General features: G+C 71.1%; 88 protein-coding genes, 1 tRNA gene and 1 riboswitch (1 of these 90 running past the window's edge). Of the genes, 40 read left to right on the top strand and 49 right to left on the bottom strand.

Annotated features, from left to right (window positions below; all coding sequences use genetic code 11):
- Positions 1-113: 113 nt before the first annotated feature.
- From ABTX78_RS12985 to ABTX78_RS13010, 6 genes are all read right to left on the bottom strand, one after another.
- Positions 114-1,463 (bottom strand): hypothetical protein, encoded by a 1,350-nt coding sequence (locus ABTX78_RS12985; protein WP_352207056.1) that lies wholly within the window; start codon positions 1,461-1,463, stop codon positions 114-116.
- A gap of 14 nt (positions 1,464-1,477) precedes the next feature.
- Positions 1,478-2,566: a hypothetical protein gene (locus ABTX78_RS12990; RefSeq protein WP_502993860.1), complete on the bottom strand. Its 1,089-nt coding sequence runs from the start codon at positions 2,564-2,566 to the stop codon at positions 1,478-1,480.
- Entirely contained in the window at positions 2,563-3,405 is an 843-nt protein-coding gene (locus tag ABTX78_RS12995; RefSeq protein WP_352206860.1) for a COG1470 family protein, read from the bottom strand. Before ABTX78_RS12995 ends, ABTX78_RS12990 begins: the two co-directional genes overlap by 4 nt.
- Positions 3,406-3,407: 2 nt before the next feature.
- Complete coding sequence (locus ABTX78_RS13000) at positions 3,408-4,127, bottom strand: peptidase (RefSeq protein ID WP_352206861.1); 720 nt, start codon at positions 4,125-4,127, stop codon at positions 3,408-3,410.
- Between the two features lie 175 nt (positions 4,128-4,302).
- Positions 4,303-4,794 (bottom strand): ATP-binding protein, encoded by a 492-nt coding sequence (locus ABTX78_RS13005; RefSeq protein ID WP_352206862.1) that lies wholly within the window; start codon positions 4,792-4,794, stop codon positions 4,303-4,305.
- A 159-nt stretch (positions 4,795-4,953) separates the two neighbouring features.
- The gene (locus ABTX78_RS13010; RefSeq protein WP_352206863.1) at positions 4,954-5,322 is read right to left on the bottom strand and encodes an STAS domain-containing protein; all 369 of its coding nucleotides are present in this window, start codon (positions 5,320-5,322) and stop codon (positions 4,954-4,956) included.
- A 316-nt stretch (positions 5,323-5,638) separates the two neighbouring features.
- Here ABTX78_RS13010 and ABTX78_RS13015 point away from each other — a divergent pair, with 316 nt between their 5' ends.
- The 3 genes from ABTX78_RS13015 (at position 5,639) to ABTX78_RS13025 (ending at position 10,088) form a co-directional block, all read left to right on the top strand.
- Complete coding sequence (locus tag ABTX78_RS13015; RefSeq protein WP_352206864.1) at positions 5,639-6,544, top strand: RNA polymerase sigma factor SigF; 906 nt, start codon at positions 5,639-5,641, stop codon at positions 6,542-6,544.
- A 171-nt stretch (positions 6,545-6,715) separates the two neighbouring features.
- Entirely contained in the window at positions 6,716-7,897 is a 1,182-nt protein-coding gene (locus ABTX78_RS13020) for a DegT/DnrJ/EryC1/StrS family aminotransferase (protein ID WP_352207057.1), read from the top strand.
- Entirely contained in the window at positions 7,890-10,088 is a 2,199-nt protein-coding gene (locus ABTX78_RS13025) for a lipopolysaccharide biosynthesis protein (protein ID WP_502993861.1), read from the top strand. The genes ABTX78_RS13020 and ABTX78_RS13025 overlap by 8 nt, the downstream gene beginning before the upstream one ends.
- Here ABTX78_RS13025 and ABTX78_RS13030 read toward each other — a convergent pair.
- The 6 genes from ABTX78_RS13030 to ABTX78_RS13055 form a co-directional block, all read right to left on the bottom strand.
- Positions 10,063-11,178 (bottom strand): glycoside hydrolase family 26 protein, encoded by a 1,116-nt coding sequence (locus ABTX78_RS13030; protein ID WP_352206865.1) that lies wholly within the window; start codon positions 11,176-11,178, stop codon positions 10,063-10,065. The two genes, ABTX78_RS13025 and ABTX78_RS13030, sit on opposite strands and share 26 nt — an antisense overlap.
- A complete protein-coding gene (locus tag ABTX78_RS13035; protein WP_352206866.1) occupies positions 11,175-11,576 on the bottom strand; it encodes a hypothetical protein in 402 nt (133 codons plus the stop codon). Before ABTX78_RS13035 ends, ABTX78_RS13030 begins: the two co-directional genes overlap by 4 nt.
- A complete protein-coding gene (locus tag ABTX78_RS13040; RefSeq protein ID WP_352206867.1) occupies positions 11,573-13,501 on the bottom strand; it encodes a hypothetical protein in 1,929 nt (642 codons plus the stop codon). Before ABTX78_RS13040 ends, ABTX78_RS13035 begins: the two co-directional genes overlap by 4 nt.
- A gap of 200 nt (positions 13,502-13,701) precedes the next feature.
- Complete coding sequence (locus tag ABTX78_RS13045) at positions 13,702-14,493, bottom strand: polysaccharide deacetylase family protein (RefSeq protein ID WP_352206868.1); 792 nt, start codon at positions 14,491-14,493, stop codon at positions 13,702-13,704.
- 17 nt (positions 14,494-14,510) lie between these two features.
- Positions 14,511-15,809 carry a glycosyltransferase family 2 protein gene (locus ABTX78_RS13050; RefSeq protein WP_352206869.1) on the bottom strand — a complete coding sequence of 433 codons (1,299 nt, stop codon included), beginning with the start codon at positions 15,807-15,809 and terminating at the stop codon, positions 14,511-14,513.
- A gap of 31 nt (positions 15,810-15,840) precedes the next feature.
- Positions 15,841-16,926: a GNAT family N-acetyltransferase gene (locus ABTX78_RS13055; RefSeq protein ID WP_352206870.1), complete on the bottom strand. Its 1,086-nt coding sequence runs from the start codon at positions 16,924-16,926 to the stop codon at positions 15,841-15,843.
- A gap of 324 nt (positions 16,927-17,250) precedes the next feature.
- Here ABTX78_RS13055 and ABTX78_RS13060 point away from each other — a divergent pair, with 324 nt between their 5' ends.
- From ABTX78_RS13060 to ABTX78_RS13085, 6 genes are read left to right on the top strand one after another with little or no spacing between them, the layout of a single operon-like run.
- Positions 17,251-18,705, top strand: a complete 1,455-nt coding sequence (locus ABTX78_RS13060) for an ATP-binding protein (RefSeq protein WP_502993862.1) — start codon at positions 17,251-17,253, stop codon at positions 18,703-18,705.
- A complete protein-coding gene (locus ABTX78_RS13065; RefSeq protein WP_352206871.1) occupies positions 18,702-19,148 on the top strand; it encodes a roadblock/LC7 domain-containing protein in 447 nt (148 codons plus the stop codon). The genes ABTX78_RS13060 and ABTX78_RS13065 overlap by 4 nt, the downstream gene beginning before the upstream one ends.
- Positions 19,145-19,504: a DUF742 domain-containing protein gene (locus tag ABTX78_RS13070; protein ID WP_352206872.1), complete on the top strand. Its 360-nt coding sequence runs from the start codon at positions 19,145-19,147 to the stop codon at positions 19,502-19,504. Before ABTX78_RS13065 ends, ABTX78_RS13070 begins: the two co-directional genes overlap by 4 nt.
- Complete coding sequence (locus ABTX78_RS13075; protein ID WP_352206873.1) at positions 19,482-20,138, top strand: GTP-binding protein; 657 nt, start codon at positions 19,482-19,484, stop codon at positions 20,136-20,138. Before ABTX78_RS13070 ends, ABTX78_RS13075 begins: the two co-directional genes overlap by 23 nt.
- The gene (locus ABTX78_RS13080) at positions 20,135-21,466 is read left to right on the top strand and encodes a cytochrome P450 (RefSeq protein WP_352206874.1); all 1,332 of its coding nucleotides are present in this window, start codon (positions 20,135-20,137) and stop codon (positions 21,464-21,466) included. The genes ABTX78_RS13075 and ABTX78_RS13080 overlap by 4 nt, the downstream gene beginning before the upstream one ends.
- A gap of 26 nt (positions 21,467-21,492) precedes the next feature.
- On the top strand, positions 21,493-22,698 hold the full coding sequence (locus ABTX78_RS13085; protein ID WP_352207060.1) for a cytochrome P450 family protein: 1,206 nt from the start codon (positions 21,493-21,495) through the stop codon (positions 22,696-22,698).
- A gap of 129 nt (positions 22,699-22,827) precedes the next feature.
- Here the strand turns inward: ABTX78_RS13085 and ABTX78_RS13090 are convergent, their stop codons facing one another.
- The gene (locus ABTX78_RS13090) at positions 22,828-23,517 is read right to left on the bottom strand and encodes an aspartate/glutamate racemase family protein (RefSeq protein ID WP_352206875.1); all 690 of its coding nucleotides are present in this window, start codon (positions 23,515-23,517) and stop codon (positions 22,828-22,830) included.
- 74 nt (positions 23,518-23,591) lie between these two features.
- Here ABTX78_RS13090 and ABTX78_RS13095 point away from each other — a divergent pair, with 74 nt between their 5' ends.
- Complete coding sequence (locus tag ABTX78_RS13095; protein WP_352206876.1) at positions 23,592-24,458, top strand: SDR family oxidoreductase; 867 nt, start codon at positions 23,592-23,594, stop codon at positions 24,456-24,458.
- Here the strand turns inward: ABTX78_RS13095 and hutI are convergent.
- The 4 genes from hutI to hutU all read right to left on the bottom strand — a co-directional run bounded on the left by hutI (position 24,437) and on the right by hutU (position 29,946).
- Positions 24,437-25,606 carry an imidazolonepropionase gene (gene hutI / locus ABTX78_RS13100; protein WP_352206877.1) on the bottom strand — a complete coding sequence of 390 codons (1,170 nt, stop codon included), beginning with the start codon at positions 25,604-25,606 and terminating at the stop codon, positions 24,437-24,439. The two genes, ABTX78_RS13095 and hutI, sit on opposite strands and share 22 nt — an antisense overlap.
- An 82-nt stretch (positions 25,607-25,688) precedes the next feature.
- On the bottom strand, positions 25,689-27,026 hold the full coding sequence (locus tag ABTX78_RS13105) for a formimidoylglutamate deiminase (protein ID WP_352206878.1): 1,338 nt from the start codon (positions 27,024-27,026) through the stop codon (positions 25,689-25,691).
- Positions 27,017-28,207 carry an allantoate amidohydrolase gene (locus ABTX78_RS13110; RefSeq protein ID WP_352207061.1) on the bottom strand — a complete coding sequence of 397 codons (1,191 nt, stop codon included), beginning with the start codon at positions 28,205-28,207 and terminating at the stop codon, positions 27,017-27,019. Before ABTX78_RS13110 ends, ABTX78_RS13105 begins: the two co-directional genes overlap by 10 nt.
- A 26-nt stretch (positions 28,208-28,233) precedes the next feature.
- Positions 28,234-29,946 (bottom strand): urocanate hydratase, encoded by a 1,713-nt coding sequence (gene hutU, locus ABTX78_RS13115; RefSeq protein ID WP_352206879.1) that lies wholly within the window; start codon positions 29,944-29,946, stop codon positions 28,234-28,236.
- Between the two features lie 130 nt (positions 29,947-30,076).
- Here hutU and ABTX78_RS13120 point away from each other — a divergent pair, with 130 nt between their 5' ends.
- The 7 genes from ABTX78_RS13120 to ABTX78_RS13150 all read left to right on the top strand — a co-directional run bounded on the left by ABTX78_RS13120 (position 30,077) and on the right by ABTX78_RS13150 (position 35,795).
- Positions 30,077-31,390 (top strand): type III PLP-dependent enzyme domain-containing protein, encoded by a 1,314-nt coding sequence (locus ABTX78_RS13120; RefSeq protein ID WP_352206880.1) that lies wholly within the window; start codon positions 30,077-30,079, stop codon positions 31,388-31,390.
- A gap of 54 nt (positions 31,391-31,444) precedes the next feature.
- Positions 31,445-31,909 carry an SRPBCC family protein gene (locus tag ABTX78_RS13125; RefSeq protein ID WP_352206881.1) on the top strand — a complete coding sequence of 155 codons (465 nt, stop codon included), beginning with the start codon at positions 31,445-31,447 and terminating at the stop codon, positions 31,907-31,909.
- Between the two features lie 226 nt (positions 31,910-32,135).
- Positions 32,136-33,500 carry an APC family permease gene (locus ABTX78_RS13130; RefSeq protein ID WP_352206882.1) on the top strand — a complete coding sequence of 455 codons (1,365 nt, stop codon included), beginning with the start codon at positions 32,136-32,138 and terminating at the stop codon, positions 33,498-33,500.
- Between the two features lie 174 nt (positions 33,501-33,674).
- Positions 33,675-34,121, top strand: a complete 447-nt coding sequence (locus ABTX78_RS13135; protein WP_352206883.1) for a hypothetical protein — start codon at positions 33,675-33,677, stop codon at positions 34,119-34,121.
- The gene (locus ABTX78_RS13140; RefSeq protein ID WP_352206884.1) at positions 34,118-34,897 is read left to right on the top strand and encodes a transcriptional regulator; all 780 of its coding nucleotides are present in this window, start codon (positions 34,118-34,120) and stop codon (positions 34,895-34,897) included. The genes ABTX78_RS13135 and ABTX78_RS13140 overlap by 4 nt, the downstream gene beginning before the upstream one ends.
- Positions 34,898-34,976: 79 nt before the next feature.
- Entirely contained in the window at positions 34,977-35,363 is a 387-nt protein-coding gene (locus ABTX78_RS13145) for a roadblock/LC7 domain-containing protein (protein ID WP_313945922.1), read from the top strand.
- Positions 35,364-35,420: 57 nt separating this feature from the next.
- Positions 35,421-35,795, top strand: coding sequence for a hypothetical protein (locus ABTX78_RS13150; protein WP_352206885.1), 375 nt, complete (start codon positions 35,421-35,423; stop codon positions 35,793-35,795).
- Between the two features lie 35 nt (positions 35,796-35,830).
- On the opposite strand, the gene ABTX78_RS13155 is transcribed toward ABTX78_RS13150, so the two are convergent.
- The 3 genes from ABTX78_RS13155 to ABTX78_RS13165 form a co-directional block, all read right to left on the bottom strand.
- Positions 35,831-36,391, bottom strand: coding sequence for a hypothetical protein (locus tag ABTX78_RS13155; protein WP_352206886.1), 561 nt, complete (start codon positions 36,389-36,391; stop codon positions 35,831-35,833).
- Positions 36,392-36,529: 138 nt separating this feature from the next.
- Positions 36,530-37,366, bottom strand: a complete 837-nt coding sequence (locus ABTX78_RS13160) for a MurR/RpiR family transcriptional regulator (protein ID WP_352206887.1) — start codon at positions 37,364-37,366, stop codon at positions 36,530-36,532.
- The gene (locus ABTX78_RS13165) at positions 37,363-38,868 is read right to left on the bottom strand and encodes an aromatic amino acid ammonia-lyase (RefSeq protein ID WP_352207062.1); all 1,506 of its coding nucleotides are present in this window, start codon (positions 38,866-38,868) and stop codon (positions 37,363-37,365) included. Before ABTX78_RS13165 ends, ABTX78_RS13160 begins: the two co-directional genes overlap by 4 nt.
- Before the next feature lie 142 nt (positions 38,869-39,010).
- Here ABTX78_RS13165 and ABTX78_RS13170 point away from each other — a divergent pair, with 142 nt between their 5' ends.
- The 6 genes from ABTX78_RS13170 to ABTX78_RS13195 are packed head-to-tail and all read left to right on the top strand — an operon-like array spanning position 39,011 to position 44,208.
- Entirely contained in the window at positions 39,011-40,063 is a 1,053-nt protein-coding gene (locus ABTX78_RS13170; protein ID WP_352206888.1) for an ABC transporter ATP-binding protein, read from the top strand.
- Positions 40,060-40,704, top strand: a complete 645-nt coding sequence (locus ABTX78_RS13175) for an ABC transporter permease (protein ID WP_352206889.1) — start codon at positions 40,060-40,062, stop codon at positions 40,702-40,704. The genes ABTX78_RS13170 and ABTX78_RS13175 overlap by 4 nt, the downstream gene beginning before the upstream one ends.
- Before the next feature lies 1 nt (position 40,705).
- A complete protein-coding gene (locus tag ABTX78_RS13180; protein WP_313945916.1) occupies positions 40,706-41,368 on the top strand; it encodes an ABC transporter permease in 663 nt (220 codons plus the stop codon).
- A 9-nt stretch (positions 41,369-41,377) separates the two neighbouring features.
- On the top strand, positions 41,378-42,319 hold the full coding sequence (locus tag ABTX78_RS13185) for an ABC transporter substrate-binding protein (RefSeq protein WP_352206890.1): 942 nt from the start codon (positions 41,378-41,380) through the stop codon (positions 42,317-42,319).
- A gap of 3 nt (positions 42,320-42,322) precedes the next feature.
- Positions 42,323-43,768 carry a purine-cytosine permease family protein gene (locus ABTX78_RS13190; RefSeq protein ID WP_352206891.1) on the top strand — a complete coding sequence of 482 codons (1,446 nt, stop codon included), beginning with the start codon at positions 42,323-42,325 and terminating at the stop codon, positions 43,766-43,768.
- A gap of 11 nt (positions 43,769-43,779) precedes the next feature.
- Positions 43,780-44,208, top strand: coding sequence for a hypothetical protein (locus ABTX78_RS13195; RefSeq protein WP_352206892.1), 429 nt, complete (start codon positions 43,780-43,782; stop codon positions 44,206-44,208).
- A 33-nt stretch (positions 44,209-44,241) separates the two neighbouring features.
- Here ABTX78_RS13195 and ABTX78_RS13200 read toward each other — a convergent pair whose 3' ends face one another.
- The gene (locus ABTX78_RS13200; protein WP_352206893.1) at positions 44,242-45,000 is read right to left on the bottom strand and encodes an SDR family oxidoreductase; all 759 of its coding nucleotides are present in this window, start codon (positions 44,998-45,000) and stop codon (positions 44,242-44,244) included.
- Positions 45,001-45,157: 157 nt separating this feature from the next.
- Here ABTX78_RS13200 and ABTX78_RS13205 point away from each other — a divergent pair, with 157 nt between their 5' ends.
- Complete coding sequence (locus tag ABTX78_RS13205) at positions 45,158-45,988, top strand: helix-turn-helix transcriptional regulator (protein WP_352206894.1); 831 nt, start codon at positions 45,158-45,160, stop codon at positions 45,986-45,988.
- Positions 45,989-46,334: 346 nt separating this feature from the next.
- Here ABTX78_RS13205 and ABTX78_RS13210 read toward each other — a convergent pair whose 3' ends face one another.
- Positions 46,335-47,723: a cystathionine beta-synthase gene (locus ABTX78_RS13210; RefSeq protein WP_352206895.1), complete on the bottom strand. Its 1,389-nt coding sequence runs from the start codon at positions 47,721-47,723 to the stop codon at positions 46,335-46,337.
- A 134-nt stretch (positions 47,724-47,857) separates the two neighbouring features.
- Between ABTX78_RS13210 and ABTX78_RS13215 the strand changes: the two genes are divergently transcribed.
- The 3 genes from ABTX78_RS13215 to ABTX78_RS13225 all read left to right on the top strand — a co-directional run bounded on the left by ABTX78_RS13215 (position 47,858) and on the right by ABTX78_RS13225 (position 51,650).
- Positions 47,858-48,853, top strand: coding sequence for an SGNH/GDSL hydrolase family protein (locus ABTX78_RS13215; protein WP_352207063.1), 996 nt, complete (start codon positions 47,858-47,860; stop codon positions 48,851-48,853).
- Positions 48,854-49,039: 186 nt separating this feature from the next.
- On the top strand, positions 49,040-50,260 hold the full coding sequence (locus tag ABTX78_RS13220) for an acetyl-CoA C-acetyltransferase (protein WP_352206896.1): 1,221 nt from the start codon (positions 49,040-49,042) through the stop codon (positions 50,258-50,260).
- A 547-nt stretch (positions 50,261-50,807) separates the two neighbouring features.
- Positions 50,808-51,650: a hypothetical protein gene (locus tag ABTX78_RS13225; RefSeq protein WP_352207064.1), complete on the top strand. Its 843-nt coding sequence runs from the start codon at positions 50,808-50,810 to the stop codon at positions 51,648-51,650.
- A gap of 102 nt (positions 51,651-51,752) precedes the next feature.
- On the opposite strand, the gene ABTX78_RS13230 is transcribed toward ABTX78_RS13225, so the two are convergent.
- Positions 51,753-52,079 (bottom strand): hypothetical protein, encoded by a 327-nt coding sequence (locus ABTX78_RS13230; RefSeq protein WP_352206897.1) that lies wholly within the window; start codon positions 52,077-52,079, stop codon positions 51,753-51,755.
- Between the two features lie 99 nt (positions 52,080-52,178).
- On the opposite strand from ABTX78_RS13230, the gene ABTX78_RS13235 reads away from it, so the two are divergent.
- A complete protein-coding gene (locus tag ABTX78_RS13235) occupies positions 52,179-52,409 on the top strand; it encodes a DUF4287 domain-containing protein (RefSeq protein WP_266546138.1) in 231 nt (76 codons plus the stop codon).
- A gap of 60 nt (positions 52,410-52,469) precedes the next feature.
- Here the strand turns inward: ABTX78_RS13235 and ABTX78_RS13240 are convergent, their stop codons facing one another.
- Together ABTX78_RS13240 and ABTX78_RS13245 are read right to left on the bottom strand one after the other, a co-directional pair.
- Positions 52,470-53,360, bottom strand: coding sequence for a Bax inhibitor-1/YccA family protein (locus tag ABTX78_RS13240; protein ID WP_352206898.1), 891 nt, complete (start codon positions 53,358-53,360; stop codon positions 52,470-52,472).
- A 185-nt stretch (positions 53,361-53,545) separates the two neighbouring features.
- Positions 53,546-53,628 (bottom strand) — tRNA-Leu (locus ABTX78_RS13245).
- A 402-nt stretch (positions 53,629-54,030) separates the two neighbouring features.
- Here ABTX78_RS13245 and ABTX78_RS13250 point away from each other — a divergent pair.
- Together ABTX78_RS13250 and ABTX78_RS13255 are read left to right on the top strand one after the other, a co-directional pair.
- A complete protein-coding gene (locus tag ABTX78_RS13250; protein WP_352206899.1) occupies positions 54,031-54,801 on the top strand; it encodes an ABC transporter ATP-binding protein in 771 nt (256 codons plus the stop codon).
- A 50-nt stretch (positions 54,802-54,851) separates the two neighbouring features.
- Positions 54,852-57,407, top strand: a complete 2,556-nt coding sequence (locus tag ABTX78_RS13255) for an ABC transporter permease (RefSeq protein WP_352206900.1) — start codon at positions 54,852-54,854, stop codon at positions 57,405-57,407.
- A gap of 60 nt (positions 57,408-57,467) precedes the next feature.
- On the opposite strand, the gene ABTX78_RS13260 is transcribed toward ABTX78_RS13255, so the two are convergent.
- The 14 genes from ABTX78_RS13260 to ABTX78_RS13325 all read right to left on the bottom strand — a co-directional run bounded on the left by ABTX78_RS13260 (position 57,468) and on the right by ABTX78_RS13325 (position 81,724).
- Positions 57,468-58,757, bottom strand: a complete 1,290-nt coding sequence (locus ABTX78_RS13260; RefSeq protein ID WP_352206901.1) for a class I SAM-dependent methyltransferase — start codon at positions 58,755-58,757, stop codon at positions 57,468-57,470.
- Positions 58,758-58,998: 241 nt separating this feature from the next.
- Complete coding sequence (locus ABTX78_RS13265; RefSeq protein ID WP_352206902.1) at positions 58,999-60,384, bottom strand: NAD(P)/FAD-dependent oxidoreductase; 1,386 nt, start codon at positions 60,382-60,384, stop codon at positions 58,999-59,001.
- Positions 60,385-60,705: 321 nt separating this feature from the next.
- Positions 60,706-61,635 (bottom strand): Ppx/GppA phosphatase family protein, encoded by a 930-nt coding sequence (locus ABTX78_RS13270; RefSeq protein ID WP_352206903.1) that lies wholly within the window; start codon positions 61,633-61,635, stop codon positions 60,706-60,708.
- A complete protein-coding gene (locus ABTX78_RS13275) occupies positions 61,632-62,228 on the bottom strand; it encodes a DUF501 domain-containing protein (protein WP_352206904.1) in 597 nt (198 codons plus the stop codon). Before ABTX78_RS13275 ends, ABTX78_RS13270 begins: the two co-directional genes overlap by 4 nt.
- Positions 62,229-62,277: 49 nt before the next feature.
- Entirely contained in the window at positions 62,278-62,748 is a 471-nt protein-coding gene (locus ABTX78_RS13280; protein ID WP_313945900.1) for an FtsB family cell division protein, read from the bottom strand.
- A gap of 238 nt (positions 62,749-62,986) precedes the next feature.
- A complete protein-coding gene (gene eno, locus ABTX78_RS13285; protein ID WP_340473506.1) occupies positions 62,987-64,273 on the bottom strand; it encodes a phosphopyruvate hydratase in 1,287 nt (428 codons plus the stop codon).
- Positions 64,274-64,572: 299 nt separating this feature from the next.
- A complete protein-coding gene (locus tag ABTX78_RS13290; protein WP_352206905.1) occupies positions 64,573-65,235 on the bottom strand; it encodes a transglycosylase family protein in 663 nt (220 codons plus the stop codon).
- Between the two features lie 4 nt (positions 65,236-65,239).
- Positions 65,240-65,414: riboswitch (cyclic di-AMP (ydaO/yuaA leader) on the bottom strand.
- A 263-nt stretch (positions 65,415-65,677) separates the two neighbouring features.
- On the bottom strand, positions 65,678-66,631 hold the full coding sequence (locus ABTX78_RS13295; protein ID WP_352206906.1) for a transglycosylase family protein: 954 nt from the start codon (positions 66,629-66,631) through the stop codon (positions 65,678-65,680).
- A gap of 132 nt (positions 66,632-66,763) precedes the next feature.
- Complete coding sequence (locus tag ABTX78_RS13300; RefSeq protein WP_352206907.1) at positions 66,764-67,999, bottom strand: cytochrome P450 family protein; 1,236 nt, start codon at positions 67,997-67,999, stop codon at positions 66,764-66,766.
- A complete protein-coding gene (locus ABTX78_RS13305) occupies positions 67,996-68,970 on the bottom strand; it encodes a nucleoside triphosphate pyrophosphohydrolase (RefSeq protein ID WP_352206908.1) in 975 nt (324 codons plus the stop codon). The genes ABTX78_RS13300 and ABTX78_RS13305 overlap by 4 nt, the downstream gene beginning before the upstream one ends.
- Before the next feature lie 19 nt (positions 68,971-68,989).
- A complete protein-coding gene (locus ABTX78_RS13310) occupies positions 68,990-69,640 on the bottom strand; it encodes a SurA N-terminal domain-containing protein (RefSeq protein WP_352206909.1) in 651 nt (216 codons plus the stop codon).
- Positions 69,641-70,066: 426 nt separating this feature from the next.
- Positions 70,067-70,348: a hypothetical protein gene (locus tag ABTX78_RS13315; protein ID WP_352206910.1), complete on the bottom strand. Its 282-nt coding sequence runs from the start codon at positions 70,346-70,348 to the stop codon at positions 70,067-70,069.
- A 728-nt stretch (positions 70,349-71,076) separates the two neighbouring features.
- Positions 71,077-71,922, bottom strand: a complete 846-nt coding sequence (locus tag ABTX78_RS13320) for a tetratricopeptide repeat protein (protein WP_352206911.1) — start codon at positions 71,920-71,922, stop codon at positions 71,077-71,079.
- Positions 71,923-72,028: 106 nt separating this feature from the next.
- The gene (locus ABTX78_RS13325; RefSeq protein WP_352206912.1) at positions 72,029-81,724 is read right to left on the bottom strand and encodes a polymorphic toxin-type HINT domain-containing protein; all 9,696 of its coding nucleotides are present in this window, start codon (positions 81,722-81,724) and stop codon (positions 72,029-72,031) included.
- Between the two features lie 254 nt (positions 81,725-81,978).
- Here ABTX78_RS13325 and ABTX78_RS13330 point away from each other — a divergent pair, with 254 nt between their 5' ends.
- Both ABTX78_RS13330 and ABTX78_RS13335 read left to right on the top strand, forming a co-directional pair.
- Positions 81,979-83,904 carry a tachylectin-related carbohydrate-binding protein gene (locus ABTX78_RS13330; RefSeq protein WP_352206913.1) on the top strand — a complete coding sequence of 642 codons (1,926 nt, stop codon included), beginning with the start codon at positions 81,979-81,981 and terminating at the stop codon, positions 83,902-83,904.
- A 7-nt stretch (positions 83,905-83,911) separates the two neighbouring features.
- Positions 83,912-85,846 carry a tachylectin-related carbohydrate-binding protein gene (locus ABTX78_RS13335; protein WP_352206914.1) on the top strand — a complete coding sequence of 645 codons (1,935 nt, stop codon included), beginning with the start codon at positions 83,912-83,914 and terminating at the stop codon, positions 85,844-85,846.
- A gap of 111 nt (positions 85,847-85,957) precedes the next feature.
- Here ABTX78_RS13335 and ABTX78_RS13340 read toward each other — a convergent pair whose 3' ends face one another.
- Both ABTX78_RS13340 and ABTX78_RS13345 read right to left on the bottom strand, forming a co-directional pair.
- The gene (locus tag ABTX78_RS13340) at positions 85,958-86,368 is read right to left on the bottom strand and encodes a GtrA family protein (RefSeq protein WP_352206915.1); all 411 of its coding nucleotides are present in this window, start codon (positions 86,366-86,368) and stop codon (positions 85,958-85,960) included.
- Entirely contained in the window at positions 86,365-87,342 is a 978-nt protein-coding gene (locus ABTX78_RS13345) for a glycosyltransferase family 2 protein (protein WP_352206916.1), read from the bottom strand. The genes ABTX78_RS13340 and ABTX78_RS13345 overlap by 4 nt, the downstream gene beginning before the upstream one ends.
- 124 nt (positions 87,343-87,466) lie before the next feature.
- Here ABTX78_RS13345 and ABTX78_RS13350 point away from each other — a divergent pair, with 124 nt between their 5' ends.
- The 4 genes from ABTX78_RS13350 to ABTX78_RS13365 all read left to right on the top strand — a co-directional run bounded on the left by ABTX78_RS13350 (position 87,467) and on the right by ABTX78_RS13365 (position 96,645).
- Positions 87,467-89,920: a YfhO family protein gene (locus ABTX78_RS13350; RefSeq protein WP_352206917.1), complete on the top strand. Its 2,454-nt coding sequence runs from the start codon at positions 87,467-87,469 to the stop codon at positions 89,918-89,920.
- An 87-nt stretch (positions 89,921-90,007) separates the two neighbouring features.
- Positions 90,008-91,999, top strand: coding sequence for a DUF8189 domain-containing protein (locus ABTX78_RS13355; RefSeq protein WP_352206918.1), 1,992 nt, complete (start codon positions 90,008-90,010; stop codon positions 91,997-91,999).
- A gap of 104 nt (positions 92,000-92,103) precedes the next feature.
- The gene (locus ABTX78_RS13360; protein ID WP_352206919.1) at positions 92,104-95,484 is read left to right on the top strand and encodes a LamG-like jellyroll fold domain-containing protein; all 3,381 of its coding nucleotides are present in this window, start codon (positions 92,104-92,106) and stop codon (positions 95,482-95,484) included.
- Positions 95,485-95,718: 234 nt separating this feature from the next.
- Positions 95,719-96,645, top strand: coding sequence for a class I SAM-dependent methyltransferase (locus ABTX78_RS13365; protein ID WP_352206920.1), 927 nt, complete (start codon positions 95,719-95,721; stop codon positions 96,643-96,645).
- Positions 96,646-96,679: 34 nt separating this feature from the next.
- Here ABTX78_RS13365 and ABTX78_RS13370 read toward each other — a convergent pair whose 3' ends face one another.
- The 3 genes from ABTX78_RS13370 to ABTX78_RS13380 form a co-directional block, all read right to left on the bottom strand.
- The gene (locus ABTX78_RS13370; RefSeq protein WP_352206921.1) at positions 96,680-98,227 is read right to left on the bottom strand and encodes a serine/threonine-protein kinase; all 1,548 of its coding nucleotides are present in this window, start codon (positions 98,225-98,227) and stop codon (positions 96,680-96,682) included.
- A complete protein-coding gene (locus ABTX78_RS13375; protein ID WP_352206922.1) occupies positions 98,224-98,880 on the bottom strand; it encodes a hypothetical protein in 657 nt (218 codons plus the stop codon). Before ABTX78_RS13375 ends, ABTX78_RS13370 begins: the two co-directional genes overlap by 4 nt.
- 291 nt (positions 98,881-99,171) lie before the next feature.
- Complete coding sequence (locus ABTX78_RS13380; RefSeq protein ID WP_352206923.1) at positions 99,172-101,244, bottom strand: N-6 DNA methylase; 2,073 nt, start codon at positions 101,242-101,244, stop codon at positions 99,172-99,174.
- A gap of 211 nt (positions 101,245-101,455) precedes the next feature.
- Between ABTX78_RS13380 and ABTX78_RS13385 the strand changes: the two genes are divergently transcribed.
- The gene (locus ABTX78_RS13385) at positions 101,456-102,289 is read left to right on the top strand and encodes a DUF4352 domain-containing protein (RefSeq protein WP_352206924.1); all 834 of its coding nucleotides are present in this window, start codon (positions 101,456-101,458) and stop codon (positions 102,287-102,289) included.
- Between the two features lie 173 nt (positions 102,290-102,462).
- Positions 102,463-103,260, top strand: a complete 798-nt coding sequence (locus ABTX78_RS13390; protein WP_352206925.1) for a LolA-like protein — start codon at positions 102,463-102,465, stop codon at positions 103,258-103,260.
- Positions 103,261-103,497: 237 nt separating this feature from the next.
- Here the strand turns inward: ABTX78_RS13390 and ABTX78_RS13395 are convergent, their stop codons facing one another.
- Together ABTX78_RS13395 and ABTX78_RS13400 are read right to left on the bottom strand one after the other, a co-directional pair.
- A complete protein-coding gene (locus ABTX78_RS13395; RefSeq protein ID WP_352206926.1) occupies positions 103,498-104,244 on the bottom strand; it encodes an N-acetyltransferase in 747 nt (248 codons plus the stop codon).
- A gap of 121 nt (positions 104,245-104,365) precedes the next feature.
- On the bottom strand, positions 104,366-105,145 hold the full coding sequence (locus tag ABTX78_RS13400) for an HNH endonuclease family protein (RefSeq protein ID WP_502993863.1): 780 nt from the start codon (positions 105,143-105,145) through the stop codon (positions 104,366-104,368).
- Positions 105,146-105,540: 395 nt separating this feature from the next.
- Between ABTX78_RS13400 and ABTX78_RS13405 the strand changes: the two genes are divergently transcribed.
- The gene (locus ABTX78_RS13405) at positions 105,541-106,041 is read left to right on the top strand and encodes a GNAT family N-acetyltransferase (protein ID WP_352206927.1); all 501 of its coding nucleotides are present in this window, start codon (positions 105,541-105,543) and stop codon (positions 106,039-106,041) included.
- Between the two features lie 205 nt (positions 106,042-106,246).
- Here ABTX78_RS13405 and mfd read toward each other — a convergent pair whose 3' ends face one another.
- The 3 genes from mfd to ABTX78_RS13420 all read right to left on the bottom strand — a co-directional run bounded on the left by mfd (position 106,247) and on the right by ABTX78_RS13420 (position 113,817).
- On the bottom strand, positions 106,247-109,777 hold the full coding sequence (mfd, locus tag ABTX78_RS13410; protein ID WP_352206928.1) for a transcription-repair coupling factor: 3,531 nt from the start codon (positions 109,775-109,777) through the stop codon (positions 106,247-106,249).
- A gap of 687 nt (positions 109,778-110,464) precedes the next feature.
- Positions 110,465-113,032, bottom strand: a complete 2,568-nt coding sequence (locus ABTX78_RS13415; RefSeq protein WP_352206929.1) for an ABC transporter permease — start codon at positions 113,030-113,032, stop codon at positions 110,465-110,467.
- A complete protein-coding gene (locus tag ABTX78_RS13420) occupies positions 113,029-113,817 on the bottom strand; it encodes an ABC transporter ATP-binding protein (RefSeq protein WP_352206930.1) in 789 nt (262 codons plus the stop codon). The genes ABTX78_RS13415 and ABTX78_RS13420 overlap by 4 nt, the downstream gene beginning before the upstream one ends.
- Before the next feature lie 344 nt (positions 113,818-114,161).
- On the opposite strand from ABTX78_RS13420, the gene ABTX78_RS13425 reads away from it, so the two are divergent.
- Positions 114,162-115,343, top strand: partial view of an MFS transporter gene (locus tag ABTX78_RS13425; RefSeq protein WP_352206931.1) — the 5' portion only. 381 nt of this gene lie beyond the right edge of the window; 1,182 of the gene's 1,563 nt are visible here — the first part of the coding sequence; the start codon lies at positions 114,162-114,164; its stop codon lies off the right edge, out of view.

A 115,343-nucleotide genomic window follows, 5' to 3' on the forward strand; every position in this document is an offset into this window, starting at 1 on the left:
GGGGCTGGGAGATCCGGGTCGAGTCCCCCTACCTGCCCCAGCGTCTCCTCCTCGCTGCCGAACCTTCTGAGGGCGCGGCGGCGGCCCTTCTCGCACAGCCGTACAGCCGTCCCTCAGCGGGAGAGACCCCGCAGCCTCCGCCACGGTGTGAACGTGAACACCGCGCCGCCCAGCAGGATCACCGTGCCCGCGACCAGTGCCAGGGCGCGCAGGGCGCCGTTGTCCTCGGCGCCCGTCTCGGCCAGGCCGCCGCTCGTGCCCGCGCCTCCCGCGCTGCCCGCTCCGCCGGACGCGGCGCCGCCCGAGGACGTGCCGCCGGATGCGCCGCCCGGCTGGGCCGCGGTGTCGAGTTCCAAGGAGAACGCGACATTGCCGGGCGGGGTGCACGTCGTCGTCGTACCGAGCGCCTTCACCGTGAAGACACCGGGGGCGAGTGTCGCCTTGCCCGTGGCGCCCGGCTTGTACGTGCCCGTCATGTCGGGGATCGTCATGGGCTCCCCGGACTTGATGGGATCCTTGTTCAACGGGCCCTCGACATGCACGGTGCCCTTGTCGGCGCCGCCGAGCTTGACCTCCATGGACGGCTTGACCGAGTTCGCCGGGATGTCGGCGGGGCTGTCCATGACGGACTTGGAGAACTTGACCGTCAGGTCGTAACCGCCGCCGTTCTTCTTGGCGTTGATCTGCACCGGGGAGACGGCGTTCTTGTCGCCGATGGGCGTCTTGCAGGCGTAGGCGACGCTGATCTCCTTGCCCTCGAAGTCGGTCTGGCCACCGCCGCCGCCCGTGGTGCCGCCGGAGGTCGTACCTCCGGCGGTCGTGCCGCCGGACGTCGTGCCGCCGCTCGTCGTCCCGCCGGACGTCGTGCCGCCGCTCGTCGTCCCACCGGTCGTCGTGCCGCCCGAGGTGGTCGTCCCGCCGGTCGTCGAGCCGCCGCCCTCCGCCACCTTGATCGTGGCACCGGGCTGGACGGCCGCCTTGGGCGAGCACTTCGTGTCCGTCGACAGCGGCTTGGAGACGTTGATGTTGTACGCCCCCGGCGTCAGCGTGATGTCGCCCGCCTTCTCCAGCTTCAGCTTGGCCTTCATGTCCGGCAGCACCATCGGGCTGTTCTTGGGGATGGGCGGGTTCTGACGCGGTCCCTCCATCTTCAGCTCGCCCGAGGCCGCGCCGCCGATCGTGATCGTGCCGGTCGGCTTGACCGTGTCCTTCTCCAGGTCCAGGACGTCCGGGTTCTTGGACGCGGCCTCGACCGTCTTCCACACCACCTCGACCTCGTCCCCGACCTTGGCCTCGGCGGGCGCAGTGATCTGCACCTTGGTGGTGCCCTGCACCGGCGGGAGGCCGGAGATCGGCGGTGGTATGCACTCGGTCGCGTACGAGACCTCGGCTGCCTGGGCGGGGCTCGCGGCCAGCAGGATCCCCGCGCCGCCGAGCATCAGCGCGACTCCCGCCGCGCTCATCCTCCGTTGCGTGCTCACGAATGTCCCTTCGTCGTCGGTCGGTTCTCTGACGGTGCGGAGTCAGGTGTGAACCACGGCAGTGCCGTGGTGGTCGTGGTGCCGGCCGCCGTGGGGGCCGGGGGTGTCCCGCCGCGGGACCTGGTGCCGGGAAGGCGCAGGACGGGCAGCCGGACGGTGAGGTCGGCGGTGCGGTGCCGGCCCCCGTTGCGCGGGCGGAGCCGGTCGACGACCGCCATGCCGATACGGAACACGGCTGCGGGGACGACGACGGCCAGCAGGACCCAGAACAGCGTCACGCCCCAGGGACGACCGACTCCCCACGGCTGCGCGACGATGACCTTCGTGCCGTACTTCACGGCGATCTCGTAGTCGCCGTGGGCTCCGGCGGCCAATTGGACCGGCAGTTCGACCTGCACCTTGCGGCCGGGCTCGATGGTGCCGCGCCACTGCTGTTCCTCCCACTGCGGCGCGAACACACCGTGCGAGGTGCCGACCTGGAACACCGGGTCCTTCACCGGCGCCGTGCCGAGGTTGCCGACGGTGAACTCGAGCCGGCGGGAGGGCGGGGCGCCGAAGAAGACGAGAACGCCGGAGTCGCCTTCGAGCCGGCTCGCGGCGAGCACGGCGAGCCTGCCGCCGGTAGTCGCGCTGGGCAGGGGCGCCGTGGGGTGTCCGGCGACGGTGAACACGGCGTCCACGGCGGCCTGTTCACCGGTGACCGTGGCGACGTGCACCACGCACGGGCAGGGTTTGGGCGGTTCGGCGACCGGTATCTTCTTGCTGAACACGCCCTTGGAGTCGGTGGTGACGGCGCGGCCGTCGGCGTTGGCGCAGGCGTTCGTGCCGCCGACCACGCCTCTGGCGGGGGTGGCCTGTCCGCAGATCAGCAGCATGAGCAGGGCTCCGGGCCGCCAGCCCGTGCCGCTCACGGTGATGTCGCCGCCCTTGCCGGCCTGCTGCCGGGAGACCGCCACGCCGGGACCGGGCTCGGCGGCGGAGGCGGTGGGGGCCGGCAGGAGCAGGAGCAGGGGGACCAGGGCGAGCAGCAGTGCCAGGGGCCTGCTGGTTGTTCCGCGCGGACGGCGGGCTTCGTCCATGATCATGCTCCTGACCTCGCCAACGGCCGGTCTGAGGTGGCCTGTTCGTACGCCGGGGGGAGACGGCCGCGACGGCGGCGCAGCCACAGCGCGACCGCAGCCGCGACGAGGGCGAGGGCGGACGCGCACCACGCCCAGGGCACGAACCGCACCGACGCCGTCCCCTGTGCCGCGGGTGCTCCCGCGGCCGTCGCCCGCACGCGGACGTCCACCGCGTCCAGCGCCGGGCGGTCCCGCCAGTTCTCGGTGAGCGAGATGCGCCCGGCGGGCAGGAGTTCGGCGGGCAGGCCGCCCGGTGCGCGGCGCAGCACCTCGCCGAAGAGGCCGTCCGCCGTGATCGTGACGCGCGGGGACAGGACGGTGTTGCCCCGGTTCACCAGCGTGTAGCGGATGGTGCCGCCGGAGAGGGAGACGTCCTCGACCGTGAGTGCCGCCAACAGCGGCCCGCTGACGCGGAGATGGATCGGTACGCGCGACTCATGGCCGCCCGACGACGCGGTGACGGCGGCTCGGTGGTCGCCCGGCACCGCGTCCGGCGGGACCGTGACGGTGAGGGGGACCTCCGCGCGGGTGCGCGGCGGAACCGTGACGGAGGGTGCGGCGAGTGCGATCCGGCTGCCCTCTCCGTCCGCCCGGAGCCGTACGGTGAGCGGTTCCGTGCCCGGATTGGTCACCGCCAGCGTGTCCTCCAGCACGGCGCCTGGCGCGCCTTCCGCGTAGATGTACGGCCGGTCCCCGCCCGGCCCGGGCGTCGCCGTCCAGGCCGGGCCGTCCACCGCCACCGCCACCGCTGTGACGGGCGTCAACAGCCCTGCCAGCAGCGCGGCGAGGAGCCGTGCCGTCACGGTCAGCCCGCGGTCCGCCGGCCACCGCGCCGGGTCAGCCACAGCACACCGGCGGCCCCGGACAGCAGCACCGTCCCGCCGAGCGTGCCGAGCGCCGTCGCGGAGTCCAGCGGGCCGGTCCGGGGCAGTTCGTCGCCGCCGGACGGCGTGGCCTGCGAGTTCGACCCGGAGCTGCCGTCCGATCCCGAGCCGCCGTTCGACCCGGAGCCGCCGCCGGCGGCCGTGACGTCCAGTTCGAGGGAGGGCCGCGGATTGTTCTTGGGCGTACAGGTCGTCGTCGTACCGAGCGCCTTGATCGTCAGCACCCCGGCGGTGAAGGTGACCTTCCCGCTCTTCTTCGGGGTGTACGTGCCCGACAAGTCACTGATCTTGATGGGGGTGTTGGCGGGGACCGCCGCCGCGTTGGACGCTCCGGACACCGGGACCGTCCCCTCGCCCGCACCGCCCACTTCGATGAGCGCGCTCGGGTTCATCGCGCCCTTGCCCAGTTCCACGGGGCTGGAGGAGACGCCCTTCTGGAAGGACATGGTCAGCCGGTAGCCGCCGCCGCTCTTCACCGCCTTGATGTCGATCGGCGAGACCGCGCCCTTCGGGCCGATCGGCGTCTGACACCGGTAGTCGACGTCCACGACGGTGGCCTGTGCGGCGGGGGCGGCCATGAGCACCACCGGTCCCGCCACCGCAGCCGCCAACGCGAGTGCCGTCCGTTTCTGGTACCTCACCTCAAGTCCCCTCGGCCGTACGTCGCCACCCGTTACTGACGACACATCAGATCGGGCGCTCAAGGTACGCCTGGGACCTTGGGGAGGGAAGACAAAGAGCACGCCGTATTGACGTGCTCCACATGAGACGCGAAAACGTGCCGGTGCACCCGGGAGAACCGGGAGGGCGCCGCCCCTAGGACGGCGCCGCGAGCTCCGCCCACACGGTCTTGCCGGCCGATTCCGGTGTCCGGGCGACCCCCCAGTCCAGACAGAGCCGCTGGACGATGAACATGCCGTGGCCGCCGGGCCGTCCCGCGCGGTGAGGGGTGCGGGGCGCGGGCTGGCCGCCGCCGCGGTCGGTGACTTCGAGGCGCAGCACCTTGCCGTCGCTGGCGACCGTCAGTTGCTCCGGTCCGTCGGCGTGCAGGCAGGCGTTGGTGACCAGTTCGGAGACGACGAGGAGGACGTCCTCGGCGGCGGCCCGCCGGTCGGCCGTGGCCGCGGGGAGCCAGCCCCAGTCGTACAGCGCCTGACGCGTGAAATCGCGGGCGAGGGGAACGATCCCGCTGGCCGAGCCCAGGGCAAGAGTGCGCACCGGGGCGCCGGGAACCGCGGAGGCAGCGCCGGTGGCGCCTTCGGGCTCGGGGCCGAGGTCGCCCGGCGGCTGCTGCCGGGTGGTGCTCATCAGCGCTTCACCTCACCGATTCACCATTTCGCTAGTGCTTCCATACGCAGAGTGCCGGGTGGCCGACGGTCTGCGGGGTTCTCCTGCCCTGCCGACTCGTGACAACACGTACTACGCCGACAGCGGATTGTCCGACACGGACGAGAAGAGGTCTGCGTCTCAGTCGGCGAGAGCCGCGTCGAGCGACTCGTGGACGGTGAAGACCGCCTCGGCGCCCGTGATTTCCAGCACTCTCGCCACCACCGGCAGCAGTCCCGCCAAGTGGACCCCTCCCCCGGCCGCGTCCGCCTGCAGCCTCGCGGCCAGCAGGACATTGAGGCCCGTGGAGTCGCAGAACTCCAGCTCCGAACAGTCGATGACCAGTCGTGAGCGTCCCTGGGCAAGCGCCTCCTCCAGGGGAGCGCGCAGCAAATCGGCGGTGTGGTGATCCAACTCACCCGCCGGTTTCACTACCTCACTTCGGCCCTCGGTCCGAACCTCGACCTGAAGCCGGCCCCGATTCGCGCTGCCGACCGTCCCGCGGTCCATGCCCGTCCCTCTTCGCCGTGTCGTTCACCGTGTCATCACTGGGCGCACGCCGCGCATTGCCGCTCCGCACGCCGTACCGCGCCCAGCATCATCGCACCGTCGGGCGACGGCGCGACCTGGGCGGAAGACTACGCCTTCCTTACGTCACGGAGCCACCGGAACTCCCCGACAAATCCGACATACAGAATAATTGACACTTGCAACTGCCCCTGGGAAGCGGGTAGGCCTAGTACAGACACAACGACCCACGACCGGCTTTGGAGGCGCCGCACACCGCAGCGCATGTATGGGCTTCGGCGGCCATACGCCGAGAACGATGGAGGAGACCATGTCACCCCGGCTCGACGCTTCGCGTACCCCCACCGCGCCGTCGACACTTCCCGAAACCACCGGCGACTCGTACCGGCCCCTCGAAGGCCTGGAGGATCTCCCCGAGATCCCGCCCTTCGACCAAGTGGGCCCGCTGGACGCACGAGCGCTGTCCAAGACGCTCTTCGGACGCCTCGAAGGCCTCGAAGAAGGCACCCACGAGCACGCGTACGTACGCAACACGCTCGTCGAACTGAACCTGGCGCTCGTCAAGTTCGCCGCCTCCCGGTTCCGCTCCCGCAGCGAGCCGATGGAGGACATCATCCAGGTCGGCACCATCGGCCTGATCAAGGCGATCGACCGCTTCGAACTCAGCAGAGGTGTGGAGTTCCCCACCTTCGCCATGCCGACCATCGTCGGCGAGATCAAGCGCTTCTTCCGTGACACCAGCTGGTCGGTGCGGGTGCCGCGCCGGCTCCAGGAGTTGCGTCTCGACCTCGCGAAGGCGGGCGACGAACTCTCCCAGCGCCTGGACCGCGCGCCCACCATCGACGAACTCGCCACCGCGCTCGGCATCGGGCGGGACGAGGTCGTCGAGGGCATGGCCGCGAGCAACGCGTACACCGCGAGCTCGCTGGACGCCCAGCCCGAGGAGGACGACTCCGAGGGGGCGCTCGCGGATCGCATCGGCTACGAGGACCACGGACTCGAAGGCATCGAGTACGTCGAGTCGCTGAAGCCGATGATCGCAAGCCTTCCTTCACGGGACCGTAAAATCCTCTCCCTCCGTTTCGTCGCCAACATGACGCAGTCGGAGATCGGCGAGGAGCTCGGAATCTCGCAGATGCACGTGTCCCGGCTGCTCTCTCGCACCCTGGTCAAGCTCCGGAAGGGCCTGACTCTCGACGAGTGAGGGCGAACCCGCCGAAACGACCCGCGAAGGGCCCATTCCTCAAGGAATGGGCCCTTCCCCGTTATTGACGGGGCCATCCTGATTGGTCCACATTGAGCGCGGGGTAAATGGGGGGACAACATGGCTCTTGGGGAGAGCTGTCCTGCGGCGTACGCACCACTGGAAGAACTGATGCGCCGGCGTCTGGACAGGGAATGTCTGTACGTACCGTCATGCCGTCTCGGGCTCTATCTGGCGCTGCGCCACTGGTGCCGGCCCGGCGGCCGGGTGCTGATGTCACCCGTCAACGACGACGTGATCTTCTTCGTGGTGCTCGCGGCCGGTCTGCGGCCGGTGCAGGCACCCCTGCGGGCCGAGGACGGCTCGATCGACGTCGCGGCCGTGCCCGACACCGTGTGGCAGGGACTGTCCGCGGTGCTCACCACCAATCTGTACGGCAACGCCGACCAGGCTCCCGGACTGCGCGAGCACTGCGACCGGCTGGGCATCCCCCTGCTGGAGGACGCGGCGCACGCCATCGGCAGCGTGGTCGGCGGGCAGCCGGTCGGGACCTTCGGCGATGCCTCCGTCTTCAGCCTCTCCAAGCACACCGGCGCCAGGACCGGCGGATTCCTCGCGATCGCCGATCCGGCCCTGCGGTCCGCACTGGAGCGGGCCCGCGACGAGCTGACGGAACCCGCGGGACCGGTGGCGGAGCTGGCGTACGGGCTGAGACCCTACGCCGAGGCCGCCGTACGGGGGCTCCGGCTCGTCGGGGCGGCCCGCGCCACCCTGCGGCTGACCGGGCTGGAGGAGCGTGAGGGCATACGGATGGCACTGCGGCCCGGTGAACTGGAGCAGGCACTGACCACCGCGCCCGCGCTCGCGGACTTCACCTCCTGGATACGCGTGGACATGCACGACTACCGGCTCGCACCCGGACGGCTGCGGCTGCGCCGCACCCAGCAGCTGCTGAGCCGCCTCGACGGACTGCTCGACACGTACCGGGCCGGAGTCCGCACCCTGGCCGCCTCCCGCTGGGCGCTGCCGCGCCCCGGGCCCGTCCAGCCGCTGTTCCGGGTGCCGCTGCTCGTCGAGGACCGTGACGCCGCCGTCGCCGCGCTCGCCCGGCGCCGGATCACCGTCGGCTACCTCTACGACCCGCCGCTCGACACCTACGCGGGGCCGCGCTTCACCGACGCCTCGCCCTCGCCGCAGGGGGCGGCCTGGTTCGCGCGCCACGCGCTGCCCGTCGATCCCCTGCGGGCCGACACGGCGCTGGAGGTCCTCACGGAACTGGGCAGCCCTCCCGTGCGGCCGCCGGCCCGCATCGTGGCGGCACAGCCCGCCATGCGGGGCGGGACCGGTGTCTGACACGACCCGACTGCGGAAGCCGCAGCCCCAGGACTCCGTCGTTCCCGGCACACCGGAGGCGGACGCGGCGGAAGTGGCTTCGGAGGACGCCCACAGCGGCGACTCGATGTTCCGCAACGCCTACGCGCTCATGCTCTCCACCGGCGTCTCCGCGGCGCTGGGCCTCGGTTTCTGGCTCGTCTCGGCCCGCTACTACACCGAGGAGGCCGTCGGCCAGGGCTCCGCTGCCATCGCCGCGATGCGCCTGCTGGCGTCCATCACGGCGACCACGATGATCGGCGCGGTGGTGCGCTACGTGCCCCGGGCCGGGCGCGCCACCGGACCGCTGGTGTGGCGGGCGTACGCGGTCAGCTCGCTCGTGGTGTGCGTGGCCTCGGTCGTCTTCCTGCTCACCCTCGACCTGTGGGGGCCCTCGTACGCGCCGCTCGGCGGCCTCGGGCCCGGGATCTTCTTCGTGGCCGCCTGTGTCGCCTGGGCGCTGCTGACGCTTCAGGACGGGGTGCTCACCGGGCTGCGCAAGGCCTTCTGGGTGCCCGTGGGCAACGCCGTCTTCTCCATCGGCAAGCTGCTGCTGCTCGCCGTGTTCGCCACGACACTGCCCGTGCTGGGCATCTTCGTCTCCTGGGGCGCGGCCATCGCCCTGTCGGTGCTGCCGCTGGCCTGGCTGATCTTCCGCCGGCTCATCCCCCGCCAAGCCGCGGCCGACCGCGACCGCGAGCCGCCGAAGGCGCGGGAGATGGGACGGTTCCTGGCCGGCGACTCGGTGGGGTCGCTGTTCTCGCTGGCGATGATCAACCTGCTGCCGGTGATGGTCGCCGTCCGTTTCGACGCCACGCACAACGGCTTCTTCTACATCGCGTACACCGTCGGCGGCACGATGGAGTTCATGGCCATCAACATGGCCTCCTCGCTGACCGCGCACGCCTCGCACAGCCCCGAGACCCTCGCGGCGGGTGTCCGCGGGGCGCTGCGGCGGATGACCGTACTGCTCGTGCCGGTCGTGCTCTTCCTGGTGGTCTTCGCGCCGCAGATCCTCGCCCCGTTCGGTGAGGAGTACGCCACCCACGGCACGACGGTCCTGCGCCTCCTCGCGGCGGCCGCGCTCCCGCGCGTGGCGGTCGAGCTCTACATCGGCGTCCTGCGGGTCCAGGGACGTACGGGCGTGCTCGCGGCCCTCCAGGGCACGATGTGCGCCCTCGTGCTGGGCAGCGCGGCCGTGCTGCTGACGCCCGTCGGCATCGCCGGCGCGGGTTGGGCGATGCTGCTGTCGATGACGCTGATGGCCGTCGTGTCGGCGCCGGGGCTGCGGGCAGCGCTCTCGGGCGGCGACCCGAAGCCCTCCCGGTTCGCCCGGCTGCTGCGCACCCGGCGTGGCAGCGAGCAGCAGGAGTACGGGACGGAGTGGGCCCGCAGGGCCGCCGAGCGCCGTGAGCGCACCGCTCTGGAGGAGCGGGAGTACGGCGTCCGCGCGGCCTATGTGTCGAGCGGACACGACACGGCGACGCCCGCGTTCGGCTTCCCGGTGTACGTCCCCGAGCCCGCGGACGAACGGCCGACCGCCGGCGGCGGGGAGGAGGACCGGCTGACGCAGTGGCTGTGGCTGTGGCTCGGGATGGCCGCCGGGCTCTTCTGGGTGCCGCTGGCCCGCGCCGAGGACCTCGGCCGGCGCCACCTGCACGACGGCGAACTGCTCGACGCGCTGCCCCCGGTCACGCTCACCGCGGGCGTTCTGCTGGTCGTGGTGTATGTCGCCGCCGTCGCGCTCCAGCGTCCCCGGCCGGTGCTGACGGGCACGGTCCTCGTGGTGACGGTGGCCGCGCTGCACACCGCGCCCCTGCTGCTGGGCATCCGGCCGGAGCCGGCGGCCGGCTCGTGGTTCCGGGCGTACGCGGACTTCCTCGCCGACGCGGCCGGCCTGGACTCTCCCGCCGGTGTGCTGACCGCGCTGCCCGTCGTCGTCCAGCTGCTCTGCATCGGGCTCGCCGCGGCGGCCCTGCGCACGGCGGGCGCGGACGGGCGGGTCATCGCGGTCGTGGTGTGGCTGCTGGCGGTGGCCGGGTGGGCGGCGCAGGACGCCGTGGCCGGGGCCGCGCAGCCGGTGTTCGCGGCCTTCGCGGGCCTCTACGCGGCCACGGCCCTGTGGGCGGCACTGCGGCGCCGGGCGGTCAGCGGGTCGGGACCGGCTGTCTGAACCAACTGTCGAGGCCGGCCTCGCGGTAACCATCGAGCGCCGGTCCCTCGTTGACCGTGAGGTCGCACTTGCGCTCCTCGGACGTCGGCCGGTTCCAGTGGACCATCGCCTTGACCCGCGGCATCGTCCGGATGACCTCGGGGATCTCGGTGTACCAGCCGCGCTGCCGGTCGGCGTCGGCCGGATCGGGCGCGGTGGCGAACTCCGCCATCATCAGGGGCTTCTTGGCGGAGATGTTCTCCAGCAGCCAGTCGTAGGTGGGCCGTTGGCTGTCCTCGAAGGTCTTCCAGTCGGTGGTGTCGTGGCAGCCGAAGTAGTTGTACTGGTCCATGCCGATCCAGTCGACGTAGTCGTCGCCCGGATAGAGCTGCTTCATCACGTCGGCGCTGCCCAGGTAACCGGAGACCGTCCACACCCAGACGACGTTCTCGGCGCCCAGCTCCTGGAACCGCTGGTACAGATGGCGGTAGGCGGCGACGTACTCGGCGGGCGTGCCCGCGCCCTCCTTGATCCGCGCGTCGACCTCCTGGTCGAAGGAGAACAGGACCTTCTTCCCGTACGCCTTGAGACGGCGGATCTGCGGGTCGATGATCTCCTTGTCGTGCTTGCCTGAGGCGATGTTCCTCCAGCCGAGCTGGGTCTCCCTGTAGTCGGCGTGGTGCCGCTCCGTCCACACCGTGGACTCCCAGGCCAGCATGAGCATGCGCTCCCTGCCGAGCTGCTGCTCGTCCTCGGTGAGGAGTTCACCGTCGGCCTTGTTGCCCGACATGTCGTGGTACGTGTAGACGAGGTCCAGCTTGCGGCCGATCTTCTTCTCGAACGCGAGGACCGGTTCGGCGAGAGAACCGTCCTCGTCGTACGGGATGTAGGCGCCCCACCAGGCACCGCACCCCGGCACCAGCCGCTCGTCGGACGCGCAACTCCCCGTCGGGGACCCGCCGGAGGCCGCGTCGGCGGGCAGGTCCCCGCCCTTCCCGGACGTCGTGCCATCGCCCCCGCCCCAGACGGCGATCCCGGTGACGAGCAGCGCCACGACCATCAGGACGGCGGCCGTGCAGACCTGCCCGCGGCCGAGGGCGCGCCCCTTCACCGGTCACCCGTCGCGGGCTTGCGTTTCACTCGCTCGGCGGCTCCCTGAGTGGCGGCGGGCAGCGGCAGTCCGGGCAGGGCGGCGACCACGGTCGCGAACGCGGCGAGCGACACCATGAACGCCGTTCCCGAGAACGCTTCCACCAGGAACAGCGAGGTGGCGGTCAGCACGCCCAGCGACAGACTGATCGGGGCCGCCAGCGCGAACGCCTCCAGCCGGGCGCCCGACCGCAGCCGGGCGGGCTGCGGATGGAGCACGGCGAACCCCGGCCCGAAGCAGACGAAGAGCAGCGCCGGGATCCAGCGCAGCGGGGAGCCGCCGGGCAGCGCCGTCGCCGCGAGGGCCACCCAACCGGAGAGGGCCACCGCCAACCTGAGCCGGTGCTCTCCCACCTTCATCGGACGGTCCCCCCGCTCCCTGTCCCGGGGCCCTGCGGCCGGTACTCCAGGACGACGCCGTACGGATGCTCCTCCACGACCCTGAACAACGGTGATGCCTCCAGGCGCGAGCGCAGTGTGGCGAAGCCGCCGGCCGGGAGCAGTCCCTCGCCGGCGCTGTAGATGTCCTGCGTCCGGGTGAGCAGGACGAAGGCCTCGGTGCCGCGGGGGATGCCCGCGGCCAGATAGCCAGCCGGATCCTTGAGCATCTTCTCGTTCTCCGGCAGTTCCTGCTCGGCGAAGAACCAGTGCTCGACCTGGTCGTAGCGGTGCAGCGCCTGCGGGAACGAGCCGGTGGTGGCGAGCAGCAGCGCGCCCTCGGGAGCCCGGTCGATGGCACGGGTGACCATCGCCGTCTCGGCGGGCGGCGTGTAGTACATCTTCTCCTTGCCGTAGTACGACGGCAGGAATCCCACGACCAGCGCCACCAGCACCACCGGGAGCGCCACCGCCGTGACCCGGCGGCGGATCGGATGGACCCGCGTGGCCGGTCCGCGCAGGCCGGCGACGGGCGGGACGAGCGCGGCGGCCGCGAAGAAGGCCGCGCCCGGGAGCCCGAAGAGGTAGACGCGGAACAGCATTTCGCCGCCGTAGTCGTTGACGGCGAACAGCGGCACGGGAGCGGCCGACACCAGCAGCAGCGGCAGGGCGCTGCGGGTCAGCCTGCGCCGCGTCAGCACCGCGACGCCCGCGAGCGCGGCCACCGCCAGCACCATCAGCACATTGGCGAGCCCCGCCAGCTCCGGCCCAGGACCGGTGAGCTCACCGGCGTACCCCGCGCGGGAGTTCTGCATCAGCTCGCCGAGCGAGTCGCGCAGGGTGCGCAGGGTCTCCAGGAACAGTGGCCGTCCCATCGTCAGGTCCCAGACCAGCATGAGCAGTCCGGCGACGGCCAGCAGCCCCCAGTTGCGGTAGCGACGGGTGAGCGTGAGGGCGAGCAGCGAGGCGCACAGCATCACCGGTGTGAGCTGGTGCGAGGCGTTGATGGCGACGATGAGCGGGGCGAGGATCGCGATGCAGACGGCCCGCTGGCGTACGCCGGTGGGCGGCGGCACCGGGGCCGCCACCGGATCCAGACAGGTGCGGTCGCGCAGCCTGCCCGCCGATCCGGGCCGCACGAAGTGGCGGAGCACCACGGCCAGCACGGTCAGATGCAGCAGGAACGCGAAGCCCTGCGGGGCCAGATAGTCCTGCCCGACCCAGTTGGCCACCTGGAAGATCCAGACGGCGGTCCACACCAGCCGCCAGTCCTCGGTGAAGGTGCGGTAGATCAGGATCAGTACGGGCATGACCAGCAGGCCGAGCACGATCGGCGCCCAGTTGAGATAGGCGGCCGCGCTCTCCACCCCGAAGACCCGGACCAGGGCGGCGTTGAGGGAGAAGAAGCCCGGCCACTGGTCGTACGCGGACATGTTGCCGGACAGGGCGGCGCCCGGCCGCAGTTCACCGTTCGCCAGCAGCTGGTTGACGACCGCGTCGTGCTTGGAAGCCCAGGGGTAGCGCACCGAGTCGTACAGCAGGGCGGGCGCGGCCTTGAGGGCGAAGAGCAGCGCGACACAGTAGGCGGCGGGCCACCAGGGTGCGGTTCCGGCGCGGCGCAGACTGAACAGGAAGCCGCAGGTCAGCACCAGCAGCGACAGATGGAAGGCGACGGGCAGCCGGTCGAGCAGGCCGTAGTCGCCCATCGTGCGGAACCCGATGCGCGGCAGCGCGAACAGCCACAGACAGATGCCGGTCAGCAGCGGCAGCCAGGTGAACAGGAGATCCGGCCGGAGCAGATCCGGAGGCGTCCTGGTGGTGGTCCGGACCGCGTCGGCGGGCGAAGGCCCCTCTGCCGTCTCCACGGCGGGCGACGGCACGCTGCGCCCTGTGAGCGGTGCAGGCATGCGTAGGCGCACAGTGCGACTCCCCCCACGAATGTGGTCGCGGCCGTCACGCCGCTTGTCCCTTCGGCGAAGTATAGAAAGAGATTTCGCGTTTGCGTGGCTCTCCCGGATTCTTGTCCGCCGCTTCCGCCGCCGGTCCGCCGCCGGTCCGCGAATCAACCCCGCCGCTCGCCGGGGCGGGTCCGTGGACGCGTCCGCGGCTACCCCGCGAAGACCGGCCCCCTGACCGCCGCGCGGGCACGGCGGTAGAGCCGCCAGCCCACCGTCCTGAAAGAGTCGGGGAAGGGGGCGACGGGTGCGCCGCGGCCCTCCATCCACTCCTCGACGTCGGCCGTGGTGTGGGTCCGGCGCAGTATCAGCCGGGAGATGCGGTATGCCTCGTCGGTCTCGGAGCTCAGCGCGTGCCGGACGGCCACCGCCGAGGCGTAGCCCTCGCGCAGCGCCGCCCGGCGCACCGCCCGGCTGTTGTAGCCGTGCGGATAGGCGAGATGGGTCACCTCGTGGCCGAGGACGTCCTCCAGCACCCGTCGGGGCTCGCGCAGTTCGCGCCGCAGCTCCGACCGCGACAGCGTGTCCAGCTGCGGGTGGGTGACCGTGTGGGCGCCCACTTCCATGCCGTGCCGCACCAGCAGCGGCACCTGCGCGAGCGTCATCATCGGCGCGGGCGGCAGCAGCGAGTGCCGGCCCGGGGTGATGGCCCCGGTGGTGAGGTACGCGGTGGAGGGCAGCGACCGGGCGGCGAGTGCCTCGGCGGTCGGGCCCGGCAGATCGGCGAAGCCGTCGTCGAAGGTGAGGACGACAGGCCGGTCGGGCAGCGGCCCGCCACCCGCGAGAGCGCGGACCAGCGTCCCGATGGTGACCGGCGTGCGGCCGCTCGCCACGACAGCGTCGAGCTGCGCCTCGAAGTCCTTCGGGGTGACGGTGAACTCCGCGATCCAGTCCGGCGGCTCGTCCATCACGGCGTGGTAGAGCAGTACGGGAATGCGTGGCATCGTCGCGCCACCGCCTTTCATCGGTTCTCGCGGTCCCACGGCAGCGGTACGCCACGGACCCGGCGGCGCGCCCTGGCGTAGCCGAGGGGACCCGCCAGCATGCCGCGGCGCTCCAGCCGCGAGAGATGGCGTGGCCAGGGGTGGTCCTGGGTGCCGTGCGCCCCCGGCACGACGGCGCCGCCGGAGTCGCGGTGCGCGGTGATGGTGCGGGCGTGGACAAGGCCGCGGGGAAGTTTCCGCAGCAGTGCGGGCAGCAGCGCGGGGCGCCGCACCAGCAGGGCGGTGAGATACGCGGTGAGCCCGGCCCCGTATCCGTACGCCTGGTTCGTCAGGTCCCGCCAGGTCTCCCGGTGGTGGTGCCAGACCAGGGCCTCGGGGGTGTAGCGCAGCCGGTGGCCGGCGGCGAGGACGCTCACGAAGGCGTAGAGGTCGTCGCCTCCCCGGGCGGGGGTGCCGGTGCCGGTCGCCGGGTCGAAGCCACCGATCGCGCGCAGTGCCGCCGCCCGGAAGGCCATGTTGGCGCCGGAGCCGAAGCTGCCCGCGGTGAACGGGAACAGCGGTTCGTCCGCGGGCGGGTCGGCCGGGTCGTAGGTCCGGGGCGCGAAGCCCTTGGCGAAGCCGCCGTGGCTCTCCAGCAGGATCTGCGCGGGGGTGCCGAGCTTCGCGGGCAGGATCAGGCCGGTCGTGCAGCCGAGGCCGGGGTCGGCCGCGAAGGGCGCGGTGAGGGCGGAGAGCCACCGCCGGTCGGCGACGACGTCGTCGTCGGTGAAGGCGATGACCTCGCCCCCGGCGACCGCGACACCCCGGTTGTGGGCGATCGCGAGACCGGGCACGGTCTCGCGGGCGTAGCGGACGCGGTCGGCGTACTTGTGCTCGACGAGGTCCTGGGTGGCGCCGGTGACGGGTGCGTTGTCCACGACGAGGATCTCGAAGTCGGGGTGGTCCTGCGCGAGCAGCGAGTCGAGCGCGCGGGCGAGCTGGTCGGCTCGCTCGCGGGTCGCGACGACGACACTGACCCGCGGTGGCGGACCGTCCGCCGGGCCCGCGGTGCGCTCGTCCCCGGCCGGGCGGATCCCCTTCAGGTGCGCGCGGGCGGCCGCCGCCACCGTTGTCGCGGGGTCCTCGCCCGGCGGGACGTGGCAGACGATCGTGGCGGCGGGCCGGCCGCGCAGCCGGACCAGGGCGTACATGTCCCCCTCGGTTGCGGGCTCGGCCGCGTCCAGGGCGGGGCCGAAACTCAGCACGGCGCCCCCGGGGCCGTCCAGGTCCAGTTCGGTGACCTGGATCGGCGGCAACTGCGGTACGTGGGTGTCCATCGTTCTTCCCTGCTTCCGAGTGCTCCCGATGTCAGTGGCCGCGCAGCCGGGCCAGCCGGTTCAGCGCCGACCGGCCGTATCCGGCGAGCCTGGGCCTGCCGCGGACGAAGCTGTGGGCGCGGCGGCCGGGTTCGCGGCTGATGCGGTACAGCGCGGCCCGCGGCCCGGGGCGGACGGACGAACCTTCCTGGACCAGCAGTTCGCAGGTGCGCAGCGCGTCCTTGTACTCCGCGTCGCCGCGGCCGAGGTCGAGCATCCCTATACCCTCCGCCGCCGCCGACTCGGCCATCCGCAGATGCAGGATCAGCCCCGGTGAGTACTTGGCGAACTCCGGGTCGTACGCCGGGAACCAGCAGGACAGCACGGTCCTCGACCGCAGGCCGAAGTGCGCGGCGACCGGCCGGTCCGCGGCGTAGAGCACGGAGAGCACACCGGAGCAGCCGGGCGCCCGTGTCCCGTGGAGGTCGCGCACCAGCGAGCTGATCCAGTCCTTGGCGAACCGGTCGCGGCGGCCCGTTCTGCGGTACTGAGCGGACTTCCACTCCATGAGCCGGCGCAGCGCGGCCGGATCACGCTCGTCGAAGACGAAGCGCACCCGGCCCGCCTGCCGGCCGAGCCTGCGCTCCTTGGCCAGGGTGGTCTTGAGGAACTTGGGCGACCGGGCCCGCAGCTCCTCCTCGTACGCCTCGTATCCCGTCCCGACGTCGATGACCGGCGAGGCGAACTCCTCCGCGGCGCCGGGCGAGAACAGCGGCTGACCCGCTTCGAGGTTGTCGAACTCCCAGGCGGACAGCCGGCAGGCCCGCAGCAGCTCGCGGGCCGTGATCTCCAGGCCGGGGCGCAGGATCGCGCCCTGGCAGTCGGACACGCCCAGTCCGATCGCCCGGCCGTGGCCGAGCGGACCGCGCTCGTGGGGGAAGAACCCGGCGGGCTCCCCGTCCTCGCGCAGTACGGCCACTCCGGCATCCGGCCGCACCCGGCCGACGGCCAGGGTGAACTCCGGCTCCATGAAGGGGTTGGCGGGCATGCCGGTCTTGGCACGCAGCTCACGCCAGGCCTCCGTCTCCCCCTCCGCCAGCTCCTCGGGCTTCACGACATGAATGCGTACACCGCTCAACTCGACCCCCCGGCCGCTCCCCTGGAACTTCCCCGGACAGGACGCTACCGGTCGAAATGCGCCCAGGACAGGGAGCATCACCCATCTTGTGACGGAGTTGTACAGGTTCCCGGCCGTGAGGTTATGTGCGGTGTTCGAGTGACGGGCGGGCTTGTGCACCAATGTGGCGAGAGTTGGCCAACTGTCCTTCGAATGAGACCGGTTGATCGTAGGATCTGACTGCTCCCGACCCCCCTAGGGAGCTTTGTGTGTCCTGGAAGGGCTCAGCTCCGTGATCGTGATCAACGTCGTGGTCTGCAAGGACGCCGATTCGAGGTCGTCGTGGTGAGCCGGGCCGGCGCCGGACCGGGGGTGTGGTGGCCCGTCGCGTTGATCGTCGCCGCCGCCGGGGCGGCGCTCACCGGCCGGGCCGCGGCCGACGCCGAGTGGCGGCAGATCCTGGCCGGCGGCTGCGCCGCCGTCGCGGTGCTGGTGATCGCCTGGGCCGTGATGCTGTCACGGCAGCTGGCGCTGGAGCGGGCGGGCCGCGACCTGGACCGGCGCACCGCCGCCGCCCGCGGCGCCGAGATCGCCCACCTCGCGGCGGTCCGGCTGCCCGCGATCACCGACCGGCTGCGCACGGGCCGGCGGCTGGACACCGTGCCGGGCCCGCTCGCACCCGCCGCCCACACCGGCGAGGAGTTCGCCCGTGCCCTGACGGCCGTGGTCGACGCGCTCGGCTCGGACGACGCCGTACGCCGCGAACGGGCGCTGCGCGACTCCGTCCAGGCGGCCTTCGAGTCGGTCGCCCGCAACATGCACGCCATGGCCACCGTCCAGCAGCAGGTGCTCGACCGCGTCGAGCAGACCATCGACGACCCGCGGCTGATGGCCGAGGTCATGAAGGCCGACCACGCGGCGGCCCAGATGACCCGCAAGGCGCAGACCCTGCTGGTGATGTGCGGCATCTGGCCGGCTCGGCGCGAGACCCGGCCGGTCTCGCTCTACGACTGCGTACGCGGCGCACAGTCCCGGATCGTGGAGTTCGGCCGGATCGACGTGCACGGCGGCCAGACGCTCTACGTCGTGCCGCCCGCGGTCGAGGGCCTGATGCACGCGATCGCCGAACTCCTGGAGAACGCCACGGTGTTCTCCCCCTCCCGCACCCAGGTCGTCGTCACCGTCCGCGAGGTGGGCGCCGGAGCGGTGGTGGAGATCGACGACGCGGGGCTCGGCATGCCGCCGGACGTGCTCCACCAGGCCCAGGCCCGGCTGCGCGAGGAGATGGACCTGGCGAACCTCGGCGCGGTGCCGCGCCTCGGACTCGCCTGCGTCGGGCGCTGGAGCCGGGAGCTCGGATTCAAGGTGGAACTGACGGGAGCGTCCGCGTACGGCGGCACCCGTGCGGTGACCTTCGTGCCGTACCGGCTGCTGACCGAGCCGCTGTCGCACTTCTCCCACCCCGCCGACCGCGGCACCGTCTCCGCGTCCCGCGCCGACCGGGCCGGCACCCACACGTCGCCGAACGGCACCGCTCAGCAGGCAGCCCTCCCCGGGCATGCCGCTCCGGGGGCGCTGCCCCGCCGGCGCAGCCGCCGGGGCGCCGCCGTGGAGGCCGCCGCCCAACAGGCCCTCCAGGCACCGCCGCCGGCACCGTCCGCACCCGAGGGTCCCGCCTGGACCCCGGAGGCCGCTCGGGCGTCGATCGCCAGTGTGGTCTCCGGTTCGCGCCGCGGGCGCGCGGCCGTGGACGACACCGCAACCGACCCGTACGACCCAAGCGATGGAGGCCGGCCGTGACCGGGACCATAACCAGACTTCCCGACCTGGGCTGGATGCTGCGACCGCTCACCGAGATCCCGGGCGTCCGGCACGCGGTGGTGGTGTCCGAGGACGGGCTGCGCCTCGGGCACGCCTCTGCGGAGAACCTCTCGGGGCCCGTCGCCTCGCTCAGCGTGGGTGAGGCCGAGGCGCTCTCCGCGGCCTGCGCGGCGATGACGATGACCGGACGCTCCACCGCCGCGCTGCTGTTCGGCGGCGGCGCCGGCGTCCGCCAGCTGATGCTGGAGTCCGAGCACGGCTTCGTGCTCTTCACCCACGCGGGAGTGGGCACGCACCTGGGCGTGGCCACCGACCCGAGTGCCGATGTCGGACTGGTCGCGCAGCAGATGCAGTTGCTGGTCGCGAAGATCGGCGCCCACCTGGCCAGCCAGCCGCGGGACCCGGTGACCGATTCGTCATGACCGGCCGCCCGGAGGAACGGACCACATCGGCGGTACGCCCGTATGTGATCACAGGGGGACGTTCGGACAGCGGCGGTGAGTCGCTGTCCTGGGAGACCCTCGTGATGGCCACGGACGCCGCCTTTCCCGCGTCCCTCCAGCCGGAGCACCACATGATCCTGACCCAGTGCCAGGGGCTGCTGTCGGTCGCCGAGGTGGCGGCCCACATCGGCCAGCCGCCCTCGGTCGTCCAGGTACTGCTGTCCGATCTCGTCGAGTGGGGACTGATCGTGGTCCGCCCGCCCGTCCCGCCGGCCGAACGCACCGATGTGACCATGCTCAGAAAGGTCCTCCATGGCCTCGAAAGCCGCCTCTGACGCCCCGGACCGGGCGCCGGGCGCCGCAGCGGGACGCCCGGCCCCGTCCCCGGTCGCACAGCCGGGCAAGTACGTCACCCCCAGCGTCGCGGGCGCCGCGAAGATCCTTGTCGTCGGACCGCTGGGGGTCGGCAAGACGACGCTCATCGGCACCGTCTCGGAGATCGCGCCGCTGTCGACCGAGGCGATGATGACGCGGGCGGGGGCCCGCGTCGACACAAACGTCCACAGCGGCAAGACGACCACGACCGTCGCCCTGGACTTCGGCCGCATGACGATCGACGGCGATCTGGTGCTCTATCTGTTCGGCACCCCGGGCCAGCCGCGCTTCCTGCCCGCGTGGCGGGACCTCGCCAAGGGCTCGCTCGGCGCGCTGGCCCTGGTCGACACCCGTGATCTGGAGGCCTCCTTCGACGCCCTGGGCAATCTGGAGGACCTCGAGCTGCCGTTCGCCGTCGCCGTCAATCTCTTCCCGGAAAGCCCGCAGCACGACGAGAAGGAGCTGCGGGCGGCCCTCGACCTGCTCCCCGAGACCCCCCTGGTCACCTGTGACGCCCGGGACGCCCGCTCGTCGGTCGGAGCGCTGATCGCTCTGGTCAGCCACCTCATCAACGCCGCCACGGAGTCGTCATGACCCTTCCGCCCCCGCCCACCGGCACCTCCCGTCCGCCGGCCGGTGGGCGCTGCCCGGTGGCCACCCCGCTGTACGGCCCGGACCTCGACGGCGACACCATGCCCGCCTTCTACGAGAAGCTGCGCCGCGAACACGGCCCGGTGGCGCCGGTGACCATCGCGCCCGGCATGCAGGCCTGGCTGGTGCTCGGCCACCGCGAACTGCTCCGCCTCACACGCGAGGAGCAGGACTTCTCGCACGACCCGCGCCGCTGGACCCTGCTGCGCGAGGGCCGGGTCCCGCTCGACTCGCCGATCATGCCGATGGTCGGCTGGCGGCCCGCGCTGCTGTTCACCGACGGGCAGCAGCACCGCCGGATGCGTTCCGCCGTCTCCCACGCACTGGCCTGCATCAACGGGCACGAACTGCGCCGCAGCGTACGGGCCACCGCCGAGCGGCTGATCGCCTCCTTCGCCGACCGCCACGAGGCGGACCTGGTGCCGCACTACGCGCGCAAGCTGCCGCTCCAGGTCATCACCGGCCTCCTCGGCCTGGACGAACGGACGGGCCAGCAGCTGGTGCAGGCGATCGCCGGGATGGTCGCCGCCAACGCGGACTCCGTCAACGCCGCGCAGCGCATGAACACGATCCTCCAGTGCCTCATCGAGGAGAAGCGGCGCAGGCCCGGCAACGACGTCACCTCGTCTCTGCTGCACCACCCGGCACGGCTCACCGACGAGGAGGTGCTGCACAACCTCGTGGTGATGTTCGTGGCCGGCAACCAGACCACCGTCAACTGGATCGCGACCACGCTGCGCATCCTGCTGTGCGACCCGGCCTTCCGCTCCTCGCTCACCGGCGGGCATCTGAGCGTCGACGACGCACTCGACCTGGTGCTGTGGCGCTACCCGCCGACGCAGAACTTCCCGGCCCGGTACGCCACCCGGGACCTGGAGTTCGGCGGCCGGCAGATCCGCACGGGCGACATGCTCGTGCTCGGCCTCGCGGGAGCCAACCAGGATCCCGAGGTCCTGCCGCCCGACGGCGTCCCGGTGACCGGCAACCGCTCGCACCTGGCGTTCGGCGCGGGTCCGCACACCTGCCCGGCGCAGGACCCGGCCCGGCTGATCACCCGTACCGCCGTGGACACCATCCGGCACCGGCTGCCCGATCTGGAGCTGGCCGTACCGGAGTCGGACCTGGGATGGATCAAGTCGCCCTGGAGCAAGGGGCTGGCGGCGCTGCCGGTGCGGTTCACCGAGCCGCAGCTGCCGCAGGCCGCGCCGTCCCCCGCCGCAGAGCAGCAGGCCTTCTCGCAGACCTTCCCGCAGTCAGGAGAGCCCCGTTGAACACCTCCCCCAGCACGCCGCACCGCATGGACCCGGCCGGTGGCTGCCCGCACGCGGCCAATGCCCGGCTGCTCGCCGAGAACGCGGTGGCCGAGGTCGTCCTGCCCGGTGACGTCCCGGCCATGGCCGTCCTGGGGCACGAGGCGCTCAAGGATTTCCTCGCCCGGCCCGACGTCGCCAAGGGGGCCGCACACTTCGCCGCGCTCCAGGCCGGTGAGATACCCGACGGCTGGCCGCTGAAGACGTTCGCCACCGTGCAGGGGATGACCACCGCCGACGGTGACGACCACCGCCGGCTGCGATCGCTGGTGAGCAAGGCGTTCACCGCCCGACGGGTGGAGGCGCTGCGGCCGCGGATCGCCGCGGTGACCGCCGAGCTGCTCGACGGACTCGCCGCCGCGGCCGCGGCGGGCGGCGGAGTCGCCGACCTGCGCACCCACTTCGCGCTGCCGCTGCCGATGGGTGTGATCTGCGAACTCCTCGGGGTGGACGCCGAGCACCAGGACCGGCTGCACCACCTGTCCAACCAGGTGGTGAGCACCTCCATCGGTCCCGAGGAGGCGATGGCCGCCAACCGCGAGATGGTGGAACTCCTCGCCACCGTGGCCGCGACCCGGATGCAGGACCCCGGCACCGATCTCACCAGCGCGCTGATCGCGGCCCGCGAGGAGGACGGCGACCGGCTCAGCCGGCAGGAGCTGATCGGCACCCTGCTGCTGATGATCATCGCGGGTCACGAGACCACGCTGAACCTGATCACCAACGCCGTGCGTGCCCTGTGCACCCACCGCGACCAGCTGGAGCTGGCGCAGTCCGGCAAGGCCGGGTGGGCGGACGTGGTGGAGGAGACGCTGCGCTGGGACAGCCCGGTCAGCTTCTTCCCGTTCCGCTATCCCACCCGCGACATCACGCTGGACGGGACCGTGATCCCCGAGGGCACGCCGGTGCTGGCCGGTTACTCGGCGGCAGGCCGGGACACGGCCGCGCACGGGCCGGACGCGGACCGCTTCGACATCACCCGCACCGCCGCGACCCGGCATCTCTCGCTCGGCCACGGCGCGCACTACTGCCTGGGCGCGCCGCTGGCCCGGATGGAGGCGACGATCGCGCTGGAGCAGCTGTTCACGCGCTTCCCGCGGCTGGACCTCGCGGTGCCCGACGACGAACTGCCGCGCCATGCAAGCTTCGTGGGCAACAGCGTGCAGAAGCTGCCGGTGCGGCCGGGGGCCTGAGAGACGGCGGGCCGGGGTCCGGTTCCAGCAGATACGGCAGCCGGGTATCCCCGTGCTCCGGCTCAGCGGAGTCCCGCGCCCCCGCTCAGCCCAGCCCCGCCCCCGGTCAGCGCAACCCCGTGCCCCCGCTCAGCGCAGCGCCGCGTCCACTGCGGCCTGCGCGTGCAGCCGGGTCGTCGGGAACACCGGCACCGGGCTGTCCCCGGCCCCGATCAGCAGCTCGATCTCGGTGCAGCCGAGGATGACCCCCTCCGCGCCCTCCGCGACCAGCGCGGCGATGACCTCCTGGTACGCGGTGCGGGACTCCTCGCGTACGACACCGAGGCAGAGTTCCTCGTAGATCACCCGGTGCACCAGGGCGCGCCCCGCGGCGTCCGGGACGACGACGTCGAGCCCGTGCTCCGCCAGCCTGTCGCGGTAGAAGGCCTGCTCCATCGTGAAGGCGGTGCCGAGCAGCCCGACCCGGCCGAGGCCCGCGGCCCGTACGGCGTCCGCGGTCGCGTCTCCCAGGTGCAGCAGCGGGACGGAAACGGCCGCCTCGACCTGCCCTGCGACCTTGTGCATGGTGTTGGTGCAGATCAGCAGGAGTTCGGCGCCCCCGGCCTCCAGCCCCTTCGCGGCCCCGGCGAGGATCTCCCCCGCCCGCTCCCACTCCCCCGCCGCCTGCAGTTCCTCGATGTCGGCGAAGTCGACGGAGTGCAGCACGCACCGGGCGGAGTGCAGTCCGCCGAGCCTCTCGCGTACGAACTCGTTGAGAAGCCGGTAGTACTCCGCGCTGGATTCCCAGCTCATGCCGCCGATCAGCCCGATGGTCCTCATGACTTCACTGTGCCGGACCGGTGGGCGGCGGGGCGAGCTGCGGCCCCCGGCGGGGGTGACCGACACTGGAGGGCATGTCTGAGGTCATCGCCGTCACCGGAGCCGGCGGCCGCATCGGCGGCCGTGTCGCACGTCGTCTCGCCGAACAGGGTGCCGCCGTGCGGCTGTTGGGACGGGACCCGGCGCGGCTGCCCCGGATCGCGGGGTCCTCTCTCGCGCCGGGTGCCCCGTACGGGGACGCCGAGGCGATGCGCGGGGCCTGCGAGGGCACGGGAACCCTCTTCCTCGTCTCCGCGCACGAGGCGCGGGACCGGGTGCGGCAGCACACCACCGCCGTCGACGCGGCCGTCGCGGCCGGGGTCGGGCGGATCGTGTACGTGTCCTTCCTCGGCGCCTCGCCGGACGCCACGTTCACCTTCGCCCGCGACCACTGGCACACCGAGCAGCACATCCGGGCCTCGGGCGTGCGGTACACCTTCCTGCGCGACAGCTTCTATCTGCTCGCACTGGCGTCGATGGCCGGGGCGGACGGGGTGATCCGCGGGCCGGCGGGCGAGGGGCGGGTCTCGGCGGTCGCCCACGACGACATCGCGGACTCGGCGGTGAGCGTGCTGCTCGGGGAGGGCCACGACGGCCGGACGTACGACATCACCGGACCGGCGGCCCTCTCCCTGACCGAGGTGGCCGCCGAGCTGAGCCGTGTCACCGGCCGCACGGTCCGCTACGAGAACGAGACCCGGCAGGAGGCCTACGCCTCACGTGCCGGACACGGCGCCGAGGACTGGGCGGTGACCGGCTGGGTCACCTCTTACGAGGCGATCGCCAACGGGGAGATGGCCGAGGTCTCCGACGCGGTGCCGCGGCTGACCGGACGTCCCGCGCAGAGTCTCGCCCGCTACCTGGACGAGAACCCGGACGCCTACCGGCACCTGACTCCCTGACGCCATACGTCGCTCACCAGGGGGACGCCGGGGCGGTAGGCGAGATGGACATGACTCGGCGCGTCGAGCAGCGCGATGTCCGCGCGGGCGCCGGGCGCGATCCGGCCGATGTCGGTACGGCGCAGTGCGGCGGCGCCGCCCGCGGTCGCCGACCAGATCGCCTCGTCCGGGGTCATCCCCATGTCGCGTACGGCGAGGGCGATGCAGAACGGCATCGACGAGGTGAACGACGAGCCGGGGTTGCAGTCCGTCGACAGCGCCACGGTGGCTCCCGCGTCGAGCAGCCGGCGGGCGTCGGGCCACACCGCCCGGGTCGAGAACTCCGCGCCCGGCAGCAGCGTGGCGACCGTGCTGCCGCTCGCGAGCGCGTCGACGTCCGCGTCCGTGAGATGGGTGCAGTGGTCGGCGCTGGCCGCGTCGAGTTCGACGGCGAGCTGGACCCCGGGGCCGAAGCTGAGCTGGTTGGCGTGCACGCGGGGGACGAGACCCTTCGCCCGGCCCGCGGTGAGGATCGCGCGCGCCTGGTCGCCGTCGAACGCGCCCTTCTCGCAGAAGACGTCGATCCATCGGGCGTGGGGCGCACAGGCGTCGAGCATCTCGCCGGTGACCAGGTCGACGTAACCGGCGGGGTCATCGGCGTAGTCGGGCGGGACGATGTGCGCGCCGAGGTAGGTGACCTCCTCCGTGTGCTGCGCGGCGATGCGCAGGGCGCGGGCCTCGTCGTGGGTGGTGAGGCCGTAGCCGGACTTGGTCTCGAAGGTGGTCGTGCCCTGCCGCAGCGCCTCGTCGAGATAGCGGGTGAGATTCGCTTCGAGAGCGGCGTCGCTCGCGGCGCGGGTGGCGGCCACGGTGGTGCGGATGCCGCCGGCGGAGTAGGCGCGGCCGGACATGCGGGCATGGAACTCCGCGGTGCGGTCGCCGCCGAAGACGAGGTGGGAGTGGGAGTCGACGAACCCGGGGATCACGGCGCGTCCGCCGGCGTCGAAGGCCTCGTCGGCGGCGGGGGCGTCCGCGGCGGCTCCGACCCAGGCGACGCGGTCGCCGTCGATGACGACGGCGGCGTCGAGGACGAGGCCGAGGGGGCCGGCGTCGCCCTGGGCGGGGTCGTTGGTGACGAGGCTGCCGATGTTGGTGACGAGCGTGCTCATGGGTTCCTCTCGGGTCGTTCCGTACGGGGCCCATCCGCGCCCCGCGCCTGCGGCGCCGCCGTACGCGCTGGGGTTCCGGGCCTCAGGTCCTCAGCGCGGTGATCGCTTCCGCCAGGGCCGATGCCACGTCCGGAACCAGTGTGTGGGTGCCGGAGCGCACGACATGGCGGCCCGCGACCACCGTGTCACGCACGTCCGCCGAGGTCGCGGCGAACACCGCCGTCTCCGCCGCCAGCCGCGCCACCGGGCCCGCCGTGCGGACCGAGTCCAGTGCCACGGTCGTGAAGTCGGCGATTGCGCCGGTCTCGAGGCGCCCCGCCTCCTCCCAGCCCAGTGCCGCGTGCCCGTCACCGGTGGCGGCCCGCAGCAGCGCCGCGGCCGTCCAGTGGCCCCGGGTCCGGGTCCGCAGACGTTCGTTCAGCTCCATCGCCCGCGCCTCCTCCAGCAGGTCGATCACCGCGTGGCTGTCGCTGCCGAGCGAGAGCGGTGATCCGGCGCGCTGGAGGGCGGCGGCCGGGCCGATGCCGTCGGCGAGGTCGCGTTCGGTGGTCGGGCACATGCAGGTGCCCGTGCCGGTGGAGCCGATGAGCGCGATGTCCTCGTCCGTCAGGTGGGTGTTGTGCACGCCCGTCGTCCGGGGACCGAGCACTCCGTGGTCGGCGAGCAGCCGCGTCGGGGTGACGCCGTGCGCCGCGCGGCAGGCGTCGTTCTCGGCCGTCTGCTCGGAGAGATGGACGTGCAGCGGGGCCCGCCGGGCGGATGCCCAGGCGGCGACGGTCTCGAGCTGCGCCGCCGGAACCGCCCGTACGGAGTGGACGGCCGCGCCGATCCGCACCCGGTCGCTGTCCTTGAGCAGCGCGGCACGCTCCGCCCAGGCATCCGCGGTCCCGTCCGAGAAGCGGAGCTGGTGGGCGTCGGGCGCCTTGCCGAAGCCGGACGACAGATAGGCCGTGTCGAGCAGCGTGATGCGGATACCCGCGTCCGCGGCCGCCGCGATCAGGGCCTCGCCCATGGCGTTGGGGTCTGCGTACGGCACCCCACCGGGCCCGTGGTGCAGATAGTGGAACTCGCCCACCGCCGTGATCCCGGCCAGCGCCATCTCCGCGTACACGGCCCGCGCCAGGGCGTGGTACGTCTCCGGGGTCAACCGGGACGACACCTGGTACATCACCTCGCGCCAGGTCCAGAACGTGCCGGAGCCGACCTGGACGGTGCCGCGCAACGCCCGGTGGAAGGCGTGCGAGTGCGCGTTGGCGAGGCCCGGCAGGGTCAGCCCGGGCAGCGCGACGGCGCCGGGCTCCGGTGCCCCGACACCGATGCGGACGGCCACGATCCGGCCGTCCCGCACGTCCAGTGCCACACCCGGCTCGACATAGCTGTCCAGCCAGGCGTGTTCGGCCCAGTACGTCGTCAGCGGCACGCGAGACCCTCCAGTACGTCGGCGAGCGCCAGCACCCCGGCCACGCAGTCGTCCTCGGCCGCGAACTCGGCCGGGGAGTGCGAGACGCCCGTGGGGTTCCGTACGAACAGCATGGCGGTCGGGACCGAGCCGGAGAGGATTCCGGCGTCGTGTCCCGCGCCCGTACCGAGGACGGGCACCCGTCCGCCGAGGATCCGGTTCAGCTCGTCGCGCAGGGCGTGCTCGAACTCGACGACCGGTGTGAAGGACTCGCGTACGACGGTGAGGTCGACGCCGTCGCGCCGGGCGCGCTCCTTGGCGGCCTGCTCGACGGCGGCGACGACGGTGTCGAGGGTGGCCTGGTCGGCGGCGCGCGAGTCCAGCCAGCCGCGCACCAGTGACGGGATGGCGTTGACGCCGTTCGGCTCGACGGAGATCTTGCCGAAGGTGGCGACCGCGCCGGCGAGTTCCGCCTCGCGGCGGGCGGCGAGCACGGTCTCCGCGTACGTCAGCATCGGGTCGCGGCGGTCCACGAGGCGGGTGGTGCCGGCGTGGTTCGCCTCGCCGTGGAAGTCGAACCGCCAGCGGCCGTGCGGCCAGATGGCGGAGGCGATGCCCACGGCGTCGCCGGACAGGTCGAGCGCGCGGCCCTGCTCGACGTGCAGCTCCACGAACGCCCCGATCCGGGCGAGGCGCTCCGGGTCGGGCCCGATCGTCCCGGGGTCGTAGCCCGCCGCCTCCATGGCCTCGGGCAGCGAGACACCGTCGCCGTCCCGGAGCTCGTAGGCCTTCTCCCTGGTCAGCTGTCCGGCGCTGAGCCGGGAGCCGACACAGGCGAGGCCGAAGCGGGCGCCCTCCTCGTCACCGAAGTTGGTGACGGCCACCGGCCTGGTGAACTCCGCTCCCCTGCGGCGGAGTTCATCGAGCGCGGCGAAGGAGGACACCACACCGAGGGGGCCGTCGAAGGCGCCGCCGTCGGGGACGGAGTCGAGGTGCGAGCCCGTCACGACGGCATTCCCCGCCTCGGGGTCGCCGTGCCAGGCCCACTGGTTGCCGTTGCGGTCGGTCTCGTAGGCGAGGCCGCGGGCCTCGGCCTGCTCCTGGAACCAGGTCCGGCAGTCGGCGTCGGCCCCCGTCCACGCGTGGCGACGGTACCCCTTGGTCTCCGCGTGCCTCCCCACGGTGGCGAGCTCGGCCCACATCGAGTGGAACGAGTCACCGCCCTCGCTCACGACTCCTCCCGCATCGGGACGCGGACGCCCTTGTCGTCGGCGACGGACTCGGCGATGTCGTAGCCGGCGTCGACGTGCCGGATGACGCCCATGCCCGGGTCGTTCGTCAGCACGCGGCGGATCTTCTCGCCGGCGAGCGCGGTGCCGTCGGCCACCGAGACCTGGCCGGCGTGGATGGAGCGGCCCATGCCGACCCCGCCGCCGTGGTGGATGGAGACCCAGGACGCACCGGAGGCGACGTTGACCATCGCGTTCAGCAGCGGCCAGTCCGCGATGGCGTCCGAGCCGTCGAGCATGGCCTCGGTCTCGCGGTACGGGGACGCCACCGAACCGCAGTCCAGGTGGTCGCGGCCGATCGCGAGGGGGGCGGCCAGCTCGCCGCTCGCCACCATGTCGTTGAACCGCTCGCCCGCGCGGTCCCGCTCGCCGTAGCCGAGCCAGCAGATACGGGCCGGGAGGCCCTGGAAGTGGACCCGCTCGCCGGCCATCTTGATCCAGCGGTGCAGCGACTCGTTCTCGGGGAAGAGTTCGAGCATCGCCTTGTCGGTCTTGTGGATGTCCGAGGCCTCGCCGGACAGAGCCGCCCAGCGGAACGGGCCCCTGCCCTCGCAGAACAGCGGCCGGATGTAGGCGGGCACAAAGCCGGGGAAGTCGAACGCCCGGTCGTAGCCGGCCAGTTGGGCCTCGCCTCGGATGGAGTTGCCGTAGTCGAAGACCTCGGCCCCCGCGTCCATGAAGCCGACCATCGCCTCGACGTGCCGGGCCATGGACTCCCGGGCCCGCTGGGTGAAGTCGGCGGGCTTCTCGGCGGCGTAGGAGGCCATGTCGTCGAAGTCGACCCCGAGGGGCAGATACGCCAGCGGGTCGTGCGCCGAGGTCTGGTCGGTCACGATGTCGATGGGCGCTCCTTCGGCGAGCATCCGCGGCAGCAGCTCCGCCGCGTTGCCGAGGAGGCCGATGGAGAGCGGGCGGCGGGCGTCCCGCGCCTCGGTCGCCAGTCGGAGCGCGTGCTCCAGGGAGTCGGCGCGCACGTCCAGGTAGCGGTGCTCGATACGGCGGTCGATGGCGCGCGGGTCGACGTCGATGCAGATCGCGACGCCGTCGTTCATGGTCACGGCGAGCGGCTGGGCGCCGCCCATGCCGCCGAGGCCGGCGGTGAGGGTGATCGTCCCGGCGAGCGTGCCGCCGAACTTCTTGGCCGCGACCGCGGCGAAGGTCTCGTACGTGCCCTGAAGGATGCCCTGGGTGCCGATGTAGATCCAGGAGCCGGCCGTCATCTGGCCGTACATCGTGAGGCCGAGGGACTCCAGGCGCCGGAACTCCTCCCAGTTCGCCCAGTCGCCGACCAGGTTGGAGTTGGCGATGAGCACGCGCGGGGCCCACTCGTGCGTCTGCATGACACCGACGGGGCGGCCGGACTGGACGAGCATCGTCTCGTCCTGCTTGAGCGTCCGCAGCGTGCGCACCATGGCGTCGTAGGAGCGCCAGTCACGGGCGGCCTTGCCGGTGCCGCCGTAGACGATGAGCTTGTCGGGGTGCTCGGCGACCTCGGGGTCGAGGTTGTTCTGCAGCATGCGCAGGGCGGCTTCCTGCTGCCATCCCAGGGCGCTCAGTTCCGTACCGCGCGGTGCCCGTACCGGAGTGGAGGGCGGCCCGGCGGGCGTGGGCCGAGGGCGGTGGTGGGAGACGGGTGGGAGGGGTCCTGACATGGCGATGCCTCCTCGCGACTGCGACTGCTGGTGCGGCGGTGAATGTTGCGGCTTCTATTCACATCCTGGAGGGCTGAATAGTCTTAGTCAACAGCTGCACCCGGTCCCGCAGGATGATTGGCTGGCGCACATGTCTTCCGAACGCCGGGACCGCGCCGTACGAGCAGCCGTCGAACAGGGCCTTCTCAGCGAGGAGCAGCCCGTCACGGCCCTCCTCGACGTGGCCGGGATCCGCGCCTCCGCGATCGCCCTGCGGGACGCCTTCGCCGCCGTGACCGACGCTCCCGTGCTGCACGCCTTCGCCGTGAAGGCCGCGCCCCTCGTGCCCGTGCTGGCGCTGCTCGACGACGAGGGCGTCGGGGCGGAGGTCGCGAGCCCGGGCGAGCTGGCCCTGGCGCGGGCCGCGGGTGTGCCCTCCGGCCGCATCGTCCTCGACTCCCCCGCCAAGACCCCCGGCGAGCTGCGCGAGGCACTCACCCTCGGCATCGCGGTCAACGCCGACAACCCCCAGGAGCTCGCGCGCATCGACGCCCTCGTGCGGTCGGCGGGCAGCACGTCGCCGGTCGGACTGCGCATCAACCCCCAGGTCGGCGGAGGGGCCATCGACGCACTCTCCACCGCCACGGCGACCTCCAAGTTCGGCGTGGCACTGCGGGACGAGGGCGCCCGCGAGAGCGTCGTGCGCGCCTGTCTCGACCGGCCCTGGCTGACCAGGCTGCACACACACTCGGGCTCGCAGGGCGTACCGCTGGCGCTGATGGCCGAGGGCGTCGCCACGGCGTACGACCTCGCCGAGGAGATCAACCGCGCGGCCGGCCGGCAGCAGATCGACACCCTGGACATCGGCGGCGGGCTTCCGGTCAACTTCGCCTCCGACGAGCAGACCCCGTCCTTCGCCGAGTACGCACAACTGCTGCGGGAGCGGGTGCCGGGGCTGCTCGACGGCCGCTACGGCCTGGTGACCGAGTTCGGCCGGTCGCTGCTCGCCAAGCACGGGCTGATCCTGGCCCGGGTCGAGTACACCAAGACCTCGGGCGGGCGGCCCGTCGCGGTCACGCACGCCGGTGTGCAGGTCGCCACCCGTACCGTCTACGACCCGGCCTCCTGGCCGCTGCGCATCGAGGCCTACGACGCCAAGGGGCGGCCCCGGACGGGCGAGAACGTGGTGCAGGACGTCGCCGGCCCGGCCTGTTTCGCCGGGGACCTGCTCGCCCAGGCACGGGCGCTGCCGCGGCTGGAGCAGGGCGACGTGGTCGCCGTGCTCGACACCGGCGCGTACTACTTCTCCAACCACTACGGCTACAACAGCCTGCCCCGGCCCGGGGTGCACGGGTACACCACCGGCCCGGACGACACGGTGCGGTTCTCGGTCGTACGGGCTCCGCAGACCAGGGCCGAGATCGTCGCCGAGTCGGGCGGAGCACAGCCGGACGCCCTGCTGTAGGCCGTGGCGGCCGGCCGGGGGGCGGTTGTCGTACCCGGCTGCTTTCCTGTGGGCATGGCCAACACGAGTGTTGTCGTCGAGCGCAGGATCGCGGCCCCGCCGGCCGCCGTCTGGGACGCCCTGACGGATCTGGAGAACGCGCCGAAGGTGCTGAGCGGTGTGGAGGCGGTGGAGATTCTCTCCCCCGGCCCGTTCGGCGTCGGCACCCGCTGGCGCGAGACGCGGCGCATGATGGGCAGGCAGGCGACCGAGGAGATCCGTGTGACGGCGAGCGAACCGCCCGCCCGCTACGTGGCGGAGGCGGACTCGCAGGGCGCGCACTACGTCTCGGAGTTCCTGCTGCGGGCGGAGGGTCCGGACGCGACGCAGGTGCGGATGACGTTCAGCGCCGAGCCGCCCGGAGGGTTCGCCGGACTGCTAGCCAAGGTCTTCGGTCCGCTCGGCGCGCGGGCGGTGGCCAAGGCGATCGCGAAGGACCTCGCCGACGTGGCGGCGGCGGTGGAGGGCCGCAGCGGCTGATGCCGGGAGCGGCCCGTCTCCCGGACAGGGCGCGGACACACCCTCGCGCCCGGCCAGGGCGCGCGGCCTTCCCCGGACGGGGCGGTCTCTTCCCCGCGCAGGGCAGTCCCTTCCCCGCGCGGCGCTCACCGCCCTCCACCGGACAGGCGTGATCGGCGCCACCGAGGCATCACCCGCGCCGGACCGGGCACATCTCAACCCACACCGAACTCCGGGGGAGGCTGCCGTGACCACCGAATCGTCCCAGGCGTCCGAGGCTCCGGGCGGCGACAGTCCGCTCAAGCGAGCCATCGGGCCCAAGCTGCTGATCCTCTTCGTGATCGGCGACATCCTGGGCACCGGCATCTACGCCACGACCGGAAAGGTCGCCGGCAAGGTCGGCGGTGCGCTGTGGCTGCCGTTCGTCATCGGATTCGTCGTCGCGATCCTCACGGCCGCGTCGTACGCCGAACTCGTCGGCAAGTACCCGAAGGCCGCCGGAGCCGCGCTCTACACCCAGAAGGCGTTCAAGGTCCCGTTCCTGACCTTCATCATCGCCTTCATGGTGATGTGCTCCGGGCTGTCGTCCGCGAGCGCGGCGGCCCGGGCCTTCAGCGGGGACTACTTCCTGGAGTTCACCGACGCCATCCCGGCCACGCTGATCGCCATCCTCTTCATCCTCGCGCTGGCCGCGCTCAATCTGCGCGGTGTGTCGGAATCGGTGAAGACCAATGTCGTGCTCACCATCGTCGAGCTGACCGGCCTGCTGATCATTCTCACGATCGGCGCCTGGGCGGTGCTGTCCGGCGAGGGCGACGCCTCCCGGCTGACCGAGTTCCAGGCGACGGGCACGGGATACGCGCTGATCACCAGCGTGCTCGGCGCCACGGCACTCGGCTTCTTCGCGTTCGTCGGCTTCGAGGACTCGGTCAACATGGCCGAGGAGACCAAGGACCCCGTGCGCACCTTCCCCCGGGCGATCTTCATCGGTGTCGGCGTCACGGGCACGATCTACGTCCTGGTCGCGCTGGCGTCCTCGCTGCTGGTCGACTACAAGACGCTGGAGAAGTCCAGCGGGCCCCTGCTGGAGGTGGTCAAGGCCGGCGGCCTGGACTTCCCGCCCAAACTCTTCGCCCTGATCGCGCTGTTCGCGGTCACCAACTCCGCGCTGATCAACATCATGATGGCCTCGCGGCTCTGTTACGGCATGGCCAACGAACGCATCCTGCCGCGGGCGATGGCCAAGGTGCTGCCCGAGCGCCGTACGCCCATCGTCGGCATCGTCTTCGTCTCGGCGCTGGCGATCGGACTGGTGTCGACGGGCGAGATCGAAGGGCTCGGCGACACCACGGCGTTCCTGCTGCTGTGCGTCTTCGCGGTGGTCAACGTAGCGGTTCTGGTCCTCCGCAAGGACCCCGTCGCGCACTCCCACTTCCGCGCCCCCACCGTGCTGCCGGTGCTCGGTGCGATCACCGCGCTGATCCTGGCCAGCCCGCTGGCCGACCGTGACGCCGAGGTCTACATCCGGGCGGGCGTGCTGGTCGCGATCGGCATCGGGCTGTGGGCGGTCAACAAGATCGTGATGAAGGCGCGCGGCGAGGACACGGCCTGATCCGTACCGCTGCCGACGGCAGAGTCTGTCGTCCGAGGCGCGGACCTTATCGGGGCCGGGGCATGTTCCGATGGAAAATGCCCCAACTCCCCCCGACAGTAGCCACGTTGCGTAACCTCCCCGTCACTGGCGCACAACAGTGCGCGGAACGCCGAGGCGGGGAGGGGAGTCGGCGTGCCCGGAATCGACGAGTGTCTGCTGGAAGCCATGCTGGTGCCCGGTGCGCGCGGGGCGTCCATCGTGGACTGGATCAGCGGGCTCGCGCTCGGCACCGTCGGTGAAGCGGCCGGCCCTGATCACGAGACCACCGCGGCCGAGACGGCCGAAGTGGCCCGCATGGCCACCGAGTACACCGCGGTCGTCGCCCAGGAGCCCAGCATGCTCGGCGGCGACGGCGGACGGGGTCTCGACGGCGCCGGCACGGAGCCGCCCAAGGACGACGGGCTGGTCGTCGAGGACCTCATCGTCACCACCCGCACCTGCTATCACCTGGTGCGGTTCGTCGACACTACCGTCGACAGCAGCGTCTTCCTCCATCTGTGGCTAGACCGGGACCTGGGGAATCTCGCACTGGCCCGCATCCGACTGCAGCACCTCGCCGAAGAGCTGGTGCTCGGATGAGAGCGGCCGTGTCCCCGATGCTCGTCAGACTCGCGGACGAGCGCGCCACCGGCGTCCTCGTCCGTGACCACGGGGTGCTCTATCTGGCCGACGGCCAGGTCGTGCACGCCGAGAGCCCCGAAGCGCCCGGCCTCGACGTCCTGTTGACGGCGAGCGGCCGGCTGCGGCCGGACAGCTGGGCCGAGGCGGTCGCCCGGGCGGGCGCGCGCCACGAGGTCGCCCGCTTCCTCGTCGACAGCGGCCAGGTACCCGGGGGCGAGCTGGAGATCTGCCATCTCGCCGCCGTGTTCGACGCCGCCTTCTTCGCGCTCGCGCCGACCAGCGGCCCGACCCGGTTCCGCTACGGGGTGGTCCACTGGATCGGCCGGGTGCGGCCGGTGCCGACCCGGGTCGTCGAACGGGAGGCCCGGCGGCGGTCGACGCTGCTGAACGCCGTGTGGCCGCACCCGGGGGTCGACACGGCCCCGGTGGCGCGCAGCCGGCACCTCGCGGGACGGGCCGTCAGCCCCCGCCGACGGTCGCTGCTCGATCTGGCCGACGGCGTACGGACCCCGTCCGCCATCGCCCGGGAACTGGGGCGTCCCGCCTTCAACACCCTCATCGAGATACGGCGGCTGGCCGCCGAGGGACTCATCGGCACACCGGAGGAGTCCGCGGCACCCGCAGCCCCGCCCGTCGGCGCCGGCGCCGTGCGGACGGGGGGCCAGGAGCCGTCCTCGGCACCGGACTCCGCCATGCTCCGCCGGCTCCGTGACGCCCTGGAGGCCACGCTGTGACGCCCCGCTCCGCGCACCAGGTCCATTGCTGCACGTCATGAGGCGCGCGATGAGGCTGCGCGCAGAAAGGAGACAGCTCATGACGGCCACGGCGGACGTGCTCGCCGAACTGAAGCGGCTGCGCCTGCGGGTGCCGCAGCTGACGGGTGCGCTCGCCGCCACCGCGGACGGCCTCGTGCTGGCGTCCGACACCGCCGACGCGGAGAGCGTCGCCGCACTCACCGCCGCCGCACTCGGCGTCGGGGTGCGGCTGACCGAGGCCACCGGACAGGGGAGCTTCTGCGAGCTGCTGGTCCGGGGCGACCGGGGGTACGTCGCGACCTACGCGGCGGGCTCCTCGGCCGTCCTCACCCTCCTGGCCGAGCCACGCATCAACGTGGGACGGCTCCATCTCGAAGCCCGCCGTTCCGGCGTTCGCGTGGGCGAGCTGGTCGACGGCGCCCTCGAACGACCGGAGAACACCTGACCCATGACCGACACACCATCACGCACACCCAGCAGACGGAAAGGAAGTGCGCTTCTCATGGCCAACACCGAACGCGCCCTCAAGGAAGCCACCACTGTCATCGAGGGCGCCATCGGCGCCGCACTCGTCGACTACACCAGCGGCATGGCGCTGGGCACGGTCGGCGGCGGAAAGGATCTGGACCTCTCGGTCGCCGCCGCCGGCAACACCGATGTGGTGCGCGCCAAGGTGCGCACCATGGAGCAGCTCGGACTCAAGGACGCCATCGAGGACATCCTGATCACCCTCGGGACGCAGTACCACCTGATCCGGCTGATGAAGGGCCGGGGAACCAACGGCCTGTTCCTGTACCTGGCACTCGACAAGGAGCGGGCGAACCTCGCCATGGCCCGCCACCAGCTGAAGAAGATCGAGGCGGAGCTGGAACTCTGACCGGCCGCGGCGCCGCCGTCCGTCCCCGTGGGCGGTCAGCGGCGCCGCGCCCCTCCGGGCGCGGCGTCCCCCGCCGCGATGCCGGTGCTCCGAAATCCCTTGACCGGCCTGCCGACCGGGCCCTTGGCGGTCCAGTCGGAACGCAGCCACAGCAGCGTCTCGGTCCGGCTCTCCCGGTGACCCAGCCACCAGGCCTTGGCCCACAGCCCGGCCCCCGCGCCCGCCATCACCGCACCGCCGGCGGCGGGCAGCGCGAACGAGGTCGCGACGGCGACGACGAAGGCCGCCGGCAACCGCCACCGGTGCGCGCGCCGCCGGGCCCGCACGGTCACCCGGCGGTCCTGGAGGTGATCGGTGCGGCCGGCGCGGGTGGCGGCCTCGGCGAAGCGCACGTACCGCCCCCGCCGTAGGAGGGCGACCGCGGCCGCCGTGACGATGAACAGCGCCGCCCCGGCGAGCACCCCGATCCGGCGTCCGGTGAGCCCCGGCACCAGAAGTCCGGCACCCGCGGCGAGCACCCCCAGCCACCACAGGGGCGCCGCCCCGGCCCGTACGACCACCGCCACCCTCACCAGCGACTGCGCCCCGCGCCCCACGTCCGGTCCCCTTCCCGCGAATTGCTCGGGCGGATGCCCTCAGGGCGCGGAGAGTAGCGGCGGTTTCTGAAGGCAGCGTGAGAAGGGCCGGGGTCCTTCTCCACCGGCCGGCGGCCTCCGTCGACCGGGCGGCCGGTGCTACTCCACGAACAGTCCGCGGGCCGCCGCCCGCCCGTCGAACTCCTCCAGCCGTGCCTGCGCGTCCGGCAGGTCGTCGCACATCGCCTCCAGCAGCACCCGGCCGAGCAGCATCGGCGCGCAGGCGGTGTCGAAGGCCAGGCCCGTGCCGACCGCGGCGGGGATCAGCAGGTCGCTGTGCGCGGCGACGGGGGCGAAGGCGGAGTCGGCGACCGTGACGACCGTCAGCCCCGCCGATTGGGCGTATGCCAGTGCCTCGACGACCTCCTTGGGGTGCCGGGGCAGCGCGAAGCACAGCAGCACGCTCGCGCCCGCGCGGCGGGCGGAGTCGATGCGGTCGGCGAGCATGCTGCCGCCCTCATCGAGCAGGCGTACGTCGGGGTGCACCTTGCCGGCGAAGTACGCGAAGCCGCGGGCCTGCGAGGAGGCGGCCCGCAGACCGAGCACGGGCAGCGGGCGGGAGGCGGCGAGCAGCCGGCCCGCGCGCTCGACCGGCGAGGGATCGGCGAGCAGGTCGGAGAGATGGCGCAGGTTCTCGATCTCGGCCTGCACCGCCTGCTGGTACTCGTTGAGGCCGTCCCCGGTCTCCTCGCTCTCCGCGGGCGCCACCTCCCGCAGATGCCTGCGCAGCGCCGGGTAGCCGTCGAAGCCGAGGGCGACGGCGAAGCGGGTGACGGACGGCTGGCTGACGCCCGCGAGTTCGGCGAGTTCGACGCTGGACAGGAACGGCACGTCGGCCGCCCGGCGCACCATGCTGTGGGCGATCCGCCGCTGCGTGGGGGTGAGCCGGTGCCCCTCGAAGAGCTGCTGCAGTCGTGCGGCAGGGCTGTCGCTCATGCCGTCCCCCTCATGAGATCGGTCATCAGGTCCGTGAACCGGTCGAGCAGCGCCGCTGCCGCCGTCACGTCGTCGGTCAGCGGCCGGTCGGCGAGCTCGTCGTCCAGGACGGACTCGGCGAGCTCGTAGGCCGTCCCCACCGGGAGCGCCGGGTCGGGCCGCAGCCCGCGCTGGCGCAACGCCCTTGTGGCGGCGACGAGTTCACAGCCGACCACGAGCCGGTAGGCGGCGCCGGCGCGCAGCGTCTGACGAGCTGCCAGCGACGCGAAGCTGGCCTGCTCCTCGACGCCACGGGACAGTACCGCGTGACCCAGCGACGCGGGCGCGGAGTACGCACGCAGATCGCCGAGGGCGGCCCCGGCCGCGTATTCGAGGATCATCACGCCGGAGCTCGCGGCCTCCGCGTCGGCGAGGAACGGCCGCAGCCGGGTGAAGGCGGGCTCGTTGAGTGCGGAGAGCCGGGAGGTGGAGAGCCGGGCCGTCTGGGTCAGCGCCAGCCTGAAGTGATCCAGGTCCAGGGCGAGTTGGGCCATGTAGAAACCGCCGTGGTGATAGGCGGCCATATCCGAGGGGCAGATCAGCGGGTTCTCTGCGGCGGCGTTGATCTCCACCGCGAGGGTCCGCTCCAGCGCGTCGGCTGCGTCCTCGGCGGGGCCGTGGATCTGCGGCAGACAGCGGAATCCGTACGGGTCCTGGATGCGGCCGAGCGGCGGGGTGGGCCGCTCGGGTGCGCCGAGCAGTCGGCGCATCCTGGTGGCGACGGCGTAGGTGCCGGGGTGCGGGCGCGCCGCGTGCACGGGCTCGGCGACCGCCTCGTAGGAGCCGTCGACGGCCAGCAGCGAGAGCCCGGCGACGAGTTCGGTGGCGCGGACGAGGGCGCGCAGTTCGCCGAGGGCGAGCGCGGACTGACCGAGCGTCAGGGCGTTGGAGCTGATCAGCGCCAGGGCGTCGTTGTTGTCGAGGGCCTGCGCCTGCGGGGGCGTGCCGCCCCGCCAGGGGTGCTCGCCGGCGAGGGCGAGGCCCATCTGCGAGAGGGCCGCGATGTCACCGGTGCCGACCGAGCCGAACTCGTTGACGACCGGGTACGCACCCGACTCCAGGGCCTCGCACAGCGCGGTGACGACGCCGGGCCGCAGCCCCGCGCCGCCCGCGAGCAACTGGTTGGCGCGGACGGCGAGCATGGCGCGGACCTCGCGGGCGGGCAGTTCGTCGCCGATCGCCCCGCCGTGGGAGCGCAGCAGCCGCAGGCCGTGGCCGGCCGCCGCGTCGGAGGGCACGGCTTCGTTCCGGTTGGCGCCGACGCCGGTGGAACGGCCGTAGACCCTGCCGGACGCGGCGAGCTCACGAGCGGCGTCCCAGGCGACCTCGACGCGCTTCATCGCTTCGGAACCGGGTACGGGACGGGCCGCGCCGTCGGCCAGCCGGACGATGTCCGCGACCGGGAGGCTCTGTCCGTCGAGGACCACGATGCCGGTGGATGAGTCCATCATGTGGGACGACATCATGCGCGAAACCCTCCTTTTCCGGACGGTCTGTCTTGCCTCGCGAGCATCCGCACCCAGCGATTCACCCCGAGGCATTGACAACTTATTCAGACACCGAGAACTCTGCATGACTATATGCAGCCCGGGCAAGGGACGACTGATGATCAAATTCGATGCAGTGAACAAGCGGTTCCCCAACGGCACCACTGCAGTCCACGACCTCACTCTGGAGATGCCCGACGGCGGGATCACCGTCCTCGTCGGGTCCTCCGGATGCGGTAAGACCACGACCCTGCGCATGATCAACCGGATGGTCGATCCGACGTCCGGCACCATCCACGTCGGTGGCAAGGACGTCCTCGCACAGGACGCGGCGGAACTGCGCCGCTCCATCGGCTACGTCATCCAGCAGTCGGGACTGTTCCCGCATCGCACGATCATCGACAACATCGCGACGGTCCCGCTGCTGCTGGGCTGGGGCCGCAGGAAGGCCCGCGCCCGTGCCGCGGAACTGCTGGAGATTGTCGGCCTCGCGCCCGAGACCGCCAAGCGCTACCCCCACCAGCTCTCCGGCGGCCAGCAGCAGCGTGTCGGCGTGGCCCGGGCCCTCGCGGCCGACCCGCCCGTCCTGCTGATGGACGAGCCCTTCGGCGCGGTCGACCCGGTCGTCCGCACCCAGCTCCAGGACGAACTGCTGCGTCTCCAGCAGGAGCTCAGCAAGACGATCGTCTTCGTCACGCACGACATCGACGAGGCCGTGCGCCTCGGCGACCGCATAGCCGTCTTCCGCACGGGCGGTCATCTGGTGCAGTGCGCTACCCCGGCAGAACTGCTGGCCCGTCCGGCGGACGACTTCGTGGCGGACTTCCTGGGCGCCGAGCGGGGCCTGAAGCTGCTGTCGCTCAGCACCCTCGCGGACGTGCCGCAGAGCCCCCTTCCGCAGACCGGCCGCTGGGAGCTCGCCCTCGACGAGGCCCGCGTCCCGCTCGGCTGGCGCGACAAGGCCACCGACGCCTTCGACGCGGACCTGCTCCCGGTCCGCCCGCTGCGCGACACGGACTCCCTGCTCTCCGCCCTGAACGAGTCGGTGGCCTCGCCCGCCGGGCTGGTGGCCCGGGTCGACGCCGACGGCGTGCTCACCGGCGTCACCTCGCGCGAGGACATCCACGAGCGGGCCGGCTCGGCCCACTCCGCGGCCCGGGTGGCCGTATGACCATCGACTGGTCGTGGATCGCCGACCATGCCGGCGACCTCACCACGCTGAGCGTCTCCCACCTCCAGGCCGCTCTCGGCGCGGTGCTCCTGGGGCTGGTCATCTCGCTCCCGCTCGCGGTGCTCGCCCACCGCGTCCGCCCGCTGCGCGGCTTCCTCCTCGGAATGTCGAACGTGCTGTTCACGATCCCGTCGATCGCCGTGTTCGTGCTGCTCCTGCCGGTCTCCGGGCTCACCCGCACCACCACCGTGATCGGGCTGACGATCTACACCCTCGTCGTCCTCCTGCGGAACACCGTCGAGGGCCTCGACGCCGTGCCCGCCCGTACCAAAGAAGCGGCCAAGGCCATGGGCACCCGACCGCTGCGGACCCTGTTCACCGTAGAACTCCCGCTGGCGCTGCCGGTGATCATGGCCGGGGTGCGGATCGCCACCGTCATGTCCATCTCGCTCGTCAGCGTCGCCACCTACATCGGCGACGGTGGCCTCGGCCAGCTCTTCACCGACGGCTTCCAGCGCAACTTCCCGACCCCCGTGGTCGCCGGAGTGGTCCTCACCCTCCTCCTCGCGCTGATCGCGGACGCCCTGCTCGTCGCCGTGCAGTACGTCCTCACCCCCTGGACCAGGAAGGGCAGGGCCTGAGATGTACGAGCTCTTCAAGGACCTCGGCTCCTGGCTGACCAGCGGCGCCCAGTGGTCCGGCAGCGACGGGATCGCCCACCGGCTCGTCGAGCACCTCCAGTACTCGCTGCTCGCGACGCTCATCGCTGCCGTGATCGCCCTGCCGGTCGGTCTGCTGATCGGGCACACGGGCCGCGGCGCGTTCCTCGCCATCAACCTCTCCTCGTTCGGGCGGGCCCTGCCCACCGTCGGCCTCGTGGTGCTGGTCTTCCTCGCCAGCGGCCTGTCCATGACCCCGGTGTACGTGGCGCTGGTCGCCCTCGCGATCCCGTCCATCGTCACCAACACCTACGCCGGCATGTCCGCGGTCGACCCCGAGGTCCGGGACGCCGCCCGCGGCCAGGGCATGCGCGGCCACCAGGTGCTGCTCCAGGTGGAGGTGCCGCTGGCGATGCCGCTGATCATGACGGGGCTGCGGCTCGCCCTGATCCAGGTGGTCGCCACGGCCACCATCGCCGCGTACGTCAGCTTCGGCGGACTGGGCCGGTACGTCTTCGACGGCCTCGCCCAGCGCGACCTCGTCCAGGTGCTCGGCGGAGCCGTCCTCGTCGCGGTCGTGGCCGTCGTGCTCGACCTGGCGCTCGCCGGCCTCCAGCGCGTCCTCTTCAGCAACCGCCCCGCGTAAGGACTTCCCATGAACCGACGCACCCTGCTCGGCGGTCTGCTGGCCGCCGCATCCGTCCCCGCGCTCGCGTCGTGCAGCAGTGGCATCACCTCGCTCGAAGGTGAGGGCGGCTCGCTGTCCGGCGGCGGCTCCAGCAAGGACGGTGTCACCATCGGCACCGCCAACTTCACCGAGAACCAGATACTCGGCTTCCTCTACGCCGCCGCCCTGAAGGCGGCCGGGGTGAAGGCGACCGTCCGCCCCAACCTCGGCACCCGCGAGATCCTCATCCCCGCGCTGCGCGGCGGCGACATCGATCTGCTGCCGGAGTACCAGGGCGCCCTGCTGCACTACCTCGACCCCAAGGCCACGGCCACGGAAGAGGGCGAGATGCAGAACGCGCTCGCCGTCGCCCTCCCCCAGGGCCTCCAGATCCTCCCGTACGGCCTGGCCGAGGACTCCGACGCCTTCGCCGTCACCAGTGAGACGGCACGGAAGTACGGGCTCAGGTCCCTCGGCGACCTCGCCAAGAAGAACGGCGAACTCGTCATCGGCGCGGCCCCCGAGGTCAAGAAGCGGGTCGTCGGCGTCGTCGGTCTGAAGGACATGTACGGCGTGGAGTTCAAGGAGTTCAAGTCCTTGGACTCCTCCGGGCCGCTGGTCAAGGGCGCGCTGAAGAAGGGCGATGTCGACGTCGCCAACCTCTTCACCACGGACACCGACATCAAGGCCGAGGGCTGGGTGGTGCTCTCCGACCCCAAGAACCTGATCCCCGGTCAGCACGTCGTCCCGCTGATCGCCGACCGCAAGGCGGACTCGCGCGTGCGCAAGGCGCTGGCCCGGCTCGGCGCCGTCCTGACGACCGAGCAGCTCACCGAGCTCAACCGGCTGGTGGACAAGGACAAGAAGGACCCGGAGGACGTGGCGAACGACTGGGCCCGGCAGCACGGAATCACGAAGAAGGGCGGCTGAACCATGGCAGGCCTCGTCGAAGTACGGTCCATCGACGTCGTTCCCGACAGCGAGCGGCACGGCACCGCCTTCTCCCAGTTCACTCTCTGGCTCGGCGCGAACCTCCAGATCACCGCCGTGGTCACCGGCGCGCTCGCCGTCGTCTTCGGCGGCGGTCCCTTCTGGTCGGTGGTCGGCCTCGCGGTGGGCAATCTGCTCGGCGGCGCGGTGATGGCCCTGCACTCGGCGCAGGGACCGCGGCTCGGCCTGCCCCAGATGATCCAGTCCCGGGCGCAGTTCGGCGTGAAGGGCGCGGTCATCCCGCTGCTGCTGGTGATCGTGATGTATGTCGGCTTCTTCGCCAGCGGCAGCGTGCTGGCCGGCCAGGCGGTCGGCGAGCTCACGCATCTCGGCGAGACGCCCGGCATCGTGATCTTCGCAGTGGTGACCGCGGTGACGGCGGCGATCGGCTACCGCGTCATCCATGTCCTCGGCCGGGTCGCGAGCGTCGTGTGCGCGCTCGCCTTCGTCTACCTCGGCATCCGGCTGCTGGAGCGGATCGACCTCGGCACGGTGCTGGCCGACCGGGCCTTCGATCTGCCGATGTTCCTGCTGGCGGTCTCGCTCTCGGCGTCCTGGCAGCTGGCCTTCGGCCCGTACGTGGCCGACTACTCCCGCTATCTGCCGCGGCACACCAGCGGCCGCGCCACGTTCTGGTGGACGCTGTCCGGCTCGGCCATCGGTTCGCAGTGGTCGATGATCTTCGGGGTACTGGTCGCCGCGACCGCCGGGGAAGCCTTCCTCGGGGGCCAGGTCAGCTATGTCGTGGCCCTCGGCGGCACCGGCCTGGTCGCCTCGTTCCTGTACTTCGTGATCGCGCTCGGCAAGCTGACGATCAATGTGCTGAACACCTACGGCGGCTTCATGTCGATGGTGACCGGCATCAGCGGCTTCCGCGGCCAGAGGACGCTGTCGCCGCGCGGCCGGGCGCTCTACATCGCGGTCATCATGATCGCCGGCACGGTCGTCGCGCTGCTCGGCAAGGACAGCTTCCTCACCTCGTTCAAGGACTTCCTGCTCTTCCTGCTGACCTTCTTCACCCCCTGGTCGGCGATCAATCTGGTCGACTACTACCTGATCTCGCGCGAGCGCTACGACATCCCGGCTCTCGCCGATCCGCACGGCCGGTACGGCGCCTGGCGCGTGGACGCCCTCGCCGTGTACGGGGTGGGCCTGCTGGCTCAACTGCCGTTCCTGGTCACGCACTTCTACACCGGGCCGCTGGTGGAGCCGCTGGGCGGTGCGGACATCTCCTGGATGGTGGGGCTCGCGGTGCCGGCGCTGCTGTACTGGCTGATCGCCCGCCGCCGCACCGCGCACATCCCGGATCGGACGATCCTCGCCCCCCAGGTAACCCCACCCGAAAACAGTGGGGCTACCCCCACTGACGCGGCGGCCGGGCGCCCGTAGCGTAACCGGTCATGGAAGCCCGCGACCCTGAGCTCGAAAAAGAGCTCGACGCCACCCTGCACGCCCGCCGTGAGCTGGGCGAAGAATACGATTCAGCGCTCGTCGAATCCTTCCTGGAGAAGGTCGAACAGCGCTTGGACGGCACGGTGGACCGCCGTGTGCGCCGGCAGCTCGCCGAGCAGCAGATGGTGGTCGCCCGCGGCACCCGGCCGCCGCAGCAGCCCGCCGACCCCAACTTCGGCGAGCGCTTCGGCTTCGGGATCATCTCGATGATCCTCGCGATCCCGCTCTCGGCGATCGGCGTCGTCAACGCCGACCTGCCGGGCCTGATCGTCGCCTGGGGCGGCATCGTCGGCGTCAACGCCGTCCACGCCGCCAAGGGCTGGCCGTGGCTGCGGCACAGGACCCCGCAGGAGAAGACCTCCGACTGGGAGGGCTGAGGCCCGGCGGTCGTGTGCTGCCGGGCCACGGCCTCACTGCCGGGTCGGCAGCACGATCGCCTGCCGCAGATTGACGTGCCGCGGACGGCTCGTGGTGTACGCGATGAGGTCGGCGACGTCCTCGGACGTCAGCAAGCCGACCGCGTCCAGCATGCTGTCCAGCTGCCCGGTCAGTTCCGGGTTGTCGATGTGGTCCCGCAGCTCCGACTCGGTGAACCCGGGCTCGACGTTCGTGACGCGTACGTCGCGCGGGCCGAGTTCGGCGCGCAGCGAGTGGGAGAGATGGGTGAGCGCCGCCTTCGTCGCCCCGTACACCGCGTAGTTGGGGAAGACGACGTGCGCGCCGATGGAGGAGATGTTGACCAGGTCGGCGCTGCGGCCGTCGGCGGCCGCGGCCACCAGGTCCCCGGTGAACGCCCTGATCAGCCGCAGCGCGCCGGTCACATTGGTGTCGATCATCCGCTGCCATTCGTCGGCGCGGCCGTCGTCGAGGGGGTTCGGCAGCATGACACCGGCGGCGTTGACGAGCAGGTCGGCGGGACCGTACGCGCTGTGGATCCGCTGCACGGCGGCGGCCACCGACTCCTCGTCGGTGACATCGGCCGTGACGGCCAGCGCGCGGCCGCCGTCGGCGGTGATCTTCGCGGCCAGTTCACCGAGCCGCTCGGTACGGCGGGCCAGCAGCGCCACCCGGGCGCCGTGGGCGGCGAGCAGCACGGCGGTCGCGGCACCGATGCCGCTGGCCGCCCCGGTGACGACGGCAGTGCGGCCGGAAAGGCTGTCGTAGGTCATGTCGTTCGCTCCTGTACGGACTGCGGGTCCCGGTGGGACCCGTCCGGTGGTGGACATCCACCACTCTCCGCGCCGGCCGTCCCTCCACCCAGGGCTGCGCTCTTCCTGGGTCTGCCAGTACCAGGCTCCGCGCCCGCCGCTGTCCTACCGTTGAGGCATGGACGGTGACCTCGGAGACTTCCTGCGCTCGCGCCGCGCCCGTATCCAGCCGGAGGAGCTCGGTCTCACCGCGTACGGCAGGAGGCGTGTGCCCGGCCTTCGCCGCGAAGAGGTCGCGCAGCTCGCGGGCGTCAGCGTCGACTACTACATCCGGCTGGAACAGGGGCGCGGTCCGATGGTGTCCGACGCCGTCCTGGACTCGATCGCCCGGGTGCTGCGGCTGGACGCCACCGAGCAGGCGCACCTCAAGGACGTCGCCCGGCCGAAGAAGCGCAGCACGCCGACACCCTCCCAGCGGGTGCGCCCGGGGCTGCGGCTGCTGCTGGACACCCTCTCCGCCGCGCCCGCGTTCGTCTTCGGCCGCCGTATGGACGTCCTCGCGTGGAACGCGCTCGGTGACGCGGTGATCGGCTACGCGGGCATGAGCCCGCGCGAGCGCAATGTTCCCCGCCAGGTCTTCCTGGACCCGGCCACGCGGGAGATGTACACGGAATGGGAGGCGGTGGCCGCCGAGGTGGTCGGCTATCTGCGCCTCGACGCGGGCCGCCATCCCGACGACGGCGAACTCGCCACGCTGATCGGCGAGTTGTCGGTGAAGAGCGAGCACTTCCGGCGGCTGTGGGCGGACCACCAGGTCAAGGAGAAGACCCATGGCGTCAAGCGCATCTCGCATCCGTTGGTGGGCGAGCTGACGCTGCCGTACGAGACGCTCACGCTGCCGGGCGACCCGGATCAGCTGCTCGTGGTCTACACACCGGAGCCCGGCTCACCCACGGCGGAGCGTCTGTCGGTGCTGGCGAGCTGGACGGCGTCCTCGCTGCGCGAGTAGGCGCGGCCGCCGGGCCCCGACGTGTGCCCGGGAAGCCGGTGCCACGTGGGTGCGGGTGCGCGGGAAGAGTGTTCGCGGGGACCGCCTCACCCCCGGCAGGGCCGGGGGGCGGGACGACGACGGTCCCCGCGTGGGACACGGTCCCGGGTCAGGGCCGGTCGCCGCGTCCGGGGCGTCTGGGAGTCCGGGAGCCGCTCCGGAGTTCTTCGACGCCGCCTGTGCGCCGGCCTGGTCCCCTGCCCGGGAACCCTGCCGACACCCATGACTTTGACGGACGCGTGTTAAGCGGGTGCTGCGCGTACGTGACGTGCGCGTACCGTTTGCGCGAAGCCCCTTCCCCGCGGTGCTACTTGCCGCCGCCCGCGAGGAAGGCCAGCAGGTCCTGACGGCTCACCACGCCCGTCGGCTTGCCCTCGACCAGCACGATCGCGGCGTCCGCGGCTCCGAGCACGGTCATCAGGTCGCCGACCGGCTCGCCCGAGCCGACCTGCGGCAGCGGGTCGCTCATGTGCTTCTCCAGCGGGTCGCTCAGCGCGGCACGCTGGGTGAACAGCGCGGCCAGCAGTTCGCGCTCCACGACCGAGCCGATGACCTCGGCGGCCATCACGTCGGGGTGGCCCGCGCCCGGCTTCACGATCGGCATCTGCGAGACGCCGTACTCGCGCAGCACCTCGATGGCCTCGCCGACGGTCTCCTCCGGGTGCATGTGCACCAGGCTGGGGATCTTGCCGCCTTCCTTGTGCCGCAGCACGTCGGCGACCCGCGCGGCGTGGCCGGCTTCCTCCAGGAAGCCGTAGTCGGCCATCCACTCGTCGTTGAAGATCTTGGAGAGATAGCCGCGGCCGCTGTCCGGCAGCAGGACGACCACCACGTCGTCGGGGCCGAGGCCCTCCGCGACGCGCAGCGCGGCGACGACCGCCATGCCGCAGGAACCGCCGACGAGCAGGCCCTCCTCCTTGGCGAGACGGCGGGTCATCTGGAAGGAGTCCTTGTCGGACACGGCGACGATCTCGTCGGTCACCGTCCGGTCGTACGCCGTCGGCCAGAAGTCCTCACCGACACCCTCCGTCAGATACGGACGCCCGGAGCCGCCCGAGTAGACCGAGCCCTCGGGGTCCGCGCCGATGATCCGCACACCGTTGTCGCTGACCTCCTTCAGGTAGCGGCCGGTGCCCGAGATGGTGCCGCCGGTGCCGACGCCCGCGACGAAATGGGTGATCTTCCCGTCCGTCTGGTCCCAGAGCTCGGGACCGGTCGTCTCGTAGTGCGAGCGCGGGTTGTTCGGGTTGGAGTACTGGTCCGGCTTCCAGGCACCCGGCGTCTCCCGCACCAGACGGTCGGAGACGTTGTAGTACGAGTCGGGGTGCTCGGGGTCGACCGCGGTGGGGCAGACGACGACCTCGGCGCCGTACGCACGGAGCACGTTGATCTTGTCCGTGGACACCTTGTCCGGGCAGACGAAGATGCACTTGTAGCCCTTCTGCTGGGCCACGATCGCCAGGCCCACACCCGTGTTGCCACTGGTCGGCTCCACGATCGTGCCGCCGGGCTGAAGTGCTCCGCTCTCCTCGGCCGCCTCGATCATGCGCACGGCGATGCGGTCCTTCACCGAACCGCCCGGGTTGAAGTACTCGACCTTGGCCAGGACCGTCGCCTGGATGCCCGCGGTCACGCTGTTCAGCTTCACCAGCGGGGTATTGCCGACAAGACTGATCATCGAGTGATGGATGCGCACAATGTTCTCCGGGATCTCCGTAGTGATGCGGCCAGGGTATGCGGACCGGCGCGGGATTGGGCGACGGCCGCTACGGGGCAGTTAGCTGATGACAGGCGACGAGGAGAGGAGGTGGCTCGGTGTCGAGGGCGAGGGTGGCACGGCGGATCGCGGCAGGCGCGGCGTACGGCGGAGGCAGCATCGGCCTGCTCGGAGCGGCGGCCGTGGGAGTCGTGCTCGCGGAGGTCCAGCTGGCCAAGCGCTCGGTGGGCGGGGGCATCGCCCCGATGCCCCCGCGCGGCGACGGACTGTACGGGCTCGCCTTCGGGCACAACGATCCGCTGCTCCTCGGCGTGCTGGGCGACTCCACAGCGGCCGGCCAGGGGGTGCGCCGGGCGGGCCAGACCCCGGGGGCGCTGCTCGCGTCCGGGCTCGCCGCGGTGGCGGAGCGCCCCGTGGAGGTGTGCAACGTCGCACTGCCGGGCGCCCAGTCGGACGATCTGGACCGCCAGGTCACGGTGTTGCTGGAGGACAGGTCCCGGCTGCCGGACGTCTGCGTGATCATGATCGGCGCCAACGACGTCACCCACCGGATGCCGCCCACGGAGTCCGTCCGCCATCTGTCCTCCGCGGTGCGGAGACTGAGTACGGCAGGGGCGGAGGTGGTGGTCGGCACGTGCCCGGATCTCGGCACCATCGAGCCGGTCTACCAGCCGCTGCGCTGGCTGGCCCGCAGGGTCTCGCGCCAGCTGGCGGCCGCGCAGACCATCGTGGTGGTGGAGCAGGGCGGACGCACGGTGTCGCTGGGCGACCTGCTGGGCCCGGAGTTCGCCGCGAACCCGCGCGAGATGTTCGGCGCGGACAACTACCACCCCTCGGCGGAGGGCTACGCGACGGCGGCGATGGCGATGCTCCCGACGCTGTGCGCGGTGCTGGGCGTGTGGCCGGAGTCGGACCGCCCGGAGGCGGACCGCGACGAGGGCATGCTCCCGGTGGCGAAGGCCGCGGCGACGGCGGCGAAGGAGGCGGGCACCGAGGTCACGGGCGCACGCGGGCCCTGGGCTCTGCTCAAGCACCGCAGGCGCCGGCGGCTGCCGTCCACGGCCGCGGCGGCGGAACCGAGCCCGTCGCCGTCCCGATCACGGCAGTAGGACGCGCCATCAGGGGATCGCGGGTTGCAGAGGCGCGAGTGGTGGCCCGGCTTCCAGCGGGGTATCCCGAAAAGTGAGCGCTCGCTTAGAATTGAGGCGACCGTCACACCGGCTCACCCGTGACCCGGCCCGTACCTCCTAGTAACTTCCAAGCAGTCCGCCACCCGCACTCCTCCTGGAGCCGTGATGCCCGAAGCCGTCATCGTTTCCGCCGCCCGCTCCCCCATCGGACGGGCCTTCAAGGGCTCGCTCAAGGATCTGCGGCCGGACGACCTCACCGCGACGATCATCCAGACCGCCCTGTCCAAGGTGCCCGAGCTGGACCCCCGGGACATCGACGACCTGATGCTCGGCTGCGGTCTGCCCGGCGGCGAGCAGGGCCACAACCTGGGCCGCATCATCGCCGTGCAGATGGGGATGGACCACCTCCCCGGCTGCACCGTCACCCGTTACTGCTCGTCGTCCCTCCAGACCTCGCGCATGGCGCTGCACGCCATCAAGGCCGGCGAGGGCGACGTCTTCATCTCGGCCGGCGTCGAGATGGTGTCCCGCTTCGTCAAGGGCAACTCCGACAGCCTGCCGGACACGCACAACCCGCTGTTCGCCGAGGCCGAGGCCCGTACCGCCTCCGTCGCCGAGAAGGGCGCCGCGGACTGGCACGACCCCCGCGAGGACGGTCTCGTCCCCGACGCGTACATCGCGATGGGCCAGACCGCCGAGAACCTGGCGCGCCTCAAGGGCGTGACCCGTCAGGACATGGACGAGTTCGGGGTCCGGTCCCAGAACCTCGCCGAGGAAGCCCTCGAGAAGGGCTTCTGGGAGCGCGAGATCACCCCGGTCACCACTCCGGACGGCACGGTCGTCAGCACGGACGACGGCCCGCGCGCCGGTGTCACGCTGGAAGGCGTCGAGGGCCTCAAGCCGGTCTTCCGCCCCGACGGCATGGTCACCGCGGGCAACTGCTGCCCGCTGAACGACGGCGCCGCGGCGCTGGTCATCATGAGCGACACCAAGGCCCGCGAGCTGGGTCTGACCCCGCTGGCGCGGATCGTCTCCACCGGCGTCTCCGGCCTGTCCCCCGAGATCATGGGTTACGGCCCGGTCGAGGCGTCCAGCCAGGCGCTGAAGCGGGCCGGCCTGACCGTTGGGGACATCGACCTGGTCGAGATCAACGAGGCGTTCGCCGCGCAGGTCATCCCGTCGTACCGGGACCTGGGCATCCCGCTGGAGAAGGTCAACGTCAACGGCGGCGCGATCGCGGTCGGCCACCCCTTCGGCATGACGGGCGCGCGCATCACGGGCACGCTGATCAACAGCCTCCAGTTCCACGACAAGCAGTTCGGCCTGGAGACGATGTGCGTGGGCGGCGGCCAGGGCATGGCGATGGTCATCGAGCGGCTGAGCTGAGCCGTAGCGGAGGGTAGGGGTCGCCCGAGGTACGAGGGCGGCACCTGCCCGCAGCGGAGGCGAAGCCCAGCGCGAGCGAGTGAACAGTGCGGCTGAGCTGAGCCGTAGCGGAGGGTAGGGGTCGCCCGAGGTACGAGGGCGGCACCTGCCCGCAGCGGAGGCGAAGCCCAGCGCGAGCAAGCAAGCAGTGCGGCTGAGCTGTAGTCGCACCTGCCCGCACGGAGGCGAAGCCCAGCGCGAGCAAGCAAGCAGTGCGGCTGAGCCGAGCCGGCCCCCCTGACCTGCCCCCGCAGCCCGTGAGGATGAGCCTCCGGACAGGTTTTCGGGCTCCTCAGAGCTCAAGTCGTGACCGAAACTCCCCCAGGATGTGACCTATCTCCTGGGGGAGCATCGTTCCCCCAGGTCACAGTGGTTATCCCGCTAAACACCAGGCCCAAAGTCCTGTCCATTTCGTGACGTAATGCACTGACAGGGGGCGCGGGCTCACCGCAAGCTGAGGTAGGAAGTCGGGGGTATCGATGGAACCGGGAGTATGTCAGTGAGCGCCATGTCTTTTGCCCTGCTGCTGACCACGGCCGCCGCGACGGCTGTGGGTGCCGCAGCCCTGCACGCCGCCCACGGGCTCCGCAAGCAGGTCACCGCCCTGCGCAGCGAGCTGGCCGAGGTGCACGGCACCGGGCCGAGGGTCTCCGTGCCGCAGGCCCGCCCCACCCCCGCCGCCGAGATACGCGAGGCCGTCGCCGAGGCGCTGGCCGAGGAGCGGGAGCGCGAGCTCGCCGAGGCACGCGCGTTCTGGGCCGCGCAGGAGTCCCGCGACGCCACGGACGCCTCCCCGCGTCTCATCGGTGAGGCCCCGGTGACCCTGCTGGGCGGTCTGGCGGCACCCGGGGACGAACTCCCGTTCTACGTTCCGCGCCAGTCGGACTTCGTGGGCCTGGAGGCCATGGACTTCGAGGCCGTCGAGGCGTTCGACGACATGGCGGACCTCCCCGAGGTCACCGAGTTCGCCGAGGATTCCCCCGAGCTGGCCGCGGCGCGCCGCCGCCACCCCTCGCACCCGGACTTCGTTCCGGTCCAGACGCCGGTCGTCACCGACCACGAGCGCACGGTCTCCCGGCTGGAGGAGCTCGCCGAGAACCGCACCGAGCTCGCCGACGTCCGGCCCGGCCCGCTCGGCACGCTCGACGTGTACGTCTTCGCCGACGGCACCACGCTCTGCATGACCCCGGGCCACCGCGAGACCGCCGAGCACCTCGCCGAGGCCCTGCGGACCGGCGACACCCCGGTCCTGCTCGGCGGCTCCAGCATCTCGGGGGCGTACGCCCTCACCTTCGAGTGCGGCGAGGAGACGGTCTACATCCTCGCCGACCGCGTCATCGCCTCTCTCTGAGGCTCCCCGGGGCCCTGCGGGCCCCTCCGGGGCCTCACCGGCGGTCCCCCTCCCCCGGAGGCCCCCTCAGCGGTCCCCGGGGCCGAGAGAGCCCGGCCGGACCTAGAACCCGGCCCGCCCCTCGGCCGCCTGTACCAGAGTCACGGCCTCGCCCACCTCCGCCGCGGAACGGGACGGGGCCGTCCGCAACGCTTCGGCCAAATCCGTTCCGGCCACCATCAGTTGATCCGCAACTGCGAAGATGCCCGCGTCCGGCATGATCGCGGGCTCCGTCTCCGGGGCCTCGATGCGCTGGGCCAGCCGGGCCAACTCCCTGGCCAGGTCCAGCCCTTCAGCCGCGGCGCCCCGCTGCAGACGGCTCTGCGGAGCGGCCCGCAGACGGTCGGCGAAGCGGTCCACGGCGTCGGTCAGCTCACTCGTATCCAGCACGGTTCGACCCTATGTGCACCCCACGGACTGTTGCCAATACGCGAACACTCAGGCACGGTGGCGTGAAGGAGCACACGCGCAACGCGTCCGGAGGCGCCGATGTCCCAAGTCTTCTCCGAAGAGACCCATCGAAATCTGCTCTCCCGAATCCCTCATTGCACCGGTCGTGAGATCTCCGACTGGCTCCGCGCCGTCGACGAAGGCCCTTCCCTCTTCCGCTTCGAGGAGAAGGTGAGCTGGCTCCGGAGCGAACACGACCTCGCGTACGGACATGCCAAAGCGATCATCCACGAGTACGACCTGAGGCGCGCCGCGCGCAAACTGCTCTAGGTCTCGACGCCGAAGGGCCCGCAGGCATTGCCTGCGGGCCCTTCGTCATTGCGTGGTCGGCTAGTCGTTCCCCTGCAGGATCGACAGCACACGCAGCATCTCCAGGTAGATCCACACCAGGGTCAGGGTGAGGCCGAAGGCCGCCAGCCACGACTCCTCGCGCGGAGCGCCGTACGCCACGCCGTCCTCGACCTGCTTGAAGTCGAGGGCGAGGAAGCAGGCACCGAGGATGATGCCGATCACACCGAACAGGATGCCGAGGCCGCCGCTGCGGAAGCCGAGGCCGTCACCGCCGCCGAAGACGGAGAACAGCAGGTTGGCCACCATCAGGAGCAGGAAGCCCATGGCGGCCGCCATCACGAAGCCGTAGAAACGGCGCGTGACACGGATCCAGCGCATCTTGTAGGCGAACAGGACACCGGCGAAGACACACATGGTGCCGAGGACGGCCTGGACGACCACACCGGGGCTGATGTAGGTGCTGACCACATTGGAGATCACGCCGAGGAAGACACCCTCGAACGCGGCGTAGGCCAGGATGACCGCCGGCACCGGCTTGCGCTTGAAGGCCTGGACGAGCGCCAGGACGAGAGCCACGAGGGCCGCGCCGATCGCGATGCCGTACGACTTGCCGATGTTGGCCTGGTCGACCGGCAGGAGGACCCAGGAGAGAACGGCGGTGATGACGACGGTGCCGAGCGTCATCGCGGTGCGCGAGACGACATCGTCGATGGTCATCACATCGGGGCGCGCGGGCGCCTGCGGTCCGGCACCGGTCTGGGTGTCGGCCGGGGCGTACGGGTTGGTCGCGTACGGGGTGCCGGTGCCCTGGGCGTAGGGGTTGTTTCCTACGGCGGGGCCCCCGGCCTGCGGCTGCTGCGCGTTGAAGCCGGCGTAGCCGCTGTCACGGCTGAACCCCCGTCGCGAGAAGACCGGGTTGCTGCTCCTCATCTCACTCCTTCATGGCCGCCCAGCGCGGCCTTGAAGTCAAGAGTAATGCGCGAGCAAAAGAAGCACCCTAGTGCTCGGGGAGGATCTTTCCACGATCGTGACCGGCCGGGGCCTGCCGACCGGGTCTCCGTGACGTCCGACACTTGGGTTTTCAACGATTTTGAGCGGGTAACCGGGCGTATGAGTGCCCGGAGCCGGACTTGAACCGGCACGCCCGCGAAGGGCAGCGAGGTTTAAGCTCGCCGTGTCTGCATTCCACCATCCGGGCCAGGCGCGCGGCTCCGCGTAAGCACAGGAGCCTATCCGGGTAGATCGACGTGTCCGGCCGGCCGTGGCCCGATGTTGTCTTGTTCCATTGCCTCCTGAGGGTGCGTCAGCCCAGGTCAGATGGCGTGCCGGGGCAGCGATCCCGACAGTCCGGCGCCACCGCACCCCCATGGGATTGACGGAAACTCGCCGCCTCGGCCCGTCCGCCGGCGACCCCTCACGCCACCCCGCGCCACCGGCCCCCCTCTCAGGGGCACCGTCATACCAAAGGAGGAGGCGCGCAGTGCGTGGTCCGACCCAAGGGGGCCCCGGGAACGGGCACGGGGACTGACGATCCGCGGCCGCGGGGCAGACACGATGGGGTGGTCCCCGATGCTCACCCCCTGTGACAGGAGCCCTCCTCGTGACCACCACGCCCATCGCTCACCGCGCCACCGCCGTGGCCGCCCGCGCCACGGACCTGTCCAAGGTGTACGGCCAGGGCGAGACCCAGGTGGTCGCGCTCGACCGGGTCACCGTCGACTTCCAGCAGGCGCAGTTCACCGCGATCATGGGCCCCTCGGGCTCCGGCAAGTCCACGCTGATGCACTGCGTGGCCGGTCTCGACACCTTCAGTTCCGGATCCGTGCGCATCGGCGACATCGAACTCGGCACGCTCAAGGACAAGCAGCTCACCCAGTTGCGCCGCGACAAGATCGGCTTCATCTTCCAGGCGTTCAACCTGCTCCCGACGCTGACCGCGCTCGAGAACATCACGCTCCCCATGGACATCGCGGGCCGCAAGCCGGACAAGAAGTGGCTCCAGAACGTCATCGACATGGTGGGCCTGCACGACCGTCTCGGGCACCGCCCGACCCAGCTCTCCGGCGGTCAGCAGCAGCGCGTCGCCGTCGCCCGCGCCCTGGCCTCCCAGCCGGAGATCATCTTCGGCGACGAGCCGACCGGAAACCTGGACTCCCGCTCCGGCGCCGAGGTGCTGGGCTTCCTGCGCAACTCCGTACGCGAACTCGGCCAGACCGTCGTGATGGTCACCCACGACCCGGTGGCCGCCTCCTACGCCGACCGGGTGATCTTCCTCGCGGACGGCCGGATCGTCGACGAGATGATCCACCCCTCCGCGGACGGCGTCCTCGACCGCATGAAGGAATTCGACGCCAAGGGCCGGACCAGCTGACCATCCGCCGATCCGTCGACCTCCGGCTCTCACACAGGACTGACTAAGACATGTTCCGTACCGCCCTGCGCAATGTGCTCGCGCACAAGGCCCGACTGCTGATGACCGTGCTCGCCGTCATGCTCGGCGTGGCCTTCGTCTCCGGCACCCTGGTCTTCACCGACACCCTCGGCAACGCCTACCGCAACCAGTCCGCCAAGAGCTACGACGACGTGGCCGTCGCCGTCACCACGCACGGCGGGCAGGACGACGGCAAGAAGTCCGGCATCGACACCGCGACCCTGGAGAAGATCCGCGGTCTGGACGGGGTCGCCGAGGCCACCGGGCGGGTCTCCGGCTTCGCCGGGGTCGCCGACCAGGACGGCAAGCTGATCGGCAACGGCTGGTCCAACACCGGCGCGAACTTCGCCCCCGGCAAGGACGGCAAGAACCCCCAGGATCCGGCGTACACCTTCACCGACGGCTCGGGCCCGGTGAAGAACGACCAGATCGCGCTGGACAAGGACTCCGCGGCCAAGGGCAAGTACAAGGTCGGCGACACCGTACGGGTCGCCACCAACGGGCCGGTGAAGGAGTACACGCTCGCCGGTGTCTTCACCACCGAGGACGGCGCCGTGAACGCGGGCGGCAGCCTCGTGCTGTTCGACACCGCCGTGGCGCAGAAGCTGTACCTCCAGCCGGGGTACTTCCAGGACGTCACCATCGCCGCCGAGCCGGGCGCGTCCGACGCGAAGCTCCTCGACGCCGTCCAGCCGCTGCTGCCGAAGGACGCCGAGGCACAGACCGGCCGCGAACTCGCCGACAAGCAGGCGAGGGACATCGAGTCCGGGCTGAACAATCTCAACACGATGCTGCTGGCCTTCGCCGCCATCGCCCTGTTCGTCGGCGTCTTCCTGATCGCCAACACCTTCACCATGCTGGTCGCCCAGCGCACCAAGGAACTCGCCCTGCTGCGGGCCGTCGGCGCCTCCCGCCGGCAGGTCAAGCGCTCGGTGATCCTGGAGGCCCTGGTCGTCGGCGTGATCGCCTCCGTCGTCGGATTCGCGCTCGGCATCGGACTCGCCACCGGACTGCGGTCCGCCATGGGCTCGTTCGGCGCCAAGGTCCCGGCCGGAGCGCTGATCGTCTCCCCCACCGCGGTGCTCGCCGCCCTCGGCGTCGGTGTCCTGATCACCGTCCTCGCCGCCTGGCTGCCCGCCCGCCGGGCCGCGAAGATCCCGCCGGTGGCGGCCATGGGCAGCGCCCATCTGCCCGCCAGCACCAAGTCGCTGGTCGTGCGCAACACCCTCGGCAGCATCATCACGCTGGGCGGCGCCGCGGCCGTCTTCGGCGGCGCGGCCGTCGGCAAGGGCACCGGGCGCATGCTCATCGGTGCCGGTGCCTTCCTGGCGCTGATCGGCATCATCGTGCTGATCCCGCTGCTGTCCCGGCCGGTCATCGCGCTCGCCAGGCCGCTGCTGCACCGTGTGTTCGGGGTGTCCGGCAAGCTGGCCGGAAAGAACGCGGTGCGCAACCCGCGCCGTACCGGAGCCACCGCCTCGGCGCTGGCGATCGGGCTCACGCTGGTCACCGGCCTCACCGTCATCGGTGTCACGCTGGGCCAGGCCATCGACAAGATGACCACCGACAACATCCGCGCCGACTACATGGTCACGATGGCGGGCGGCGGCGCCCTCGACAAGTCGGCGCTGACCGCGCTGGAGAAGGCCGACGGCGTCACCGCGGTCTCCCCGCAGCAGGCCACGTCGGTGGAGGTCGAGGGCACCTTCCAGGCCGCCTCCGCGGTCACCCCCGGCGACGTGCAGCAGGTCTTCGACCTGAAGCTCCTCTCCGGCTCCCTGGACACCCTCGGCAAGGGCGGGATCGCCGTCGCCGAGAAGACCGCGAAGTCCAACGGCTGGAAGGCCGGCGACAAGCTGCCCGTGACGGTCGGCGACGACCGGGACGGCGGCAGGTCGGCGACGAAGACGATGACGGTCGGCGCGATCTACCAGGACAACGAGTTCCTCTCGCCGGTCGTGGTGCCGACCTCACTGGTGGCGCCCTTCGAGCCCAAGCCGTACATCCCCGAGATCTGGGTGAAGACGGACGGCGGCGCGAGCAAGGCCAACGAGCGGGCGCTCGTGGACGCGCTCGGTGACAACCCGGCGATGAGCGTCATGGACCGTCAGGACATCCGCAACATGTTCGGCGGCATGATCAACACGATGCTGAACATCATGTACGGGCTGCTCGCCATGGCCCTGCTCATCGCGGTGCTCGGCGTCGTCAACACCCTGGCGATGTCCGTCTTCGAACGCCAGCAGGAGATCGGCATGCTGCGGGCGATCGGCCTGGACCGCGGCAAGGTCAAGCGCATGATCCGCCTGGAGGCCGTGGTCATCTCGCTCTTCGGCGCGGTGATCGGCATCGGACTCGGTACGTTCCTGGCGTGGGCGATCGGCGAGACGATCCGCTCCAGCATCCCGAACTACGCACTGGTCCTGCCGTGGGAGCGGATCGGCATCTTCCTGCTGCTGGCGGGAGTCGTCGGTGTGCTGGCCTCCCTGTGGCCGGCCCGCAGCGCCGCGCGGCTGAACATGCTGACGGCCATCAAGACGGAGTAGCCGCCCGTCCCCGAAGGGCCCCGCGGCCGATCCGGTCGCGGGGCCCTTCGCGTATCCCGGTCAGCGCCAGTCGCGGGTGCGCAACGGCAGTCCCGTGTCACCGCTCGGCGGGGTCCGCACAGCGAGGACCTGGTTGACGCCGATGTTGTTGTGCTCGAAGGCGAGGGCGCAGGCGGCCATGTAGAGCCGCCAGACCCGGGCCCGTCCGGGCGAACTGTGGCGCACGGCGCGACGCCAGTCCGCCTCCAGGTTGGCCACCCAGCGGCGCAGGGTCAGCGCGTAGTGCTCGCGGATGGACTCGACGTCGCGCACCTCGAAGCCGGCCAGCTCCAGGGTGGCGACGGTAAGGCCGAGGGGGGCGAGCTCGCCGTCCGGGAACACGTACCGGTCGATGAAGGCGTCGAGACGGTAGTCGGCCTCGTCGCGCTCCGGGCGGCGCGCGATCTGGTGATTGAGCAGCCGCCCGCCGGGCCGCAGCAGGGTCAGGAGCCGCTCGGCGTACTCCAGGTAGCGGACCTGGCCGACGTGTTCGGCCATGCCGATGGACGCGATGGCGTCGTACGGACCGTCCTTGACGTCCCGGTAGTCCTGGACGCGGATCTCGATACGGTCGGTGAGGCCTGCCTCGGCGATGCGCTTGCGGGCGTAGGCGGCCTGCTCCCGGGAGAGGGTGACGCCGGTGACCTGGGCGCCGTACTCGCGGGCCGCGTGCATCGACAGCGAACCCCAGCCGCAGCCCACGTCCAGAAGGCGGTCGCCCTGCCGGAGCGCCAGCTTGCGGCAGACGAGGTCGAGCTTGTCCCGCTGGGCCTCTTCGAGGGTGCCGCCGTCGCTCCAGTAGGCGCACGAGTAGACCATGGACGGCCCGAGGACCTGTTCGTAGAAGCCGTTGCCCACGTCGTAGTGGTGACTGATGGCCTGTCTGTCCCGGCGCCGGGTGTGCAAGGGGCCGCTGCGGCGGCGCACTTCCTCGGGCGGCGGGGGTGGCGGCGGCAGGGCCCCGCCGATCCGGAGCAGCGCGCGGGCGGCGGCGCGCAGGCGCGGGTCGCGCACGGGATGGACGGCGGGAGCGGGATCCTCCTCGCGCCCCCAGGCGATGCCGGCGAGCAGGTCGAGAGCGGCGTAGAGGTCGCCCTCGACGTCGATCTCCCCGGCCACCCAGGCACGGGCCAGCCCGAGCTCACCGGGCCGCCACAGCAGCCGTCGCAGAGCCCGCCGATGCCGTACGACGAGCACGGGCGCGCCCGGCGGCCCGGCTTCCGATCCGTCCCAGGCCCGCACGCGGACCGGCAGCGGAAAACCGAGCAGTTCTTCGGCAACGGTGGTCAGCCGCAGTGCGGCGTCGGCCATGGCGAACACCTCCGTGACGGTGGGTCCCAGAAATCCATGTTTCCGAGAACAACCCGACCCTTGGGGGTGCTTCCCGTGACACGCCATGCCCAAGCAGAAGGTGTGGTCCGCACACCCATCAGGCCCCCATCGGGTGCGGTGTTCGAAGGACACGCATCTGCCGGATGCCGCCCGGCGCCGGACATGCCGGAGGGCCGCCCGCACCACGGATGGCGGACGGCCCTCAGGGACGGATACCGCGTCAGGAAGCCTTGGCCTTCTCCGGGGCCGGCGTCGTCGCCGTCACCGCCGGAGCGGGCTTGGCCGCCTCGTAGAACTCCTCGCGCGGCGTCTCGATCGCGCCCAGGGACACGACCTCACGCTTGAGGAACATCGCCAGGGTCCAGTCGGCGAAGACGCGGATCTTGCGGTTCCAGGTCGGCATCGCCATGCCGTGGTAGCCGCGGTGCATGTACCACGCCAGCCGGCCCTTGAGCTTGATCTTCATCTTGCCCATGACGATCATCGCGACGCCCTTGTGCAGGCCGAGCCCGGCGACCGCACCCTTGTTGGCGTGGCTGTACTCCTTCTGCGGGAAGCCCCGCATACCGGAGATGACGTTGTCGCCGAGGACCTTCGCCTGACGCAGTGCGTGCTGCGCGTTCGGCGGGCACCAGGCGTTCTCCACGCCGGCCTTGCGGGCCGCCATGTCCGGCACCTGGGCGTTGTCGCCCGCGGCCCAGACGTAGTCGGTGCCCTGCACCTGGAGGGTGGTGGCGGTGTCGACGTGGCCGCGCGGGCCGAGCGGGAGGCCGTAGCGCGCGAGCGCCGGGTTCGGCTTGACGCCGGCCGTCCACACGATGGTGTTGGAGTCGACCTCGAGACCGTTCTTCAGCACGACGTGGCCGTCCACGCAGGAGTCCATCGACGTCGAGAGGTAGATCTCGATGCCGCGGCCCTCGAGGTGCTCCTTGCCGTAGTTGCCCAGCTTCGGGCCGACCTCGGGAAGGATCTTGTCCGCCGCGTCGACGAGGATGAACCGCATGTCCTCGCGCTTGACGCTGGCGTAGTACTTGGACGCGTCCCGCGCCAGGTCCTCGACCTCACCGATGGTCTCCGCACCGGCGAAGCCGCCACCCACGAAGACGAAGGTCAGCGCCCGGCGGCGGACCTCCTCGTCGGTGGTCGAGTCGGCCTTGTCGAGCTGCTCCAGCACGTGGTTGCGCAGGCCGATGGCCTCCTCGATGCCCTTCATGCCGATGCCCTGCTCGGCGAGGCCGGGGATCGGGAAGGTACGGGAGACCGCGCCGAGCGCGACGACCAGGTAGTCGAACGGCAGCTCGTACGCCTCGCCGACGAGCGGCGAGATCGTGGCGACCTTGCGGTCCTGGTCGATGGTCGTGACCCGCCCGGTGAGCACCTCGGCCTTGGGCAGGACGCGTCGCAGCGGGACGACGACATGCCGGGGCGAGATGCTGCCGGCGGCAGCTTCGGGGAGGAAGGGCTGGTACGTCATGTACGAGCGCGGGTCGACGACCGTGACGGTCGCCTCGCCGTAGCGCATCTTCTTCAGGATGCGCCGGGCTGCGTACAGGCCTACGTACCCACCGCCTACAACGAGGATCCGGGGACGCTCCGTGGTGCTCATGCCATCGAGTATCCACCCCCCTCGGAGGGGGTGCTCGTGAGCCCCTTCACAAGGTGTCGACCCACCTCTGTTACACTGCGCGGCCCACATAATGGAGGTCATGATCCCGAAAGGGAACCGGACCTCCGTCGGAGTCGTTGTTCACCCCCTGTGAGCTGCTCGCTTGAGCGGGGCCCCGGGGTGTACCACTGTCGCGGCCCAGCCGCCCGGAAGCTGTCCGGTCGGGGCCGGGCCCGCGCCCGGCGGGCCCCCGCCGCCGGGCTCCGACAGCCATTCGGCCCCCTGAAGCACCCATCAGGGACCATTTCCTTGTGAAGAACTTCACGAAGTTCGTTCGGCGGCGATGGACCAGGCGATCCCGTCCAGGATGTCGTGCTCGCTCACGACCACTTCCCGGGCTCCGATCCGCTCCATGACGGCGAGCAGGACGAGGGCTCCGGCGACGATGACATCCACCCTCCCGGGGTGCATCACGGGGATCGCCGCCCGCTCGTCGTGGGTGGATTCCAGGAGCCTGCGTGTCACCTCGGCGACCTTCTCGTACGAGATCCGCGCGTGGTGGATCGCGGTGGAGTCGTACGTGTCGAGGCCGAGCGCGATGCCCGCGACGGTGGTCACCGAACCGGCGAGACCGACGAGCGTGCCGGCTCCGCTCAGCGGGACGGTCAGCTCCGCGAGGTCGAGCGCCGCCTCGATGTCCGCCCGTATGGCGGCGATCTCGGCGGCGGCCGGCGGATCGCTGCGCACATGGCGCTCGGTCAGCCGTACGCAGCCGATGTCGACGGACCTGGCGGCCTCGACGGCGTGCCGGCCGATGACGAACTCGGTGGACCCGCCGCCGATGTCGACGACCAGGCGCTCCTCGTCACCGGCGAGCTCCTTGGTGGCGCCGGTGAAAGAGAACTCCGCCTCCTGGTCACCGGTGATCACCTCGGGCTCGACGCCGAGGATGTCGAGGACACCGCGGACGAAGTCCTCCCGGTTCTCCGCGTCCCGGGAGGCGGAGGTGGCCACGAAGCGCACCTTCTGGGCGCCGTGCTCCTTGATGATGTCCGCGTACTCGCGGCAGGCCGCGAAGGTGCGCTCCAGCGCCTCGGGGGCGAGCCGGCCGGTGCGGTCGACGCCCTGGCCGAGGCGGACGATGGTCATCCGGCGGTCGAGGTCGACGAGTTCACCCGTGGCGGGGTCCGCGTCGGCGACGAGCAGCCTGACGGAGTTCGTACCGCAGTCGACGGCGGCGACCCTCGTCATGCCGGGCCGCCCTTGTCGCCGGCGTCCGCCGCTGTGTCCGCCGCCGTGGCGGCGTCCGCCGTGCCCGGCTCGTCCGGGGCGCCCGCGGAGACGCACGGACCCTTGCGCCACCACTCCGGCAGCATCGCGATCGCCTCGTCGCCCAGCGGGTTGACCCCCGGGCCCGCCGCCAGCGAGTGGCCCACCAGAACGTGCAGGCACTTCACCCGGTCCGGCATACCGCCCGCGCTCGGGAAGTTCGCCAGGACCTCGATGGCGTCACGGCGCTCGATGTAGTCCTCGTGGGCGGCCCGGTAGGCCGCCGCCAGTTCCGGATCCGTGGCGAGACGCTCGGTCATCTCCTTCATCACGCCGTTCGCCTCCAGCGTGCCGATCGCCGACGCCGCCCGCGGGCAGGTCAGGTAGTACAGCGTCGGGAACGGGGTGCCGTCCGGAAGCCGGGGCGCCGTCTCGACGACATCGGGCTGCCCGCAGGGGCAGCGGTGCGCGATGGCGCGCAGTCCGCGCGGCGGACGCCCGAGCTGCTCCTTGAACGCGGCGATGTCCGCGTCGGTGGGCTCGGTCGGATCGGTGTGGGGAGGAGGGGTTTCCATGCCTGCCTTGGCTCAACGGTTCTACGGTTCTACTGGCGTGCGGTGCCGTCTACCGGCGGTCGGCGGTGTCGACGCCGTCCCAGACGTTGGAGTACCAGGGACGGTCGGCCGCCCCCTCCTCCGTACGGCGCTTCTCCGCCACTTCGGGGTCGATCATGATGTAGCCGGTCTCGCCCGGCATCACGTAGTGCAGATGCTCGCGGGCCAGCCGCTTGACGTACATGTCGTCCTGGAGGCGCGCCTTCTCGTCACGCAACTCCTCGACCTGCTGCTCCGCCTCGGCCATCCGGCGCCTCTGCTCGGCCATGTCGGAACGCTGGGAGACGTACTGCCGCATCGGATAGGCGAGGGCGACGACGAGGGAACAGACGATCAGGGCGAGGAACGCCGCACGGCCGGTGAGCCGGGAGCGACGGGCCTGCCGCCGGGTCTGGGAGCGGTAGACACGAGCCGCGGTCTGCTCGCCGAGCAGCCGCAGCCTGGTCGCGGTGGAGAACCGATCGCGGTCCTTCGCGGCCATGTCCTGCCTCCCCTGCTAGGGCCTGTCGTTCGGATCCTGCCGGGCTCGCGTGCCCTGGCCTGACCCCGACGACAGACCCTACGTGCGCACGTCCCCGGACACGGTACGGGACCGCGGCCGGGGACGTGTGGACGACTTGCTAGCCCGCTACGACCTAGGGCTTGGCGTTCGGATCCTGCCGGGCTCGCGTGCCCTGGCACGCACGCTCACCGATCCGGCCTGATCCGAACGCGGAGCCCTAGCCCTTGAAGCGGGGAAAGGCGCTGCGGCCCGCGTACACCGCGGCGTCGTCGAGGATCTCCTCGATGCGCAGCAGCTGGTTGTACTTGGCGACGCGCTCGGAGCGGGCCGGGGCGCCGGTCTTGATCTGGCCGCAGTTGGTGGCGACGGCGAGGTCGGCGATGGTGACGTCCTCGGTCTCACCGGAGCGGTGGGACATCATGCACTTGAAGCCGTTGCGCTGCGCCAGCTCGACGGCGTCCAGGGTCTCGGTCAGCGAACCGATCTGGTTGACCTTGACGAGCAGGGCGTTGGCCGAGCCCTCCTCGATACCGCGGGCGAGGCGCTCGGGGTTGGTGACGAACAGGTCGTCGCCGACGATCTGGACCTTGCTGCCCAGCTTGTCGTGCAGGACCTTCCAGCCGGCCCAGTCGTCCTCGAACAGCGGGTCCTCGATGGAGACCAGCGGGTAGGAGGCGACGAGCTCCTCGTAGTACTCGGTCATCTCGGCGGCCGAGCGGGACTTGCCCTCGAACTCGTACGTGCCGTCCTTGTAGAACTCGGACGCGGCGACGTCGAGCGCGAGCGCGATGTCCTTGCCGGGGGCGTAGCCGGCTTCCTTGATGGCCTCGAGGATCAGGTCCAGCGCGGCGCGGTTGGAGTCGAGGTTCGGCGCGAAGCCGCCCTCGTCACCGAGGCCGGTGGACAGGCCCTTGGTCTTCAGCACCTTCTTCAGGGTGTGGTAGACCTCGGCGCCCCAGCGAAGGGCCTCGGAGAAGGACTCCGCGCCGATCGGGGCGATCATGAACTCCTGGATGTCCACGTTGGAGTCGGCGTGCGAGCCGCCGTTCAGGATGTTCATCATCGGAACGGGCAGCAGGTGCGCGTTCGGGCCGCCCAGGTAGCGGAAGAGCGGCAGGTCGGAGGCCTCGGAGGCGGCGTGGGCCACGGCCAGCGAGACGCCGAGGATGGCGTTGGCGCCGAGCGAGGACTTGTCCGGGGTGGCGTCCAGGTCGAACATCGCCTGGTCGATCAGGCGCTGCTCGGTGGCGTCGTAGCCGACGAGCTCCGGGCCGATCTGCTCGATGACGGCGAGGACGGCCTTCTCGACACCCTTGCCCTGGTAGCGGTTCTGGTCACCGTCGCGGAGCTCGAGAGCCTCGAACGCACCGGTGGATGCGCCGGACGGAACTGCAGCACGACCCGTGCTGCCGTCGTCGAGGCCAACCTCGACCTCGACCGTGGGGTTGCCTCGGGAGTCCAGGATTTCCCGGGCTACGACGACGTCGATGGACGGCACGAGCATCTCCTTCTGGGATGTGACGCTTGGAGTGCAGGGTCTCATTGGCCTTGCGGCACGAGCCTAACCGGCGGCGGGGCGTCAGCCGCCCGATGCCCGCCTCCTGGGACGAAAAAGGGCATGAACAGCGGGTGCTGGGGACAAAACGCCCCCAATCTACCCACGGGTAACGAGAGAACCCCGGCCCGGCGCGTACGGGGGATGCGCTCCGGACCGGGGTGGTATGCGTCCCCGGGGTCCCCGGGGCCCCGGCTACCAGGGGTCCCGGGGTGCGGGCCGGCGCATGTGCGCCGGCCCGGGTGGGGTCAGCGCAGGTGGAGCTGCTGGCCCGGGTGGATCACGTCGGCGTCGGTGACGACGTCCTTGTTCAGGTCGAACAGCTTCTTCCAGCCGCCCTCGACCTTCTCGGCCGTGGCGATCTTGCTGAGCGTGTCACCGGCCTTGACCTTGTACTCGCCGTCGCCCTTCTTGAAGGACTTGGCGGCCGGCTTCGAGGACTTCGCCGGGGCGGGGGCCTCGGCGCGCTCGGAGCGGGTGGTCGGGGCCTCGGCGCGCTGCTGCGGCTGGGCCTCCTGCGCGGAGCCGGCGTCGTTGGCGGCGTTGGACAGGTTCACGCCGCAGTTCGGCCAGGCACCCTTGCCCTGGCCCGCGAGGACCTTCTCGGCTATCTGGATCTGCTGCGCCTTCGAGGCCTGGTCGGCGGTGGAGGCGAACTGGGTACCGCCGTACGCGGCCCAGGTGGAGGCGGAGAACTGCAGGCCGCCGTAGTACCCGTTACCCGTGTTGATCGACCAGTTGCCGCCGGCCTCGCACTGCGCGACCTGGTCCCACTCGGACGTGGTCGCGGCGGAGGCGGTGGTGGCGCCGAGCAGCGGGGCGGCGACCACCGCACCGGTGACACCGGCGAGCGTGGCGATACGGGTGGCCTTGGACGGGCGACGGTGCTTGGCCTTGCCGGAAAACAGCATGGAACATCTCTCTCACCGACGCCTACGAGGTGAGCTGTCGGGTTCGGGCCAAGTGAGTTGCCCGGCCGCGCAGTCGTGCGCACGGCTCCACCCCAAGCCGGTACCCGCAGTCCATCCTCAACTGCCGGGGCCGGCGCTTACCTTGGTTCCCCCGCTCCTGCCTACGGCGCATACGCGTCGACTACTCCCCCCGACCGACGGCAGGATTCGGCGTGACGGTCAGCGGTGCCCGCGATGGCGAGCGGTTCAGACCGTAAACACAGAGCTCCCCGATGTTCAAAGACGAACATCGGGGAGAAAACGCCCATCCCGCCCCTCCGGAACCGTGCGTTTCTGCAGGTCGAGGCCGGAACGCCCCGTTCCGCCGGGCAAGATGGGCGAGTTGCGGCAAAGAGACCCTTGTCTCAGTTGCACGATTCGGACAAAGGCGCCTGTACTGCCGCTACTTCGGGTCGAGTTCCAGGCTCTGGCCAGGCAGGATCAGGTCGGGGTCGTCACCGACGGTCTCCGCGTTCGCCTCATAAAGGGAACTCCACCCTCCGGGCAGCTTCTGCGAGGCCGCGATGGCCGACAGGGAGTCGCCGGGGCGGACGATGTACGAACCGGGCGCGGCGTCCGCGCCGTTCGCCCGGGCCGGCTCGCCGGCCTCATCGGCCGCGCCCTCGCCGCCGCGTGCCACATCGTCACCTCGCGAGGCGTGACGCCCCGATTCGCGCCCATTGTCCGCATTGCCCGGTTCGGCCGTTCCGGTCGCTCCGGCCGCCCCGGTCGACTTCGGCGCCGTCGGCTCGGCGGCGGGTTCGCCGCGGTGCTTGCCGGTGGCGCTGCCGCTCTCACCGCTGCCGCTGTCGCCGGTCCCGCTGTTGCCGATGCCCTGCGTCGGGGCCGGCGCGGGCTCGGCCGTCTCAGAGGGCGAGGCGGACGTCGAGGGCGCGAGCGAAGCGAGGGGGTTGTCAGACGTCGCCGGCGCGTTCTGCTCCCCGGGGGCCGAGGCGCCCGGGTCGACACCGGTGCCGGTGCCGTCCTGCGTCAGCCCGGCGATGCCCGCGCAGGTCGCCCACGCCTCGGGGCCCTGGGCCTCCAGGACCTTCTCGGCCACGGCTATCTGCTGGGAGCGGCTGGCGAGGTCGGCCCGGTCCGCGTATTCCGTGCCACCGAAGTCCTCCCACGTCTCCTGGGCGAACTGCAGACCGCCGTAGTAGCCGTTGTCCATGTCGGCGCTCCACTGGCCGCCGCTCTCGCAGGCCGCGACGCGATCCCAGGTGGCGGCGTCGGCGGCGGAGGCCGAACCCGCACCGAGAAGGGGGATCGCGATGGCCGATCCCGTCACCCCTGCCGCGACAACGATGGCCGGAGCCTGACGGGGACGACGGTGACGACCTTGGCCGGAAAGCATGCGGGTGCCCTTCGAGTGACTACAGATAACAACTGATGTCTTCTGAGACGACCGTGAAAGTAGCCGGGTTTCCTCGTGTGTCACAAGTCGATGCAGCGGAGATCACGTGAAAGTCACAGTCTTGACGGGTCGTCAGCTGCGTCCAGGTGTGAACTCAACGGGCAGGCTTCGCAATCCACGCATAATGAGACCCCCACGCCAGCGCAAATCGGCCGGATCGCCCGCAAGCCGCAAGTCCGGCATTCTTCGGAGCAGCGTGGCGATCGCGGTCTGGCCTTCCAGCCGGGCCAGCGGAGCGCCGAGGCAGTAGTGGATGCCGTGCCCGTAACCGAGGTGCTGGTTGTCCCGCCGGGAGAGGTCGAGCGCGTCGGGGTCCGTGAACCGCTCCGGGTCCCGGTCGGCGGCGGCGAGCACCACGAGCACCGGGTCCCCCGTCGCGATCTCCTGGCCGCCGATGACGAGGGACTCCGTGGCGAAGCGCCAGGTGGCGAGCTCCACGGGTCCGTCGTAGCGCAGGAGTTCCTCCACGCCCGTCTCCAGCAGCGCCGTCTCACCGGCGGCGAGGGACGCCTGGAGCCGCTCGCGCTGCTCCGGGTGGCGCAGCAGCGCGTACACACCGTTCCCGATGAGGTTCACCGTGGTCTCGAAACCGGCGAACAGCAGGATGAAGGCCATCGCGGCGGCCTCGTTCTCGGTGAGGTGCTCGCCGTGGTCACTCGCCCGGATCAGCCCGGAGATCAGGTCGTCGCCCGGATCCTCGCGCTTGCGGTGGATCAGCTCGGCGAGGTAGCCCCGCATCTTCTTCACCGACCGCGCGACACCTCCGCGCGGCCCGCCGCCGTGACGGATCATCATGCCCGCCCAGTCCCGGAAGTCGTCCTGGTCCTCCGGCGGGACGCCGAGCAGATCGCAGATCGCGTAAATCGGGAGCGGAAAGGCGAACTCGTGGATGAGGTCCGCCTCCCCCTTTTCCACGAAGCCGTCGATGAGCTGATCGGTCAACTGTTGAACACGCGGGGCGAATTCGGCGACGCGCCGCGGGGTGAACGCCTTGGAGACGAGCCGCCGCAACCGGGTGTGGTCGGGCGGGTCGATATTGAGCAGATGCGTCATCAGCTCGGCCTTGCGCTCACCGGGAATTCCCGTCTTCCCCTTCGCGTGCGCGGGCTCGTCGTGATGCGCGGGATTCTTCGACAGCCGCTGGTCGGCGAGCGCCTGCTTGGCGTCGGCGTACCGGGTCACGAGCCACGCCTCCACCCCGCTGGGCAGCCGGGTGCGGTGCACGGGCGCGTGCTCGCGGAGCCAGGCGTACGCGGGATAGGGGTCGGTGGCGAACTCCCACGTGAACAGCTCGGGCCGGTCGGTCACCGCTCGACGGCCTTGATCGCGTCCCGGTAGACGCGGGCGGCGGCACGCAGCGCGGCCTCCGGGTCGACCCCGGCCGCCTCGGCGCGGACGGCCTCGGCCAGCAGTTCGTAGCCGATTCCGTCGCCGGACGGGAGCGGCACGTCGAGCCCCGCCGTACGCACCCGGGACGCCAGCTTGGCTGCGAGCGCCAGGCCGGGCTGGCCGAGCGGTACGCCGTCGGTCACCGAGTCGCGTTGCTTCTCGATCGCCTTCGTGCGGAGCCAGTGCTCCTTCACGTCCTCCGGGGTCTCGGCCTTCTCGTCACCGAAGACATGCGGATGCCGGCGGATCAGCTTCTCGACGATGGTGCCGGCGACGTCGTCGATCGAGAACGGCTCGGCACCGTCCTCCTCGCGGCCCTCCTGCGCGATGCGCGCATGGAAGATCACCTGGAGCAGGACGTCCCCGAGCTCCTCGCGCAGTTCGTCCCGGTCCCCCTCCTCGATCGCCTCGACGAGTTCGTACGCCTCCTCGATCCCGTACTTCGCGAGACCGCGGTGGGTCTGCTGCGAGGACCACGGGCACTCGACACGGATGCGGTCCATGACCTGCACCAGATCGAGCAGCCGCGCGCCCGGGAGGTCGTACGAGCCGGGCAGCAGCTCCAAGTCCGGCATCTGCACCCGGCCCGAGCCGGCGAGCCGGGCGAGCCCGTCGGTCAGCGCCTGGTCACCCTCACCGGCCGGCACGACCACGACGGTGGCGCCGCCCTCGCAGGCGGCGAGGAGTTCCTCGGCGCTCGGCGCGGCGATCTCCACGGCGACGCCGGCCTCGCGGAGGTAGGGCAGCTGCGGGTGCGAGGCATCGGCGCACAGCACCCGGTCGGCCGCCTGCAACGTCTGCCAGGCGGGCCAGGACAGCAGTCCGGGGGCGACGCGATGGCTGGCGGTGAGCAGGACGATGCGGCCGGGAGAAGGGGTGTGTGTGGTCACCCCTCGAACCTACCTCCCGCTACGCGCCCGTCTCGACGGGCTCCTGCGCCTTGGTGACCTGGGCGATCCAGGGCGCCTTGTAGTCGCCGAGCTCGAGCTTCTTGTTGTCCCAGACGCCGAAGCGCGGGTTGACGTCGATGTCGAGCTGGGTGGCGGCGGCGGTGAAGGCGTCGTTCAGCTTCTGCTGGCCCTCGGGGGTGTTGGTGGCGCCCAGTGAGGTGGCGAGCTTGCTGACGAGGAGGTCACGGCGGACGACGTCGTCGAGCTGGCTCGGAGCGACACCGCGCTGCTGCAGATACAAGGCGGCGAGCTGCTCCTCCCCACCGGACTGCTGCACGAGGGCGGCCCGCCCGTCCTGGATCTCCTTGCGGCTGACACGCACCCCGGCGTCCCCGGCGGCACGCTCGACGACCTGCTCGACGATGAGGTCGTAGAGCTTGGCCCGGCTGAGCTGTCCGCTCTCCTTGATGAGCTGGGCGGACTGCGGGGAGCTCTGCTGCGCGGTGCGGACGTCCTTCACCTTCGCCTGGACGGTGGACACGTCGATCCGCTCCCCACCGACGACGGCGGCGGCGCCGGGGTGAGCCTCGTTCCCGCAGCCGGCCAGAAGCGGCGCGGCGACGAGAAGCGCGGCGGAGACGGTGATCGCGGTACGACGACGGCGGTGCAAGGGAGCCTCCCGGCGTGATTGTGCGGCGGTGCACAAAGTCCTGCGGTGATCGATGGTAGGCAGTCCAGGGGGTCTGGGCCACTGATTCACCAAACGATTCGGCTGCGGATCGGGGTGCGCGATGTGCTCGGATCACGGGAGGGCGTGCCCCTCGGTCGGGGGCCGGGCTCGGAAGGGCTCGAATGCGGGGAAGTCGTCCGGGAAGATCGGGTGCCCCACGTTCCGGAAAGCACGTCCAGCAGCACCCTGGTGGACGACCGGTACGGAACGGCGAACGCGACCTGTCCCGCTTCCACGATGAGCGTGGCCACGCCTCGGGCTCACCGACCGGAATCCAGAACAGCCAGTCGGCGTTGGTGGTCCCACCCCACTGGACGAGGTCCTCGGGACGGACCCGAAGACGTCCACCTGCACGTCGAGGCGAGATCAGTCCTCGTCCGGGTTCCACCCGTGACCCACCATGCGCGCGCGCAGCGCCTCGACCCGAGCCCGCCGCAGGCGATTTCCGGCGGTGCTCAGGGCCTCCACGGCCATCCACGTGGCCTCGGCCTCGTGAATCCGCAGGAAGGCTCCCGCTGTGATCCCCACGTTCTCCTCTGACATGCCTTCCGAAAGCACGATCAGGAGTGGTGCGACGTCGGCTTGGTCCAGCCCGTCCGGAAACGCCTCCTCCAGCAGCGCGACCACCCGCAGCAGATGGGACTCCATCTGATCGCACCTCCGTCTTCTCATTGAGATCCGCTGACCGCGAAGACCCGTGCACCGGGAGTACAGCGAGGTTGCACGGAGCGGACACATCCCGCGCACGGGTCAGCTTCGTACGCACACATGTCCTGGCCCGAGGAGCCTGCAGAAGGTCTCCGCAAGGTGGGCGCCCGACTCTCGGCAGCCGCATCGCAGAGCCAACCGGTCGTGACGCTCCCGTTCGAGCAGGGACGCCCGCACCGGTTGCCGCAACCGACATACCTCCAGCTCGGTCCACAGCCTTGGCCCGCACCAGGGCACCCTCTTGGGCACCGGCAAAGAGAAGACCGATCTCCCAGTCCCTGCCCGGATGCCGCACGGCGCAGGGCGGTCACCAGGCCGCCCGCGTGGGGGCCACATGACTTCGAGCCCGCTCTCCCTACAGTGCGGAGCCACGAGATGCGGTCCTTCCCCGCAAGCCTCGTGCTGGCAGCGGTCATGTGCCCGGCCGAAGGCGACAACACCGTGCAGCCATCCTCACCAGTCGGCTCGTAGAAACCGGGTACCTGACGAGCGCCGGCACCGGTTTATGACCGTTGCACTCCCGGACAGGTCGCGGAGCACACCACAGCCGTCGAGGAGGAAGCACGCGATCATTCTGCGCCAAGGGGGCTCGAGTCAGCGTGCAGACCATGAATATGCACGCGAGATGGAGTGCCGCTATATGAACCGAAAGAAGCCGGTTAAACTCGTCATGAAGACGAGGTGCGCATCTCCACTATCTTCTCGGCCTCGGCATCTCTTCCGGCAAGCCGCCCGCCGAGCCGAATTTCGTCGTCAGTCATCGACGGCGCCAGCGAGAAGACTTCATGAATGCCGTCGAAGCTCGGCAGGTCGAGCATTCTCAGAAACCACTTCACCGCTTGCACGTTGTCGGAATCGACGCCGAGCCCGTCTCGGTACCGACAACCCACCGCGAACATCGCGTCGATGTGACCGGCCTCAGCCGCAACCTCGTACCATCGCAGCGCCCCTCCTTCATCGCCGACCGCCTCGAGTTCGTCTCCGAGCCTCGTCGCCGCCTCTTCGATTCCCGCCCGAGCTGCCGCCTCCAAAAGAGGTGCGACATCAGTCAGATCTGCAGGTTCGGAACGTTCGTCCAGAAGGAGAACAGCGAGATTGTACTGAGCGATGATATCCCCGTCGGACGCGGCAAAGCGGAACAATTCCTCCGCAGCATCAACGTCTTTCTCGACGCCCACACCTTCGATGAGGAGGTACCCCAGACTGCGACGCGCTTCATTGTCTCCCGCCTCAGCCGCTTTACGGAACCAGAACGACGCCCGGGCAGGATCCTCGTCCCAGGCCAGAAATACACCACCGAGTACGGTCTGACTGGCCGTGTCTCCGCTGCCCGCCCGCGCTTCCAGCTCGGGCCTGATGGCCGTCAGTCGCTCCCTCGCCGTGGCATCACCGGCCTGGGCGGCGCGAAGGTACCACTTCACGCCGTCGGCATCGTCCGAAAGTGAGGCAAGCTGGAGCATCGCCCTCACATCGCCAGCCTCTGCCTGCTCGAACAGTTCGTCGTGGCTACTCAATTGCGACCTCCCCAGCCAACCGCCTTGCTGCGCAAATGTAGCACAACCAAAACCTCCGAGCCGCCCCACATAGCGAGCACAAACGCGCTCAGATCACCTGCGAGTGTCAATTATCGAGATGTTCCATGTCGCCATTTCGCCAGAATTTTTTTATGCCGACAGGATCGGAAATCACGATGTCCACATCATTCTTGGCTGCATACCAGCTCGCGAATTCTTGGCATGGTCCGCACATCTCTCTGTCAACGTGAATGGGCGCACCCTTGTTGGCTACGATTGCCTGGACCTCGACGTGAGAGTCCTGATAGCGGCCCGGCACTCCGCCGTCGAGACCATGGGGGATTGCCGGCATTCCCATGTTGTTACGTTCACCGGACGCGCTCGCAGTGTGGGTCTTCTCGAACGACTTCGGCTTCTTCGTGCTCCAGCCCGAGAGATAGGCTTTTCCGTTCGAAAGGCCGCCAGTCTTCTTCTTCGAGTGCCTCGGAATTCCGGCCTGGCTGGGATCGCCGAGCTTGCAGTACTCGATGCCCTCGTTGTGAACGAGCACTGAAGCCGTGCCCGTGACCACGTAGTACGTGTGCGCCGTATCAACCGTCAGGTTGTAGACCGCCGCCTGCTGCGTCCACGCCTGGACCGCGTCCACCTGGACCCACGAGCCCGCGCCCGTCTGGAGCCACTGGCCCGGCTCGAGTTCGCCGGCCTTCAGCCACTTCTTCAGGGACGGGACCCAGAACGGGTGGCCCGCCGTGGCCGTGATCGTGTCCGTGGCTTCGCCCTTGTCGCCGTCCGTGTCGACGGTGAGCTTGACGAGCTTCTTGAGGCCCTTGCCCTTGATCGTGTCCGTGACCTCTTGCTTCGAGGTCTCCCCCGTCGTCGGGTCCGTCGCGAGAACCGACTCCCCGGGCTCGATCTTCTCGATCGGTTTGCGCGTGCCGTCGGCCATCACCACCTTCGTGCCCGCGGTGAAGCTGTTGCCCGCGGCCAGCGACGCGACGTCCGAGGCCGTGCTCGCGCACTCCACCGCCGTCTCGACCTTGTCGGCCGTCTCCTCGACGCGGTTCGCGGCCTTGCCGATGTCGTCCGCGTACTTCGCCGCCTTCGACATCATCCGGCCCGCCTTCGCCGCCCGGACCAGGCCCGCGCCCGCGCCGCCCAGGGCCAGGCCCGCCACTGTCGCGACCGCCCAGGCGCAGGCCTCCATGTCGCCCTTGGTCACGCAGTTCTTGATGTCGTTGAAGCCGGTGACCTCGCCAACCACGTTGCCGACGGTCTTCACGCCCTCCCAGACCGCGCCCCAGTCCACCGCGTTGGTGACCGTCTCCACCACATTGCCGACCTGCTCCACGACCGCGTCGCGGATCGCGTTCGTCACCTTCGCGACATCCGCGATCACGTCACGTGTCGCGCTGACCAGGATGGCCGGGAGGTTCGGGTCCGCCGTGACGATCGCCTTGGCGACCGCGAGCAGTGGCTTCGTCGCGGCGACGATCTCCGGGATCGGGTTGTGCTTGGCGACGTAGGACGCCGCCGCCTTGGCCTTCTGGGTGACGTAGACCTTGGCCTGGTACGCAGCTTGTCGGGCCTGTGCGGCCTTCTCTCTGGCCCATTGGGTGACGCCGGTCTTCTGGCCGACCCATTTCGCCGCCCTGACCACATGGTCGACGACCGTCTTGAGGCCCGACTTCCGGTAGGCCCAGCTCGCGGCGTTGCCGATGAAGTTGAGGGTGTTCCGCAGGGCCGCGCCCGGGTGGCGGACGGCGTAGACCACCGCGTTCTTGACCGCGCGGGCGCCCTTGTAGACGTAGCTCGCGCCCTGGGAGACCTTCTTGCCGATCCAGTTGCCGGCCTTCTTGCACCAGCCGCAGCTGGGCCAGTGGCCGTCCGGGTCCGTGTAGTCCATCGGTGAACCGGCGCCGTACGTGTACCGGTTGGCGAGGATCGACGCGCCCGAGGCGTAGGTGTAGGAGTCGCGCGAGTCGAAGGCACCCGTGCCCGGGTCGTACCACCGCGCGCCCATGTTCACCTGGTCGGTGTCGGGGTCGGTGTAGTCGCCCTGGTAACCCGCGTTGCCGGTGACGTCGCCGGTGCCCAGCATCTGGCCGAAGGGGTCGTACGCCGTCGACTGGGTGAGCGAGGCGGCCGAGCCGTTCGTCGGGGACATGTCGCCGACGACGTCGCCGTGCTTGTCGGTGATCGACAGCTGCGCCGGGCCGGTGCCCTCCGCGACGGAGAGCAGTTCGTCCGCCGCGCCGCGGCCGTAGGTGGAGGAGTTGTCCTTCACCGGGTCCGGGGCGAAGCCCGCGTAGCTGAAGTCCACGCCGTTGCGGGACGCCACCCGGTCCAGCGAGTCGTAGGTGTACTGCGTCTCCGACTCGCCCGCCTTGGTCATGCGGTCGAAGGCGTCGAAGGTGAAGTTCTCCGTCAGACCCGAGCTGGTACGGCTGGACAGCGTGCCGCGGGGGGTGTGGTCGTAGGTGTAGTCCCCGTCGGACAGCAGCCGGTTGCGCTCGTCGAACGTCGACGTCTTGGCGCCGTTCTTGACCCGGTTGCCGCTGTCGTCCCACTCGTATTGCGTCGTCCGACCGTCACCCGTCCAGGACGTGAGGCGGCCGGCGTCGTCGTAGTCGTAGGTGTTCTCGCCGGCCTTGGTCGTCCCGACCGTCGTCTTCGACGTCATGTGGTCGTCGGTGTCGTAGCCGTAGTCGGTCGAGGCGACCGTCCCGCCGCCGCTGTTCTTCACCGTGTCGGTGTCGAGCCGGCCCAGATCGTCGTAGGTGAACGAACGGGACTGGCCCGCAGCGTAGTTGACCTGCTTGACCGCACCCGCGTTGTCGTAGCCGTAGTTCTGCGCGACCCCCGTGAGCGGGTCCGTCGCCGTCTGCAGCTGCTGCTTGACGTAGCTGAAGCTCGCCGTGCCCGACGCGTCGGTGCGCGACACGAGCTGGCCGTCGTTGTTGTACTCGTACTCTGCCTTGCCGGACGGGCCGTCCGCCTTCAGCAGCGCGCCGCGGTCGTTGTACTCGTAGGTGTTGTCGCCCTTCGGCGACGACGCCGTGGTGAGCCGCCCGGCGGAGTCGTAGCGGAACGTCTTCTCCGGCGTCGCGACCTCGGCGCCCGAGCCGGTCTCGCGGACCAGCTCGCCGGCCTTGCCGTACTCGCGCTCGCGGACCACACCGCCCGGTGCCGTCAGCTTCACGGCCTGGCCGATCTTGTCGTACTCCGTCGTCCAGGTGCGGGCCTCCGGCGAGGGGTCGCGCGCCGTGGAGGGCTCGATCACCGACTCCGGCAGACCCAGGGTGTTGACCGTGTAGACCGTCTTGTTGCCGCGGCCGTCGGTGTAGCGCGTGCGGTTGCCCACCGCGTCGTAGCCGAAGGACGTGGTGATCGACTTGGTCGCCGAGACCGGTTCGGTCTGGCCGGTCAGCCGGTTCAGTGCGTCGTAGGCGAAGGTCGTCACCCGGTTCAGCGGGTCCGTCGACGAGGTCAGGTTGCCGGCTTCGTCGTAGCCGTAACGCACCTTGCGCAGCTGGCTGTTGGTCGCGTCGAGGTCCGCGTCCTCCATCAGCTGGCCGAGGCGGTCGTACAGCTTGGCCGAGGTGCGGCCGAGGCCGTCGGTCTCGCGCACGGTGCGGCCGGACATGTCGTAGCCGAGCTGGCTGACGACACCGGACGGGTCGACCATGCGGGTCAGCTGGCCGAGCGCGTCGTAGGTGTAGAGGCCGGTACCACCGCCGGGGGCGGTCTGCTTCACGACGTTGCCCGCGTCGTCGTACTCGTTGCGCGTGGTGAAGGCTCCGGGTACCGGCTTGCGCTCGATCCGGGTGCTGGTGACCGGCCGGTCGAGGTCGTCGTAGGTGGACTCGGCGCGCGCCCCGTTCGGGTCGGTGACCGTGAGCACCTGTCCGGTGCGTGTGTAGGTGTACTTCCACTGGGCGCGGTCGTCGCCCGTGCCGACCGGGACGTCCTTGACCGTCATCCGGTTCTGGCGGTCGTAGGTGAACTTGGTGACGCGGCCCAGCGGGTCGGTCGCCTCCACCACATTGCCCAGCGCGTCGTAGGTGTTGCTGGTGCTCGGCGTGACGGGTTCGGTCGAGCCCGGAGGCGTGTAGGACGGGGCGGTGCTGGTGACCGGTCGGCCGAGGGTGTCGTACGTGGTGCGGTTGGTGTTGCCGAGCGCGTCCACGGACTCGGTCACGGCGCCGAAGGTGTCGTAGCCGGTGTAGGTCGTGGGGCGCGAGGCGACGGGGGCGGAGCCGTTCGACTCGGTCTGCACCGTGGGCGCGGTGACCGAGAGGGGGCGGCCCAGCTCGTCGAAGGCGTAGTCCGTGCGGTTGCCCGCCGGGTCCGTCTTGGCCTTGATCAGACCGCGCTGGTCGTACTCGTACGAGGTGGTGCGGGAGTCGGAGCCGTTCTCGACGATCTCCTGCTCGGCGTTGCCCGCGTCGTCGTAGACGTAGCGGACCGTCTCGGCAGTGGCGCTGGTCGGCCACGGCACATTGGAGGCCTGGCCGCTGGTGGCCGTGGTCTCGACGTTGCCGGCCAGGTCGTAGGTGTAGGTGGTGCGCCGGGCGAGCCCGGTCGGGTCCGTGACCTCGGACTTCTGGCGGCCGACCGCGTCGTAGGTGTACTGGGTGACGAGCTTGCCGTTGTCACCGGTCTCGGTGAGGACGTTGCCCGCGCCGTCGTAGGTGTTGGACTCGATCAGGATGTCGCGCTTGGTGCCGTCCGGGTTGCGGAAGTCCTTGAGCGTGATCGACTGGATGAGGTCGTCGCCGTAGTACTGGTAGCTCAGCGTCCGGCCCATGGAGTCGGTGTGCCGGACGACGCGGCCGCCCATGTCGTACGCGTACGACTGGAGGACCGTGTAGCCGTCGTCACCGCCGTCGTCCTCCCAGTCGTGCAACCGCGACTCGGCCATCATGTTCCGCGCGGTGTACAGGTAGGAGAACTTGTTGCCGTTGGCGTCCACCATCGACGTCTTGTTGCCGAGCGCGTCGTAGGTGTACGTCGTCTCGTTGCCCGCGGCGTCGACCGCCTTCTCCGGGCGGCCGTGGTCGTCCATCTCGAACGTCATGACCCGGGTGGCGTCGCCTCCCAGCAGATCGCTGACCTCCGTGCGCACCACGTTGCCGTCGGCGTCGTAGTCGCTGACGGCCTTCTGCTGGTGCTTGCCGAGGGTGACCACATTCGTCGCCGCCGGGTCCGTGGTGGAGACGACGCGGGAGAGCTTGTCGTAGGTGTACGTCGTGGTGACACCCGCCGGCTGCGCGTCCGTGACGGCCGTCTCGGTGAGCTTGCGGCCGAGCGTGTCGTAGGTGAACTTGACGATCGCGCCGGACGGCTGGGTCACCTGCGCCAGATCACCGCTCGTGAAGTACTGGTAGCGGGTGACCTTGTTGCGCGGGTCGGTCGTCGTCAGCGGCAGTCCGGTGGGGGTGTTGCCGCCGCCCACGGCCTGCTCGGCGCCGGTGGTGTAGGTGTGCCTGACGGTGCCGTTGTCGGGCGCGGTCTGGAGGGTGAGCGAACCGGCGGTGTTGTACTGGTACTGCGTACGGAAGCGGTTGTCCGTCGGCCCCGACGAGCGTCCGTCGCGCGTCTCGGTCGGCTGGTCGCCCCTCAGGTCGAAGTCGCCGGACGCGACCGGATACGTGGTGTACGCCGTCTGGCAGTCGTCCTTGCCGCGGCAGGTGGTGCGGCTGGTGACATTGCCGCGGTCGTCGTAGCCGAGGGTGACCTTGTCGCCGTTCTCGCTGACGATCCCGGTCTGGTAGCCGTTGTCGTCGTACTCGAACAGCCGGATCGCGACACCGTCGACCGGGTGCCGGATGAAGTCGGGCTCGCTGCCGCCGTCGCCGGGCGGATTGGTGCAGAAGGCCGGGTCGCCCGGGTCGGGCTGGGTGCAGATCTGCTCGGGCGGATCGGTGCCGGACGGGGTCGGCGACGGGGTGGCGGGCTCGCGCGCGCCGAGCGCCATCGGCTCGCCCAGTCGCAGCATGCGTGCCGTCATGCCGTCGTACTCGTAGAAGTACGGGGCATCCAGCGGGTCGCGGACCTCGACCGTGCGGCGCAGATCCTTGTCGTTGCCGAAGACCGCGGGGGTGCCGATCTTCCAGGTGCCGCCGTTGCGGTCGGTGTACTCCTCGACACGGTCGCGGGAGGTGTCGTACTGCACCTCGGAAGCGACGCGGCCGGACGGCAGGGTCGTCTTCGTCAGCACGGCCGACGCGCGGTTGCCCTCGCGGTAGTGGCCGGTGACGGCCGCGGTGCCGAGGGGGTGGTGGTAGACGGCGACGTCGTCGACGGTGCCGGCGAAGGACTTGGCGCCCGTGGTGCCCCAGCCCGGCCAGGAGGCGGGCGTGGTCGCGTTGGCGGCGCCGATCTGGTTGTACGTCAGATTACCCTGGACCAGCTGCTTTCCAGTGATCGTTCCGGACAACTTGCCGTCCAGGTACAGGGTCTGCGTGGAACCGGACGCGGACAGCACGGCATGGTGCCACTTGCCGTCGTTGACGTTCTTGGTGATGTCGGTGATCGGGGCGACGGTGCCGGTCGAGAACTGGCCGCGCAGTTTGCCGTCCGTGCCGACGTACAGCATCGGGACACCGGTGGTCGGCGTGGTGCCCCATGCTTTGTTCTGGTAGCCGACCAGCGGTCCGCCGACGCCGCCCGCGAAGGTCTTGAACCACACCTCGACCGCCGCGTCACGGCTCTTCTTCAGCGTGCCGGTGGGCAGGTCGACGCGTGAGGTCGAGCCGTTGAAGCCGGCCGCGGTGCCCGGATCGCCGGTGATGGCGCCGGCCGCTCCCAGGGTGACGTTGGTGTAGGTGCCGCGGTCCTTGCCGAGGTTGGCCTCGATGGTGCTGTTCGCCGCCGCGCCCTCCGCCTCACCGAGCCGCCAGTACGACTGGGGGCGGGAGTCGAGGACGGTGGTGCCATAGTGGCTGCCGGTGCCGTGGGTGTACTGGGTGCAGCCGCCCTCCGGGTCGCAGACCTTGTCCAGCAAATCGCCGGTGTAGGTGTACGTCCAGCTCAGCGGAGCTCCGTTGACGGCGTTCGTCGACACCTTGGTGACGTGCGCGCCGGTCCAGGTGAAGGTCAGCGAGCGGCCGCTGCGGGCGTGCAGCGCGGTCGACAGCTTGCCGCTGGAGTAGGTGTAGGTGACGACGTTGGAGGACTTGTCCGTGATCCTCGTCAGCAGGCCGCTCGAGCTGAAGTCGTAGGTCGTGCCGGACTTGTCCTGAAGCTTGTAGGTGCTGGTCGTCGCGTCGTACGTCAGCTTGGCGAAGCGTCCCGGCGGCGGCGCGAACGTGCCGTCGGCGTTCTTGCCGAAGCGCACGTCCTGGCCGTCCGGGTAACGGATGACGACATTGCCGGTGCCGTCGTCGTCCGCCGTGAGGCGCATGTCGTACCGGGTGGACCAGCCGGCACCGAAGGCGAGGTCACGGCGCGGGTCGAGGCTGTTGTACGTCCGCACCAGCGTCAGCTCGGGGCCCACGTTGGTGATCGACGCGTCGATGGCCGCGCTGGTGAAGTTGCCGACGTTCGGGTCGAACTCCTTGCCCTGCGCCTCCGAGAGGCGGGAGGTGATCTCGGGCTGCGGGACGGCCGCGACCATGGCGATCTGCGCGGTCGGCACCTCGTTGGAGGCGTCCTTCACAAAGCCGCGCCACAGATAGGTCTTGCCCCACTTCAGCCGGCCGGCCGGGACCGGGTAGGCGGAGGCGGTCTGATAGGCGGAGGTCGTGCAGCCGGTGGGCTTGCCGTCCTTGTCCGACTCACAGATCTCGTACTTGTACTGGAGGGCCGAGCCGGCCGGTGCGTCGATGTCGACACCGGCGGCCCAGAGCTGCGGGGTGAGTGTCTGCGCCTGGTAGCCGTTGGGCGGGAACTGCTCCTTGACCACCGGAGCGATGTCGAAGACCTGGAGCGTCAGCCGGCCCGGCGGCACCTGCTCGTCGGTGAAGACCTTGCCGCCCTGGCGCACCATCGTGAAGTCGAGCATGTACGTGCCCGGCGGCAGCGCCTTGATCGTCGCGTCGACCGTCGCCTTCGCCCCGTAGGCGAGGTTGCCGGGGAGGCTGCCCGCACGCTGCTGGGTGACCAGCTTGCCCTGGGAGTTGTAGGCCCGGTACGCGAGGTAGTACGTGCCCGGCGTCCAGGTCTCCGCGCCCTTGTTGGTGACCGCGACCTTGACCTTGCCGGCCTGGTTCTGCAGCACGGGCGGGTCGGGGACGGGCTTGGGGAAGGCGTAGGTGGCGCTGTACGGCGAGTGCGTCACGAACAGCTTCGGCGGGTTGGCCGTGGAGTGACCGGTGAACTTCTTGAAAGCGAGCGAGTCGGAGGCCGAAGCACGCAGGGACAGGCCGTGGTTGGGCTGCGTGCCGTCCACCCAGCGCTGCACCAGGTCGCGGCCGCCCTTGCCGAGGTCGTACAGCTCACCGGCGGCCGGGCACGCGGACTGGGACTGGCCGAAGCCGATGTGGCCGTACGCGAACGACTTCGAGGCGAGCGAACCGCCGACCGACGGGCCCGGGTAGGAGGTGCCCGTCCCGGCCGTCCACGACTCGGTCACCGGATGCACCGAGACCGAGCGCGGCTTGCAGGAGGCCGAGTCGAAGTTCACGACCTGGAGCTGCGCACCGAAGATGCGGTGGCGCCGCAGCTCCTCGTCGAGGCCTGGGAAGCCGAGGAAGGAGTACGTGGCACCGTTCGGGCCCTTGCCGACCTGGAGTTCGCTGGAACCGACGACCGAGGCGCCGCCGTTCCTGACGTACATCGAGGTGGAGGCCGCGGTGGTGTCGACGGAGGGGTCGATACGGACCGGGAAGGCGCGGTCCGGGTCGGCGAGCCAGCCGGCGTCGGCGGTCACCTTCAGGGCCTGGCCGCCGCCCTGCTCGATCAGTTCGTAGCGGACGGCGTGCGAGACGGCGCCCTTGGCGTCCTCCATGAAGCCGGCCGGGATGACGGCCTTGGTGCGGCCCTCGGTGTCCGCCAGCACAATCGTTTCGCCGACGGCGCGGGCGGTGAGACCGGTGAGCGTGAGCGGGAAGACGAAGCCGGTGGGGGCGTCGGCGGAGCGCAGGACGAGGGTCTCCTTGACCCCGCCCGCCTGCGAGTCCAGCCACAGATCGGTGCCGGGCAGGACGCTCTCGTACGCGACGCGGCTGCCCTCGGCGCTGCCCTTGGCCGGGGCCGCTCCGCTCAGTCCGTAGCCGAAGTACTCGCCCGAGGGGAAGGTGACGGCGGCGAGCTGCTGGGCGTCCGCGCGCTCGGAGATACGCAGGGCGACGGAGTCGGCGGCATTGGCCCAGCCACCGCTCTGCTCGACCAGGTCGGCATCGATCGGCCGCCAAGTGCCGCTCGCGTCCCGGTAGTTGATGGGCGTGGTGGACAGCTCGCTGGTCTGCGTGCCGTCCTGGTTGGCGTAGGTGCGGCTGCGGGCGTCGCGCTCGGAGGCGATCTCCCGGCTGGTCTTCCGGTCGAAGCCCTTGACCTTCGGCGCGGGCGGCGCGACGACCTCCGCGGTGTTGCGCCCGGCTGCGGGCCGTGCCGACGCCGGATTCGTCAGCGGGTACTTGGACCGCAACGACTCGGGTGCCTCGGTGTTACCGGGCCCGCCCGCCTCGTGACTGCGCCCCTCGGCACTCCCCCAGCGCTGCCCGGGGCCCTTGGCGGCGGCGGGCGTCTCCGGGAAGAGGGGGAATCCGACGCCGGCGACGGCGAGCGAACTGATGGCGATCACCAGGGCGACGGCGACGCCGATGACCTTCGCGACATTGCTGCCGCGCAGCCTGGTCATCAGCAAAGTGCGCGCGTGTCTCCGGTACACCGGCGGTCCCCCCACAGGACAGAAGTCAATGAGCAGTCAGATCCTCACTGTTTTGTGATGACCATGTCGACTGGTTGTGTAGACCATTCACCTGGGCGTTATCTTGTCGTGACCATGAGGCCCGTGATCGCCCGTAATCTTCCGGGTTACCTCGGGGGTTTTGTGATGGCACCTCAAAAACAGTCCACACACCACTGTTTGACGGATCGACAGTTGGGATTCAGATGACGTTCACCTCCAGACGCAAGCGGAGATCCTTCGCCGCGGCGACCACGGCGGCCGCGGCCGCCCTCCCTCTGCTCATCGCGATACCGGGTACGGCGCACGCGGACGAAGCGGCGACCTGCGCACCCAACGGCAAGACGTACGTGGTCAACTCGGTGGGCTCGTTGCTCCAGTACACGATGGCGACGCCGCTGACCGGTTCCACGTTCTCGGGCTACAGTCAGGTCGGCGCGGGCTGGGGGGCCTACGGCAAGGTGCTCGCGGGACCGAAGGGCGAGTTCTACGCCTTCAAGTCGGACGGCACGTACTACGCGCACCGCACGGACAGCGGCACCTGGGACATCAACCCCAAGAGGATCAGCACCGCGCTCGGCTGGCTGGGGAACGCCGCCGACCGGGAGCAGGCCACCGTCGACCGTGACGGATGGCTGTGGGTGGCCGACAACCTCGGCCAGTTGTACGCGTACCGGTACGACCCGACGATCGGGACGAGCGGCGGCCTGAAGTCGCTCAAGATCCTGGACAAGGGCTGGAACCGCTACAACCTGATCACCGCGGGCGACAAGGGCGTCCTGTACGGGCGCGCCGCGGACGGCCGGCTCTACCGGTCCCGTTACGACGTCACCAGCCAGCGCTGGATCGAGCGCCATGTCCTCGTCGGCTCCGCGGCCTGGGGGAACTTCAAGACCATCACGGCGGGCGGCGGCGACACCCTGGTCACCGTCCGGACCAGCGGTGAAGCGCTGTACTACCGCTACGACGAGAACACCCGCACCTGGCCTGTTGTAGCCAAACAGGTAGCGGCCGGCGGATGGCAGAACTTCCCCAACGTCACCTCCCGGCCGGACAACTGCGGCCTGGTCGCCCAGCACACGCCGGCCGCACCGTCGGTGCCCATCGAGGACTTCAGCCGTGCCTCGGCCCTCCAGTCGTCGGCCGGGACGGTGGAGTTCGCGTACGCGCGCCACGACGGAACCGTCCGGCACGGCCGGATGGCGAACCCCAACAAGATCGACGAAGTGCAGTGGAGCAGCATCTCGGAGATCTCGGAGGCCTTCACGGGGGAACCCTCGCTCGCCGAGCAGTCCGACGGCCGGGTCACCGTCACCGCGCACAGCATCATCGGCGGCGTATGGATGCTCAACCAGACCGCCAGGTCCAGCCCGGAATGGGCGAACTGGAGCGACCAGGCAGGCGCGATGGCGCAGCACGCCGTCACGGCGAAGACGCCCGCGGGGCTCCTCGTCCAGTTCGCCGTCGATGCCGGCGGCAAGCCCTGGTACCGCATCCAGACCGCGGTCAACGCCGACTTCATGGGCTGGATGCCGCTGGCCGGCCCGAAGCTCACCGGCTTGACCCCCAAGTTCGTTCGGGACGGCATCCGGCTCTTCGGCAGAAACACCGACGGCACCCTGTCCACGGCTCTGTTCCAGGACGACGGAACCCTGTCGGACTGGACGTCGCTCGGCGACCAGACGGTCACGGGCCCACCGGCCGTGATCGCCTACCCCGGCTCCGGTATACGCGTCATCGCGACAGGCCCCGAGGGCAACGTCGTCACCACGGCCCAGTCCCCCGAGGGGGGAGCGTTCGGCGCGTGGGCCGAGGTCGACACGGTCGCAGCGGCAGGCCCGCCCAGCGCCGTGCTCTCCCCCGCGGGCACCATCCAGATTCTGGTCCGCGGTACCGACGGTCGCATCCACCACAGCGGCGAGACCGCACTGAAGTCCGGCCTCTGGCACTCCTGGAAGCCTGTCGGGTCGGAGATCTCGGCGACCGATCCGACGGCTTTCACGTACCTCGACAACTCCGGGCCGAAGTGGGCGCACTTCTTGCGCACCGCCGACGAGAGGGTCCACATCGGCACGATCGAGCCGCCCGCCGACGTCACTGCCCGCTCGCTGCCCGTCCCTCCTGTGAAGTGAGAAGTTGATGAGACGCGTCTCCACGTACCGTCCGCGCCGTCGCACAGCGATCGTCACCGCGGCCGCCGCCCTCCCCCTGCTCGTCGCGATACCCGGCAGCGCCCATGCCGCCGATGCGGCAGCCTGCACCGCCAATGGCTCGACCTACGCGGTGAACAGCACGGGCTCCTTGCTCCAGTACAAGCTGAAGTCGCCCCTCGACGGCGTCGGCGGCTATCTCAATCCCGCCACCATCGGCTCCAGCTGGCACAACTACCCCCTTGTGCTCTCCGGCCCGGGCGGGAAGTTCTACCTGTTGAGAGCGGACGGAACCTACTACGGTCGGCGCGACGCGAGTGGTGCCTGGCCGGTCAGTGTCCGGAAGATCACCAGCGCGTTCGGCTGGCTCGCGGACGCGGCGGACCGCAACCAGGTGACCATCGACCGTGCGGGCCGGATGTGGGTGCTGCTGGAGAACGGCGATCTCCACGCGTACCAGTACGACGGCTCGGGCGGGGCCTGGAACCCGGCCGGTACGACCTACGTCCACGATCAGGGCTGGAACCGCTACAACCTGATCACCGCTGCGGACGACGGCGTCATCTACGGCCGGTCGGCCACGGACGGGAAGCTCTACCGCTCTCGTTACGACGGCGCGAGCCAGCGCTGGATCGAGCGCCATGTGCTTGTCAGCTCCAGTGACTGGCGCCAGTTCAAGAGCCTGACCTCGAACGGCGGCGACACCCTGCTGGCCGTCAAGACGACCGGTGAGGCCCTGTACTACCGATTCGACGAGAACACCCGGACCTGGCCGGTGAGCCGTGCGCAGGTGGGCAGTTCCGGTTGGCAGAACCTCCTTAGTGTGTCGGCCGCGCCCGACAACTGCCGGATCCTGGCGAACCACACGCCCCCCGCACCGGCGCTCGCCCAGGAGTCCTACAGCCGGGGGTCGGTGATGCAGTCGTCCGCCGGTTCGCTGGAGTTCGCGTACACCGACAACATCGGCCGGCTGGTGCACGGCCGGATGGCCGACGCGTCGGACACCAGCAGCGTGCAGTGGACCACCGTCTCGGGCAATGAGGCCTTCACAGGGACCCCCTCGCTCGCCGAACAGGCCGACGGCCGGATCGTTGTCACCGGACACAACATCTCGGGGGCCACCTCGCAGCTCAACCAGGTCGCCAAGTCCAGTGCCGACTGGGCGCCCTGGATCAATCTGGCCGGCGCCATGACGCAGCACGCGGTGACCGCGAAGACGCCGTCGGGGCTGCTCGCGCAGTTCGCCGCCGACGCGGGCGGCAGGCCCTGGTACCGCGTCCAGACCGCGGTCAACGGCGATCTGAAGGGCTGGATGCCGCTGGCCGGCTCCGGCTTCGCCGGGTCCTTCACCACGGTGACCGTGCGCGACGGGATCCAGCTCTTCGGCCGGAACGCGTCGGGTGTGCTGAGCACGGCCCTGTTCAGGGCGGACGGCACGCTCACCGCCTGGAGCCCGCTCGGCACCCGGGCCGTCACCGGCACCCCGGCCGCGGTCGTCTACCCCGGCTACCGCATCCGCCTCTTCGCCACCGACGTCGACGGCAAGGTCGTCACCGCCGGGCAGCCCACCGAGGGCGGTGCGTACGGCGAGTGGAGCCAGGTCGGCGACCTCACGGTCAAGGGCTCGCCGAGTGCGGTGATCTCTCCGCTGACGGGCCTCACCGAGATCGTCGCGCGTGGAGCGGACGACAACTTCATCCACAACACGGGTGAGACCACGCAGGCTTCCGGGGTCTGGCGCACCTGGAAGCAGGAGAGCTTCGAGGCGTCCGCGACCGAGCCGACCGCGCTGACCTACACGAACAGCAACGGGCCTGCCTGGGCGTACTCCTTCCGCACGTCCGACAACCAGACGCGCCTGTACGCCGCACAGCAGACGTCGGCGTTCAGCGCGCGCTCGCTGCCCACGCCTCCGGCCGGCTGACAGCGGCCCGGAGTCATCCGGGAGACAGGCCCGCGATACGGGGGCGGCGCCCTCGACGGCACCGCTGCGGGGGCGGCGCTTGCGCCGCCCCCGTACGCGCCGCCACTGGGCTCAGCCCCGCACCCGCTCCGGCTCCCGCTCCCGCCCCGCCGGCTCCGGACGCAGCATGATCGTCCGGGAGACCACGAAGGTGATCGGAATGGCCGCCGCCGCCGAGATCAGCGGTGCGTAGCGGGTGGCGAAGTGCAGCACGTCCACCAGGACGTACACGCCCGTCGTCGTGACCACGAAGTTCGCCGCGTTGGTGAGCGGGAAGAGCAGGAACTTCCGCCAGGTCGGGCGGGTCCGGTAGGTGAAGTGCGAGGTCAGGAAGAACGACCCGATCATGCTCAGCAGGAAAGCGATCACATGCGCCGCGACATACGGCAGCCAGGTCAGCAGGATCAGGTACAGGCCGTAGTACGTCCCGGTGTTCACCGCTCCCACCAGGGCGAATCTGACCATCTGGCCCCGGACCGTCATCGTCTTACGAGCTCCCCCGTGTGTGCGGGCCGGTCTCCCTCCTGCTCACGCGGGAGGCCGGCGTTGGTGGCCTTCACCAGGTAGTGCGGCCGCCGTTTCACCTCGTAGTAGATACGGCCGACGTACTCGCCGACCACCCCCAGCATCAGCATCTGGACGCCGGCGAGTGCGGTGACCACCACCAGCAGGGTGACATATCCCGGAGTGTCCACGCCGTTCACCATGGCGACACCGACGATCCAGGCGGAATACGCCATGGCGACGGTGAGCAGGACCAGACCGAGATAGACGGCGGCCCGCAGCGGCTTGTTGTTGAAGGAGAGAAGTCCGTCGAGACCGTAGTTGAGCAGTTTTCCGAAGCTCCATTTGGAGCGCCCCTGCTCACGCAGCGCATTCTCGTACTCGAAGGTCGTCGTGCGGAAACCCACCCACGCGAACAGGCCTTTGGAGAAGCGGTTGTACTCGGTGAGTTCGAGAACGGCGTCGACGGTACGGCGCGACAGCAGCCGGAAGTCACCCACGCCGTCGACCAGCTCCACGTCGACCAGCCGGTTGATCAGCCAGTAGTAGGCGCGCGCGGTGATGGTCCTGGTGACCCGGTCGCCGGTGCGCGTACGGCGCGCGATGACCTGGTCGAAACCCTCCTCGTGCAGCGTCAGCATGCGCCTGACCAGCTCCGGAGGGTGCTGGAGGTCGGCGTCCATGATGACCACCGCGTCGCCTTCGGCGTGCTGGAGGCCGGCGAGCATCGCGGCCTCCTTGCCGAAGTTGCGGCTGAAGGAGACATAGCGGGTACGAGGGTCGGCCTCGGCGATCTCCTCGAGGAGAGGGAGCGTCCGGTCCTGACTTCCGTCATCGACGTAGACCAGCTCGAATTCCTGCCCCAGCAGGGAAAGTTCGGCGGTCACATGGTCGTGGAAGCGGCCGATGATCTCCTCTTCGTTGAAGCACGGGACAACTATCGAGATCAGCACGGAAGAACAACATCCCACCCGAATGTCGTCGGTGGATTCGCCACATGACGACTGGGCGACCACTGCGTGAACTGGGCTGCCCGCAGGGTGTTTTCACGATCGGCGCTGGCATATTCGAGACATCATGTCGACTTTGGAATCCGTGCGCGGCCGCGCCGCCGCCCTCGCCGCGCTGATCACCGTGGGTGCCGTGTGCACCGGTGACGCCGTCGCCCGCAGCTTCCCGTTCGGGTCCCGTACCCGCAGCGTGAACGACCTCGGCAACCAGTTCGTCCCGTTCCACGCGCATCTGTGGGATCTGCTGCACGGCCGTGCCGACGGCGGCGTCCTGCTCAACTGGCAGTCCGGGTACGGCACCAGCTTCCTGCCCGACCTCGGGACCTATCTGACCAGCCCCTTCTCGGTGCTGGTCGGGCTGTTCCCGCGGGACGAGATCGATCTGGCCGTCTATGTGGTCACGCTGCTGAAGATGGCCACGGCGGCCGCGGCCATGGCCTGGCTGCTGTTCGCGCTGCACAAGGGCGGGCGCTGGTGGATGGCGGCGGTGCTGGGCGCCTCGTACGCCCTGTGCGGCTGGTCGGTCGTCGAGGCCTCGTACAACCCGATGTGGATGGACGGGCTCGTCGCCTTCCCGCTGCTGTGCCTGGTCGGTGAGTGGGCGCGCACGGCGCGGCGGCCGGTCCTCGGGCCCCTCGTCGTCACCGTCGCCTGGGTCGCCAACTTCTACACCGCCTACATGGCGACCATCGGGGCCGCACTGGTGCTGGCGGTCCGGCTGTTGCTGTCGGACACGGACGCGCGCGAGCGGATACGGGCGCTGCTGCGGGCCGTGTGGTCCGTGCTCCTCGGGATCGCGCTGGCCACGCCCGTCCTGATCCCGGTCTTCCTCGGCTCGAAGCACGCCTACCCGGGGTGGACGAAGGAGTTCGCGCCCGCCGGCTGGGGCGATGTGTTCGCCCGTACGCTGCCGGCGACGTACAGCTTCTTCACGCCCGCGGTCTTCCTCGGCAGCGGCGCGCTGCTGCTCGCCTGCGCGCTCGCCTTCAACAGCGCGGTCCCCCGCCGCGAGCGGTGGCTGTGGTCGGGGCTCGCGGCGGCGACGCTGGTGTCCCTCCAGTGGGCGCCGACGCATCTGGTGTGGCACGTCTTCGCGACGCCCAACGGCAGCCCCTACCGGCAGACGTTCGTCTTCGCCGGAATCCTGGTGATCGCCGCCTGGATCTGCCTCTCGTACGAGTGGCCAGGGCGGCGGGCGCTGCTCGGCGGCGGGGCCGTGGTCGCGCTGGTCGCGCTCGGGGCGTCCACCAGCGAGTTGGTCACCGCCTGGACCTTCCCGCTGTTCGCGGCCGGGATCGCCGCGGTGCTCGGCGGTCTGCTGCTGGCCCGGCGCGGGAAGTACGTCGTGGTGGCCGCCCTGTTGCTGTGCGGCGCACTGGTCGGGCAGGCGGCCGCGACCACCGCGTACGCCGACCGTCAGCGGCTCGGCAGGCTGGACGACCATCCGGCCTGGGGCGAGCAGCACAGCGAGCGGGCGGCCGCCGTGGCCGGGGCGGACGGCTGGCCCGCGTACCGCACCGACGTGGGCCGTGACCAGGTCACCGGCAACGATCCCATCCTGATGGGCGGTCAGGGCGGCTCGTACTACAGCAGCCACACGCCCGACGTGTTCACGCGCACGCTGGCCGCGCTCGGCGCCGGCTGGACGTCCAACGGACGCAGCGTGCAGTCCCTCGACAACCCGGTCACCGACGCGATCTTCTCGGTCGGCGCCCGGGTGCGCACCCTCCCCGGGCAGCGCCCCCGGGCGATCCGGGCGGAGCGGACTCCGCCGCTGGTGACCGTCCGGGGAGCCGAGCCGCAGGGCCGGTACGGGTGGAACCCCTTCCGCAACCAGGAGCTCCTGCTCGGCTCCCCGGTCTACGGCGACCCGGTGGACGGTGCCTGCCCGGTGGGCAGCGAGGTCTTCCTGTGGGCGCCCGATTACACCGGCAAGGCCCGGCTCGGCAGCGCGCCGTGGGTGACGCTGCGCGGCGGACAGCCCAAGCGGCGTGCCGCGCTCACCTCGCTGGGCGTGGTGAACTCCCCCGGCGTCCAGGTGAGTTACAGCCAGGGAACGCCGCGTACGACGCTGGGCTGTCTGGACCGGGCGAAGCTCGACGCCGCGGTGGCGGAACTGACCTCGACCGGAGCGGTGTCGATGCGGGTCACACAGAGCGGCGTACACGCCGAGCTGCCGCCCGGCACCCGCGGGACGGCCGTGCTCGCCGCACCCCGGATCGCGGGGTGGAGTTGCAACGGCAGGCCGGCGGGCTCCTACCTCGGGCTCGTCGCCGTACCGCTGGAGGAGGGCTCGACGACGGTCGACTGCTCGTTCCGGCCTCCGGGACTGAAGGCGGGGGCCCTCACCGGAGCGGCCGGACTGCTGGCGCTCATCGCGCTGGGCGTGCTGCCGAGGTTCCGTACGCGGATGCGCAGTCGCGCCTCCAAAACCGCCACGGTCACAACGGGCACGGACACCGGCACCGGCATCCACCCCGGCACCGATGTCGTCAACACACCACACCAGGAGTCGTACTGACTGTTCATCAGTCTTTGATCTTCCGGCGGATCTTGTTCACGTGAAGGCCACCGCAGGGTTCACCTGGCGACGCCTAACGTCCAGACCATGACTAGGACTTCACCCCGTGCACACATAAGACGCACCGCTCTCACCGCCGCTCTCGCGGTCGCCGTACCCCTGCTCGTGACGCTTCCCGCCGGCAGCGCCCAGGCGGCCGCCGCCCCGGTCACCTGCAACGGCATCGGTCCCACGTACATGCTCGACTCGGCGGGCAAGCTGATCCGCTCGGACATGCCCTCCCCGCTGACGGGTTCGGCCCTGCCGGCCGGTGGCGTCATCGACACCACCTGGACCGGTTACGGGAACATGCTCGCCGGTCCCGGCGCGTCCTTCTACGGCGTCAAGTCGGACGGCCTTTACTACTCCCACCGCGTCACCGCCACCACCACGTGGGACGTGCACCACCGGAAGATCAGCACCGGCTTCGCGGAGTTCGACAACGCCGGGCGCAAGGACGACATCACCCTCGACCGCGGCGGCTACATCTGGACCCTGGCCGGCGACAACCTGCGCTGGCACCGGTACGACGCCGCCGCCGAGGCGTTCGTGACCGGCAGCGGAAGAATCGTCGCCTCGGACTGGGGCCGTTACGACGCGATCTATGCCACCGACAAGGGTGTGATCTACGGCCGCGGGGCCACCGACCACAAGCTCTACCGTTCCCGTTACGACGTCACCAGCCAGCGCTGGATCGAGCGCCACGTCCTGGAGTCCGCGGCCGACTGGAGCGACTCCAAGACCATCACCTCCTACGGCGGCGACACCATCTTCCGGGTCAAGGGCAGCGGAGCGGTCGCGTACTACCGCTTCGACGAGGGCCTCGGGGACTTCCCGGTCTACAACAAGCAGGTCGAGGCCAGTGGCTGGGCGGGGTACACCGCGGTGTCCGGCGCGCCCGACGGCTGCCGGATCGATGTGAACCACACCCCCGCCTCGCCGTCCATCGCGCTGGAGAACTACAGCCGCGCCTCGGTGACGCAGTTGTCGGCCGGTTCGCTGGAGTTCGCGTACACCGACAACATCGGGCACCTGGTGCACGGCCGGGCGACGGACGCGTCCGACCTCAACGGCGTCCAGTGGACGACGATCTCCGGCAACGAGGCCTTCTCCGGACAGCCCTCGCTCGCCGAGCACACCGACGGGCGCGTGGTCGTCTCCGCGCACAACATCTCCGGCAGCGTCTGGCAGCGCAACCAGGCAGCCAAGTCCAGTGCCGACTGGGGCGGCTGGATCAACCTGGCCGGTGCGATGGCGCAGCACGTCGTGACCGGGAAGACCCCCACCGGGCTGCTCGTGCAGTTCGCCGTGGCCGCCGACGGCAAGCCCTGGTACCGCATCCAGCAGCGCGCGAACGTGGACTTCATGGGCTGGACGCCGCTCGCCGGCTCCGGCTTCACCGGCCCCTTCACCGCTGTGACCGTGCGCGACGGCATCCAGCTCTTCGGCACGAACTCCTCCGGCGTCCTGAGCACCGCGCTGTTCAAGGAGGCCGGAACCCTGTCCTCCTGGTCCGCTCTCGGCGCCCAGGGCATCTCCGGCACCCCGACCGTGGTGGTGTACCCCGGCTACCGCCTGCGCGTCTTCGCGACGGACGGTCTCGGCAAGGTCATGACCGCGGCACAGTCGGCCGAAGGCGGCGCCTACGGCCAGTGGAGCGCGCTCGGTGACGCCGCACAGGACGGCACCACCCCGGTCACCCTCACCGCCGACGGTTCCCCGAGCGCGGTGATCTCCCCGCTGACCGGTCTCACCGAGGTCGTCGTCCGCGGCAGCGACGGCACCATGTACAGCACCGGTGAGACCACCCAGGGCTCCGGCGCCTGGCGCACCTGGCAGAAGGTCTCCTCCGAGACGTCCGCCACGGAACCGACCGCGTTCACCTACACCAACTCCGCGGGTCCGGCCTGGGCATACTCCTTCCGCACGCCCGACAACCAGACCCGCGTGTACCAGGTCCAGGTGACATCGCCGCTCGCCGCGATGCGCACCGCGGACAAGGCACCGGACTTCGCCGGGCGCGCGCTGCCCCGCCCGTAGTCCCCGCACACCGCACGCCGCCGCCCGGTCCGGCCAGGACCGGGCGGCGGCGGCGTCTCACCGTCGCACCGTCGCACCGTCGCACCGAGAAAGGCCCCATCCCTGTGCCCGATGTCCGCACCCGGCTCAGACGCGCACTCGCCGGTCCGATTCTGCTTCTGGCGGCCACCGTCGCCCCCGTCGCGGCCGCGCCACCCGCCGCCGCGAGCGGCACCCAGACGTCCACCGACGCGCTGACCGGTACGGAGCAGATCCTCTTCCGCTCCGGCACCGGGGGCTACGGCTGCTTCCGCATCCCGGCCCTCGTCCGCAGTAAGGCGGGCACGCTGCTCGCCTTCGCCGAGGCCCGCAAGTCACCCTCCTGCGCCGACCGCGGTCCCATCGACATCGTCGTCCGCCGGTCCACCAACGACGGCCGGACCTGGGGTCCGGTCAGGGTGGCGCTCGCGGGCAGCGAGAGCGACCCGGAGGCTCCCTTCACCCGCGGCAACGCCTCGCCCGTCGCCGACGAGATCACCGGCGACGTCTTTCTGCTCTCCACGTCGGAGCCGGCGACCGCCGGGCCCGGCGGCAAGCGACTCCCCTGGCTCCAGCGCAGCACCGACGACGGACTCACCTTCGGCGCACCCACGCCGCTGCCGCGGCTCAGCGGCGCCGACAAGGGCTGGTACGGCACCGGTCCCGCGCACGGCATCCAGCTGACGCAGGGCCCGGCCAAGGGCCGCCTCGTGGTGGGGGCCTACGAGAGCCCCAGCTCCACCACGCAGTACGTCGGACTGCTCTACAGCGACGACCACGGAGCGAGCTGGCACACCAGCGAGACCGCGAACTCCTACGAGAAGGACGTGCTGCTGCCGGGCGAGCCCGCGGTCGCCGAACTGCCCGGTGGAGACGTCTACATCGCGGCCCGCAACAACACCCCGGCCGGCCATCGCACGCACGCCGTGAGCACCGACGCGGGCACCACAGCGCCCGTCCAGCGAATCGTTTCCGGTCTCGTCACCCCGCAGGTGCAGGGGTCGGTGCTGGCGCTGCGGCAGACCTACCGCAGCACCCCGGGAGACACCCTCGTCTTCGCGGCGCCGTCCCACGCCACCGACCGGCAGTCCCTGCGCATCCGCTACTCGACGGACCGGGGCACCACCTGGCGCGACGCACCGGGCGGTCAGATCAACAACAAGCGCGCGGGATACTCCGATCTGGCCGAGCTCGGCGACGGAGAGCTCGGGCTCCTCTATGAGGGCGGCACGGACTTCTCCGCCGCCAACCTCTACTTCAACCGCTTCACCCCCTCCTCGGTCGGCGTGCCCGGCACCTTCACCGGCACCCCGTACCCGCAGCCCTCGCCGCCCGCAGGGCGGACCACACCGGACGCCGGCCCCGAAGCCAACGACGCCTATCTGGGTGGCGGTTCGGCACTCGGCAGCGGCCGCTTCGGCCAGGGCCTGGTGCTGGACGGGACGGGAGACACGGCCGATCTGCCGTACACCCCGTCCCTGAATCCGGGCGCGGGGGACGTCACGTACTCGATGTTCTTCCGCTACTCGGCGACGGCGAGCAGCCCGCAGCAGGCCCTGATGTGGGCCTACGGCTTCGGCGCGGGCAAACCCCAGATGTGGGTGCGCGCCCAGCCCGGCCAGGACCGGCTGTACGCCTGGGCCCAGACCACCGCCGGGTCGGTGGGGATCGCGCTGCCCGACCCCGGCGCCTCGATCGCGTACGGGGACGGCGCCTGGCATCAGCTGTCGCTGGTCCGCTCGGCCGGACAGTTCCGGCTGGCCGTGGACGGCGGCGTGCCCGCGCTCGGCACCGGGGCGACCGGCTCGCTGACCGACGGCCGCGCCCAGGGCGTCGACGGCATCCGGCTGGGCGCCAAGCCGGCCGCCGGCGCGGGCGAGCACTTCAGCGGTTCGCTCGACGAGTTCCGGCTCCACCGCACCGCTCTGACGGACGGCCAGCTGGAGTCACTGCGGACGTCCAACAGCGCCCCGGACGCGGAGGCCACCCGGTCCGTGCGGCTGCCCTTCCAGTCCGTGGACACCGCCGAGGTGCCCGCGCTCACGCCGGTGGGCGTCGAGGACGACGTCTCCGGCCACTGCGCCGACGGCACCCTGCTCGGCGGCCTCCCCACCGAAACGGCGGGACGCGTCGGCAAGGGGGCGATCGGCGTCTCGGCCACCCGGCCGGGCGTCGAGGTGCCCTACGTCCCGGCGCTCGGCGTCGGCTCCGGGGACTTCACCTACACGATGTGGTTCGCGCACTCGGCGAGCCGGACGACCCCGAACGCGGCGCTGCTGTGGGCGTACGGCTCCGCGTCCGGCGAGCCGTCGCTGTGGGTGCGGGCCCAGCCCGCCCAGGACCGGCTGTACGCCTGGGCCCAGACCCCGGCGGGACCGGTGCAGATCGCGCTGCCCGACCTGGGCGCCTCGGTCGCGTACGGCGACGGGGGCTGGCATCTGCTGGCCCTCAGCCGCAGCGGCGGCACCCTGCGGCTGAGTGTGGACGGAGGCCCCGCCGTGGAGGCAGGCGGACTGTCCGGGTCGCTGACGGCCGCGGCGAACCCGGAGGGCCTGCGCGTCGGCTCCAAGCCGGGCAACTCCGACGTCCTCACCGGGCGCGTCGACGACGTGCGGCTCTACCCGCGCGCGCTCGGCGACGCCGAAGTGACGAAGGTCGCGCAGTCCGCGGTGGGTTCGACCGGCGGCTACCCCGCCGACCTCCCCTCGCTGTGGTGGTCCATGGAGGCCGGGAACACCGAGGTCCACTCGGTGGCACGGCCCGCGGCCGGGCCGGCGACACCCGACACGTCCGCGCACTGCAACCACGCTCACGTCCGGGGCGGTGCCCTGCCCTCGGGCGGAGGCCGGTTCGGCGACGGGCTCGCGCTCGACGGCACGGACGACGGCGTGGAGCTGCCGTACGGCGCCGACGAGGCCCTGGGCGCAGGGGACTTCACCGTCGCGACCTGGCTGAAGTACACCGCGGGCCCGTCGACGGGCAGCCAGGTGGTCCTGTGGGCGTACGGGACGGGCAGCTCGGAACGGCAGCTGTGGCTGCGCGCCCAGCCGGGCCAGGACCGGCTCTCCGCACTCCTCCAGACGGACACCGCGGCCGTGCCGCTGTACGCAAGCGACAGCGGCAGCTCGTCCGCCTTCGGCGACGGGGCCTGGCACCACGTCGTGATCGAACGCTCCGGCGGGCTGGTGTCGCTGTCGGTCGACGGCAGGGTCCTGGACGACGCACCCGCCCCGACCGGTTCGGTGACCTACGGCGACAGCTTCGCGGTGACCGGCTTCCAGCTGGGCGCGCGGCCGGACGGTGTGGAGCGGTTCAAGGGGTCGCTGGACGAGTTCCGGCTGATCCGGCGGTCGCTGAGCGAGACGGAGGCGGCCTCGCTGAGGTCGTCCAACGCGGACACCGGGACGGCGACCACGGTGAGGCTGCCGTTCGAATCGGTGAGCGCTCAGGGCTACGCCCGGATGTGACGAGCCCCTCGCGGTGACCCGCAGCCACGCACAGCCACCCGCCGTGCACCTTCCGCCGCCGGCCGGGCGCCCCACACGGCCCGGCCGGCGGCGGGGGCCACGGGGCCCGGAAGCGGGTGCCCACCCCACCGATCACGGTCCCCGGCGCCGCGTCGCCGCGACGACGCCAACACTTCACCTGGCTCACACCGGCCCGTGGTGTGCGTGCCGCCCGTTCACGCCTACGTTCCCGACATGCCCTCTCTGTTGCGCAACCGTCTGACGAAGCGAGTCCTGCACCCCGCGGTCGCCGCGGTCGACCACCTCCTGGACCGTGGTGCGGTCCGGAACGCGAAGCCCCTGCGGCACGAACTCGACGTCCTGCGGCGAGAGATGGACGAGATGAAGCGGCAGCAGTACGCGGTCGGGCTGCTGTTCGACGCCACGGCCCGCAGCGGCCACCGCGTCCCGCAGGAACGGCAGGTCGACATGCTGGTGGGCGCGATACAGACAGTGAGCGGCGGCACGGAGCACGCCCGCCGGAACGTGGTCGTCGCCTACCGCACGCTGATCGCGATGGAAGCCCTCGCGGTGGGCCGGATCGCGGGCTCCACCTCGAACATCTGCGGAAAGCTCGCCACCGTTCCGCTGCTCTCCCCGCCCAACGGCAACATTCTGGAGATCGGCACCCTGCACGGGCTGTTCGCCTCCGCTCTGCTGCGCATGGTCCACCGGGCCGGCATCGAGCCCGACCTCACCATCGTCGACCCGCTGGCCGGAGCGCAGCTCCAGCCGGGCACCTCGACGGGCGCCGACCCCACCGGGACCCCGGTGCGCGAGGACGTGGTGCGGGCCAACCTGGCGCTCGGCGGCAGCCGGGCGGGCCTCGACGCCCGGATCCAGCAGGGCTTCTCCTCCGACCCCGAGGTGCGTGCGGCGGTCTCCGACCGGAAGTACGGCGTGATCATCGTGGACGGCGACCACTCCGAGGAGGGCGTGCGCGCCGATCTGGAGTGGGTCGAGGAGATCGCCGCCCCCGGCGGCATCGTGGTCCTCGACGACTACGGCGACGTGGCGTGGCCCGGTGTCCAGGACGCGCTGGACAAGCACCTGGTGGGCGGGACCTCACGGCTGCGCATGCTGGGCCGGGTCGCCACGTCCGCGTTCCTGCGCGCCGACTGAGCATCCGGCATGCGCGGCCCCGTGCTCAGGAGCGTCAGCGGCTGAAGAACTTCTGCTGCCGGCTGATCGCGCGGCGCAGCTCCTGAGGCAGCTGGTGATAGGGCCCGTACGCCCGCTCCGTGTCGTACAGCAGACCCTGGAACTGCTGCTGGGCCGCCGTGTGATCGCCCACGGCCAGCAGCAGGTTCCCGATCCGGTGCCGCACGTCGAAGGCCCGGGCCGGGTCGGAACTCGCCGACTGCTGGTTCTCGTAGAACGGCAGGACCGCCCGGTACTCGGCGAGAGCGGCGGCCGGCTCGCCGAGCTGCTCCAGACACTGCGCCGCGTCGTAGCGGAACTGAAGCGTCTGCGGGTCGGCCGGTCCCGCCTCCGCGGCCCGGTCGTCCGCGAGGCGGCGCAGCTCCGGCAGCGCCCGGCGGTACTGCCCGTCGTCCATCAGGGTGGTGGCGTACTGCTTGCGCAGGATGCGCACGACCGGCGAGTGCTCGCCGTGCTCGGCGGCGGCCGCCGGGAGGATCCCGCCGAGGATGTCCACGGCCCGGGTGATGCTGCCCTCGCCGAGCAGACGCTTGGCCTCGTCGACGGCGCCCGCGACATCGGGGCGCGGCGCGGGCGGGGCGGTGGGCATCGCGGGCGGTGGGGTGGCGACCCGGTCGGGCCAGGGTGCGTGCGGGCGCAGGAAGGGGCGGGTCGGATCGAGCGGACCGCCCGCCGGGGTCCGTACGGCGGAGGCCGCGGGCATGCCGCGCACCGGCAGCAGCGGCGCGAGCGCCTCGTACACGTCCTGGGCGCCGGAGGGGCGGTGCTGCGGGTCCTTGGCGAGCAGCCGCAGGACGAGCGCCTCCAGCGGCTCGGGGATCTCCGGGCGTAGCCGGCGGATCGGGAGCGGCGCCTCGTACAGGTGACGGTGCAGCACCCCGAGCGCGGTGGAACCGGCGAACGGCACGTTCCCGCTGAGCAGTTCGTGCAGCAGCACCCCGAGGGCGTACAGATCGGTGTACGGGCCGACGGCGCCGCCCATCGCCTGCTCGGGGGCCATGTAGGCGGGGCTGCCGATCGGTGAGCCGGTGTGGGTGAGGCGCGTGGTGTCGGTGTCGATGACGGAGGCGACGCCGAGATCGAGGACGGTGACGGTGCCGTCCGGCTTCACCATCACGTTCCGCGGCTTGAGGTCGCGGTGGACGATGGGCACGGCGTGCACGGCGGCGAGGACGGCGCACAGCTGGGCGGCGACCGAGACGGCCCACTGCCAGGGGTAGGGCTCGTGCTCGGCGAGATGGTCGGCGAGGTCGGCGCCCTCGACGTACTGCATGACGAGATAGAGGTCGTCGTCGTCGCTGCCCGCGTCGTGGACGGTGACCAGGCCCGGGTGCGAGACCTGGGCGGTCACCCGGCACTCGCGCACGAAGCGGCGGCGCATCTCGCCGGCGGCGGTCGCGGCGGCCATGTGGTCGGGGCGCAGCAGCTTGACGGCGACCCGGCGGTCGAGCCGCCCGTCGTACGCCGTCCAGACCTGGCCCATGCCACCCTGCCCGATGATGGTGGAGAGCTCGTAACGGCCCGCGATGACGCGTCCGTTCACCGGCCCTGCTCCTTGCGCAGGTAGTCACTCAGCTCGTCGAGCTCGGCGCGTACCTGGTCGATGCGGGGCTTGTCGGAGGGCGCGTGCGGCTGCCCCTGCGGCTGGGGTGCCGGGTGCGGCGGCGGTGTCCGGTGCGGCTGTTGAGCCTGGTGCGGCTGCTGCGGCGGGATCGGCTGCGCGGGCGGGTAGCCGTAGCCCGGCGCCGGTGTCGCCGGCGGGATCGGCGCGGACTGCACCGGATGCCCCATGGGATGGGCCGGCGGCCCGTAGGCGTTCCAGGCGGGACGCGGCTGCTGGTAGTGACGTATGTCCGCCACCAGATAGTGCACGGGCACACCGAGAGCCATGCCGAACAGCACGGCCATGCACACGTAGTCGACCGGGCGCGGCTCCGCCTCCTGGGCGGCGTTCACCTCGGCCTCGGAGCCGAAGATCCCGATGACCACGAAGGTGGTGATCGACAGGGCGAGGCTCAGCCAGAACAGCAGCCAGTCCGTGCGCCGGCGGCGCATGACGGCGATCCGCAGCATCGTGCCCCAGGCGAGGAGGCCGCAGGTGAGCAGCGCGAGGGCCACGAAGAGCACGCGGAGGGTGATGAGAACCGCGCTCGACGGGGTACCGGGCTGCGGCGGGGCATAGCCGTGGCCGTGCATTCCTGCTCCTGATGGCCTGGGGACAAGGCAGATGATGAGGGGACGAGCGTATACACCGACACGGACAACGTGACCCGGGTTGTACGGACCGGCTGTCCGATACGTCACGTCGAAAGAAGCCGACCGCTTCCGGCCCTCTCCCCGGGGGCGCCGGTCCGTGATCAGCGCGGTCCCGCGGACCGGGGGCGTGACCGGTCCGGGCGCCCCCGTGGCCGCCGTCACGCCGTCACGCCGTCACGCCGTCACGGCCCCAGGAGCATGTCGCCCGTCATGCCCGGAGCGTGCCGTCCGTCAGGCCCGGAGCGTGCCGTCCGTCAGGCCGTCGTACAGCCCCTGGACGAGCTGCTCCCCGAGCCGTCCCGCCAGCCGCAGCGCGTCCTCGAACGCGGCCAGGGTGCGGAAACGTTCGCCGTAGCGCTGCTGGTCGTCCGGTGGCAGCCGCGGCAGTTGCAGCCGGCGTACGTCGAGCCGGGTCGCGGTCGACGCATAGCTGCTGGCCTGCCGGGTGTTGGCGGTGCCGCGCAGGAAACCGGCGAGGAACCACGGGTCGAGCGCGGCCGGATCGGGCCGCAGGAGCTGGAGGTTGCGGCCGAGCGCCGCACCCGCCGTCGCGGTGTCGACGACGCGGACCACCGATCCGCCGCCGAGGACGGGGACGACGACATCGCCCTCCTCCAGGAGGACGGGCTCCTCCTCGGGCCCCTCGGGGAGCGCGCCGGAGGGCGCGGCGCCCGCGAGGACGTCGTGCTCGGTGAGGACGGGGACGTGCGGTCCCGCCGTGGCGCCCGGGCCGCCGGCCCGGATCAACAGCGCACCCGCGCGGGCCAGTTCGCCGACGGTGGTGGCGGGCCAGGGGGCGGGCCGGTCGTCGGCGGCGGGTGAGGGGGTGAGTTCGCCGGTCAGCCGGAGGGTGTCGGCGAGCCGGTCGCGTACGAGCAGCAGTTCTTCCGCACCGCCACCCGCGGCGGTCGGTGGCACATGCCGGGCCGGGGCGAGATCCACATCGTCGTCGAGGAGCCCGATGACCGGCACCGAGCGACTGACGCCGGGGCGTTCGTCGGCGGTGCCGTCGCGGTCGAAGCGCCGCCAGGCGTCGAGGACGGCGGTCTGCACCGCCTGCCAGTCGAGCTTGTCGCGGCCACCGGCCGCACCGGCCAGTTCGGCGGTGTCGACGAGCAGCAGTTCGGAGGCGGGCGGCCGGCCAGCCTCCGGCTTGCGCAGCACCCACAGATGCAGGGGGATTCCGTACGGGGGCGCGGCCCCGGCGGGCAGGGCGACGACGGCCCGCAGCGCACCGCGGCGCAGCAGCCCCGCGCGGATACGGCGTCCCGAGCGGCGGGACGCGGCGGCGGGCGGCATGAGCAGCACCGCGGTGCCGCCGGGGCGCAGCCGGGCCAGCGCGTGCTGGACCCAGGCCAGTTCGGACTCGGTACGGGCCGGGAAGCCGTACTCCCAGCGCGGGTCGTAGGCGAGCTCGTCGTGGCCCCAGTTGCGCTCGTTGAACGGCGGATGGCACAGGACGGCGTCGACTGCGGCCTCGGGGAAGGCGTCCGCGCGCAGGGTGTCGCCGCAACGGGCCCGGACGGTGGCGTCGGAGTGCAGCGCGAGACGCAGAGCGGTGAGCGCGGTGAGGTCGGGGTCGGCGTCCTGGGCGTAGAGGGCTTCGGGGTGCTCCACGGCGCGCAGCAGCGTGCCGGCTCCCGCGGCCGGGTCGAGAACGCTCCCGGCGGGGCCGGCGACAGCGGCCATGAGGGCGGCCGGGCCGGGCGGGGTGAGCGTGTACTGGCGGAGGTTGGCGTCGAGGAAGCGCCCGAGCAGGAACTCGTAGGTCTGCCGGTGGCCCAGCTCGCCGGCGAGTTCGGCGACCGAGCGCAGCAGGGGCACGCTGTGAACACCTCCGGCGATCGAGGGCACGCCCGAGGAGTGTTCGGAGGCGCCGAGCTCACGGAAGAGTTCACCGCGGTCGTCGCCGAACCGCGCGGCCAGCACCTGTTCCATCGCGGTCGGCAGCAGCAGCTCCGCCACGCGCTCGTCCGAAGCCGCCGTGAGCTCCTGCCAGACGGTCGGCCTGTCGCGTACGAGCAGCAGTGCGCAGCCCGCCTGGATCAGCGCGGTGGCGGCGGTGGACGGGTGGTCGGCGAGTTGTTGCCAGACCCGTTCACGCAACGGGACCTCGGCGAGTTTGCCCTGGTCACGCAGCCACTGCTCGACCTCCGCGAGGGCGAAGGAGGGGCTGGTCTCGGTGCCGCCGACGGGCCTCGGGAAGTCCGCGTGCCGGCGCCGCCAGTTGCTGACCGCGGCCCGTCCGACCCCCGCCAGCCGGGCGATCCCCGCGGCCGTCACCTCGCTCGCGTTCTCCGGCACCTGCCGCCTCCTTCGTCCGCACCGCCCGGCCCTGCCCGTTGGTTGTGCCGCCGAGCATACCGGCGCTCATGAAACGCGGACCTTCACAGTGTGAGTGAACCCAAATCTCATGAACTTTGTTGACTCGGTTCACAGGCTCTGCTCTCATTGACCCGTCGCTACACGGGGACTTCACCGGTTCCCACCCACTTCACGTCCCCGGAGGACATCCATGTCCCACTCCATGCAGCAGCCGCAGTACAACGCGCCCCAGGCGCCGTACACCCCGGCACCCGCCCCGGCCCGCAACGGTCTCGGCACGGCGGCGCTGGTGCTCGGCATCATCGGCACCGTCTCCGGTCTGATCCCGTTCTTCTTCTGGCTGGCCGGCATCCTCGGACTGATCGCCCTGATCCTGGGGCTGGCGGGCCGGGGCCGGGTCAAGCGCGGCGAGGCCGGCAACAAGGGAGTGACCACCACCGGCGCGGTGCTCGGTCTGGTCGCGATGATCCTCTCGGTGGTCGGCGCGGTGCTCACCTTCAAGGCCGTGGACGACGCGGTCGACGAGCTCAACAAGGCGGCCACCGGCACCACGGCGGCGAAGGAGCCGGGCGCCGCGAAGAGCGACGGCGCGGCGAAGGACGAGGCCAAGGGCGACGCGAAGGGCGACAAAGGTGCGGGCCTCGCGGCCGGCGACAGCGCCGTCTACGACGACGGTGTGAAGATCACCGTCTCCGCGCCGAAGGCCTACAAGCCGAGCGAGTTCGCCGTCGGTCACACCGAGGGCAACAAGGCCTACGAGGTGACCGTGGTCGTCGAGAACGGCGGCAGCAAGAAGTTCGACGCCACGCTGGTGATGCCGGACGCCCGCGCCGGCAAGGACGGCGTCCCCGCCGAGCAGATCTTCGACGACAAGATCGGCACCGGCTTCAGCGGCACTGTCCTGCCCGGCAAGAAGTCCACGGTCCGGTTCGCCTTCGATGTCCCGGCCGCCGCCAAGGACCTGACGGTCGAGGTCAGCCCGGGCTTCACCTACGACGCCTCGCAGTGGGAGCTGAAGCTCTGACCGGCCGGGCCGGGCCCTGACACCCCCGTCCCCGGCGCACCCCCACCCCCTTCCCTGTCCTTCTCCTGCTCCCCTCCCTCTTCCCCCCTCTGTCTTTCTCCCCCCTTTACTCCCTCTCTCTTTCTCCTCTCCGCCCTTCTTCCCTCCGTCCCGACTCACCCCGGAGACCAGTCATGCAGGCCATCGCTTCCGCCCGCCACCGCCGTACCGCCGTCACCGTTCTCGCCGTCGCCGTCGCGTTCGGCGGCGCGGCCTGCGGATCGCTCGACGCGGACCCCGAGGGCACGAGGGGTCCGGCCGCTGCCACCGCCGAGAAGTCCCCCGAGGCTTTCCCCGGGCTGTCCGGCCCCGAGATAGCCAACAGAGCCGTCACCGCCACCAAAGCGGCCACCTCGCTGACCCTCGACGTCACGCTGAAGACGGCCGACGGCCCCCTGAAGGGCTACATGGCGATCAGCAAGAAGGGCGACTGCGCCGGCACCCTGTCCGTCGGCTCCGACGGGACGGCCGAGCTGATCAAGACGGGCGGCACCGCCTATCTCCGTTTTGACGAGGCGCTGTTGACATCGCAGAACAAGGGGGCGTCTGCCGAGGAGCAGAAGGCCGTGCTGGAGATGATGAAGGGCCGCTGGATCAAGACGGACGCCTCCGACGCCGAGGCCCGGGACAGCCTCGAACTCTGCGATCTGAACAAGCTGCTCGCGGACCTGGAGGCGAACGACACAGCCGCGCGCCGGGTCGGCGAGACCACGGTCGGCGGCCGCAAGGCGGTGAAGCTCACCGAATCGGACGGCAAGGAGACCTACACGGTGTACGTCGCGGCGGAGGGCGAGCCCTATCTGCTGAAGTTCGAGCAGGCCGGCGGCGAGGAGCCGGGCACGATGACGTTCTCCGGGTTCGACAAGCCCGTTGCGGCGAAGAAGCCCGCGGCCAAGGACATCCTCGACCTGGACAAGCTCGGCGAGCAGTGAGGGACGGCGGCGCGCGGTCGCCCCAAGAAGCACGGAGCACAGAGCACGCCGAAAAGCACAGGGCCGCCACGAGCACGGGCGCCACGAGCGCGGGCGGCACGAGCGCGGGCGGCACGCGAGGCCCGAGAACCGAAGGAGGCCGCCCCTCGGGGCGGCCTCCTCGCGTCCTTGCCGGATTCGCGTCCTTCCCGGATTCGCGTCGTTCCGGACTTCGCTCGTTCCCCGGACCGGAAACGCTCACACGCTGTGGCGCACCCACACATTGGGCTCCACATAGACGGCGTACCCGCGGTCGCTCTCGCAGTGCACCGGGACCAGTGCGCCAGGCACCTCCACCGGCCCGGCCGTGTCGAACGGCAGCCCGGTCCAGGTGCGCCACTGCGCCAGCGAGCCGGAGACGGTCATCGACGCCGGAGCCACCGAATCGATCACTCCGCCGGCCCGGACATGAACCCGCAGCCACGGGTCGTACGGCAGGCCGTCGTCGGGGCGGGTGCGGTGGGCGTACTCCTCGATCAGGGTCCGCGGCTCCTCGCTCTTGCGGTTCGGCCGCACCGGCGCCACCAGATCGGTGAAGCCGAGCCTGCGCACGTTGTCGCGCATCGCCGCCAGCATCCGGCCCGATATGCCCTTGCCCTGCCGGCCGTCAGCGACGGTGATCTCGATCGCGCTCACCGTGTCGGGCGCGCGGCCGTGCCGCAGATCGGAGAAAGCCCACAGCATCACCTGGTCCCAGCCACCCTCGGGCAGTGCGCGGCGCCCGTCCGCGTCCAGCCGGAAGGGCACGCTGAACGCCCGTGCGGCGACGCGGCCCTCGGAGTCGGTGGCCACCAGTACGTACTCGGGCAGTTCGGTGAGGATCCGCCCCATGTTGGCCCAGCCCACCGGGTCGTGCAGAACGAACTCCGGCCAGGTCTCGGGCATCTGCCAGAGCGGATCCCGCAGTTCGGGCCGGTCGGCGAGGGTGGTGACAGTCAGGTCCATCCGGGCAGACTAGCTGCGGGGATCTCTCACCCCCACCGAATTTTTCCGACGGTCGGCAGCACAGGTCCGGGCGCCCGCACCGTCCAGGACGCGGCGGTCGCTCGGCGTGAGACGGCCGCGCTCAGCCGCCGCACTGCGCGAGCATGACCTTCTTGTCCGCGACCGTCACCGGCAGGGCGTACTTCACCGCGACCTGCGAGACCCGCACCGCGTACGAGCAGCGGATCGACTTGTTCGGCGGCAGCCACGACGCCGGGCCCGAGTCGCTCTTCGAGCTGTTGGCCCGACCCGCCACGGGCAGCAGATTCAGCGGGTCGTTGGCGAGTTGCTGCCGCTTCTTCACCGGCCACCGCGCCGCGCCGAGCTGCCAGCCGTACGAGAGCGGGACGACGTGATCTATCTGGACCTCCGACGCGTCCTGCTTGCGCCAGTCGATGACCGCGCCGGTGTACGGATCGTCGAGGGTCATCGCGACGACGACGCAGTCGGAGCCCGAGCGGTGCCGCACCTCCTTGCCGTCGCGGGCCAGGAGATCGTTGCGGGTGTCGCAGCCGTTGCGGGCGAGCGGGACTCCGTCGACGCTGTCCATCCAGGCGTAGCCGAAGCGGTCCCGGTCGTACCCCGTCCTGGGGCCGCGGCCCTTCGTGGTCACCTTCTCGATCAGCCGGCGGGCGGCGGCCCGGTCGTCTTCGGAGCTGAGCGGTGCGAGCCCCGGCTTGGTCCCGTCCGGGTTCGCGAGCGGACTGGTGCCGGACCCCTTGCCGGGTGCGACGGCCGACTCGGTGGCCTTGGGGTCCCCCGGCAGCGCGGTGCCCTCGCAGGAGGTGAGCAGTGCGGCGGCGACGACCGCGGTGAGGCCGGCGGCGAGTGTGCGCGATGTACGGGCTCCGGGTGTGGTCACGTCCGTAGGCTACTGAGCCGCGCCCAATCGCCGTACAGGGCAGGTGGTTTCGGCCCGTATCGCACCCTGTGCACCGATAGGGTCCGGACCGGTGGTTCCTCGCCGCGCGGAACGCGGACGGCGGGCGTAGCGTCGAGAGTGCCCAGGTCCCCTCCGGAAGGAGGAGGAGCGCACATATCTCTTCAGATCGATCCAGGAATCAATCGCACACGCACCGTCCGCGGAGCCGAGCCGGCCCCCGCGGGCGGTGCGGCCGTCGCGCCACGGTGCACTCGGCGACACGTGGACCGCGCCGCGCCGCATGACACCGGGACAGCGAGCGCGGAAGCCGTCCCCGGACCGCGCACCCCATTAATCAGGCCCGATCGGAGCACGCGGCTGCGTACCGTACCTCCATGCCCGAACTCCAGCGCCTGCGCGCCGACCACGCCCCCGCCCTGCTCGCCTTCGAGCTGGAGAACCGGGACTACTTCGCCGCTTCCGTCCCGGACCGCGGCGACGACTACTTCGCGCGGTTCGACGCCCGGCACGCCGAACTGCTCGCCCAACAGGCCGCCGGGCTGGACCACTTCCATCTGCTGATCGCCGCCGACGGGGAGGTGCTGGGGCGGGTCAACCTGGTCGAGGTGGCGGACGGGTCCGCCGAACTCGGCTTCCGGATCGCCAAGAGCGCCGCCCGGCAGGGACTCGCCACCTCCGCCGTCCGCCGGATCTGCGCACTGGCCGCCGGGGAGTACGGGCTGACGAGCCTGCGGGCCCGGGCGACGCTCGACAACGCGGGCTCGCGGGCCGTGCTGGCCCGTGCCGGTTTCAGGCCCATCGGCGAGGTCACCCTGTCCGGGCAGCCGGCAACGAGCTACATACGGAAACTGACCGCGGCCGACGCCGCCGGGTAACGGGACCCCGCCCCGGCACGAGGCGCGACACCGGCACCGGCACCGGCACCGGCACCGGCACCGGCACCGGGGAGCGGACAGGCCCCGGCGCCGGAAAGCGGTCGGACCCTGGTGCCGGGCCGGGCACCTGGAGGCGCCCTGCACCGTGAGGCTCCCTGCTCCGTGAGGCTCCCGCCCCGCGAGGCTCCGGTGCCGCGAGGCGTCCCTACGACCCCAGAATCGTCGTCAGGAACTCCCCGGTCCAGCTCAGCAGTTCGCGTCCGACCACCGGCTTTCCGCCGATCTTGCCCGTCGTCGGCCGCGGCACCAGGATCTGGTGGATCGCCGGCTTGATGATCGTGCGCGGGTACAGCCGCTTGAGGCGCAGCTCCTGCGACTCCCTCAACTCCACCGGGGCGAAGCGGATGTTCGGGCCCTGGAGCACGATCTCGCCGACGCCGCACGCCCGTGCCAGCATCCGCAGGCCCGCCACCAGCAGCAGGTTCTCGACCGGCTCGGGCAACTTGCCGTAGCGGTCGGTCAGTTCCTCGCGGACCGCCTTGATGTCCTCCTCCGAGTTCGCGGAGGCGATCGCGCGGTACGCCTGGAGCCGCAGGCGCTCGCCCGGGGCGTAGTCGTGCGGGACGTGCGCGTCGACCGGGAGCTCGATCTTGACCTCCAGCGGCGGTTCCTCCTCCACACCGCCGTCGAGCGAGGCCCGGTAGTCCGCGACCGCCTCGCCGACCATGCGCACGTACAGGTCGAAGCCCACGCCCGCGATGTGGCCGGACTGCTCGCCGCCGAGCAGATTGCCCGCGCCGCGGATCTCCAGGTCCTTCATCGCCACGTACATGCCCGCGCCCATCTCGGTGTGCTGGGCGATCGTCGCGAGACGCTCGTGCGCGGTCTCGGTGAGCGGCTTCTCCGGCGGGTAGAGGAAGTAGGCGTATCCGCGCTCACGACTACGGCCGACCCGGCCGCGCAGCTGGTGCAGCTGCGAGAGACCGAAGTTGTCCCCGCGCTCCACGATCAGGGTGTTGGCGTTGGAGATGTCGATGCCCGACTCGACGATCGTGGTGGACACGAGGACGTCGAACTTCTTCTCCCAGAAGTCCACGACGACCTGCTCCAGCGCCGATTCGCCCATCTGACCGTGCGCTGTCGCGATCCGCGCCTCGGGGACGATCTCCCGCAGCCGGGCGGCGGCCCGGTCGATGGACTCGACGCGGTTGTGGATGTAGAAGACCTGGCCCTCGCGCAGCAGTTCACGCCGGATCGCCGCGCCGATCTGCTTCTGCTCGTAGGGGCCGACGAAGGTCAGGACCGGGTGCCGCTCCTCCGGCGGGGTGGTGATCGTCGACATCTCGCGGATGCCGGTGACCGCCATCTCCAGCGTTCGCGGGATCGGTGTCGCCGACATCGTCAGGACGTCGACGTTGGCGCGGAGCTTCTTCAGCTGCTCCTTGTGCTCGACGCCGAAGCGCTGCTCCTCGTCCACCACGACCAGTCCGAGGTCCTTGAACTTGGTCTCCGAGGAGAACAGCCGGTGCGTGCCGATGACGATGTCGACCGAGCCGTCCCGCAGCCCCTCCAGGGTCGCCTTGGCCTCCGTGTCGGACTGGAAGCGGGACAGCGCGCGTACGTTCACCGGGAACTGGGAGTAGCGCTCGGAGAACGTCCCGAAGTGCTGCTGCACCAGCAGCGTCGTCGGCACCAGCACGGCGACCTGTTTGCCGTCCTGGACGGCCTTGAAGGCCGCTCTCACGGCGATCTCGGTTTTGCCGTAGCCGACGTCGCCGCAGATCAGCCGGTCCATCGGGACCGTCTTCTCCATGTCTTCCTTGACCTCGGCGATCGTGGAGAGCTGGTCGGGCGTCTCCACGTACGCGAACGCGTCCTCCAGCTCGCGCTGCCAGGGCGTGTCCGCCCCGAAGGCATGGCCGGGCGCGGCCATGCGGGCGCTGTAGAGCTTGATGAGGTCCGCGGCGATCTCCTTGACCGCCTTCTTCGCGCGCGCCTTCGTCTTCGTCCAGTCCGCGCCGCCGAGCCGGTGCAGGGTGGGCGCCTCGCCGCCGACGTACTTGGTGACCTGCTCCAGCTGGTCGGTGGGGATGTAGAGCCGGTCGCCGGGCTGGCCGCGCTTGGCGGGGGCGTACTCGACGAGCAGGTACTCGCGGGTCGCGCCCTGGACGGTGCGCTGGACCATCTCGATGTAGCGGCCCACGCCGTGCTGCTCGTGGACGATGTAGTCGCCCGCCTCCAGCGTGAGCGGGTCGATGGTCTTGCGCCGCTTCGCCGGCATCCGCCGGCCGTCCTTGCCGGCCGCCTTCTGGCCGGACAGATCGGTCTCGGTGAGGACGGCGAGCCGCAGGCCCGGGTCGATGAAGCCGTAGTCGATCGAGCCGCAGGCGACGTGGACGACGGACGGCGACATGTCGGTCAGCGCGGAGTCCAGGCGGGCGGGGATGCCCTCGCCGCCGAGCACCTCGACGGTGCGGGCCGCGGGGCCGTGCGCTTCGGTCACATAGACCGTGCGCCAGCCGTCCGCCAGCCAGCCCTTGGTGTCGGCGAGGGCGCGCGCGGTGTCGCCGCGGTACGTCTCGGGGGCGTGCATGCCCAGCTTGACGGTGTCGTCGGACAGTTCCTCGTCGGCTGCGAACTGCGAGACCGTCCACCACATCATGCCGAGCTCGCGGGCCCGGTCCCGGACGTCGGCGATGCCCCACAGCGATGCCGCGCCGACGTCGATCGGCGCCTCGCCCCCGCCCGCCGTCGCCGCCCACGACGCCTGGAGGAACTCATGCGAGGTGGCCACCAGGTCGGCCGCGCGGGTCCGCACCCGCTCCGGGTCGCACACGACGGTCATCGCGCCCTGCGGCAGCACGTCCAGAAGCAGTTCCATCTCGTCCACGAGGACGGGCGCGAGGGACTCCATGCCCTCGACCGCGATGCCCTCGGCGATCTTGTTCAGCAGCTCGCCGAGTTCCGGGTGGCGCTCGGCGAGGGCCGCCGCCCGCCGGCGCACCTCGTCGGTCAGCAGCAGCTCGCGGCAGGGCGGCGCCCACAGTCCGTGCTCGGCGATCTCCAGCGAACGCTGGTCGGCGATCTTGAAGTAGCGGATCTCCTCGACGTCGTCGCCCCAGAACTCCACCCGCAGCGGGTGCTCCTCGGTCGGCGGGAAGACGTCCAGGATGCCGCCGCGCACGGCGAACTCGCCGCGCTTCTCGACCAGCTCCACCCGGGAGTAGGCGGCGGCCGCCAGGGCGTCCACGATCTCGTTCAGATCGGCCTGCTGTCCGGTCCTCAGCGCCACCGGATCCAGCTCGCCGAGGCCCTTGACCTGCGGCTGGAGCACGGAGCGGATCGGTGCGACGACGACGGAGACCGGGCCCGCGGCCGGATCGTCCTTCGACGGGTGGGTCAGCCTGCGCAGCACCGCGAGCCTGCGGCCCACGGTGTCGGAGCGGGGCGAGAGCCGCTCGTGCGGCAGCGTCTCCCACGAGGGGTACTCCGCGATGCCCTCCTCCGGCAGCAGCGAGCGCAGCGCCGCCGCCAGGTCCTCCGCCTCCCGACCCGTCGCGGTCACGGCGAGCACCGGACGCCCGGCCTCGCGGGCCAGCGCCGCCACGGCGAAGGGGCGCGCCGCCGGAGGTCCGACCAGGTCCAGATGCATACGGTTGGCGTCCCGTGCGGCCTGCACCGCTTCGGCGAGCGCAGGGTCGGTGACGACGGCATCGAGCAGACCGTGCAGGCTCATCAAGGGCTTCCATCCCGGGGAGTGGGCAACGCGAATGACCCGACTCTTCTGTCGTGCCCCACTGTCGAGGGCAGGGGGAGGGCCGGGGGTCTCCAGCGTACGACGCTGCTCCGACACTCGCGTCCGGAATCCACGCTGCGCGGTGCGGCCCGCAGGCGGGTGACCAGGCGCGTCCGCACGAACCGGGGCGGACTGCCCGGTGCCGGAGACGCGTTGACCGGCAGAGGGGGCTGCCCGGCAGCCGCCCGGACCAACTGCCGGCCGCCCGCCCGAAGCCGCCCGCCCGGCGCCCGAGCCTCCCCCGGGGCGGCCGCCCACCCGAAGCCTCCCGCCGACCCCAATCCCCCCGGCCCCCGCCGGCCCGCCCACGCGGGGCGGTCACCGTGGAGACGCCCGGCAGCGTCGGGCCCCCGCCGACCCGAAGCCTCCCGCCGGGCGCCCCGCCGACCAGAAAGCCTTCCCCGGGCACCCCGCCGACCCGAAGCCTTCCGCCGACCCGAATCTCCCCCCGGCCCCCCGGCCCGCCCACGCGGGGCGCGGTCACCGTGGAGACGCCCGGCAGCGTCGGGCCCCGCCCCCGGGCAAGCCCCACCGCGCCCCGCCTCCCCCTGGACAGACCGCGGCCCCGGAGTGTCCGGTGAACACTCCGGGGCCGCCCCCCGTTCCGTACGCCCGGAGGCAGTGGCGCTACTCCGTGGCGATGGCGTTGAGGACGTTCATCCGTCCCGCACGGAAGGCGGGGACCAGGGCCGCGAACAGCCCCACGAACGCCGACCCGACGAACACGGTCAGGATCGTCGGCCACGGGATCTCCAGGACCCCCAGACCTTCCAGTGCCAGCAGCTTCTGGGCCGCCGTGCCCCAGCCCATGCCCAGACCGAGGCCGAGCAGCGCGCCGAAGAGGGCGATGACCACGGACTCCAGCCGGATCATGCGGCGCAGCTGGCGCCGGGAGAGGCCGATCGCCCGCAGCAGGCCGATCTCGCGGGTCCGCTCGACCACCGAGAGCGCCAGGGTGTTCACCACCCCGAGCACCGCGACGATGATCGCGAGGGCGAGCAGTCCGTAGACGATGTTCAGCAGCTGGCCGACCTGGTCCTTCAGGTCCTGCTTGAAGTCGGTCTGGTCCTGCACCTTGTACTGCGGGTACGCGGCGAGCGAGGACTTGAGCGCGGTGTAGGCCTCCTTCTCCTTGCCGTCGTCGGCGGAGGCGAACAGGATCAGGTTCTTCGGCAGCTTGTCGGCCGGGATGTACTGCTCGGCCGTGGCCGTGCTGGTGTACTTCGCGCCCTTGTCGACGTTGCCGTCGTCCGAGGTGATGGCGGCGACCTTCAGCTTCGCGCTCTCACCGCCCTGGAAGGCGACGGTGAGCGTGTCGCCCACCTTCACGCCGTGCTCCTCGGCGTAGGTGTCGCCCACCGACATGGCGTTCTTGCCGTACGCGGCGGACAGTTCACCGCCCACGGTCTTGCGCCGCAGGTCCTGGGCGTAGGTGGCGTCGGCGGCGACGAGTTCGTCGTCGACGGTCTTGCCGTCGGGCGAGGTGATCTTCGCGTTGACACCCTTGTACTGGGTGACGTGCGCGATGCCCGGCGTCTTCTCCAGCGCCTGCTGGGCCTGCGGCACGATCGGCTGGCCGTTGGAGGACTGCACGATGAAGTCCGCGCCGACCGACTTGTCGAGCTCGTCGGTCGCGGAGGCGACCATCGAGGAGCCGACCACCGACAGGCAGGCCACCAGGGCGAGCCCGATCATCAGGGCAGCGCCGGTCGCTCCCGTACGGCGCGGGTTGCGCAGCGCGTTGCGCTCGGCCATCCGCCCGACCGGGCCGAACATCCGCAGCACGAGCGCGCTGATCACCTTGACCACGACACCGGCGAGCAGCGGTCCGACGACCACGAAGCCGATGAGCGAGAGGACCACACCGAGGCCGAGGAACATCGAGCCCTCGGCCGCCTTGTCGGCCTGGGTGGCGACCAGCAGGGCCGCGGCGCCGCCGCCGGTCAGGAGCAGTCCGATCGCGGCCCGCACCTTGCCGGCCCTGCCGTCCGCCGGCGTTCCGGCGTCACGCAGCGCGGCCATCGGCGAGACCTTGCCGGCGCGCCGGGCCGGCACATAGGCGGCGACGACGGTGACGACGATGCCGAGGACCAGGCCGACGACCGGGGTCGTCAGCTTCACCGTCAGATCGTCGGTGGACAGGTTCATCCCCAGGGAGCCCATGAGCTTCATCAGTCCGACGGCGAGGCCGACACCGGCCGCGATGCCCGCGACCGAGCCGACGATGCCGAGGAAGAGCGCCTCGATCAGGACGGACCGGTTCACCTGCCGGCGGCTGGAGCCGATGGCCCGCATCAGACCGATCTCGCGGGTGCGCTGGGCGACCAGCATCGAGAAGGTGTTGACGATGAGGAAGATGCCGACGAGGAGGGCGATCCCGGCGAAGCCGAGCATCGCGTACTTCATGACGTCGAGGAAGGAGCCGACCTCCTCGCGCCCCGCGTCGGCGGCCTCCTTCGCGGTCTGCAGCTTGTAGGGGGCGTCGAGCGTGGCGGCGATGTTCCCCTTGAGCTGCTCGTCGCTGACACCGTCGGCCGCCGTGACCGAGATGGCGGTGAACAGGCCTTCGCGGCCGAGGAGTTCACGCTGCGCGGTGGCGGTGTCGAAGTAGACGATCGTGGCACCCGGGTTGGTCACCTTGAAGGAGGCGATACCGGAGATCTTCGCCTTGAAGTCGCCCGTGACCGCGATGGTGCGCAGTTCGTCACCGATCTTCAGACGGTGCTTGTCGGCGGTGTCGGCGTCGACCATCATCTCGGTGGGTCCGCGCGGCGCGTGGCCGGAGGTGATCTCCATCGACTTGAGGTCGTTGTCGCTCCAGCCGCCGGCGATGGTCGGGGCACCGTTGGTGGCGCCGACGTCCTTGTTCTTCGCGTTGACGACGGTGACGCTCATGCTGGAGACGCCGCCGTCGACGGACTCGACGCCCTCGACGGACCTGACCTTCTCGACAAGGGACGCGTGCAGCGTCTCCGGCCGGCCGGTCAGCGGTGCGTCGTCATCGGCGCCCCGGGGGCTGACGGTGACATCGGAGGCGGTGCTGGCGAAGAGCTTGTCGAAGGTGGTGTTCATGGTGTCGGTGAACACCAGCGTCCCCGACACGAAGGCCACGGACAGCAGCACCGCCACGGCCGAGAGCGCCATCCGCCCCTTGTGCGCGAGGAAGTTGCGCAGAGAGGTTCTGAAGACGGTCACGACGTACGCCCCCGAGCGTCGAAGTCCTTCATGCGGTCGAGTACGGCGTCGGCGGTGGGCCGGAACATCTCGTCCACGATCCGGCCGTCGGCGAGGTAGAGGACACGGTCCGCGTAGGAGGCGGCCACCGGGTCGTGGGTGACCATCACGATGGTCTGGCCGAGCTCGTCCACCGAGCGGCGCAGGAAGCTGAGAACCTCCGCGCCGGCGCGGGAGTCGAGGTTTCCGGTCGGCTCGTCACCGAAGATGATCTCGGGACGGGCGGCGAGCGCCCTGGCCACGGCGACACGCTGCTGCTGGCCGCCGGAGAGCTGGGTGGGCCGGTGCTTGAGCCGGTCGGACAGGCCGACCGTCTCGACGACCCGGTTCAGCCAGCCGGCGTCCGGCTTGCGGCCCGCGATGTCCATGGGGAGCGTGATGTTCTCCAGGGCGTTGAGCGTCGGCAGCAGGTTGAAGGCCTGGAAGATGAAGCCGATCCGGTCCCGGCGCAGCTGCGTGAGCTTCTTGTCCTTGAGACCGGTGATCTCGGTGTCGTCGAGGTGGATCTGACCCGAGGTGACGGTGTCGAGCCCGGCGAGGCAGTGCATGAGGGTGGACTTGCCGGAGCCCGAGGGGCCCATGATCGCGGTGTACTGCCCGCGGGCGATGTCGACATCGACGTGGTCGAGTGCGACGACGCGGGTCTCCCCGCTGCCGTACGCCTTGACGACCTGGCGCCCACGCGCAGCGACGGCCGTACGCCCTCCGGTGTCCCCGTGCGGGGGAATGGTCACAGCCGTTGTCACGGTAAGTCTCCTATGTCGGTGAGATGACGTTGTCGCCGCGTGCGGTTCGAGTCTGTCGGCGGAAGCGCTCCGGCGCGCTGGTGCGAGGCGCAGTCTTCGACCGGGGGTTTTCCCCACCCCCCGGTGGCGCCGCCCCCGTTGCGGCCGTAAGAACAACCTAAGGAAACGCGTCCGCCGCTTCGTCGTCCCCCGGGACGAAAGCCCCCTGGCCACAAGTAGGGAGGTCCCCCTAGGGGCCTCCACCCGCGGGTGGAGGCCGGCCCGCTCGGGCTGCCCCCTCCCGCAGCGGCGGCCTCGAGTGAGAAGGTGTGGGGAAAATAGATGCGGGGGGAAAGGATCCAGCGGTGACGGAGACACCGGAGACGGAACCGCGAGGTCCCCTCTCCCCCACGAACGGCGGCGACGCCGGCACGGCGGCCCCAACGGGCCGCGGCCCGGTGGTCGCCGCTCTCATGCTCGGCATGGCGCTCGCCGCACTGGACGGCACCATCGTGTCCACCGCCGTACCGCAGATCGTCGGCGACCTCGGCGGCTTCTCCGTCTTCTCCTGGCTCTTCTCCGGCTACCTGCTCGCCGTCACCGTCACCCTGCCGGTGTACGGGAAACTCTCCGACACCTTCGGCCGCAAGCCCGTGCTCATCGCCGGGATCATCCTGTTCCTGCTCGGCTCCGTCCTGTGCGCGGCCGCGTGGAACATGGGCGCGCTGATCGCCTTCCGCGTCGTCCAGGGACTCGGCGGCGGCGCGCTCCAGGGCACCGTGCAGACCATCGCCGCCGACCTGTACCCCTTGAAGGAACGGCCGAAGATCCAGGCGCGGTTGTCCACCGTGTGGGCCGTCTCCGCCGTCGCCGGCCCCGCGATCGGCGGGCTGCTCGCCTCGTACGCCGACTGGCGCTGGATCTTCCTGATCAACCTCCCCGTCGGCGCCGTCGCCCTCTGGCTCGTCGCCCGCCATCTGCGCGAACCCTCCCGCCCCCGGCCCGCGGCACGCCCCCGTATCGACTGGCCCGGCGCACTCGCCGTCTTCGGCGCGGGTGTCCTGCTGCTCACCGCGCTCGTCCAGGGCGGCATCGCCTGGCCCTGGCTGTCGGCGCCCTCACTCGCCCTGCTCGGCGGCAGCGCGGCACTCATCGCCGTCACCGTCTTCGTCGAACGACGGGCCGCCGAACCGATCATCCCGGGCTGGGTCTGGCGCCGGCGCACCATCGCGGCGGTGAACCTCGCCCTCGGCGCCCTCGGACTGCTGATGGTGGCCCCGACCGTCTTCCTGCCCACCTACGCCCAGTCGGTCCTCGGCCTCGGCCCGATCGCCGCCGGCTTCGTGCTGTCCGTGATGACCCTGAGCTGGCCCGTCAGCGCGGCTCTGTCCAACCACGTCTACAACCGCATCGGTTTCCGGCGCACCGCGATGATCGGCATCACCCTCGCCGGACTGATCCTCGCGGCCTTCCCCCTGCTGCCCTACCCGGGCGCGCCCTGGCAGCCCGCCCTGCTCATGCTGCTGCTCGGCGGGGCGCTCGGACTC

The organism is Streptomyces sp. NPDC096193, assembly GCF_040302905.1.
Taxonomy (GTDB): Bacteria; Actinomycetota; Actinomycetes; order Streptomycetales; family Streptomycetaceae; genus Streptomyces.

What these genes read in the sequence shown, in the direction of transcription:
- ABTX78_RS13395 (WP_352206926.1), bottom strand. Translation starts at nt 104,244, where the DNA reads ATGGACCTGACTGTCACCACCCTCGCCGACCGGCCCGAACTGCGGGAT.
- ABTX78_RS13275 (WP_352206904.1), bottom strand. Translation starts at nt 62,228, where the DNA reads ATGGAAACCCCTCCTCCCCACACCGATCCGACCGAGCCCACCGACGCG.
- ABTX78_RS13170 (WP_352206888.1), top strand. Translation starts at nt 39,011, where the DNA reads ATGATCAAATTCGATGCAGTGAACAAGCGGTTCCCCAACGGCACCACT.
- ABTX78_RS13110 (WP_352207061.1), bottom strand. Translation starts at nt 28,207, where the DNA reads ATGTGGGCCGAGCTCGCCACCGTGGGGAGGCACGCGGAGACCAAGGGG.
- ABTX78_RS13350 (WP_352206917.1), top strand. Translation starts at nt 87,467, where the DNA reads ATGTCGACTTTGGAATCCGTGCGCGGCCGCGCCGCCGCCCTCGCCGCG.
- ABTX78_RS13270 (WP_352206903.1), bottom strand. Translation starts at nt 61,635, where the DNA reads ATGACGAGGGTCGCCGCCGTCGACTGCGGTACGAACTCCGTCAGGCTG.
- ABTX78_RS13090 (WP_352206875.1), bottom strand. Translation starts at nt 23,517, where the DNA reads ATGAGGACCATCGGGCTGATCGGCGGCATGAGCTGGGAATCCAGCGCG.
- ABTX78_RS13010 (WP_352206863.1), bottom strand. Translation starts at nt 5,322, where the DNA reads ATGGACCGCGGGACGGTCGGCAGCGCGAATCGGGGCCGGCTTCAGGTC.
- ABTX78_RS13080 (WP_352206874.1), top strand. Translation starts at nt 20,135, where the DNA reads ATGACCCTTCCGCCCCCGCCCACCGGCACCTCCCGTCCGCCGGCCGGT.
- ABTX78_RS13095 (WP_352206876.1), top strand. Translation starts at nt 23,592, where the DNA reads ATGTCTGAGGTCATCGCCGTCACCGGAGCCGGCGGCCGCATCGGCGGC.
- ABTX78_RS13375 (WP_352206922.1), bottom strand. Translation starts at nt 98,880, where the DNA reads ATGCACGGCCACGGCTATGCCCCGCCGCAGCCCGGTACCCCGTCGAGC.
- hutI (WP_352206877.1), bottom strand. Translation starts at nt 25,606, where the DNA reads ATGAGCACGCTCGTCACCAACATCGGCAGCCTCGTCACCAACGACCCC.
- ABTX78_RS13290 (WP_352206905.1), bottom strand. Translation starts at nt 65,235, where the DNA reads ATGCTGTTTTCCGGCAAGGCCAAGCACCGTCGCCCGTCCAAGGCCACC.
- ABTX78_RS13235 (WP_266546138.1), top strand. Translation starts at nt 52,179, where the DNA reads ATGTCCCAAGTCTTCTCCGAAGAGACCCATCGAAATCTGCTCTCCCGA.
- ABTX78_RS13195 (WP_352206892.1), top strand. Translation starts at nt 43,780, where the DNA reads ATGGAAGCCCGCGACCCTGAGCTCGAAAAAGAGCTCGACGCCACCCTG.
- ABTX78_RS13260 (WP_352206901.1), bottom strand. Translation starts at nt 58,757, where the DNA reads ATGGCCGACGCCGCACTGCGGCTGACCACCGTTGCCGAAGAACTGCTC.
- ABTX78_RS13005 (WP_352206862.1), bottom strand. Translation starts at nt 4,794, where the DNA reads ATGAGCACCACCCGGCAGCAGCCGCCGGGCGACCTCGGCCCCGAGCCC.
- ABTX78_RS13335 (WP_352206914.1), top strand. Translation starts at nt 83,912, where the DNA reads ATGAGACGCGTCTCCACGTACCGTCCGCGCCGTCGCACAGCGATCGTC.
- ABTX78_RS13050 (WP_352206869.1), bottom strand. Translation starts at nt 15,809, where the DNA reads ATGGACACCCACGTACCGCAGTTGCCGCCGATCCAGGTCACCGAACTG.
- ABTX78_RS13325 (WP_352206912.1), bottom strand. Translation starts at nt 81,724, where the DNA reads ATGACCAGGCTGCGCGGCAGCAATGTCGCGAAGGTCATCGGCGTCGCC.
- ABTX78_RS13330 (WP_352206913.1), top strand. Translation starts at nt 81,979, where the DNA reads ATGACGTTCACCTCCAGACGCAAGCGGAGATCCTTCGCCGCGGCGACC.
- ABTX78_RS13140 (WP_352206884.1), top strand. Translation starts at nt 34,118, where the DNA reads ATGAGAGCGGCCGTGTCCCCGATGCTCGTCAGACTCGCGGACGAGCGC.
- ABTX78_RS13340 (WP_352206915.1), bottom strand. Translation starts at nt 86,368, where the DNA reads ATGACGGTCCGGGGCCAGATGGTCAGATTCGCCCTGGTGGGAGCGGTG.
- ABTX78_RS13040 (WP_352206867.1), bottom strand. Translation starts at nt 13,501, where the DNA reads ATGCCTGCACCGCTCACAGGGCGCAGCGTGCCGTCGCCCGCCGTGGAG.
- ABTX78_RS13200 (WP_352206893.1), bottom strand. Translation starts at nt 45,000, where the DNA reads ATGACCTACGACAGCCTTTCCGGCCGCACTGCCGTCGTCACCGGGGCG.
- ABTX78_RS13020 (WP_352207057.1), top strand. Translation starts at nt 6,716, where the DNA reads ATGCGCCGGCGTCTGGACAGGGAATGTCTGTACGTACCGTCATGCCGT.
- ABTX78_RS13190 (WP_352206891.1), top strand. Translation starts at nt 42,323, where the DNA reads ATGGCAGGCCTCGTCGAAGTACGGTCCATCGACGTCGTTCCCGACAGC.
- ABTX78_RS13180 (WP_313945916.1), top strand. Translation starts at nt 40,706, where the DNA reads ATGTACGAGCTCTTCAAGGACCTCGGCTCCTGGCTGACCAGCGGCGCC.
- ABTX78_RS13225 (WP_352207064.1), top strand. Translation starts at nt 50,808, where the DNA reads ATGTCTTTTGCCCTGCTGCTGACCACGGCCGCCGCGACGGCTGTGGGT.
- ABTX78_RS13185 (WP_352206890.1), top strand. Translation starts at nt 41,378, where the DNA reads ATGAACCGACGCACCCTGCTCGGCGGTCTGCTGGCCGCCGCATCCGTC.
- ABTX78_RS12985 (WP_352207056.1), bottom strand. Translation starts at nt 1,463, where the DNA reads ATGAGCGCGGCGGGAGTCGCGCTGATGCTCGGCGGCGCGGGGATCCTG.
- ABTX78_RS13145 (WP_313945922.1), top strand. Translation starts at nt 34,977, where the DNA reads ATGACGGCCACGGCGGACGTGCTCGCCGAACTGAAGCGGCTGCGCCTG.
- eno (WP_340473506.1), bottom strand. Translation starts at nt 64,273, where the DNA reads ATGCTCGTGCCGTCCATCGACGTCGTCGTAGCCCGGGAAATCCTGGAC.
- hutU (WP_352206879.1), bottom strand. Translation starts at nt 29,946, where the DNA reads ATGTCAGGACCCCTCCCACCCGTCTCCCACCACCGCCCTCGGCCCACG.
- ABTX78_RS13120 (WP_352206880.1), top strand. Translation starts at nt 30,077, where the DNA reads ATGTCTTCCGAACGCCGGGACCGCGCCGTACGAGCAGCCGTCGAACAG.
- ABTX78_RS13315 (WP_352206910.1), bottom strand. Translation starts at nt 70,348, where the DNA reads ATGGAGTCCCATCTGCTGCGGGTGGTCGCGCTGCTGGAGGAGGCGTTT.
- ABTX78_RS13165 (WP_352207062.1), bottom strand. Translation starts at nt 38,868, where the DNA reads ATGTCGTCCCACATGATGGACTCATCCACCGGCATCGTGGTCCTCGAC.
- ABTX78_RS13205 (WP_352206894.1), top strand. Translation starts at nt 45,158, where the DNA reads ATGGACGGTGACCTCGGAGACTTCCTGCGCTCGCGCCGCGCCCGTATC.
- ABTX78_RS13045 (WP_352206868.1), bottom strand. Translation starts at nt 14,493, where the DNA reads ATGCCACGCATTCCCGTACTGCTCTACCACGCCGTGATGGACGAGCCG.
- ABTX78_RS13175 (WP_352206889.1), top strand. Translation starts at nt 40,060, where the DNA reads ATGACCATCGACTGGTCGTGGATCGCCGACCATGCCGGCGACCTCACC.
- ABTX78_RS13385 (WP_352206924.1), top strand. Translation starts at nt 101,456, where the DNA reads ATGTCCCACTCCATGCAGCAGCCGCAGTACAACGCGCCCCAGGCGCCG.
- ABTX78_RS13085 (WP_352207060.1), top strand. Translation starts at nt 21,493, where the DNA reads ATGGACCCGGCCGGTGGCTGCCCGCACGCGGCCAATGCCCGGCTGCTC.
- ABTX78_RS13265 (WP_352206902.1), bottom strand. Translation starts at nt 60,384, where the DNA reads ATGAGCACCACGGAGCGTCCCCGGATCCTCGTTGTAGGCGGTGGGTAC.
- mfd (WP_352206928.1), bottom strand. Translation starts at nt 109,777, where the DNA reads ATGAGCCTGCACGGTCTGCTCGATGCCGTCGTCACCGACCCTGCGCTC.
- ABTX78_RS13125 (WP_352206881.1), top strand. Translation starts at nt 31,445, where the DNA reads ATGGCCAACACGAGTGTTGTCGTCGAGCGCAGGATCGCGGCCCCGCCG.
- ABTX78_RS13220 (WP_352206896.1), top strand. Translation starts at nt 49,040, where the DNA reads ATGCCCGAAGCCGTCATCGTTTCCGCCGCCCGCTCCCCCATCGGACGG.
- ABTX78_RS13255 (WP_352206900.1), top strand. Translation starts at nt 54,852, where the DNA reads ATGTTCCGTACCGCCCTGCGCAATGTGCTCGCGCACAAGGCCCGACTG.
- ABTX78_RS13365 (WP_352206920.1), top strand. Translation starts at nt 95,719, where the DNA reads ATGCCCTCTCTGTTGCGCAACCGTCTGACGAAGCGAGTCCTGCACCCC.
- ABTX78_RS13070 (WP_352206872.1), top strand. Translation starts at nt 19,145, where the DNA reads ATGACCGGCCGCCCGGAGGAACGGACCACATCGGCGGTACGCCCGTAT.
- ABTX78_RS13035 (WP_352206866.1), bottom strand. Translation starts at nt 11,576, where the DNA reads ATGAAGGTGGGAGAGCACCGGCTCAGGTTGGCGGTGGCCCTCTCCGGT.
- ABTX78_RS12990 (WP_502993860.1), bottom strand. Translation starts at nt 2,566, where the DNA reads ATGATCATGGACGAAGCCCGCCGTCCGCGCGGAACAACCAGCAGGCCC.
- ABTX78_RS13405 (WP_352206927.1), top strand. Translation starts at nt 105,541, where the DNA reads ATGCCCGAACTCCAGCGCCTGCGCGCCGACCACGCCCCCGCCCTGCTC.
- ABTX78_RS13015 (WP_352206864.1), top strand. Translation starts at nt 5,639, where the DNA reads ATGGAGGAGACCATGTCACCCCGGCTCGACGCTTCGCGTACCCCCACC.
- ABTX78_RS13075 (WP_352206873.1), top strand. Translation starts at nt 19,482, where the DNA reads ATGGCCTCGAAAGCCGCCTCTGACGCCCCGGACCGGGCGCCGGGCGCC.
- ABTX78_RS13280 (WP_313945900.1), bottom strand. Translation starts at nt 62,748, where the DNA reads ATGGCCGCGAAGGACCGCGATCGGTTCTCCACCGCGACCAGGCTGCGG.
- ABTX78_RS13240 (WP_352206898.1), bottom strand. Translation starts at nt 53,360, where the DNA reads ATGAGGAGCAGCAACCCGGTCTTCTCGCGACGGGGGTTCAGCCGTGAC.
- ABTX78_RS13295 (WP_352206906.1), bottom strand. Translation starts at nt 66,631, where the DNA reads ATGCTTTCCGGCCAAGGTCGTCACCGTCGTCCCCGTCAGGCTCCGGCC.
- ABTX78_RS13160 (WP_352206887.1), bottom strand. Translation starts at nt 37,366, where the DNA reads ATGAGCGACAGCCCTGCCGCACGACTGCAGCAGCTCTTCGAGGGGCAC.
- ABTX78_RS13150 (WP_352206885.1), top strand. Translation starts at nt 35,421, where the DNA reads ATGGCCAACACCGAACGCGCCCTCAAGGAAGCCACCACTGTCATCGAG.
- ABTX78_RS13355 (WP_352206918.1), top strand. Translation starts at nt 90,008, where the DNA reads ATGACTAGGACTTCACCCCGTGCACACATAAGACGCACCGCTCTCACC.
- ABTX78_RS13390 (WP_352206925.1), top strand. Translation starts at nt 102,463, where the DNA reads ATGCAGGCCATCGCTTCCGCCCGCCACCGCCGTACCGCCGTCACCGTT.